Here is a 111,741-nt window from a genome sequence, read left to right on the forward strand (position 1 = left end):
AGGACGGACCGGCTCTCATCATGGGCTCGCATATCGACACGGTCGGCACCGGCGGGCGCTTCGACGGCGCGCTCGGCGTCGTCGCCGGCGTCGAGGTCCTGGCGGCGCTGCGCGATGCCGGGCTCACGCCGAAGCGCGACATGGCCGTCATCGCCTTCACCAACGAGGAAGGCGCCCGCTTCCATCCCGACATGCTCGGCTCCTATGTCTGGGCCGGCGGCATGAGCGTCGATGCGGCCCACAAAGAAGTCGATTCCGAAGGCGTCGGCCTCGGCGCCGAGCTGAAGCGCATCGGCTACGAGGGTGCCGAGCAGCCGGGCTTCCTGCCCGCGCATGCCTATCTCGAGATGCATATCGAGCAGGGGCCGATCCTGGAGAGCGAAGGCGGCGGCCTCGGCGCCGTCACCGGCATCCAGGCGATCTGCTGGCTGGAGCTCACCCTGAAGGGGCGCCCGAGCCACGCCGGCACGACGCCGATGGCCTATCGCAAGGATCCCGGCCTCGCTGCCGCGCGCATCAACATCTTCGCCAACGAGCTGACCAAGACGATCCCACACCAGCTCGCCAATTGCGGCGTCATCCGCACGCAGCCCGGCAACGTCAATGTCGTGCCCGAGACGGTGGTGATGACGCTCGATCTGCGCAATCCGCTCGATGCGCCGCTCGCCCAGGCCGAGGAGGCGGTGCGCCGCTTCTGCGCCGAGCTGGCCGAGCGCGACGACATCCAGATCTCGTTCCGCGACCTCGCGCGTTTCCCCGCGACGCCCTTCGCCGAGGAGTTGATCGCCGAGATCGAGCGCAGCGCCGGCGAATTCGGGCTGCCGATCCGGCGCATGATCTCTGGCGCCGGCCATGACGCGCAGATGATGGCGCGGCTCTGCCCGACCGCGATGGTCTTCATCCCCTCGATCGGTGGGCTCTCGCACAATCCGGCCGAGTTCAGTACCGACGACGACATGGTCGCCGGCGCCAACATCCTGCTCAGCACGGCCTGGCGCGTCGCCAACGCCTGAAAGCGCTTGAACAGATCAGCCCTCATCCTGAGAAGCGCCACTGGTGCGACTCAGGATGAGGGCTCTGTTTCCCGATAAGGTCATAAAAGGAGCTTCGATGACGACGATCGCCTCGCTTTCCGCCGCCGAGCTCGGCCCGCTCTACGCCAGCAAGGAACTCTCTCCCGTCGAGGTCGCGAAGGATGCGCTCGCCCGCATCGAGCGCTTCGAGCCCGACATCAACGCCTTCACCGTGCGCGGCGACGCCGTGGCGCTGGCGATGGCGGAAGCGTCGCAGGCACGCTGGCTGAAAGGCGAGGCGGTCGGCCCGCTCGACGGCGTGCCCGTCACCATCAAGGACAATATCGGGGTCGCCGGCTGGTCGATGCAGCGCGGCTCCGCAATCGCCTCCGACGCGCCCTTCGCCGAGGATTCGCCGGCCACGGCGCGGCTGCGCGAGGCCGGCACGGTCTTCCTCGGCAAGACCACCATGCCTGAATATGGCTGGAAGGGCGTCGGCGATTCCCCGGCCTCGGGCATCACGCGCAATCCCTGGAATACCGGGACCGGGCCCGGCGGTTCCTCCTCCGGTGCCGCTTCCTGCGCCGCGCTCAATCTCGGCTGTATCCATATCGGTACGGATGGCGCCGGCTCCGTGCGCATTCCGGCTGCCTTCACCGGTGTCGTCGGCCTGAAGCCGAGCTATGGCCGCGTCCCGGCCTGGCCTGTCTCGACCATGGGTTTCCTCGCCCATATCGGACCGTTGACCCGCACCGTCACCGATACCGCGCTGGCGATGCAGGTGATCGGCCAGCCCGATACCCGCGACATGACCGCGATGACGAGCCGCCCGCCGGATTATGTCGACGGGTTGAAGGGCGGCGTCAGGGGTCTGCGCGTCGCCTGGTCGCCGCGCCTCGGTCAGGATGTGATCGTCGATCCCGAGATCGCGGCGCTGACGGCAGCCGCTGCCCAGGTCTTCGCCGAACTCGGCGCGACGGTCGAGGAAGTCGATCCCGGCTTCGCCGACCCCGTCGAGACACTGATGACGATCTGGGCGTCCGGGGCGGCCCTGGCGCTGCGCGGCGTCGACGCGGCGACGCGGGCACGGATGGATCCCGGCCTCGTCGCGGTGGCCGAGCGGGGCGAACGCATTCCGGCATCGACCTATGCCGACGCGCTGCTCAACCAGCGCAATGCTCTGGCCTCGCGCATGGCGCAGTTCCATGCCCGCTACGACCTGCTGCTGACCCCGACGCTGCCGCTGCCGGCCTTCGCCGTCGGTCGCAACACGCCGGAGCATGGCGCCTATGGCGAGGACTGGACGCGCTGGACGCCCTTCACCTACCCCTTCAACATCACCGAGCAGCCGGCGGTCTCGGTGCCTTGTGGGCTGACACGAGCGGGGCTGCCGGCGGGGCTTCAAATCGTAGGCGCCTTTGGCAAAGATGCACTGGTGCTCAGAGCGGCTGCGGCCTTCGAACAGGCCCAGCCTTTTGCGCGCATCGATCTGCCGGTCAAACCGCTTTAATCGCGAATTTTTTCGCTATTGTCGGAATTTCCGCATAATATTGCAATGGGAGCGACAAGCCAAGGATTCCAGCTCCTGAGGCTCCGTGTGGCACGAACCGTGCAGGCGGCCGAAAGGTCTCGATCAGGTGCCATTGCTTGTTGTCAGGCAGGATTTTTCTGCCCAGACTTGCAGCAAGGCAGCCCGATCAGAGGCGCCGCTTCAGGGGAGAACATAATGGATCGCAGGACATTTCTGAAATCCGCGACGGGCGTCGGCGTAGCCGCAGCCACGGGCGGGCTGGCGATGCCGGCGCTGGCGCAAGGGGCAAGCAAGACCCTCCGCTTCGTGCCGCAGGCCAACCTCGCGAATTTCGACCCCATCTGGGGAACGCAATACGTCGTCCGCAACGCCGCCGCGCTGGTCTGGGACACGCTCTACGGCATCGATTCCAAGTTCCAGCCGCAGCGCCAGATGGTCGAGGCCGAGGAGGTCTCCTCCGATGGCCTCACCTGGACCTTCAAGCTGCGCTCCGGCCTGAAATTCCATGACGGCACGCCGGTCACGTCGAAGGACGTGGTCGCGAGCCTGGTGCGCTGGTCGGCGCGCGACCCGATGGGCCTGATGATCCGCGGCCTGCAGGTCGAGCTCGCCCCGGTCGACGAACTGACCTGGAAATGGACGCTGAAGCAGCCCTTCCCGAAGATGCTGCTGGCGCTCGCCAAGAACAACGCCCCGTGCTCCTTCATAATGCCGGAGCGCATCGCCAAGACCGACCCCTTCACGCAGATCACCGAATATGTCGGCTCGGGCCCGATGAAGTTCCTGCGCAGCGACTGGGTGCCCGGCGCCAAGGCGGTGTTCGAGAAGTTCGCGGACTACAAGCCACGCTCCGAGAAGGCGGACTGGCTCGCCGGCGGCAAGAACATCCTCGTCAACCGTATCGAATGGGTGATCATGCCCGATGCGGCGACGGCGGCCGCAGCGCTCCAGAACGGCGAGGTCGACTGGTGGGAGACGCCGCTCGCCGATCTCGTGCCCGTGCTCAAGGCGCATAAGGACATCAACGTCGATATCGGCGATCCCCTGGGCAATGTCGGCGCCTTCCGCATGAATCACCTCTTCCCGCCCTTCAACAATCTGAAGGTGCGTCAGGCCGTGCTGACGGCGCTGAACCAGGAAGACTACATGCGCGCCGTCGTCGGCGACGACGACAAGCTCTGGAAGTCGCTGCCGGGCTTCTTCACGCCGGGCACGCCGCTCTACACCGAAGAGGGCGGCGACATCCTGAAGAAGCGCAACGTCGCCGAGGCGAAGAAGCTGCTGGCCGAGTCCGGCTACAAGGGCGAGCCCGTCGTCTGCGTCGTCGCGCAGGACATGGCAGCCACCAAGTCGATGGGCGACGTCACGGCCGAGTTGCTCAAGAGCATCGGCATGAACGTCGATTTCGTCGCCACCGACTGGGGCACGGTCGGCTCTCGCCGCGCCCAGAAGACCCCGCCGGGGCAGGGCGGCTGGAGCATGTTCCACACCTGGCACGCCGGCGCCGACTGCATCAATCCGGCCGCCTATACCGCGATCCGGGCCAATGGCGAAAAGGCCTGGTTCGGCTGGCCTGACGTGCCGACCGTCGAGGCAGAGGTCACCAACTGGTTCAATGCCAAGGACCTGGCCGGCGAAAAGGCGGCGATGGCCAAGCTCAACAAGGCGGCGGTCGAAAACGTCGTCTATGCGCCGACCGGCTTCTATCTGAGCTACCAGGCCTGGCGGAAGAACGTCTCGGGCGTCGTCAGCGGCCCGCTGCCCTTCTTCTGGGACGTCACCAAGGCCTGATGCCTGTCGCGGAGCGGCGGGGCCGCTCTGCCTCTTCGGAGCCGGCCCGGCCGCTCCGACACCTCGCCTCGTCGCGACCCGGACGAAAACCGGGCCGCGGCTCCTGGATTCGATGTGAACGAGGCTCGTCGGCCTTATGCTCGCTTTTGTTGTCAGGCGCATTTTCACGACCATCCCTGTGATGGCCTTCGTGGCGCTGTTCGTCTTTTCGCTGCTCTATATCGCGCCGGGCGACCCGGCGGCCATCATCGCCGGTGACCAGGCCTCGCCCGCCGATGTCGAGCGCATCCGCGCCAGCCTCGGGCTCGACCGGCCCTATCTCGTGCGCTTCGCCGAATGGTCCTTCCGCGTGCTGCAGGGCGATCTCGGCACCTCGATCTTCACCTCGCTGCCGGTGACGCAGCTCATCTCCCAGCGCATCGAGCCGACCGTCTCGCTGATGGTGCTGACCCTGATCTTCGCCGTCGTCATCGCCGTGCCGATGGGCGTGCTCGCGGCCTGGAAGGCCGGGAGCTGGATCGACAAGGCCGCGATGGCCTTCGCCGTCCTCGGCTTTTCCGTGCCGGTCTTCGTCGTCGGCTACCTGCTCGCCTATTTCTTCGCGCTGAAGCTCGATTGGCTGCCGGTGCAGGGCTACACCCCGATCTCGCAGGGCCTGTGGCCCTGGCTGCGGAACCTGATCCTGCCCTCGGTGACGCTGGGCCTCGTCTATATCGCGCTGATCGCCCGCATCACCCGCGCCACGATGCTCGAGGTGCTCCAGCAGGACTACGTCCGCACCGCCCAGGCCAAGGGCGTGGCGCAGAAGGACGTGCTCTTCCTGCACTCGCTCAAGAACGCGGCGGTGCCGATCGTCACCATCATCGGCATCGGCATCGCGCTTTTGATCGGCGGCGCGGTCGTCACCGAGAGCGTCTTCGCCATTCCCGGCCTCGGCCGGCTCACCGTCGATGCCATCCTGCGGCGCGACTATCCCGTGATCCAGGGCGTCGTGCTGATGTTCAGCCTGGTCTACGTGCTGGTGAACCTGCTGATCGACCTGACCTACACCCTCGTCGACCCGAGGATCCGCTATTGACCGCGCAATCGTCCATTCCGGCCCCCGTCGGCGTCGTGGCTGCCGAGCCGATCAAGGCTCCCGGCCTCAGCCGCTCCGTGCGCTTCCGCCGCTATCTGCGGCGCCACCCCTCCGTCGCGATCGGCGGCGGCCTGCTCGTGCTGATGGCGCTCATCGGCATCTTCGCCCCGCTGCTCGGCACGGTCGACCCGACCGCGATCTCGCCGTCCAGGCGCACCCGCGTGCCCTCCGAGCTCTACTGGTTCGGCACCGACATGCTCGGCCGCGACATCTACTCGCGCGTGATCTACGGGGCGCGGGTCTCGCTCCTCGTCGGCTTCAGCGTCGCCGTGCTGTCCTCGGTCGTCGGGCTGACCATCGGCCTCTTCGCCGGCTTCGTGCGCTGGGCCGACGGCATCATCATGCGCGTCATCGACGGCATGATGTCGATCCCGCCGATCCTGCTCGCCATCGCCCTGATGGCGCTGACGCGCGGCTCGGTCGGCAACGTCATCCTCGCCATCACCATCGCCGAGATCCCGCGCGTGGCGCGCCTGGTGCGTGGCGTCGTGCTGTCGCTGCGCGAGCAGCCCTATGTCGAGGCTGCCGTGGCCAATGGCGCGCGCGTGCCGCGCATCATCATCAGACATATCCTGCCCAACACCTTCGCGCCGATGAGCGTGCAGGCGACCTATATCTGCGCCAGCGCCATGATCGTCGAGGCGATCCTGTCCTTCATCGGCGCGGGCGTGCCGCCGGCGACGCCGTCCTGGGGCAACATCATGGCCGAGGGCAGGGCGCTCTGGCAGGTTAGGCCGCACATCATCCTGTTCCCGGCCGTGTTCCTCTCCATCACCGTCCTCGCCGTCAACCTCCTCGGCGACGGCCTGCGAGACTCCCTCGATCCGCGTCTCGCCAAGTCCCTCTGAAAGCCAGCCCTGCCGCTGGAACAACCCTCGCCCTGCATTGCCGGCGCTTGACGCGCCGGCTCAGTGCTTGAAAGCCTTCGCTGTAGGGTGATCTTCATCCGGAGCCTATGACGTGACCCGCATCCTCACCGTCGCCGCCGCCCAGCTCGGCCCGATCCAGCGCGCTGAAAGCCGGGCCTCGGCCGTCGCCCGCCTGATCGAGCTGATGCGGCAGGCCAAGGGGCACGGCGCCGATCTCGTCGTCTATCCGGAAGCGGCGCTCACCGCCTTCTTCCCGCATTGGTGGATCGACGACGAGGACGAGATCGACAGCTGGTTCGAGACGGCGATGCCCTCGAACGAGACCGCGCCGCTCTTCGCCGAAGCGGCGCGCCTCGGCATCGGCTTTCATCTCGGCTATTGCGAGCTCGCCTTCGAGGAGGGCCGCAAGCGCCGCTTCAACACCGCGATCCTGGTCGACAAGACCGGCTCGATCGTCGGCAAGTACCGCAAGATCCATCTGCCGGGGCATCCCGAGCATCGCCCAGCCGCACCGTTCCAGAATCTCGAGAAGCGCTATTTCGAGACCGGCAATCTCGGCTGGCCGGTCTGGCGGACGATGGATGCCAATATCGGCATGATGATCTGCAACGATCGCCGCTGGCCGGAGAGCTACCGCTCCATGGGCCTGCAGGATGTCGAGCTGGTCGTGCTCGGCTACAACACGCCCAAGCACAACCCGCCGGCGCCGGACCATGACCGGCTCGGCAATTTCCACAACCAGCTCGTGATGCAGGCCGGGGCCTATCAGAACGCCACCTGGGTGGTCGGCGTCGCCAAGGCAGGGCCCGAGGCCGGCGTCGACCAGATCGGCGGCTCCTGCATCATCGCGCCGACCGGAGAGGTCGTCGCGCAGGCCGTGACCGAGGGCGACGAACTCGTCGTCGCCCGTTGCGACATGGACCTCGGAAAGAGCTATAAGGCCTCGACCTTCAATTTCGCCAGGCATCGCGAGCCGCAGGCCTATGGCCTCATCGTCGAGCGCAAGGGCGCCGTCTCCCCGGTTTGATCATCCTAGAGGACTAAAATGACCCACGATCTCATCCTGAAGGGCGGCCGCGTCATCGACCCGTCGCAGAAGCATGACGGCATTCTCGACGTCGCCTTCACGGACGGAAAGGTGTCCGGCTTCGGCAAGGACCTGAAAGGCGCCAAGGAGATCCGCGACGTCTCCGGCTACATCGTCTCGCCGGGCCTGATCGACCTTCACACCCATGTCTACTGGGGCGGCACCTCGCTCGGCATCGACGCCGACGAGTTCTGCCGCCTTTCTGGCGTCACCACCTCGGTCGACACCGGCTCGGCCGGCCCCGGCAACTGGCCCGGCTTCCGCAAGCATGTGATCGAGCAGAGCCAGGCGCGCATCCTCGCCTATCTCCACGTCTCGCATGCCGGCATCTACGGCTTCGACCACCGGGTCATGGTCGGAGAGAGCGGCGATCTGCGCCTGATGAACCCGATCGACTGCGTCGAGGTCGCCGACAAGAACCGCGACTACATCGTCGGCATCAAGGTCCGCGTCGGCCTCCATGCCTCGGGCAACTCCGGCATTGTGCCGCTCAACATCGCGCTGCAGGTCGCCAACGAGGTCGGCATGCCGCTGATGTGCCATATCGACCATCCGCCGCCGTCCTATGAGGAGGTCATCGGCATGCTCCGGCCGGGCGACGTGCTGACCCACGCCTTCCGCCCCTTCCCGAATGCGCCCGCGACGGCGCAGGGCACGGTGAAGCCGGAGGTGTTGGCCGCCCGCAAGCGCGGCGTCATCTTCGACATCGGCCACGGCAAGGGCTCGTTCTCCTTCAAGACGACGCGCGCCATGCTCGCCAACGGCTTCGAGCCGGACGTGATCTCGTCTGACGTGCACAAGCTCTGCATCGACGGCCCGGCCTTCGACCAGGTCACCACCATGTCGAAGTTCCTCTGCATGGGCATGAGCCTGAACAACGTCATCGCCGCCTCGACCGTGAACGCCGCCATGGCGCTGAAGCGGACCGAGTACGGTTCGCTCAAGGTCGGCTCGCTCGGCGATGCGACAATCCTGACCGTCAGGGAAGGCAAGTTCGACTATGTCGACGTCGTTGGCGAGCACCTGATCGGCGACAAGAAGATCGCATCCGAAGGTGTCGTGCTCAAGGGCAAGTGGTGGCACCCGAAGCGGACGAGCAAGTTCCCGAAGGTCGCGGCTTAATTGCCGCGCACGACACGCGGCGTCATTCTCGGGCGAAGCGAAGCGCAGACCCGGGAAACTCGGGGCGTTGGCGCGCAGGAGACTCCTTCGGCGGAAGATGCTCGGGTCAAGCCCGAGCATGACGGGCGAGGAGGGGGCTGGCGCCCGATGGCGCCCTCCGATCTGCCGGCCGTGATGGCGATCGCGGCCGTCGTGCATCCGGATTATCCCGAGGATGAGGCGGTCTTCGCCGAGCGGTTGCGGCTGGCGCCTGTGGGCTGCCATGTTCTGGCCAGCGAAGGCGGTGGCCTGCTGGGTTATCTCGTCAGCCACCCCTGGCCCGACGGCATGGTGCCGGCGCTGAACTCGCTGCTCGGCGAGATCCCGCAAGGCACGCGGAACTGGTATATCCACGATCTCGCGCTTCTGCCCGAAGGCAGGGGCGGCGGCGCTGCCGGCGGGATCGTCGCGCAAATTGCGGATCATGCCGCGCTGGCCGGCTGTTCGAGCCTCGCGCTGGTCGCGGTCAACGATTCGACCGGCTTCTGGTGGCGCCATGGCTTTCGCGAGGTGCATGACCCCGTGCTTGATCGCAAGCTCGCGAGTTATGACGATGCGGCCCGCTACATGCGCCGCGAATTACAGGTTTGAGCCCAAGGGCCGGCGCGACAGATGCCGGCGAAGGATTGAGGAGAGAAACGCCATGAGCGCCGAAGACAAGCTGAAGGAACTGGGTTTGACCCTGCCGGAGGTGCCGACGCCGATCGCCACCTATGTCAGCTTCAAGCAGGTCTGCGACATCGTCTATCTTTCGGGCCAGGGCCCGAAGCGGGCGGACGGCACCTATCCGACCGGCAAGGTCGGCAAGGACGTCACGATCGAGGAAGCCTATGAGCACGCCAAGCAGACCGGCCTCGGCCTGCTCGCTGCGATGAAGAAGGCGGTCGGCTCGCTCGACAAGGTCGAGGTGGTCAAGCTGCTGGGCATGGTCAACGGCGCCCCCGATTTCGCCGACCAGCCCAAGGTCATCAACGGCTGCTCGGACCTGTTCGTCGCCGTCCTCGGTGATCGCGGCCGTCATGCCCGCTCGGCGGTCGGCATGGGTTCGCTGCCGAACAACATGACGGTCGAAATCGAAGTCATCATCCGGGTGCTGCCATGAGCGTCACCGCGACCACATCGCAGGCTGTCGACCAGCCGGCCTCGACGCCGCTGGCCGCCGAGATCGCGCGCGTCTACGGCACGCCGGCCGTGGTGATCGATCTCGACAAGGTCGATGCCAACATCGCGCGGCTCCAGGCCGCCTGCGACGCAGCCGGAGTCGCCAACCGCCCGCATATCAAGACGCACAAATCGCCGGAGCTGGCGCGGCTGCAGGTCGAGGCCGGCGCGCGCGGCATCACCTGCCAGAAGCTCGGCGAGGCCGAGGTCATGGCCGATGGCGGGCTCGACGACATCATGATCAGCTACAACATCCTCGGCGAGGAGAAGCTGGGCCGCCTCGGCGCGCTCCAGCGCCGCGTGCGGATGATCGTCGCCGCCGACAACCCCGTCACCATCTCCGGCCTGCCGCACGCCGGCGAGATCGCAGGCCGTGATCTGGAGGTGGTCATCGAATGCGATACCGGCCGCAAGCGCGCCGGCGTCGAGACGCCGAACGAGGCGGTGGAACTTGCGAAGATGGTCGCGGCCTCGCCGGGCCTGCGCTTCGCCGGCTTCCTGATGTACCCGCCCGAGGATGGCTGGGAACGCACGCAGATCTTCCTCGACACCGCCAATGCCGGCCTGCGCGATGCCGGCCTCAAGGCCGATATCATCTCGACCGGGGGCTCGCCCAACATCCCCAACATGGGCAAGCTGAAGGGCGCGACCGAGCATCGCTCGGGCACCTCGATCTTCAACGACCGCATGCAGATCGCGGCCGGCGTCGCGACGCTGGAGGATTGCGCGCTCACGGTCTATGCGACGGTGGTGAGCCGGGCCGGGGCGGAGCGGGGCATCCTCGATTCAGGCTCCAAGACGCTGACCAGCGACAAGGGCAATCTCGAGGGCCACGGCTACATCCTCGAATATCCCGCGGCGAAGATCGCGCAATTCGCCGAGGAGCACGGCTTCCTCGACCTGTCGGCCTCGAACAAGCGGCCGGTCGTCGGCGAGGTCGTCCGGGTCGTCCCGAACCATGTCTGCGTCGTCGTCAACATGGTCGACCGGCTGGTCACCGTGCGCGGCGACAAGCTGATCGGCGAGTTGCCGGTCGCCGCGCGTGGGCGGTTGACCTGACTGAAGCGCATCCGCATTTCTGCGAAACGCGGATGCGCTTCATTTCCTGGCTTGGTCGCATTTTCTTCACGCGAACCGGCTGCCACTTCGCTTGAAAATGCTCGGCCTCAGTTCTGGAGGATCTTGGATCCTTTGATCGTGACAGTGCCGGACGCCTTGGCATCGAGGCGTCCGGATGCCCTGAACGTGATGTCGCGCCCCTGAAGCTCGACGCTGCCGTCCTTCCGCATATTCAGCTTGGCGTCGCCGCTCTTCAGCGTCGTGGCATCCGCACTCTCGATCGAGAGCGCCTTGCCGACGCGGACCGCCATATCCTTTCCGACGCTCACCGCCATGTCCTTGCCGGAGGTGACGTTGAAGTTCTGCCCGCTGTCGATCTCGCAGCCGATCGCCGCGGCGACGCTGAAACTGCGCGTTTCAAGGGCGATCTCCTGGCTGCTGCTGACGCGCAGGCGGTTGCCGACGGCGAGGCTTGCATGGCCGCCGGCGGTCATGGCCAAGCCGCCTCCGGACGTCAGCGTCATGGAACTGCCGGCGCTGAGCGCGATGCCGAGGCCGCAATTCACGGTCAGCGATCCCGGTGCATTGATGACGACATTGCCACCTCGGTCGGCGGAGATCGCTTGCGTGAGAAGCGCGATCTGGGCTTCGAGCGCGGCGATCCGGCGCTGAAGGGCTTCGGTGTCCGGATCGGCCATCAGCGCCTCCCGCAGGCTCGGTTGGTAAGGTGACGAAGCGTCAGCTTACCACGGCCTGCAGGCTCCGAGAACGCGGCTCGCCGGATCAGGCTGCCGGGTGCCGGGCGTTCCAATGGGCGGCGTAGTCCTCGCAGAGCCTGTCCAGTTCGGCCCTGTCGGTGACGCCGGCCGGGCGCCCACGCGATGGCGAAGCCTGCTGGAACGGCACATAGCGCTGATGCGCGATGCGCCAGAGCCGGCGCAGCTCCGCCAGCGGATCGGCATGATCGTCGACGCGGATGTCGAAGCTCGGCACCGGCTCGCCGTTCCAGATGCGGATCGCGGCTGATTGCCGGCCGCGCTTGTCGCCGCCGGCCTTCTCGCCCGCTTCCAGAGCCACCAGCAGCCGCTCATCGAAGTCCAGTGCCGAGGAGGCGATGTAGGCCTTGAGAGTGTCCTGCACGACTTCAGGGCCCGCGAGCATGTTGCCGGCGACCGAGACCTGCGGCCCGTCCACCGCCCCGCACCAGTCGATGCAGGCCGCGCCGGTATGGGCGGCAATCCGGCCGTCACGGTCGATGACGTGAAGCTGGCGATGGGCGCGGCCTTCGTCGGCCGCCGTCAATGTCGCGACGATCTCGACGGCCGAGCGCGCCTCCTGCAGCAGCCGCAGGCCATCGAGGCCGTAGAGCGGATTGACGAAAGCCTGCGTCGCGATGGCGCCGATCCGCCCGCCGCCAAAGGGCACGCGCGAGCCGACGGCGAAGGCGCAGGTCGAGACGGCGACGCCATAGGCGCCGGTCGCGGCGTCGCGGGCGACGATGGACCAGGTCATGCAGGCTATTCCTCAGCGGCCGGCGGCATAGGCCTGCATCAGACGCGGCGTCGCGGCGGCGCGCAAGAGGCCGTCACTGCCGCGTTCCGCCGCAGTCAGCCGCCCGACCGTCCAGGCCGGCGCCTTCTCCAGCGCATGGCCGCGGCGTTCCAGCTCTGCCAGCGCCGCGCTGCCGATGCTCTCCTCGATCATCATATGGCCCGGTCGCGAAGACCGCGGATAGAAGGAGGAAGGGAAGTGCTGGGTGTGGAACAGCGGCAGGTCGATCGCTTCCTGCAGGTTGAGCCCGTGATGGACCCGGCGCAGGAACAGGCCGAGCTGCCATTGCTCCTGCTGGTCGCCGCCCGGCGTGCCGAAGGCGAGCCGGGGCTCGCCCTTCTCGAAGGCGATCGTGGGCGTCAGCGTCGTGCGGGGGCGCTTGCCCGGCGCGAGCGAGGAGGGCAGGCCCTCCTCCAGCCAGAACATCTGCGCGCGCGAGTTGAGCGGGAAGCCGAGCTCCGGGATCACCGGCGAGGACTGCAGCCAGCCGCCCGAGGGCGTCGCCGCGATCATGTTGCCCCATTTGTCGATGACGTCGATATGGACGGTATCGCCCTTCCGCCCGGCCGCGACCATCGACGCCATGGTCGGCTCGCCGACGCTGGCGCCGCCCTGTGCGGGCTGGGCGATGGCGCCGAGCGCCCTCAGCGCATGCGCCACCTGGTCTTCGTAGCCGGACACGATGCCGGGCCTGAGTTCCAGGGAGGCCCGCTCGCCGATCAGGCCGCGCCGGCCGGCCGCGTAATCCTCGGAGAGCAGGGTCGCGAGCGGCACCTTCACGAAATCCGGGTCGCCGTAATAGGCCTCGCGATCGGCAAAGGCGAGCTTCATCGCCTCGACGACATGATGGACGAATTCCGGGCTCGCCGGCCCCATCCCGGCAAGGTCGATGCCTTCCAGGATCTTCAGCGTTTGCAGGAAGGCCGGGCCCTGGCCCCAGGGGCCGATCTTGAAGACCTCCCAGTCGTGATAGCTGACCGAGGTCGGCGTCTCGTAGGTCGGCCGGTAACTCGCCATGTCCTGCGCGGTGAGCAGGCCCTTGTTGCGGCGGCCGGAGGAATCCATCACCTCCTGCGTGCGGCAGAAGCGGTCCATGGCCTCGGCGACGAAGCCCTTGTACCAGGCGTCATAGGCGGCCTGGATCTGCTCCTGACGGTCGCTGCCCTTCGCTTCCGCCTCGGAGAGGATGCGCTTGTAGGTCGCGGCTGCCGCCTTGTTGGCGAAGAGCTTGCGCGCTTCCGGCACATTGCCACCCGGCAAGTAGACCGCGCCCGAACTCGCCCACTCATTGGTGAAGAGGTCGGTGAGTTCGCGGATCGAGTCCGAGACGCGCGGCAGCATCGGGTGGCCGTTCTCGAAATAGCCGATCGCGGGCTCCAGCACCTCGCGCAGCTTCAGCCGGCCATGGTCGCGCAGCAGCGTCATCCAGCCCCCGAAGGCGCCGGGGATCACGGTGGCAAGCAGCCCGGAGCCGGGAATCAAATCGAGGCCGAGCGCCTTGTAGGCAGCGATGGTCGCAGCCTGCGGCGCCGGCCCCTGCGCGCAGAGCGTCTCAACCTTCTTCGTGTCGGCCGAATAGAAGATGGCGGGCATGTCGCCGGCCGGGCCGACGAGATGCGGCTCGACCACCTGCAGCACGAAAGCGGCGGCGGCGCAGGCGTCGAAGGCGTTACCGCCCTTCTCCAGCATCGCCATGCCCGACGCGGTGGCGAGCCAATGCGTCGAGGTGACGACGCCGAAGGTGCCGAGGATTTCGGGGCGGGTCGTAAACATGGGCGTGTCCAGTTTGTCAGAAAAAGGAATGGTCAGGCACGGAGCGGCTAGGTCTCTGCTTTCCGCTCAGCCCTCATCCTGAGGAGCCGCGAAGCGGCGTCTCGAAGGATGTTCCAGAAGGCTCGTAGACGCATCGCAAAGCGATATTGAAACCGCGGATCATGTTCGGCGCCTTGCGAACTCGGGGAGTTGCTCCCAGCGACCATCGATCATGGCTTGCTTCTTACGTCGCGACCAACCCTTGACGCGCCGTTCCATGGCAATCGCATCGAGAATATTGGGGAAATGCTCCGCGAAGGCCAAGGTGACGGGTCGCCGAGTGAAGGTGTAGCTACCGGGGTGCAGCCCCGCATTGTGCTGACTGATCCGGGCTTCGATCTCTCCGCGCGAAGTTCCGGTGTAGAAGCTGCCATCGCTGCATTCTACGATGTAGAGCCAGCATCCATCCTGTTTCCGCATGACAGCCGGAGCTCCAAAGAATCCCAACCTCGTTCGGTCGAGGCTTGCTGGCAACCTCGGCGGAGCGTTCTGGAGCATCCTTCGAGACGCCGCTTCGCGGCTCCTCAGGATGAGGGCTGAGTAGGTGGAGATCATCTAGCCCTCCTTTGGATCGAGCGCGTCGCGCAGGCCGTCGCCGAGCAGGTTGAAGCCGAGCACGGCGAGGAAGATACAGACGCCCGGCGCCACCGACATCCACGGCGCCTGCTCCATGAAGTTCTTGGCGACGTTGAGCATCTGACCCCAGGACGGCGACGGCGGCTGCTGGCCGAGGCCGAGGAAGGAGAGGGCGGCTTCCAGGATGATTGCCTGTGCCATGAACAATGTCGACTGCACCACGATGGGGGACAGGGTGTTGGGCAGCACATGGCGGAACATCAGCCGCAGGTCCCGCGCGCCGACCGAGCGCGCGCCTTCGACGAAATCCTCCGCCTTCACGCTCATCACCTGGCCGCGCACCAGCCGGATGAAGATCGGCACGGCCGACAGCCCGATTGCGATCATCGCATTGGTCAGCGAGGGGCCGAGCACCGCCGCGAAGGCGATGGCGAGGATCAGGAAAGGGCAGGCGAGCAGCGCTTCCGTGATGCGCGAGATCACGATGTCGGTCCAGCCGCCATACCAGCCGGCCAATAGCCCGAAGGGCAGGCCGATCGCCACCGCGATCAGCACCGAGACGATGCCGGCGAGCAGCGAGGCCTGCGCGCCGTAGAACAGCCGCGAGACCTGATCGCGCCCGAGCTCGTCCGTCCCGAACCAGTAGAGTTCCGAGGGCGGCTTGCGGATGGCGAGGAAGTTGGACTTGAACGGGTCTGCCAGCGGCAGGATCGGTGCGAGTACCGCCATCAGCACGAAGATCAGCACGATCCCGCCGCCGATCAGCGCGGACTTGTTGCGGATCAGCCGGGCGAGCACGCCGGGGCGCGCCTTCATCCCGCTCGCCGCGCCCGATGAGGGGAGGGAATCCAGCGATGCCATCAGCCGGTCCTGAGGCGCGGATTGACGAGGACGTAGAGGATGTCGGCCAGCAGGTTCATCAGGATGAAGCCGATTGCGGTGCACAGCACCACGCCCTGCACCACCCCGTAATCGCGATTGAACACGGCATCGACGATCAGCTTGCCGAAGCCGGGGATGGTGAAGACCTGCTCGGTCAGCACCGCGCCCGCCAGCAACTCGCCGAAGAGCAGGGTGGTCAGCGTGATGATCGGCACCAGCGCGTTGCGCAGCGCATGGCGGTGGATGACCGTGTCCTCGTCGAGCCCCTTGGCCCGGGCGGTGCGGACATAATCCGAGCGCAGCACCTCCAGCATCGCCGAGCGGGTATGGCGCATCAGGAAGGCCGCGAGCCCGTTGCCGAGCACGAAAGCCGGCATGATCAATCGCTGGATCGCCTCCCAGGGGTGAACGAAGATCGATTCGTAGCCCGAGGCCGGCAGCCATTTCAGGTGCACGGAAACCAGCAGGATCAGCATGATCCCGAACCAGAAATTCGGGATCGAGAGGCCGGACAGCGCGGCTGCGCTCGCCGAATAGTCGATGATCGTGCCCTTGTGCCGCGCGGCGAGGATGCCGATCGGAATGCCGATGCAGATCGCGACGAGGATCGAGGCGGTCGCGAGTTGCAGCGTCACCGGCAGCTTCTGCAGGATCAGGTTCAGCACCGGCTCGCCGGTGCGCAGCGAGCGGCCGAAATCGCCCTGGACCACCTGTCCCAGCCAGGCGAAGAACTGGACGACGACCGGGTCGTCCATCCGGTAGATCTCGCGCAGCCGCGCGATCACCTCCGGGTCGCGCTCCTCGCCGGCGATGACGAGGAAGGGGTCGCCCGGCAGCGCGCGCTGCAGGGCGAAGACGAAGAGCGAGACCAGGAATAGCGTCGGTATCGCGATGAGGATGCGGCGGATGATCAGGGTGAACATGGCGCGCTCGGAACCGCTCCGTCATCCCGGATGCAGCGAAGCGGAACTCCGGGATCCATCGTAGAGAACCGCGCTCTGCGATGGGTCCCGGGACGACCTTCGGCCGCCCGGGATGACGGCGCAGTCGCCGACCCGTGGGAAACCCTCACGAGCGCTTCAACCCCGCCAGCCGGATCATCCCGTCCGGGTTGATCACGAAGCCCTGCATGGTCGAGCGCATCGCGAAGAACACCGTCTGGTTGTAGAGATAGATGATCGGCAGCTCGTCCTGCAGGATCTTCTGCGCGGCGTCGTAGAGCTTCTTGCGCTCGGCCGGCTCGTAGACGGTGCGGGCCTGGTTCAGCAGGCGGTCGACCTCGGGGTTGGAGTATTTGCCGTCGTTCTGGCCGCCGCCGGTGGTGACGAAGGGGTGGATGTTGCCGTCCGGGTCGATGCGGCCGGACCAGCCGATCCGGCTCATCTGGAACTTGCCCTGCTGCTGGTCGCGCAGCTGGCTGGCGAACTCGGTCGAGCGGATCTGGATGTCGATGCCGGCTTCCTGGGCCATCGCCTGGATGACCTGCCCGAGCTGGGCATCGACCGGGTTGTTGGTGACGAAGAGCTCGGCCGTGACCTTGGGCTGACCGGCCTCCTTGAGCAGCGCCTTGGCCTTGGCGACGTCACGGGCGGGAACGGGCAGCTCGGCGCTGAGATAGAAATTGCCGGGGTTGAAGGGCTGGTTCATCGGCTCGTAGAGCCCCTCGAACACCACCTGGCTCAGCACCTTGCGGTCGATCGACAGCGAGAGCGCCTGGCGCACGCGCTTGTCCTGGCCCACCGGCTGTTTCGCGGCGTCGCCATTGTTGGTGTTGATGGTGATGCCCTGGTAGCCGAGATTGGCCATGCTCGCGACCTTGAGCGACTTGTCGCCTTCCGCCGATTTCACGTCGGTCGGCGCCAGCCGCTCCAGCATGTCGAGCTCGCCCGAGCGCAGATTGGCGAGGCGTACCGTCGTGTCGGGGATCGAGCGGTAGACGATCCGGTCGAAGCCGTATTTGTCCGCCTCCCAATGCTCCTTGAACTTCTCCAGCACGATGCGGTCGTTCTGGACGCGTTCGACGAATTTGTAGGGGCCGGAGCAGACCGGCTTGGCGGCGACGTCGCCCGACAGGCTCTTGGGGGCGAGCATCATGCCGGCGCGGTCTGTCAGCTGCGAGAGCAGCGTGGCGTCCGGGCGCTTCAACTTCAGCACCAGCGTCGTCGCATCCGGGGCCTCGACCTTCTCGACCGAGGCCAGCTCCGATTTGCGCAGCGAGTCCGGCAGGGTCATCGCGCGCTCGATATTGGCCTTCGCGGCTTCCGCATTGAAGGGTTCGCCGTCATGGAATTTTGCGTCGCTGCGCAGCTTCATCGTCAGGGTGAGCCCGTCTGCGGAGAAGTTCCACTCCGTCGCCAGTCTCGGCACCAGCTTCAGTTCCGGCGTGATGTCGAGCAGCCGGTCGCACAGGCCCATGAACACGATGCGCCCGACGAAGGTGCGGGCCTTGTGCGGATCGAGCATGTCGGGGTCTTCTTGCAGCCCGATGCGTAGTGTGGAGGGTGCCTGGGCAAGGGCCGGAAGCGCGGCGAGCGCGAGCGCGGCGGCCGAGACTGCAACCTTCAACAGCTTCATGCTTTCCCCCATTGTGCGGATGATTTTCCGGGGAGCGTTTTCGATGATCTGGCGGACATGCCACTCGCCGAATTCGTTCCTCATGGCACTAAGCTGACTCAGAATCTCGCCGTCGTCGATGATGCGCCGCACCAATTCGCAGGCACCGCTGCCTCATCGAAAGGCAGCCTCGAATGTCCCTGATGCGGCGCGGCGACGCATGCCTTCAGGGAGACCGTTGGATGCGGCGATGGCTGTCGCTTCATCGGTGATCGGCGGCTAGAACAGCGATAGCAACCGGCCGGATGGCCGAGGGAGACGACGTGATGCTGCTGGGCGTGATTGCCGACGACATGACCGGCGCGACCGATGTCGCGCTGATGCTGAACCGTGCCGGCATGCGGACCGTCCAGGTCATCGGCGTGCCGCCTGCCGGCAGCACCTTGCCGGAGGCCGACGCGGTCGTCGTCGCGCTGAAGTCGCGCACCAACCCGGTGGCCGAGGCCGTCGCGGATTCGCTCGCCGCCTGTGAGGCGCTGCTTGAAGGCGGGGCGCGGCAGATCCTGTTCAAATATTGCTCGACCTTCGATTCGACGGCTGAGGGCAATATCGGCCCGGTCGCGAATGCGCTGGCGGAGCGCCTTGGCGCGAAGCTCGCCATCGTCTGCCCGGCCTTTCCGGCGAATGGCCGCTCGATCTATCAGGGCTATCTCTTCGTCGGCGCCGTGCCGCTGCACGAGAGCTCGATGAAGGACCACCCGCTGACGCCGATGCGGGATTCGAACCTGATGCGACTGATGTCCGTACAGGCGAAGACCGAGGTTGGCCTCGTCGATTACGCTACGGTCCTGGCCGGCTCTGCCGCAGTGAAGGCGCGCCTCGCCAAGCTTCAGGCCGATGGCCTCCGCTATGCCGTGACCGACGCCCTGACCAACGAGGATTTGATGACGCTTGGACACGCTGTGTCCGAGCATGTGCTGCTGACCGGCGGCTCGGGCATTGCCATGGGCCTGCCGCAGAATTTCCGCCGCGCCGGTCTCCTGCCGGAGCGGCCCGGCCCGCAGGAGCTGAAGGCTCCCGCCGGCCGCGCCGGCATCATCTCCGGCAGCTGTTCGACCGCGACGCGCGGCCAGATCAAGGCGGCGCTGGAAGCGGGCTATCCCGCGCTCAAGGTCGATCCCTTCGCGCTGGCCGATGGAAGCCAGGACGCCGCCGGACTTGCCGCCTGGGCGCTGTCGCAGCCGCAGGACAAGCCATTCCTGCTCTATTCCAGCGACGATCCGGCGGAAGTCGCGGCCGTGCAGGACAAGCTCGGCCGCGAAAAGGCCGGCAGCATCGTCGAGCACGCCTTCGCGGAGGTCGCGCGGCGTCTTTCCGAGGGCGGCGTGACGCGGCTTCTCGTCGCGGGCGGAGAAACCTCGGGCGCGACGGTGCTCGGCCTTTGCATCCGCACGCTGGAGATCGGGCCCGAGATCGACCCCGGCGTGCCCTGGACGCGCGTCGTCGATGGGCCGGACATGGTCGTGGCGCTGAAGTCGGGCAACTTCGGCACCCCCGATTTCTTCCTGAAGGCCTGGAGCCTGCTGCGCTGAGGGAAACCGGGCGTCATTCTCGGGCGCAGCGAAGCGTAGACCCGGGAATCTCGGGACCAGAGAAAACTGGTTTCCGAGATGCTCGGGTCAAGCCCGAGCATGACGCTCGCTCACGCCACTCCGGCGCTTCCGTCAGGATGCAGTGCACTCTAGGATCGTAAGGCAACCAAGAGGCCAGCATCGATATGGCATTTCTCGGCGAACTTCTGACCAGCGTGGCCGATCGCGGCCGTGCTTTGATCGGCTTCGAACGCTTCCTCGGCAATCGCGCTCGTCCGATCGACCGGCTCTGCGAGGATTTGCTCTCCGGCCGGGGCGAGGCGTCCGGCATGGCACTGGCGCAGGCGGTGCTGGAAGCCTGGCAGCGGCTCGACAAGCCCGGCCGGCTCGCCTTCTTCAATCTGCTGCGGGAGCGCTTCGGGCCGGATCATGACCGGCTCGAAAAGGCGATCGAGGCCTATCGGGAGAAACCCGACGCGGCGACGATCTCGGCGCTGCACCTCGCTGCCGAGCCGCGCCGTCAGGAGCTGCTGCGCCGCCTCAACCTCGCGCCGGACGGCACGCCCGTTCTCGTTAGGATGCGCGAGGCCCTGTTCGAAGCGATGGAGGCCGAGCCTGAGCTCAAGGCCATCGACGACGACTTCCGCCATCTCTTCGGCTCCTGGTTCAATCGCGGCTTCCTCGTGCTGCGTCGCATCGACTGGCGCACCCCGGCGAATGTGCTGGAGAAGATCATCCGCTACGAGGCGGTCCACGAGATCCAGGGCTGGGACGAACTGCGGCGCCGGCTCGAGCCGGCGGACCGGCGCTGCTTCGCCTTCTTCCACCCGCAGCTCATCGACGAGCCGCTGATCTTCGTCGAGGTCGCACTCACCACGGAGATTCCGCGCAGCATCGGCGAGGTGCTTCAGCCCGAGCGCGAGGTGCTGCCGGCGCAGGCGGCGACGACGGCGGTGTTCTATTCGATCTCGAACTGCCAGGAAGGCCTGCGCGGCATCTCCTTCGGCAATTTCCTGATCAAGCAGGTGGCGGAAGACCTGAAGCGCGAACTGCCGGGCCTCGACACCTTCGTCACGCTGTCGCCGGTGCCTGGGTTCGCGCGCTGGCTTGCCGGCGTCGCCGGGGAAAACGGCGAGCTGGCCCTCACCAATGAGGAACGTTCCGAGCTTGCCCGCCGGCCCGGCGAAACCATCTCGCTCGACGACGTGACGAAGGCGCGCCGCGACAAGCTGCTCGGCCAGATGACCGCCGAATACCTGCTGCGGGCGCGCACCGCGTCCGGCCGCGTCATCGACCCCGTCGCGCGCTTCCATCTCGGCAATGGCGCGCGGCTGGAGCGCATCAATGTCGGCGGCAATCTCTCGGCGCGCGGCCATCGCGAGTCGCATGGCGTGATGGTGAACTACCGCTACGATCTCGACGACATCGAGACCAACCACGAAGCCTTCGCGACCCGCAATACGGTCGTGGCCTCTTCCGGCGTGCGCAAGCTCCTGCGCCCGGCGGCGAGTTAAGACGGAAACGCCTGAAAGGACCCGAAATCATGGGCAATCACCTGTTCGACCTCATCCGCTCGCGCATGCCGGCGCCGGAGGCGCCTTTCGCGCTGCTCGATGACGGCCGGCGCCTGTCCTATGCCGACATGCTCGACGTTTCCGCCCGCTTCGCCAACGCTCTTGTCGGCCTCGGCGTGAAGCCGGGCAACCGTGTCGCGGTGCAGGTCGAGAAGAGCTTCGAGGCGCTGATGCTCTATCTAGGCACGGTCCGCGCCGGCGCGATCTTCCTGCCGCTCAACACCGCCTACACCCCGGCCGAGATCGAGTATTTCCTTGGGGATGCCGCGCCCGCCGTTTTCGTCTGCGACCCTGCCAAGGCCGAGGCGCTGCGTCCCTATGCCGAGAAGGCCGGCGCGAAGCTGGAGACGCTCGGCGTCGGCACCGGCAGCCTGCTCGACAAGGCGAGCGCTGCCTCGACGGGCTTCACCGATGTCGAGCGCGGCCCGGATGATCTCGCCGCGATCCTCTACACTTCCGGCACGACCGGCCGCTCCAAGGGGGCGATGCTCAGCCACGACAACCTGTCGTCCAACGCGCTGGCGCTGGTCGACTACTGGCGCTTCACGAAGGGCGACGTGCTGCTGCACGCCCTGCCGATCTTCCACACCCACGGCCTCTTCGTCGCGACCAACGTGATCCTGCTTTCGGGCGCCTCGATGATCCTGCTGCCCAAATTCGATCCCGAGCAGGTCTTCAGATACCTGCCCCAAGTGACGAGCATGATGGGTGTGCCGACTTTCTATGTCCGGCTGCTTCAGGATAACAGACTGACCAAGGAGGCGACGAAGCATATGCGCCTCTTCGTCTCCGGCTCGGCGCCGCTGCTGGCCGAGACGCATCGGGAGTGGAGTGCCCGCACCGGTCACGCCATCCTCGAGCGCTACGGCATGACCGAGACCAACATGAACACCTCGAACCCCTATGACGGGGATCGGGTGGCGGGCACGGTTGGCTTCCCGCTGCCCGGCGTCTCGGCACGCGTCACCGATCCCGAGACGGGCAAGGAGCTTGCCCGCGACGAGATCGGCATGATCGAGGTCAAGGGCCCGAACGTCTTCAAGGGCTACTGGCGCAATCCCGAGAAGACCAACGCCGAGTTCCGGCCCGATGGCTTCTTCATCACCGGCGACCTCGGCAAGATCGACCCCGCCGGCTACGTCCACATCGTCGGGCGCGGCAAGGATCTGATCATCACCGGCGGCTACAACGTCTATCCCAAGGAAGTCGAGACCGAGATCGACGAGATGCCCGGCGTGATCGAGAGCGCCGTGATCGGCGTGCCGCATCCCGATTTCGGCGAGGGCGTGACGGCGGTCGTTGTCGCCAAGCCGGGAGCGGAGATCACCGCCCAGGGCATCGCCCGGGCGCTGGAGCAGCGCCTCGCCAAGTTCAAGCAGCCCAAGCAGGTCTTCGTCGTCACCGAGCTGCCGCGCAACACCATGGGCAAGGTCCAGAAGAACCTTCTGCGCGAGCAGTACAAGGACATCTACGCCAGGCAGATGAAGGCCGGCGAGTAGGACAGTTTCTCAGGCGCTGGTCATCCCGGGCGACCGAAGGGAGACCCGGGATCCATGCCTGAGCATTTCTGTTAGACGTTCAGGCATGGATCCCGGCTCTTCGCTTCGCTGCGGCCGGGATGACGGCTCGGGTTGAAACAGCTCACACCAGCGCGGGTACGCCGAGTTCGATCGTCTCGCCATCGGCGGGGATGCGCAGCCGCCGCGAGTCGACGCCGCGCTCCTTCGCCGCCTTCCGCAGGCGGGTGCGGCTGACGGTGGCGTGGTCGAGGGCTTCCATATGCGTCGCGATCACGGTCGCGCGCGGGAAGGCCTCGGCAAGATCGAGCGTCTGCTCGTCGTCCATGACGATCAGCGTGTTGTCCCACATCGCGCCGCAGGAATGGGTGACGATGATATCGGGGCCGGTCGCGGCCACCGCGTCGCGCAGCGGCTGGTAGAAGACGCTGTCGCCGCACCAGTAGAGCGTCGGCTCGCCCGGCGCCTCGAAGCTCAAGCCCATCACCTGACCCATCTTCTCGACGACGGCGCCGGTGCCGTGCTGCGCGGGATGCCGCTTCAGCACGATCGGCCCCAGCCGGATGAAGCAGTCGATCGCGGTGATCGAGGAGAAGCCAGCCTGCGCGATCGCCGCCTCGTCGCCGGGCTGGCAGATGATCGGCAGCCCCTTTGGAACCCGCTCCTTGGCGACCTCGTCGAAGTGATCGGCGTGGAGATGGGAGACGATCACCGTGTCGACGCCGGCAAGGATGTCCTCGATCGGCTCGGGCAGATCGACCATCGGGTTCTCCGAGCGCCCGGTGAAGGAGCGGCGGCTGTGGCGCGGGCCGAAATCGGGGTCGATCAGGAAGGTCCTGCCGCCGTAATCGAGTTTCAGCGTCGCGTTGCGGAGAAGTTTGAGCTTCATATCCGTCTGCTCCTCGTCTCGGGGCGGGCATTGTTCCGCATCCCGACACGGTGAGACCAGTTCGGATTTGTGAAGCTGTCTCCACGTTCGCGTGACGTATCAGGCTAGATCACGCGCCGATCCGACTGCCACGCAGTCAGATCGGAGAACGCGTTCTCTCACTCAAAGTTTGGAGACGGATTCCGGCTCCAAGGCGAACTGGCCGTAGGGCACGTTCTGGCGCGCGGTGCGCAGCGCGCTCGCCCACCAGTGAAGCTGTGCCAGCATGGTCGCCATCGCCTGCTCGGCGCGGTCGGCATTGACCAGACAGCCCTCCGCATCGAAGCGGCTCCAGACATCGGCGAAGGCGACGCCGTCGCGGATCGGCGCGGCATGAAGCTCGCCGAAGACGAGGCGCAGCTGCTCGACGGCACGCAGGCCGCCTGAAATCCCGCCATAGGAGACGAAGCTGACCGGCTTGCCGCGCCATTCCGGCCCGACCGCATCGATCAGGAACTTCAGGATCGCTGGATAGCCGCGATTGTACTCGGGCGTCACCACGACGAAGCCGTCGGCCCAGCCGATGATCTGGCGGAGTTCCTCGAGGGCAGGGTGCTTGCCGCTGACATGGCGCGGCGGCAGGTCGATCTCGCCGGGATCGACGATAGCGAGATCGAAGGGCCCGTCGCCCTGGATCTGCGAGATCGCCCAGCCGGCGACCTTGTCGCAGAAGCGGCCTTCGCGGCTGCTGCCGTAGATCAGGGCGAGCCTGATCCGGGTGTCGACCTTCTGGTGCATGGAAACGCTCCGGTTTGCATCACGGGAGCAGGGCTTATAGAACCTCAACTAAGGTTAAGGTCAAGGGGCGTTTCGGAATGGCCGGGAAGATGCGCTTGCCGGGCGAGCTCAGCGTCGGCGACGTCGCCCACCGCAGCGGCCTTGCCGTTTCGGCGCTGCATTTCTACGAGGCGGAAGGGCTGATCCGCAGCCATCGCACGCCGGGCAACCAGCGCCGCTATCCGCGCGAGGTGCTGCGCCGGGTCGCGATCATCAAGGTGGCGCAGCGGGCCGGCATGCCGTTGAAGACGATCCGCGAGGTCTTCAAGGCCCTGCCGCAGGAGCGCACGCCGACCGTCGCCGATTGGACGCGATTGTCATCCGCCTGGAAGGCAGAGCTGGAACACCGCATCGACCGGCTGACGCGGCTGCGCGACCATCTCAACGGCTGCATCGGCTGCGGCTGTCTCTCGGTGCGCGACTGCCCGCTGCACAATCCGTTCGATCGGCTGGCGGAGGAGGGGCCGGGCCCGCGCCTCCTCGATCCCGATTGAGCCACCCGCAGGGAACGGTGCACTTTCGTAAAACCGCGTGGTCATCCCGGACAAGCCGCGAAGCGGCGCCGATCCGGGATCCATCATGGAACTCCGGCGCCCTTCGACGGATCCCGGGGCAAGCCCGGGATGACGTGGTGGGACGGTCGAGCCCTGGCGGTCAGCCCGCCTCGTAGAGCGTATCGAGCGGGAAGCGCGCGACATCGGCCATCAGTTCGGCGAAGCCCTTCGCCTGCAGCGCCGCGGTCGCCTTGCCCTTCTCGGCCGTGGCAAGGCTGGCGTCGCCAACGGCGCCCGAGCGGTTCACGTCCTGGGCCATCCAGGCGAAGGCATGGGGACCGGTTGGCCTGAGATGGCGGTATCCTTCCTCGGCCATCGTCACCGTATGCGGCTTGAAGAGCCCGGCCTTGCTCATATCGACGAGGTCCGGCCGGAAATGCAGCATCAGCGAGGTCTCGACATCGCCGCCATGGATGCCGTGGCGGATGTCGAGTTCGGCATAAATACCCTCCGGCAGGCCGAAGGACATCCAGGCGGTGCAGACCGCGAGCATACCGTGGTTCACGCGCAGCTCCCGCGCGACGATTTTCATCGGGTCGACATTGCCGCCATGGGAGGTGAGCAGCACGAGCTTGCTGAAGCCCGCGCGCTTCACGCTCTCGCCGATCTCGATCCAGGCGCGGATCGCGCTCTCCCAGCCGATCGTCAGCGTGCCCGGCGAATGCAGGTGTTCGTTCGACTTGCAGATCGCCTGCGTCGGCAGGACGAGGACGTCGAGATCGGCCGGCACCAACGGCATCGCCTCGGCCAGCATGGCGTTCATCACGGTGGTGTCGACCGAGACCGGTAGATGCGGGCCGTGCTGCTCGATCGCCGCCAACGGCAGCACAGCGACGGTGCGCTCGGGCGTGAGCGCGGTGAAGTCGGAACTCTTGAGGTCGCCCCAGAAACGCGCGGTCATGTGCTGGCTCCGAGCCGGTTGATCGCGGCGGAATCGAGGATGCGCTCCGGCGCGCCGTCCCGTGCGATCCGGATCATCGCCCGGCCGATTTGCTCGGTCGAAGTCACGTAGCGCGGAAAGATCGGGTGAAGCACCGCCCAGAGCGGAGCCGTCAGGGTGTAGAGCATGCGATACCAGGCTGTACGGGAGGTAATGCCGTGCATAGGCCGGATACCGCCCGGCCGGAAGACGTAAGCCCCCCGTAACGGCAGCTTCAGCACCGCATTCTCGGCGCGGCCCTTGACGCGCGCCCACATGACCTTGCCGTGCTCGCTGCTGTCGGCGCCGGCGCCGGAGACCAGGATGAAGACCGCCTGCGGGCTCGCCTTCACCAGCGCCTGCGCCGCCGCGACCGGCATGTCATAGGTGATGCGGCTGTAGTCGGCCTCCGGCATGCCAACCGAGCTGATGCCGAGGCAGAAGAAGCAGGCGTCGAAGCCGGTAAGCTCGGGCTGCAGGGCGGCGAAATCAGTCATATCGGCATGTACGAGCTCCCGCAGTTTCGGATCGACCTGCCCGATGGGCCGCCGGCTGATCGAGACGACGCCTTTCACTTGCGGATCGAGCAGGCACTCGCGCAGGACGCCCTGGCCGACCATGCCGGTCGCGCCGAAGATCAGGACTTTCATGAACGCGATCTCTGCCTTGCACGGAGAACAGGTTTGGTGGGGCTGAAGCTAGTCACGGATGCGATGCATGCAAGTTCATCACTTTGCGGAGCCCTTCGCCGATGAATGCTGCCTTGTTTCTGTGCAGAAACCCGGTAGCCCGGCGTTGCATTGTCCCGCGGTGCTATCGCATGGGATAAGGAGACGGGCCAGTGGCGGGACCGCCCGCAGATGCAGGGGAGATAGCGAGATGACGACGATGAAGTATCGCGTGAACCGGCGCGCCGCGCTCGGGCTGATCGGCGGCTCGACGGCTTCCCTGCTGATCCCCGTACCGGGCGCCCGCGTGAATGCGCAAGCGCTCGACAAGCTGAGTTTCCAGACCAATTGGCGCGCCCAGGCCGAGCATGGCGGCTACTATCTTGCCGCCGCCAACGGCATCTACAAGAAATACGGCATCGAGACCGAGATCCGCCCCGGCGGGCCGCAGCAGAACCCGTCACAGCTTCTGCTCGGCGGGCGCGTCGACATGAGCATGTCGACGAGCTTCGAGGCGATCCGCTTCGCACAGGAGAACATCCCCTTCCTCTGCATCGCGTCGATCTTCCAGAAGGATCCGCAGGTCATCATCTCGCACCCCAATCAGGGCAATGACACGCTGGCCGCCCTGAAGGGCAAGCCGATCCTGATCGGCGCCGAGGGGCGCACCGCCTTCTGGCCCTTCCTGCGCGCCAAGTTCGGCTTCACCGATGAACAGATCAGGCCCTACACCTTCAACATGGCGCCGTTCCTGGCCGACAAAAACCTCTCCCAGCAGGGTTTCCTCTCCTCCGAGCCTTTCGCGATCCAGAAAGCCGGCGTGAACCCGGTCGTCCACCTCCTCGCCGATAGCGGCTTCGAGGCTTACAACACGACGATCAACGTCTCGCGCAAGCTCGTCACCGAGAAGAAGGACTTGATCCAGCGCTTCGTCACCGCCTCGCTCGAAGGCTGGGCGCAGTACATGAAGGGCGGCGCGGAAGCTGCAGCGGCGAACGCGCGCATCCTCAAGGACAACCCCGACCTGGACCAGGAGAAGCTCGACTACGCCGTCAAGGTCATGAACGAGCGCGGCATCGTGCAGTCCGGCGACGCGCTGACCTTGGGCATCGGCGCCATGACCGATGCGCGCTGGGAGCGCTTCTACGGCTCGATGCGCGATGTCGGCGTCTTCCCGGCCGGGGTCGATTTCAAGAAGGCCTACAGCCTCGACTTCGTCAACAAGGGCATCGGCAAGGCCTGAGGGAAACGTCATGCTCTGGCTTGACCCGAGCATCTCGGAAACCAGCGGCTTCTCGTCATGAGATTCTCGGGTCGCCGCTATGCGGCGCCCGAGAATGACGGCATTTCGTAGATCGGATCATCAGGCTTTGGACACGGCCTATCTAAGCACAGCTCCGGACAAGGAGAGCGCCGGCACGCCGCTGGTGGCTGTCAGGCATGTCTCGAAACAGTTCGCCAATGGCACGCTGGCCGTTCGCGATGTCGATCTCGAACTGGCGGCAGGGCAGTTCATCAGCCTGCTCGGACCTTCCGGCTGCGGGAAGTCGACGCTGCTGCGCATGATCGCGGGCCTGGGCGCGCCGACATCCGGCATGATCTCGTGGCCGGGCGAGGAGGGCGCCAGCCAGGGCAGTGCCGGCCATGGCGGTCGCGATCTCGGCTTCGTCTTCCAGGACCCGACCCTGATGCCCTGGGCCAACGCCCTCGCCAACGTCATGTTGCCGTTGAAGCTGAAGGGCGTACCGCGGGCGGAGGCCGAGGCGCGGGCGGCCGAGATGCTGGCGCTGGTCGGCCTCAAGGGGTTCGAGACATCTTATCCGCGCGAGCTCTCGGGCGGCATGAAGATGCGAGTCTCGATCGCCCGCGCGCTGGTCATGCGGCCGAAGATCCTGCTGATGGACGAACCCTTTGCGGCGCTCGATGAGATCACCCGCCACCGCCTCAACGACGACCTGCTGGAGCTCTGGGCGCGCGAGCGCTTCACCGCCGTCTTCGTCACCCACTCCGTCTTCGAGTCGGTCTATCTCTCGCAGCGCATCGTCGTGATGGCGGCGCGCCCCGGTCGGGTCATGGCCGATCTCGCGGTCGATGCCGCCTATCCGCGCGACGACCTGTTCCGAACCTCCGGCGAATACGCCCATCTCTGCCGCGTCGCCTCCACCAAGCTCAAGGAGGCGATCGGCCAATGAGCGCTCCCGTCGAAACGCTGGCGGCCGATGGCACCGACGCGCAGGCGTTGCCTCTCGCCACGGCGGAACCCCGGCTTCTCGGCCTGCCGGTCAGCGTCTGGCCGCGCATCGTCGCGCCGCTCGCGATCGGGGTGATCGTCCTGGCGCTCTGGGAGTTCGCTGTCCGCTGGAACGAGATTCCCTCCTATGTGCTGCCAGGTCCGATCTTGGTCGGGCAGACGCTGGTCGCCGATTGGAGCACGCTTTCGGGTTCGCTCTGGATCACGCTGAAGATCACCTTCATGGCGCTCGCCGCTGCGATCATCGTCGGCGTCACGCTCGCCGTGCTGTTCAGCCAGTCGAAATGGCTGGAGATGGCGCTGCTGCCCTATGCGGTGATCCTGCAGGTGACGCCGATCGTCGCCATCGCGCCGCTGATCATCATCTGGGCTGATGATATCGACCTCTCGCTGCTGATCTGCGCCTGGATCGTCGCCTTCTTCCCGATCCTCTCCAACACGATCCTCGGGCTGAACTCGGCCGACCACAACCTCGTCAACCTGTTCGAGCTTTACGGCGCCTCGCGCTGGCAGACCATGCGCTATCTCAAGCTGCCGGCGGCGCTGCCCTATTTCCTGGCGGGGCTGAAGATTTCCGGCGGTCTCGCCTTGATCGGGGCGGTCGTGGCCGAGTTCGTCGCGGGCACCGGCGGCAACGCCTCGGGCCTCGCCTATCGCATCCTCGAGGCAGGCTACCAGCTCAAGATCCCGCGCGTCTTCGCCGCGCTGGTCATGATCTCGCTGTCGGGAATCGCGATCTTCCTGACGACGAGCTTGATCTCGTACCTGCTGCTGCATCGCTGGCACGAAAGCGCGATTCGGCGCGAGAACTGACGCTCCCTACCGGGGAGATGGAGAGCGCCGCGTGGCGTCAGACGAAATAGGCGAGCTTGCGATCGGCCTGCAGGGCGTCGATCTCGCGCAGCCCTGCTTCCGAATAGCCCGCCGCGACGCGTTTCGGCTCGGGCGGTGCTGCGGCCGGCTCATCGAAGACGATGTCATCGTCGAGAAGATGGACCGTTCCCATGCGCGTTTCCGGAGCGATCCGGTCATTGAGCTCAACCGGGGCCTCGACTTCGTCCGATCCCACGACGTCGAGATTGTCATAGCTGTGCCGCATCGTCACCGTCGGAACATAGCCCGACGCCGATGCGCCTCTCTCGGCGGCCGCCGCCATGGCCTCGAAGCTCGCGCCGGGCTCGCGGGAGATTTCGCCGAAGGCGCGCAGGCTCGAATCCAGCATCGCGATGGTGTCGGCGATCTTGTCGATGCGCTGGACCAGCCCGTCGACGACGCCGATCGCGGTCGATATCTCCGTGGATTGCCGGTCGAGCCTGTCGCACAGCCCTTCCTCGGCGCCGGCCTCGCGCAGCTCCCAGGCAGCTTCCTGAATGGCCTCGGTCGCACTGAGAACGGTGCCCGCCGCCTTCTCGATCTGGACGGCGAGGCCCGACGAGCGGATATCGGCCTTGCCGCTCACGCGCTCCAGATCGGCCCGGAGATCGCTGATCAACGCGGCGGCCTCGATCAGGTTGGTTTCGCGGCTGGTCTCCTGCACGCCGAGCCCGACGACGCGCTCGATCCGCTGGATCGCGCCGAGCAACTGCATCGTGTCGGACTGGCGGTTGCGCTTGGCGTATTCTGCCATGAACCAGCGGCCACGCGCCGTCTCCAGCACGGCGGCCTCAATCGCCTCGAAATCGGCCTGGCTCAGCGGTGTCAGCGAGCGCGCATCGCCCATGACCATTCTGCCTTCGATAGACCAGCCGAATCAGCGGTGGTCGGGAGGTTCTGCGCCCGAAGCTGCTCCACGATTCCTTAAGGAATTGCTGCCGGGGGCCCTGAGGCCGGCCAATCCGCCCCGAGCGGGCCATTCTATGGCCGTTCGGCAACGCTTTGCCGCCGAAACGTCCGGCCCGGCGCCATGCGCTTGCCAAGCACCGCCATGGCGGCAATAAAGGATGCACGGGGGTGGATTTCGGCGCGATGAACCGGTGCTGCGCAGCCGCAAGGCTGCCCCGGCCGGGGCGAGGGACGTCACAGCGACATGGCGAGCGTTGATACCGCCGAACCGCAGGCGATCATCCGCGACGATGCGGGCACGCTCGCGGTGGCGCTCGCCGGCTCCTGGAGCGCCGACCGTGCTCCGCGCATCGAGGAACTGGTCGAGGAGATCGTCGAGCGTTTGCCGCAGGCGGCGTCGGCCCGCCTCGATCTTTCGGACGTCACCCGCCTCGACACGCTCGGCGCCTATGTCCTCAACCGTTTCAAGGCGCGTCAGATGCGCCACGGCGGGTCGATCGACATCGTCAGCGACAAGCCCGAGCACGAGATCCTGCTGGCCGAGGTCCATGTCCACGACGAGGACAAGCCGGCGCCCCACCATCAATTCCGCGTGGTCGACATCCTCGTCAATATCGGCGAAGGCATCGTCCGCTTCGGCCGCGACATGGTTGGCGGCGCCATGTTCCTCGGCGAGGTCGTGGTCGGCTCGGCCAGCGTCGTGCTCGGGCCGCGCAAGTTCCGCGGACCGTCCCTGGTCAACCAGATCGAGCTGATCGCCTTCAATGGCGCGCCGATCATCATGCTGATCTCGTTCCTGGTCGGTTGCATCGTCGCGCAGCAGGGCATCTTCCAGCTGCAGCAGTTCGGCGCCTCGGCCTTCGTCGTGAACCTCACCGGCATCCTGATCCTGCGGGAACTCGCGGTGCTGCTGACCTCGATCATGATCGCCGGTCGCTCCGGCTCGGCCTTCACCGCCGAGATCGGCTCGATGAAGATGCGCGAGGAGATCGATGCGCTGCGCGTGATGGGCCTCGATCCGATCGAGGTGCTGGTCGTGCCGCGCATCCTCGCCTTGATCATCTCGCTGCCGATCCTGACCTTCATCTCGGCGATGGCGGGCCTCGTCGGCGCCGGCCTCGTGGCATGGCTCTATGGCGGCATCGGCGTCGACACCTTCCTCGCCCGGCTGCAATCGGTCATCACCTGGAAGCATTTCGCGGTCGGGCTGATCAAGGCGCCCTTCATGGCCTTCGTCATCGGGCTCATCGCATCGATCGAAGGGCTGGCGGTGAAGGGCTCGGCTGAATCGCTCGGCCGTCAGGTCACGGCGTCGGTGGTGAAGGCGATCTTCATGGTGATCGTCGTCGACGGCCTCTTCGCCATGTTCTTCGCTTCGATCGAGTTCTGACGATGGCAGCCCACGACAGATCTCTTGCTCACGAGGCCGATGCCGCTCCGCCGCCTGCCGATCGGCCGGCCGACGAGCCCGAGGCCGTGATCCGGGTCCGCAATCTCAAGGTCGCCTTCGCCGAGAAGGTCATCATGGACGGGCTCGATCTCGACGTGATGCGCGGCGAGATCCTCGGCTTCGTCGGGGGGTCGGGGCAGGGCAAGTCCGTGCTGACCCGCACCATCCTCGGGCTGGTGCGCAAGGCGAGAGGCACGATCGAAGTCTTCGGCGAGAATGTCGACACGCTCAACGGCCAGCAGCGCCGCGTTCTCGAGCGCCGCTTCGGGGTGATGTTCCAGCAGGGGGCGCTGTTTTCGGCGCTGACGGTCAAGCAGAACATTCAGGTGCCGATGCGGGAATACCTGAAGCTCTCGCCCGATCTGCTCGATGAGCTGGCGATGGTGAAGCTCGATCTGGTGGGCCTGCCGCTCGACGCCGCCGACAAGGTGCCTTCCGAGCTATCCGGCGGCATGATCAAGCGGGCTGCGCTCGCGCGCGCGCTGGCGCTCGACCCCGAGATCGTCTTCCTCGACGAGCCGACCTCGGGCCTGGACCCGATCGGCGCGGCCGAGTTCGACGACCTCATCATGACGCTGAAACAGACCTTGGGGCTGACCGTCTTCATGGTGACCCACGATCTCGACAGCCTGTATCATGCATGCGATCGAATCGCCGCTCTGGCGGATAAGAAGGTGATCGCGGTCGGTCCGCTTGCGACGATGCTCGCCTCGGAGCATCCGTGGCTGAAGGCCTATTTTGGTGGCGAGCGTGCCATGGCCCGGATGTCGTCCGGGGAGCGGGAACGAAGCAGCTAGGGCATGGAATCGCGCGCCAACTACGCACTTGTCGGCCTCTTCACGCTCGCAGTCCTCGCGGCGGCTTTCGGCTTCGTCTACTGGTTCAACAGCGGCGGAGCCGGACGCAGGGAGAGCGTCCGCGTCATCTTCACCGGCACGGTGACCGGTCTCGGCCGCGGATCGAGCGTGCTGTTCAACGGCCTGCGCGTCGGCGAGGTCACCAGTATCGAATTGCAGCCTGACGATCCCCGCCGCATCTACGCCGTCATCCAGGTCGCCAGCACGACACCGCTGCGCGAGGACACACGCGCCCGCATCGAGGCTCAGGGTCTGGCCGGCGTGGTCGCGCTGCAGCTCATCGGCGGTGCGCCCGACGCGCCGGTGCTGACCGCCAAGCCCGGCGAGCCGATGCCGACGATCATCGCCGAGCGTTCGGAGCTGCAGGACATCATCGAGACCGTGCGCAACGTGGCGCAGAAGGCCGACACGATGCTGACCTCGCTCGATGGGCTGATCAAGCAGAACACCGGGCCGATCAACAACACGGTGCGCAATGTCGAGAAATTCTCGCAGGCGCTCGGCAACAATGCTGACGGCATCGACAAGCTGATGGCCGGCTTCGGCAATCTCGCCGAGACCATTCAGCCGCTGTCGCAGAAGCTGCAGTCGCTCAGCGAGGAACTGACGGCGGTGGTGCGCTCGGTCGACCGGCAGAAGGTCGCCAGCATCATCGAGAACGTCGACAAGTTCACCGGCGCGCTCGGCGGCTCCAGCGCCGATGTCGCCAAGGTGGTCAAGGACGCCGCCTCGATCTCGGCCAAGCTCGACCGCGCGGCCGATCAGGTCGAGGGCGTGCTCAAGGCGGCGAAGGGCTTTCTCGACTCCGGATCGGGTCCCGATGGCCGCAGCGCCTTCCAGGAGGTCGCCGACGCCGCCAAGTCGATCCGCGTTCTCGCCGACAATCTCGACAAGCGCACGGCGGAGATCACATCCGGGATCAACCGCTTCACCGGGCCGGGGCTGCGCGACGTCGAATCGCTCGCCGCCGACGGCAAGCGCACGCTGACGGAACTCAATCGCACGTTGCGGAATTTCGAACGTAACCCGCAGCAGTTCATCTTCGGCGGCAAGCCGCCGCTCCCGCAATACAACGGATCGCGCTAGCTCATGACGACCGAGGCACCGTTCTACCCGGCGACCAAGGCCCGTTGCCTCACGGCTTTCGTGCTGGTCGCCAGCGCATTGCTGGCCGGTTGCGGCGGCTCGACGCCGACGACCTTCGACCTTTCGGCACCCAGCGGCTTCGGTCGCGTCGGCGGCTCGCGCGCCGTGATGATCGTCGCCGAGCCGACGGCAGTGCAGGCGCTCGATTCCGACCGGGTCATCGTCAAGGATTCGAGCGGCGCGCTGTCCTTCGTCGGCGGGGCTCAATGGGCGGACCGCATCCCGGCGCTGGTGCAGGCGCGCCTGATCCAGACTTTCGAGAACGCCAGCCGCGTCGGCTCCGTCTCGGCGCCGGGCCAGCGTATCCAGCCCGATGTGCAGCTCAACACCGACATCCGCAGCTTCAACATCGACGCCGCCAGCGGAACGGCGGTGGTCGCGATCACCGCAAAGATCGTCGGCGACCGGACCGGGCAGATCCAGCGCGCGCGCCTGTTCTCCGCGCGCGTGCCGGCGGGCGCCGTCGATGGGGCGGGCGCGACGCAGGCGCTAGACCGGGCGCTGTCGCAGGTCCTCGTCGAGATCGTGCGCTGGGCGCGCTGAGATCGTCTATCTGACGGGTACGCCGGTACGGCTGTTTTCCTGCGCTCCGGCTTGAGCTAGAATCCGATTCTGGCTCGGCCCGAGCCTCCCCCCTCCAGCCGGGGAAGTATCTTTCATACGGGGCATTTTCCGACAATCCGACCGACTGTCCGGGCATCACGCATGAGGAGGGATTGCGCCACCTGCTCGCGATAGGAGGTTCTCGTCATGACGTTGTCGGCCCCAATCCATCAATTGAAACGCAAGGCCAGGCTGCTGAGCCGCAGGGAGCAGATCCCGCTCCATACCGCGCTCGACCGCATCGCCACCGAAGAAGGTTATCGCAGCTGGAGCCTGCTTGTCGCGAAGCAGCCCCGAACGACGTCCGCTCGCAGGCTGCTGCCTTGCCTCCAGCCGGGCGATCTCGTGCTGATGGCGGGGCGACCCGGGCAAGGCAAGACCCTGGCGAGCCTGGCGCTGCTGGCGGAAGCCATGAAGGCAGGACATCGCGGCGTGTTCCTCACGCTCGAATACACACCGGCAGACGTGGCGGGCCGCCTGCGTGCGATCGGCATCGAGCCTGACGAGTTCGCCGGCCTTTTCGAGTGCGATTGCTCCGATGCCATCAGTGCCGACTACATCACTGCAACGTTGGCCGCTGCGCCGCCCGGAACGGTGGCGGTCATCGACTATCTCCAACTGCTGGACCAGCGACGCGACACGCCGGAACTGGCCATTCAGGTCACGACGCTTAAGGCCTTCGCGCGCGAGCGCGGGCTGATCCTCGTTTTCATCTCGCAAGTCGACCGCGCCTATGAAGCGTCGGGCAAGCCGTTTCCCGATATCGCGGATGTGCGTTTGCCCAACCCGCTAGACCTCGCGCTCTTCGACAAGACCTGCTTCCTGAACAAGGGCGAAGCCAGGATTCAGGTGGCCGCGTAGAGCGTGCATTTTCGTGGAAAGGCTGTTCATCCCGGACGGAGCGAAGCGCAGATCCGGGATCCATGCCTGGCGATCCGCCGGGCAGGCTCCGGCATGGATTCCGGGTCAAGCCCGGGGTGACGCGTGGTTTCGTGCAAAATCAGCACGCTCCAAGGGCGGGGGCCGCAGCATCCTGCCCGCCCGAGCGAGCCCGGAAATGAGAAAGGCCGCCGGTGACGGCGGCCTTTCTGGTTCGGTCGGACCGGGCAGGGCGCTTATTCGAAGCGCCCGCTGGCATGGGCCAGCATGGTGTAGACCTTGCCGGTTTCCGAGGTCAGGTAGGTCTTGGCCACCATCGAGTCGCGGTCGTCCTTGGCGGCTTCGCCGAGAAGGCGCTCGAACTCGTCGATATAGCGGTCGACCGTATCCTTGAACTCGGTGTCGCGCCGGTATTTGCGGCGGATGTCGTCGAAGGTCTGCTGGCCCTGCAGCGTGTAGAGCCGGCGGGTGAAGACGTTGCGCTCGCCGCGCTTGTAGCGGTCCCACAGCTCGACGGCGGCGTCATGGTCGATCATCCGCGCAATATCGACGGAGAGCGAGTCGAGCTTCTCGATCGAATGCGTCGTCGGCTTGCTCGGCTCCGGCAGCTTGTCCTCGCGCGAGGCGCGGGTCAGCAGGTCCGAGAGCCAGCCGGCCTTGGCGGGCTGCTGCTGCGGGGTGGCCTCGGGCTGGCGGCGAGCGGCTTCCTGCGCCGGAGCCGGACGGCTCGGGGTGGGGGCCGGCTCATTGCGCGGCTCGGCGCGCGGCGTGGCGGCGCGTGCGGGCTCGGCTGCCGCGTCGAGCGACGGCCGCAGCAGGGGCTCTTCCGCTGCAGGCTTCGGCTGCGGCGCCGGGGCGAGGGCCGGGGCCGGCTGCGCCGGGGCAGGGGGCACGGCGACGGCAGTGGTGGTCCGCCGGCTCGCCATATGGTCGATCGGCAGCGAGACGTCGCCGCGCCGGCCGGCACGCGTCACGATCTCGGTGAGGTCGTTCAGCGCCTTGATCTGCTCGGCGACGACCCTGCGCATGGCCGAGGTCGATTCCTGCGCCTCCTGCGGCAGCTCCAGCACACCGCGCTTCAGCTCGGCGCGCGTCGCCTCCAGCTCGCGCTGGATGTCGCCGGTGATGCCGCGCATGTCCTGCGCCGCCTTCTGGAAGCGGTCGGTCACCTTGGCGAGCTCGCCGCTGATCTCGGTCGAGACCTGGGCGTAGGCCGCGCGCAGGGCTTCCGCCGTCAGCTCGCGCTCCTTGCCGGTCGCGGCGCGGATCGTCTCGAACTGATGGGCGATCGCGCTTGTCGTCGACTCGGCCGAGTCGGACAGGACGGCGCCGATCTGGCGTGCCCGTGCCTCGGCGGTGCCGAGCGACTCGTCGATCAGCGAGGCGAAGGAGCGGGTGATCGCCTCGACATCCTCGGTGCGGTTCGCGATGAGCCCGTGCAGCTGCTCGAGCGACTCGCGCCGCTCGGACAGCGCCTTGCCGACGCGTCCCTCGATCTGCTCCAGCCGGCCGGCGACGGCGTTGAGCGCCGCGCTGCTGGCCTGCGTCGCTTCGTTGAGCGAGGTGCCGCGGTCGTCGAGCTGGCCGATCAGGGCCGTCGTCTCGCGCAGCGTGCCTTCCGAGAAGCTCTTCAGCTCCGCGATCTGGGCCGTGACCTGCTGCGAGGCGTTGCCCGCCTCCGTCATCACGGTGCCGATCACGTTCTGCAGCTCGCCGACGCGGGTCGACAGGCTGTTCTCGACGGCGGCGAGGTTCTTGTTCGCGCCGTTGACGATCTGCTGCATCAGCTTGTTGGCTTCGCCGAGGCGGCCGAGCATGCCGCCCAGCTCCTCGCGCAACTGCTCGTTCGTGCCGACCAGGGCCTCGACAGACTGCTTCGAGCCGGCTTCGAGCGTCTCGCGCAACGCGTTCGACGAGGCGTCGACCGCATTGGTGATGGCGGCGCCGCGGTCGCGCAGGCCGGCGACGATGGCGTTGCCCCGGCTCTCGAGCGCGCGCACCACCGTCTCGCCGACCGAGGCGAATTCGGCGGCCAGCGCCTCGCCACGCTGGTTCAGCGCCTCGACGGCGCCGCTGCCCTTGGCATCGAAGACCGCGCGCAGCGTTTCGACCCGCTCGTCGAGCGAGTGCGTGATAGCCTCGCCCTGGCGGCCGATGATCTCGACGAGGCCGTGGCCCTTGGCGTCGAAGGCGGCGCGCATGGCGTCCGTCCGCTCTTCCAGCGAGGTTGCGATTGCCGCGCCCTGGCGTTCGAGCGCGGTGACGATGCCGGCGCCCTGGCCTTCGAAGATCGCGCGCAGCTGCTCGGTGCGCTGGTCGAGCGCGCCGGAGATGGCGTCGCCCCGACGGCCGAGCGCAGCGACGATGCCGAGCCCGCGATCGTCGAACAGCGTGCGAAGCTGCTCGGCGCGTTCGGTGAGCGCGGTTGCGAGCGCTTCGCTCTGCCCGGCCAGCGCCGAGACCATGCCGTTGCCTTCATTGCTGAAGAGGGAACGCAGTTCCTGCGCCCGCTCGCTGAGCACGGAGGCGATGGCCTCGGAACGGCCCTGCAGCGTGGCGGCGATTTCGTCGCCGCGGCTGTCGAGCGTGTGCGAGACGGTGTCGAGCCGGTTGACCACGCGCTCCTCGAAGCGCGCGACGCTCTGGTCGAGCGTATCGGCGATCTGGAGGGCGCGGCCGCCGAGCGTCGCGTTGATCGTGTCGGCCTTGTCGCTGAGCGTGCGGGTGAGCGACTCGCTCTTCGAGGTGACGACCTCGCCGATCTCGTCCGCCTTTGCGGCAAGAGCGCGGGTGACCTCGCGGCCGCCCTCGGCCAGGACGCGGGCGATATCGACCGTGCGCTCGACCAGCGCCTCGTTGAGGGCGGTGGCGCGGGAGCCGAGGCTGCCGTCGATGCGCGCGATCAGGCTGTCGAGCGTCCCGGCGATCTCGGCGCTCTTGGCGCCGGAGCGATCCTCGAACAGCTTGATCTGGCCTTCCATCGCATCGGCCGCCTCGCGGGTGCGGTGCGCGAGGAGCTCGGCCGCTTCCAGCGCCCGCGTGCCGACCTTGTCGGCCAGCGAAACGCCATCCTCGGAGATCAGCTTCTCGACCTGGGCGATGCCGCTATGCAGGGCTTCGGTGAGGTCGCGGGCATCGCCCGAGATCTTGGCGGTCAGTGCGCCGCCCTGATGGACGATCAAGTCCTCGAAGGCGCTGAGGCGCGCGCCGAGCGCGGTTTCGACGTCGCGGCCCTGCGTGTCGAACAGCGCGGAGAATGCCGACAGTCGCCCGCCGAGAGCCGTCTCGATCTCGCGGCCACGCTCGTCGAAGAGCCTGGTCAGCGCGTCGTGGCGGGTGGCGAGCGCTTCGGTCAGGGCCTGGGCGCGGCCCTCGACCGAGCGCAGCATCGATTCGGCATTGGCCGACAGCGCCTCGTTGACGCGGCCGCCCTGCTGGGTCAGCGCCAGCACGATCTCGCGGCCGGTGCCGGCGAGCAGGGTGCGGGCCTCTTCCGCATGGACGGTGAAGGTGTCGCGCAGGCCCTGCGTCGCCTCGACGACGCGGTCGGCGACATGGCGGCCGTCGACATTGATCGTCTCGGTGAGGGTGCGGGTCGCATCGGTCATGCGGCGCGCCAGATCCTCGCTCTGCTCGCCGAGCAGGGTGTGGACTTCGCGGCCGGTGTTGACGAGGTCGCGGACCATCGTCTCGCGCTGCTCGCCGAGCAGAGCGCCGACCTTGTCGCCGGTCTCGCCGATGCTGACGAGGAAGCCGGTCTGCTGCTGCTCCAGTGCGTTCTGGGCGGCCTCGACGCTGGCGTTCACGCGGGCGGCCAGGGCCGCGCCACGCTCGTCCAGCCTCTGGTCGATGCTCTCGCCGGTATCGGCGAGGCGGGAAATCAGCGCGTTGCTGCGCTCGGACAGGATGCCGTGCACAGAGCGGCCGACATCGGCGACGCGGCTGGCCAGGGCCTGGCCCTCGCTGCCGAGCAGATCCTTGATCTCGAGCCCGGCCTGCGAAACCTTCACGGTCATGGCGCCGGCCTGCTCGTCCAGTAGTGCGCTGACGCGCATGCCGGTCTCGGAAAGCCCGGAGATCAGGCGCTCGCTCTCGCTGCCGACGACGCTGCTGACGTCCTGGCCGGCCTGGGTCAGGCGGCTGACGAGCAGCTCGCTCTCATCGCGCAGGCGGGTCTCGACGGTGTTGACGGCGCCCGACACGCTGGCGACCAGCGCCTCGCTGCGTTCGGACAGGAGCTTGGCGACATCGGCACCGGCGTTCGAGACGCGGGCGACCGTGGCATCGCCCTGTTCGCCCATGAGGGCTGCGAGGCTGCGGCCGGCATCCGAGACATTGGCGACGGCGATCTCGCTGCGCTCCACAAGTAGGCGCGACAGATCGCTGCCGGCTTCGGAGACACGCGCGACGGCGGTGTCGCTCTGCTCGCCGACGAGGCTGGCGAGCTCGCGGCCTGCGCCGGAGACGCGGTCGACGAGCTTTTCGGCCTGCTGATCGAGCAGCGCATGCACGGTCTCGCCGGTCTCGCCGAGGCGGTCGACCAGCTTGCCGCCCTGTTCGGTGAACAGGCCGTGGACCTGGCCGGCGACATCCGTGATGCGGCCGGTCAGCGTGTCGCCATGCTTCTCGACGGCTGCGCCGAGGCTCTGGCCGGCATCGCCGACGCGCAGGATGATGGCTTCGCTGCGCTCACGCAGCACGTCGTCGACGGTGCGGGCGGTGTCGTTGAGGCGGCCGACCAGCGTGTCGCCATGCGTGCCGATGAGGCTGTGGACGCTTTCGCCGACCTGCGTGAGGCGAGCGGCAATGGCTTCGTTCTGGCGGGTGAGCAGGCTGTTGACCCCGCGCCCGACCTCGGCGAGGCGGGTGGTGACGCTCTCGCCCTCGTCGGAAAGGGCGCTGCGCAGCGCTTCGCCGGATTCGGACAGGCGCTGCTGCAGGGCTTCGCTCTGGCTCTCGATCAGCGCGACCATGCTGCGGCTGCTGGTCTCGAAGCGCTCCGCCGCCTCGGTTCCGCGCGCGGAAATGTCCTTCGCCAGGGTTTCGCCGGTGGTCTTCAGCGTCTCGTTGACCGCATCGACGCGGGTCGTCAGCGTCTCGGCGACCTGCATGCCGGTGTCGCTGATGGCGCGAGTGACGCCCTGGGCGCTGGTGGTCAGGCCCTCGGTCAGCACCACGCCGGTGCGCTCCAGCGAGCCGGCGATTTCCTTGGCGCGGCCGTCGAGCATCGTCGAAAGATTGTCGCTGGCTCCGGCCAGCCGCTCGGACACTTCGCCCGAGGTGATCTGAAGCCGCTCGACGAGATCATGCCCGCGGCCGCTGATCTCCTCGACCATGCGTTCGCCGGCCCGGCCGAGCGCCTGGGTGATCTGGTCGCCCTTGGCGCCGAGCGAGCCGGTGACGCGGTCGCCGGCCTGCGCGACGGCCTCGGCGATGGTGCGGCTGGCGCTGTCGAGGTCCTTGGCGAGGCCGTCATGGGCGCCACTGATGGCGAGCTTGACGCGTTCGGCATTGCCGACCACGGCCTCGCGCTGGGTGACGAGCTCGTCGATCAGCGAGCGCAGCCGGATTTCGTTGTCGGCATAGGCGCGCTCGAGCGTTGAGATCTCGCCGCGCACGATTGTCTCCAGCTCGCCCGCACGCGCCACGGCGCGCTCGATGCCGTCGCCCATGGCGGCGACCTCGCGGCGGATGGTCTGGCTGAGCGACAGGACGGAATCGGCGCCGGCGATCTCGGGCTCGGCAAGCCGCAGAGCGACTTCCGTCATGGCGCGCGAGATCAGGCGCATTTCCTGGGTGCGGCGATAGAGCGCCGCCAGCACGAAGAAGAACACGACCGGGGCACCGATCGACAACGCGAGCAGCGTCCATTCGCCGATGCCGAAATTGGCGACGGGCTCGGGCAGGCCATTGCTGAAGGAGCCGTAGCGGCCGAACAGCACGAAGGCGGCGCCGCTTAGCCAGGCGAACGAGGCGAGGGCCGCGAACCAATAAGGCTTGCGGGACGGGCGCACGGAGAAGGCTTGCACCAGCGAGCTGGAATCGCGGCGGTCGTCATTGGCGACGCGGCTGGTGTCGGGCGCGATCGCAGCACGCGGTTGCGCGGGCTGCTGCGGGGGAGGGGTTACCGGCGCAGGCGGCGCGGCAGCCGGAGCAGGCTCGACGCGCGGCAGCTCGAGCTTGAGATCGTCCTCGCTGGTGGCGGGCAGCCGGGGCTCGGTGCTGACCGCCGTTTCCGACTCGCCGCTGGCGGTGTCGGAGTGCGGCTGGTCAAGGCGGAGCGCCTCCTCGATCGCCGACATCGCAGCTTCAGTGGGATCCTGGAGCTTCTTGGGTCGATTCATCGTTGCCGCCTCGCCACTCTACTGACGATGGACGCGAAAGCCCGTCCCCGCCGTCCCTCGCCGCCTCTGGCTGGGATGATCGGTGACACTGCGCCCATCATTTACCAATTGGAAGGGTAGTGGAGCCCCGGACCCTTGGAAACCCATTTGAGTGCTCGATTCACAAACGTCGTTAACGCCTCGTTCACCATCATGGCGCTTCTTGGAGGGGGTAAGACCGCTCGTGCGGCCGTCAGATGTTCATGCGTTCACGAGTTCCCTCATGTCCCAGAATGCCATCGATACCGAGCACCTCTCCCGCCAGAGCGGCGGCGATCACGAGCTCGAGCGCGAGCTGCTGACGCTGTTCGCCCAGCAATGCGTCGCGCATCTGCGCACCATCCACGGGAGCGCCGACAGGAAGGCCAGGATGGACGCGGCCCATACGCTGAAGGGTGCGGCGCTCGCGATCGGCGCCTGGCAGGTCGCGGAAGCAGCCGACAGGATCGAGCACGGCCTCGGCGAGCCGGAGCCGCGCCTGACCGAAAGCGCCCTGGACGCGCTGGCGCTGGCCGCGGCCGAGGCGCGGGCCGTGATCTCGCGCTTCGATTGCGCGGCCTGATAGGGTCGCTGCCGCGCGAAACCCCGTTCCGCGCCGCTTTGAAATGCTCTAAGCGGAGCCCGTCATCGCGCCGCCGGAGTGCCTCATGCCGAATATCACCTTCATCGACGCTCATGGAGAGAGCCGCACCGTCGAGGGCGAGACCGGCTCCACCGTGATGGAGACGGCGATCCGCAACGCGATCCCCGGCATCGAGGCGGAATGCGGCGGCGCCTGCGCCTGCGCCACCTGCCACGTCTACGTCGACGATGCCTGGATGGCATCCGTCGGCCCTGCCGAGCCGATGGAGGAGGACATGCTGGACTTCGCCTTCGACGTCCGTCCGAACTCGCGCCTCTCCTGCCAGATCCGGATCCGCGACAACCTCGACGGCCTCATCGTCCGCACGCCAGCGCGCCAGGGCTAGAGCGAGGTGACTTCTCTGAACCGCAGCGCGTCCCGGCCTTGAGCCGGATCCGTCGGAGGGTTCCGGAGCTCGGCGATGGATCCCGGATCGGCGCTGCGGAGTTTATCCTTGGGCCGACCAAAAGTCGAACCCGAGGGCAGCTTGTCCGGGATGACGCCCTTTCTACGTTGGAAATCAGCAGGTGCTGGCCTGACGCGCGACGCCGCGCCGCATCGTGCATTTTGCGCTGGATCATGGCGCCCGCGCTGTCAAACTCCAGAATGGTTCTGCAACCAGCCTTGGAGGATACGATGTACAAGTCGATCATGGTCCCCGTCGATCTCGCGGAGGCCGAGCTCGCCGGGCCGGCGCTCGCGGCTGCCGTATCCTTCGCCAAGATTTCGGGCGGGACGGTGCGGCTCGTCTATGTCCGCTCGCTGATCCCTATCACCTACATGGAGTTCGTGCCGGCGGACTTCGATTCCGAGCAGCAGGAGGATGCCGAGGCGAAGCTCGCCGAGATCGCCGCCAAAGTCGACCTGCCCTCCGAGCAGGTCTCGGCCAAGGTGCTGATCGGCTCGGTCCATGGCGAGGTGCTGGCCGAAGCGGACGCCAGCGGCGCCGACCTCATCGTCATCGGTTCGCATGAGCCCGGCATGCTGGCTTATGTCATCGGCTCGAACGCGTCAGCGATCGTGCGCCGGGCCAAATGCTCGGTGCTGGTGGTTCGTTGAACTTCAGCCCGGCCGGCCGGGGACGAGGCTGTCCGGCACTTCGCCGGTCGCAAGCTCGCGCGGCCGGTTGAGGCTGACGAGCGGCCAGACCTGCCAGAACGAGGCGGCCACCAGGAGGATGCCGAGCAGCGCGGCATTGGTCGCGCCCTGCTGGAACGCCCGCAGCGAGAAGACGGTCAGCATCAGCAGCGACAGCGCCCCGACGATGGCGACGCCGAGCCAGATCGGTTTCGGCCGGCCCGCGACGAAGCGGGCGCGCGGATTGGCCCGCGCGATCGCGGCGCACAGGGCCGCGACGAAGTGGTGGTAGCGCGCATCGTCGCGGTCGAGATCGGTCAGGGAACGCCAGGACAGATTGCCGAAGGTCACGGTCCGGCCGTCGCTGAGCCGAAGCTGCGTCTTGTAGCCCTTCGAGGAGATGTTGCCCGGCGCGTAGACGAAGCGGACCTGCTCGACGGCGCTGAGCCGGATGCTGTCGACCCGGCGCGTCCGGTCGATCTCGAGCGTATCGCCGTCCAGCTTGTAGGCGATCTCGAAGCCGACCGGCTTCGGGCGCTGGCGCCAGCTCGGCGGAGGGGCGTCGTCTTGATCGTTCGTCATGGCCGGTAGTTAAAGCATCGGCCCGAAAAGTGGAATGCGGTTTTCGGGAAAGCCGATGCAAGATCAAAGCCCTACGGCATCGGGCCGAATACGGATGCTGTCGGGCATTCCGGCCGCTCAGGGGAAGCGCACCGATCGTCGGGGGTCAGCGCGCGAGAACCTTCATGGCGCCGTCGAGCCCGTCGAGCGTCAGCGGGAACATGCGCCCGCCCATCAGCCCCCCGATCTGGCGGATCGACTGGGTGTAGTTCCACAGGTGCTGCTGGACCGGGTTGAGCCACACCGATTTCGGGAATTTCGCGGTCAGCCTGTTCACCCAGACCTCGCCGGTCTCCTCGTTCCAGTGCTCGACCGAGCCGCCGGGCATCGCGATCTCGTAGGGGCTCATCGAGGCATCGCCGACGAAGACCAGCCGGTAATCGCCCGGATAGGTCCGCAGCACGTCCCAGGTCGCGATCTGCTGGTCGTGGCGCCGCCGGTTCTCCTTCCACACCCGCTCATAGGGGCAGTTGTGGAAATAAAAATGCTCGAAATGCTTGAACTCCGCCCGCGCGGCCGAGAACAGCTCCTCGGCCAGCTCGATATGCCAGTCCATCGAGCCGCCGACATCGAGGAAGAGCAGCACCTTGACGGCGTTGCGGCGCTCGGGCCGGAGCTGGACGTCGAGATAGCCGTGCTTGGCGGTCTCGCTGATCGTGGTGTCGAGATCGAGTTCCTCGGCCGCGCCCGTGCGGGCGAAGCGGCGCAGGCGCCTCAGCGCGATGCGCAGGTTGCGCACGCCGAGTTCGCGCGTGTCGTCGAAATCCTTGAACTCGCGCTTGTCCCAGACCTTCACCGCCCGGAAGTTGCGGTTCTTGTCCTGGCCGATGCGGATGCCTTCGGGATTGTAGCCATAGGCGCCGAAAGGTGAGGTGCCTCCGGTGCCGATCCATTTGTTGCCGCCCTGGTGACGGCCCTTCTGCTCGTCGAGCCGCGCTTTAAGCGTCTCCCAGAGCTTCTCCCAGCCCAGCGCTTCGAGCTGTGCCTTCTCTTCGTCGGTCAGGAATTTTTCAGCGAGCTTGCGCAGCCATTCCTCGGGAATGCCGGCCTGCTCGATGGCCTGGCCAAGCGTCTCCATGCCCTTGAACACCTGGGCGAAGACCTGGTCGAACTTGTCGAGATGGCGCTCGTCCTTCACCAGCGTGACGCGGGCGAGATAATAGAACTCGTCGACCCTGTGTTCGGCGAGATCGGCCTCGACGCCTTCGAGCAGCGTCAGATACTCGCGCAGGGTCACGGGGACCTTGGCGGCGCGCAGATCGGTGAAGAGGCGAAGGAACATGCCGCTAATGTGAGGGCATGGTGCGCAGGGTCAAGCAGCGTCCACGTCTGATGCGCGAACGCTGCCTGATCCCGATGCTGGCTTTACGCCACCGCGTCGGCAAGGTCCTTGGTGACCTTGAACTTCACGACGGTCTTGGCGGGAACCTTGATGGTCGCGCCGGTCGAGGGGTTGCGGGCCTCGCGGGCTTCGCGCTTGGCGGCGGAGAGCTTGCCGATGCCGCCGAGCGTGACGTCGTCGCCGCTCTTCAGCGTCTTGGCGACGGTCGTGCCGAGAGACGCCAGGATGGCGGAAACGTCCGCCTTGGTCTTGCCGGTCTCGTCGGCGATGGCGGCAATCAGTTCATTCTTGGTCATGAAAATCCTCCTTGAGAAGGTGCTTCAGGCGTCGCGTGCTGGACTACGGCCGTTCATGCTGGTTTCCGACACGAGCGACCGCGACACATTGCTGCTATTCGCGGCGCGCAACTCACGCAGTTGCCACGGTTATCGCGGAAAGACGATGCCCGTGGCGGTAGATACGCACAGAAAACGGCTTCGTTCCGCCGATCGAGGGTTTGACGACGCGGTCTGGGCGGGGCTGAGGGGTTGCGGGACCGCCCGCTGACGCAGGCAGAGGCGGGCACGGCGCGAATCGCAGCGCCGGCGGAGGGAAGCCCGCCAGCGCTGGTGGACAGTAGGCTCAAGCCTGGATGCCGTCGACGTACCAGTCCATCTTGGAGAGCATCTCGTCGCTGGCCTTCTCGCCGGCCTTGAGGCGCACGACGCCCTTCTGGTCCTTCAATTCGCCGGTGAAGGGGTGGAGCGTGCCGGCCGAAATGCCCTTGATCACCTCGTCGGCGGCGGCGCGGGCCGCAGGTGTGACCGCATCGTTATAAGGCGCGATCCGAACCATGCCGGCCTTGAGACCGTCCCAGACGTCGCCGGTCTTCCAGGTGCCGTCCATCACGTCCTTGACGCGCTTGATGTAGTAGCCCGACCAGTCGTCGACGATGGCGGTGAGATGCGCCTTGGGCGCGAAGGCCTTCATGTCGGAGGCCTGGCCGAAGGCGAAGACGCCGCGCTGCTCGGCCGCCTGCAACGGCGCCGCCGAATCGGTGTGCTGGGTGATCATGTCCGCGCCCTGGTCGATCAGCGCCTTGGCGGCGTCGGCTTCCTTGGCCGGGTCGTACCAGGTCGAGGCCCAGACGACCTTGGTCTTGAAGTTCGGGTTCACCTTGCGCGCGGCGAGATGGAAGGCGTTGATGCCCATCACCACCTCGGGGATCGGGAAGGAGGCGACATAGCCGGCCTGGCCGGTCTTCGACATGTGGCCGGCGATGGTGCCGATCACGGCGCGGCCTTCGTAGAAGCGGGCGTTGTAGGTCGCGACGTTGTCGGCACGGATATAGCCGGTGGCGTGCTCGAAATGGATCTTCGGGAACTGCTTGGCGACCTGGATGGTCGGGTTCATGAAGCCGAACGAGGTCGCGAAGATCAGCTGGTTTCCGGCCTGGGCGAGCTGGCGGATGGCGCGGGCCGCGTCCGGCCCTTCGGCGACGTTCTCGAGGAAGCTCGTCTTGATCTTGGAGCCGTATTCCTTCTCGAGGGCGAGGCGCCCCTGGTCATGGGTCCAGGTGTAGCCATGGTCGCCGATCGGGCCGACATAGACGAAGCCGATGCCGAGCGGGGCCTGTGCCGAGGCGCCGCGGCCGAGAATGGGCAGGGTCGAGGCGGCGGCCGCCCCGAAGGTCAGCCTGCGGCGGGTGATGATGCTGGTCATGAGGTGAACTCCCCGTTGTCGGTTGCGGCGTCAGGACGCCGAGAAGGGTTTGCCGAGGCAGGCCGGTGCGTCGAGTCGGCCGGTCTTTCGTCCTAGCGACATCATGGTCAGAACCGCAATCGTCGCAAGGTAGGGGGCCATCGCCAGCACCTCGGGCGCGAGCCAGCTGATGCCGGCGGCCTTGGCCTGCAGCTCCAGCGTCATCACCGCGCCGAAGAGATAGGCGCCGAGCAGGAGGCGGCCCGGCTTCCAGGCCGAGAAGACGACGAGCGCCAGCGCGATCCAGCCGCGCCCGGCGGTCAGACGTTCGGCCCACATCGGCGTCAGCGCCAGCGAGAAATAAGCGCCGCCCAGCCCCGCCAGCGCGCCGCCGAAGGCGACGGCGGCATAGCGGATGGCGATCACCGGATAGCCGATCGCATGAGCGGAGCCGTCATTCTCCCCGACGGCGCGCAGGATCAGCCCCGGGCGCGTGCGCCGCAGGAAGAAGCCGACGCCCGCGACCAGGATCAGCGAGAGATAGACGAGGAGATCGTGCCCGAAGATCACCCGCAGCACCGGGTGTTCCGACAGCGCCGCGGGAAACACCGGCTGCAGCCGCGTCACAGTCCGCCCGACGAAGCCGGCCCCGACCAGCGAGGAGGCGCCGATGCCGAAGATCGTCAGCGCAAGCCCGGTCGCCACCTGATTGGCCATCAGCGAGAGCGAAAGCACCGCGAAGACCATGGAGGCCGCGACGCCGGCGAAGGCCGCCGCAACGAGGCCGAAGCCGGTGCTGCCGGTCGAGAAGGCGACGGCGAAGCCGGCGACCGCGCCGCACAGCATCATCCCCTCGACGCCGAGATTGAGCACGCCGGCCTTCTCGGCGACGAGCTCGCCCAAGGCCGCGAGCAGCAACGGCGTCGAGGCCGCGATCAGCGTCATCAGGATGGAGACGAGCATGGTGGTGGTCATGGAAACGCACCGTCATTCCGGGGCTTCGCGCAGCGAAGAGCCCGGAACCCAGAAGCGCGGGTCGATCCTGAAAAGGCGCCGCAAGCTCCCCTGCTGATGAAAAGAGGGCATCGATTCTGGGTTCCGGGCTGAAGCCTTCGGTTTGCCCCGGAATGACGTCGGAGATTGGTGGGAATTGCCGTCACGCCACCCTCCGCCTCCAGACGATCCGCCACCGCACCAGCACGTCGGTCGCGAGCAGCATGAACAGCAGCATCGCCTGGAACATGCCGGTTGCCGCCTGCGGCAGGCGCACGGTCGACTGCGCGATCTCGCCGCCGACATAGGTCGCGGCCAGAACGATGCCGCCGAAGACGATGCCGAGCGGGTGCAGCCGCCCAAGAAACGCGACGATGATCGCCGTAAAGCCGTATCCGACCGGGAATTGCGGCGTGAGCTGCCCGAACGGGCCGGCAGCCTCGAACAGCCCGGCGAGGCCTGCCAGCGCGCCGCCGATCAGCAGCGTCGCCCATGTCGTGCGCGCGGCACTGAAGCCGCCATGGCGGGCCGCCGCAGGCGCCAGCCCCACCACCTTCACGGCATAGCCGGCCGTCGTCTTCTCCATGAGCAGCCAGGCGACGACCGCAAGCAGCAGCGCGACGGGGATGCCGAGATGGGCGAGAGAGCCCTCCCACATCGTCGGCAGCGTCTGGTCGGCTGTGAACATCCGCGTCTGCGGGAAGTTGAAGCCCTCCGGATCCTTCCACGGCCCGCGCACGAGGAAATACAGGAACTGGACCGCGACATAGGTCAGCATCAGGCTGGTCAGGATCTCGCTGACCTGCAGTTTCACCCGCAGGAATGCCGGGATCGCGGCCCAGGCCATGCCGCCAAGGATACCCGCAAGCACCATGGCGGGCAGGATCCACCACCCCGTCATGCCGTAAGTCAGCAGTGCGACGCCCGTGCCGGCGATGGCGCCCATGATGTATTGCCCCTCGGCGCCGATGTTCCAGACATTGGCCCGGAAGCCGATCGCGAGCCCGAGTGCGATCATGATGAGCGGCGCGCCCTTCACGCCGATATCGGCCCAGCGCTGCGGTTCCAGGAACGGCGTCAGGAAGATGCTACCGACGGCATGGAAACCGTCATAGCCCATGGCGGTGAAGACGATCATGCCGAGCAGCATGGTCAGCACGATCGCGATCAGCGGGCTCAAGGCCAGCATCGGCATGCTCGGCTCGCGGCGGCGGCGCCACTCAAGCATGCGCCGTCTCCGCGCCATGGACGCCGCCCATCATCAGGCCGATCTCATCGATGCCGAGGCTGGCGACGGGGCGCGGCACCGACAGCCGGCCTTCGTTGATGACGCAGAGCCGGTCGGCGAGTTCGAGCAGCTCGTCGAGATCCTGCGAGATCACCACCACGGCCGAGCCCTTGGCGGCGAGGTCGACAAGCTCCTGCCGGATCGCGGCGGCCGCGCCAGCATCGACGCCCCAGGTCGGCTGCGAGACGACGAGAACGGCGGGCTGCTGGCCGATCTCGCGGCCCATGATGAACTTCTGCAGATTGCCGCCCGAGAGTGAGCGGGCGAGGGCACCATTGCCGGTGGTTCTGACGTCGAAGAGCTTGATGACGCTGTCTGCGAAGCGCCGGACACTGCCGCGGCTGATGAAGCCGTGCGGCGCCAGCGGCAGGCGGTGGCGTGCGGTCAGGACGCCGTTGTCGGCGAGCGAGAAATCCGGCACGGCGGCATGGCCGTTGCGCTCCTCGGGCACGCAGGCGAGGCCGAGAGCCCGACGCGGGCCGGCGCCTTCGAAGCCGATCGCCTTGCCGTCGAGCCTGATCGCCTCGGCATTGGCGGCCAGCTGTTCGCCCGAGAGTGCGGTCAGCAGTTCTGCCTGCCCGTTGCCGGCCACACCGGCGATGCCGAGGATCTCGCCGGCCCGCGCCTCGAACGAGACGTTCTCCAGATCGGTACCGAAAGGCGGCTCGCCGGGGAGGGACAGTCCGTTGGCCTCCAGTCGGACCGCTCCGGCCACGGCCGCCTTGCCGTGTTCGATCTTGCGCAGCTCCGCGCCGATCATCAGCTCGGCCATGCGCTTGGTCGTCTCGACCTTGGGGTCGCAGGTCGCGACCACGCGCCCGCCGCGCAGGATGGTGGCGCTGTCGCAGAGCGCCTTGATCTCATGCAGCTTGTGCGAAATGTAGAGGATCGAGCAGCCGCCCAGTGCGATCTGGCGCAGCGTCGCGAACAGGCGCTCGACCTCCTGCGGCGTCAGCACCGAGGTCGGCTCGTCCATGATCAGCAGCTTCGGCTTCTGCAGCAAGCAGCGCACGATCTCGATGCGCTGGCGCTCGCCGACCGAGAGCGTATGCACCTCCCGGTCAGGATCGAGCGGCAACGAATAGGATTGCAGGATCGCGGCGACACGGAGCTTCAGCTCCTCGCGGTCCACCGCCTCGTCGAGCCCGAGCGCGATGTTCTCGATCACCGTCATCGCGTCGAACAGCGAGAAATGCTGGAAGACCATGCCGATGCCGAGCCTGCGCGCGGCCTTGGGCGAGGGGATCGCGACGGGCGAGCCGTTCCAGTGGATCGTGCCTTCGTCGGCCTGCTGCACGCCGTAGATGATCTTGACCAGCGTCGACTTGCCGGCCCCGTTCTCGCCGAGCAAGGCGTGGATTTCGCCGGGTTTGACGCTCAGGCTGATGTCTTCGTTGGCTTTGACGCCTGGGAAGCTCTTGGAGATATGGGCGAGCGCCAGCCGCGGCGGCACATCCTGCTCACGCGGCGGATTCATGTCTGGCCCGTCTCCCTTTCGCCGGCTGCCGGCGGCCAAGCAAGCAACGCACCAGCTCGGCTGCCGTCAAGGCCGCGATCACCTCCGGGCGCTTGTCGTCCACATCCGAACCACCGATAGGGCATGTCAATCGCGCCAGCGCCTCGCGCCGGCCACCGCTGCGCAGGAAGCTCGCCGCGAAGCGCGCGCGCTTGGTGGCGGAGCCGATCATGCCGACATAGGCGGCATCGCCCCGCGCCAGCGCCGCTTCCGCCAGCCGGTAATCCAGCGCGTGGCTATGCGAGAGCACGACGACAGCGGCACCTTGCGGCGCTCCCGCCATCGCATCCACGGGGTCGGCCATGCGGATGCAGGTCACGGCAGGGGGCAGCCCGGTCATGACGTCGTCGCGGTCGTCGATGAGGGAGACCGAAAAGGGCAGCGCCGCCAGCGCTTTCGCCAACGCACGCCCGGTATGGCCGGCGCCGAAGATCAGGACCGGCGGCCGCGCCGCCGCTTCCGCCTTCTCGCGCGCGGCGATCATGGCGCGCTCGGCCGAACCGCAATGGCGCAGCGAAACGCGCACCCGGCCGCCGCAGCACTGCCCCATCTGCGGGCCGAGCGGGATGTCGAGCAACTGGCCCTCGGCGCCTTCGCTCAGCATGTGCCGGGCGAGGTCGATGCAGTGAAACTCGAGCTGACCGCCGCCGATGGTCCCGGCGACGGCACTCGCGCTGACGGCCATGCAGGCGCCGGCCTCGCGCGGTGTCGAGCCTTCGGCGGCCTCGATCCGGACGAGGACGATGCCTTCGTGGCCATGTGCGGCGAGGAAGGCGGAGAGGGTCATGTCTCACCTCCGCCGTCATTCCGGGGCGGGTCGCAGGCCCGAGCCCGGAACCCATAACCGCAGCTATGGCAGGAAAGAGCGGGTACCGTGACGCTCTTGCGAGCACCATCGGCGGTTATGGGTTCCGGGCTCTTCGCTGCGCGAAGCCCCGGAATGACGTGGGAGGTTGTTCCGAACCTCAACGTCCCGCCTCCACCCTGACCCGCTCCACCGCATCCAGCACCCGCTCGGGCGTCGCCGGCGCATCGAGGCGGGGGCAGACCCGGTAATCCGCCACGCTCGCCACCGCATCCGACAGCGCATGGAGCACGCAGATCGCCAGCATCAGCGGCGGCTCGCCGACGGCCTTCGAGCGATGGATCGTCGGCTCACGGTTCGGCGCGTTCTCCAAGAGATGCACGTTGAAAATGCGTGGCCGGTCGGAGGCGACGGGGATCTTGTAGGTCGAGGGCGCATGGGTCCAGAGCCGGCCCTTCTTGTCCCAGACCAGCTCCTCGGTCGTCAGCCAGCCCATGCCTTGCACGAAGCCGCCCTCGATCTGGCCCTTGTCGATCGACGGGTTCAGCGGCTGCCCGCAATCATGCAGGATATCGACCCGCTCGACCTTGTATTCGCCGGTCAGCGTATCGATGGCGACCTCTGCCGCCGCCGCGCCATAGGCGAAATAATAGAAGGGATGGCCGCGCCCGGCCTTGCGGTCCCAATGGATCTTCGGCGTGGCGTAGAAGCCGGTGGCGGAGAGCTGGATGCGCGCCATGTAAGCGGCCTGGATCAGCTCCCCGAAAGCGATGTCGCGGGGGCCGATCTTCACCCGCCCCGGCAGGAAGGCGATGTCTTCCGGCCGCTCCTGCCAGTGCTTCGCCGCGAATTCGGTCAGCCGCTTCTTTATCGTCTCGCAGGCATCGAGCGCGGCCATGCCGTTGAGGTCGGAACCCGAAGAGGCTGCGGTGGCCGAGGTGTTCGGTACCTTGCCGGTAGTGGTCGCGGTGATCTTGATCTGGTCGAGCGCGATGCCGAAGGCCTGCGCCACGACTTGCGCAACCTTGATGTAGAGCCCTTGCCCCATCTCGGTGCCGCCATGGTTCAGCGCGACCGTGCCGTCGGTATAGACATGCACTAGCGCGCCGGCCTGGTTGAACCAGGTCGCGGTGAAGGAGATGCCGAATTTCACCGGCGTCAGCGCAATGCCGCGCTTGACGATGAGGCTTTTCGCGTTGGCCTCCCGGATCGCCGCCTTGCGCTCCTGATAGTCTGAGCGCCGCTCCAGCTCGGCGATGACCTCGGCGGCGATATTATCCTCGACCGTCTGGTGATAGGGCGTAACGTCCCGGCCAAGTCCTTCACTGGAAGAATTGCCGCCATAGAGGTTACGCCGCCGCACCTCCAGCGGGTCGAGCCCTGTCGCGAAGGCGACCTCTTCGATGAAGCGCTCGGCCCCGACCATGCCCTGCGGTCCGCCGAAGCCGCGGAAGGCGGTGTTCGAGCAGGTATGCGTCCGCAGCGGTTCCGAGCGGGCGCGCACGGCCGGGTAGAAATAGCAATTGTCCATGTGGAACAGGGCGCGGTCCGTCACCGGGCCTGAGAGATCGGCGTTCCAGCCGCAGCGCGCGGCATAGACCGCGTCGACGGCGTGGATGCGGCCCTCGTCGTCGAAGCCGATCTCGTAGTCGCAGACGAAATCATGGCGCTTGCCGGTGATCGCCATATCGTCGTCGCGGTCCGGCCGGAGCTTCACCGGGCGCCTGAGCCTGCGCGCGCAGATCGCCGCGACGCAGGCGAAGAGATTGGCTTGCGTCTCCTTGCCGCCGAAACCGCCGCCCATGCGCCGGACCTCGACGGTCACCGCATGCGAGCCGACACCGAGCACGGCGGCGACCATGTGCTGGACCTCGCTCGGATGCTGGGTCGAGACCAGCACGAGCATGTCCTCGTCCTCGCCGGGGACGGCGAGCGCGATCTGGCTTTCGAGGTAGAAATGCTCCTGACCGCCGATCGCCATCGAGCCGGTCAGCCGACGCGGGCTCGCGGCCAGCGCCGCGGCGAGGTCTCCGCGTTCGAGCTTCAACGGATCCGTGACGAGCGTCCCGCCGGCGGCTCTTGCGGCGGCGATGTCGATGAGCGGCGCTTCCTCCGCATAGTCGGCCTTGGCTAGGGCCGCCGCATGGCGCGCTTGCTCGCGTGTTTCGGCGACGACCGCGAAAAGCGGCTGGCCGTGAAACAGGACCGCATCCGTCGCGAAGAGCGGCTCGTCATGGCGGTGCGTCGAGGAGATGTCGTTGGCGCCGGGCACATCCGCGGCCGTCAGCACCGCGACGACGCCGGGCGCCTGCCTCACCGGATCGAGATCGAGCGAGATCAGCCGGCCGTGGGCGATGCCGCTCGTGCCGAGATAGGCGTGGAGCAGGCCTTCCGGCGCGGCGATGTCGTCGATGTAGAACGCTTCGCCCGCGACATGCTTGATCGCCGAGTCGTGGATGCGGGCGCTGCCCACCGGCCCGGCCTCGATGGCGATATCCAGCTTGCGGCGCGCGTCAGCCATGGGCGACCTCCGCCAGCAGGCCGGCAACGCGGGTTTGCCCCGTGGGCGCCGTCGTCTCGATCAGGAAGCGCCGCAGCAGATTGCCGGCGACCTTCAGGCGATAGGTGGCCGAAGCGCGCATGTCGCTGAGCGGCGTGAAATCCTGTGGCAGGGCGGCGATGGCAGCGGCGACGGCTGTCTCATCCCATGGCTGGCCGAGCAGTGCCTCTTCCGCCGCCTTGGCCCGCTTGGGAATGCCGGCCATGCCGCCATAGGCGAGCCGCGCCTCGCTGACTCGGCCATCCGGCCCCAGTCGCAGGTGGAAGGCGCAGCAAATGGCGGAGATATCCTCGTCGAAGCGCTTCGACACCTTGGAGACGTGGAACTGCGCGTCCGTCCCCAGTTTCGGCACCAGCACCGCCTCGACGAATTCGTCCGGGTGGCGGTCCTGCTTGCGGTAGTCTAGGAAGAAGCTTTCGAGAGGGATCGTGCGGCGTTCGATGCCGTTTGCGCCTTGGCGCGCCAGCACCAGCGTCGCGTCGAGCGCGATCAGGGCCGGCGGCAGGTCTCCGATCGGCGAGCCGTTGGCGATGTTGCCGCCGATCGTGCCGGCATTGCGCACCTGCTCGCCGCCGAACCGCCGCATCAGCTCGTCGAGCTGCGGCGAGAGTCGGGCGAGGGCGGTCCTGACGTCGATATGGCTCGCCATCGCGCCGAAGCGCAGGTGATCGCCCTTGTCCTCGATTTCGCGCAACGCCTCGATCCGCCCGAGATAGATCACCGGATCGAGCCGCTTCATGCCCTTGGTGACCCAGAGCCCGACATCGGTGGCGCCCGCGACCAGCGTCGCCTGCGGGTGAGCGGCGACGAGCTCGGCCAGGCCCTCGGTCGTCGCGGGCGCATGGAAGCTCCGGCCGGAGCCATCGAGCTTCAGCGTCTCCTCGTCCCGCAACGCCATGAGCCGTTCGGCGACGGCCGCGCGGTCGCGCAGGAAATGGTCCTGCTCGCGCGGCGCGATTTCGTCCATGCGCCGTCCGGCGGCGATGATCGGCTCGTAGCCGGTGCAGCGGCAGAGATTGCCGGCCAGCGCATCCTCGATCCGCCCGATGCCGGGCTCGGCTTCGTTCAGGCGTAGCGCCAGCAGCGACATCACGAAGCCCGGCGTGCAGAAGCCGCATTGCGAGCCATGGCATTCCACCATCGCTTGCTGCACCGGGTGCAGGCTGCCATCCGATCCCTTGAGATGCTCCACCGTGAGAAGCTGGCAGCCGTCCAGCGTCGGCAGGAAGCGGATGCAGGCGTTGATCGCCTCATAGCGCAGCCGGCTGCCATCGAGCCGGCCGACGACGACGGTGCAGGCGCCGCAATCGCCCTCGGCACAGCCTTCCTTCGTGCCGGTCATGCGCCTGTCGAGGCGCAGCCAGTCGAGCACCGTCAGCGTCGGGTCGCAGCGATCGATCTCGATCAGCGCGTCGCCGAGCAGGAAGCGCAGGGTGTCACGCATGGTGCGGACCTCCGTCCGGCTTCCATTGTAACGAGGTCATTCCGGGCTTGGCCCGGGATCCATGCCGGAGCGCGTCCGGCGAAGGTTCAGGCATGGATCCCGGATCTCCGCTTCGCTGCGTCCGGGATGACCACCGCCGGGTAATGCACGACTTCATGCCCTCAGATTAGGCACGATCCGCGCTTGGCCGGAAGCTTTGATTTGGTGCAGATGTGACGTGGATTTGTGCTGGAGCCCGCCGAACGTGACTGCCCCCACCGCCATCCGCGCCCTGCGCGGCCGCCTGCTCTGGTTCGTCGATGATCCCTGGACCGCGGGAGAGGCCGCGCATCGGTTCATTGCGGATGGGCTGCTCGTCATCGAGGGCGGGCTCGTCAAGGCGGCAGGCGAGGCGAAGGCGCTGCTGCCGACGCTGCCGGCCGATGTCGAGATCTTGGACCACCGGCCGCATCTGATCATGCCCGGCTTCATCGACGCGCACATCCACATGCCGCAGACGCAGGTTGTCGCCTCCTATGGCGCGCAGCTGATGGAGTGGCTGAACAAATACACCTTCGTCGAGGAGCAGAAGCTCGGCCAGCAGGGCCATGCCGAGAAGCTCTCGCGGTTCTTCCTCGACGAATTGCTTGCGAGCGGCACCACCACGGCGGCGGTCTACTGCTCGGTGCATTCGCAGTCGGCGGACGCTTTCTTTGCCGAATCCGAGCGACGCAACACCCGCATGATCGCCGGCAAGGTGATGATGGATCGCAACGCGCCGGAAGCGCTGAGCGATACGGCCGAAAGCGGCTATCGCGAATCGAAGGCGCTGATCGCGCGCTGGCACGGCAAGGGCCGGCAGCTCTATGGGATCACGCCACGCTTCGCCGTGACCTCGACGCCGGAGCAGCTGGCCGCGGCCGGGCAACTCGCGGCCGAGCATCCGGGCTGCCACGTCCAGACCCATATCAACGAGAACCGGGCCGAGATCGCCTTCGCCCGCAAGCTCTATCCCCAGGCCGCGGATTATGCCGACATCTACAGGGGCTATGGCCTGCTCGGGCCCAGGAGCCTGATGGGCCATTGTATCCACATGACCCACAATGAGTGGCAGGCTTTTGCGGAGACCGGCGCAGTCGCCGTGTTCTGCCCGACCTCGAACCTGTTTCTCGGCTCAGGCCTGTTCGACTGGGCCCATGCCCGCCAACGCGGCGTCAAGGTGGCGGTCGCGACCGATATCGGCGGCGGCACCTCCTATTCGATGCTGCGGACCATGGCCGAGGCCTACAAGGTGCTGCAGTTGCAGGGGCAGTCGCTGTCCGCCTTCGCGGCGCTGCACGCGATCACGCTGGGCAATGCCGCCGCGCTCGGCCTCGATCATCTGGTCGGATCGTTCGAGCCCGGCCGCGAGGCCGATGCCGTGGTGCTCGATACCGGTGCGACGCGGGCGATGGCGCACCGGCTGGAGACGGCGCGCGATCTGGCAGAGGAGCTTTTCGTGCTCGTCACGCTCGGCGACGAACGCAACGTCGCCGCGACCTATGTGATGGGGGAACGCACCGCTGGAGCGTCATTCTCGGGCGGCGCCTAGCGCCGACCCGAGAATCTCATGCCGAGATAGCTGGTTTCCGAGATGGCCGGGTCAAGCCCGACCATGACGGCTGTTCAGGCAATTCAGCCCAGCGCGCCGCCCTTGCGGGCATGGTCGATATAAATCTCGCGCAGGCGCAGCGTCGCCGGGCCGGGCGCGCCGTTATGGATCGTGTGGCTGTCAATCGTGGTCACCGGCATGACGAGGCTGGTCGCGGAGGTGATGAAGGCCTCCTCGGCGTCGATCGCCTCTTCCAGCGTGAATTCGCGCTCCTCGAAGGAGAAGCCCGACTCCGCCAGGAAGGCGAGCACGGCCTTGCGGGTGATGCCCGGCAGCACCTTGTTCGAGAGCGGGCGCGAGATCAGCGTCTTGCCCTTGACGATCCAGGCGGTGGAGGAGGCGCCCTCAGTCACGACGCCGTCCTCGACGAGCCAGGCTTCCTGCGCGCCGCTCTCCAGCGCGAACTGCTTGGCAAGGACCGGCGCCAGCAGGTTGACGCTCTTGATGTCGCGCCGCGCCCAGCGCAAATCCGGCGTCGAGACGACCTTGATGCCGGTCTTGGCGCCCGGCGCATTCACGAAGTTCCGCGCCTGGGTGAACATCACCAGCGTCGGCTGGACATCCTTCGGGAAGGGGAAGTCGCGATCGGCCGCGCCGCGCGAGACCTGCAGGTAGATGCCGCCCTCGTCGAGGCCGTTGCGCTTGATCAGCTCCTCGTGGATCGCGACGAGCTCGGCCTTCGCCCAGGGCAGCGCCAGCCGGATCTCGCCGCAGGAGCGTTCGAGGCGGGCCAGATGCGCCTCGCAATCGACGAGCTTGCCGCCGATCACCGCCGAGACCTCGTAGATGCCGTCGCCGAAGATGAAGCCGCGGTCGAACACGGAAATCTTCGCCTCTTCCTCGGGAAGATAGGCGCCATTGACATAGACGATACGGCTCATCGCTGCGGACTCGCTGGATGGAAAAGGACGCGCCCTTCCTAGCGAAGCTTCGCAGCGGTTGCGAGCACCAAGGCAGGGAAACCGCCCGGCGTCTGGCGCAGGGCCGGCTTGCCTATGGTTTAAGGCTCAGGAAGCGGGTTGGGATCGCGCCGCGCAGGTTCTGCTCGAAGCCGGCGAGCTTCGGCGAAACCAGGTTCTTCGTCGAATAGTGAAGCACCGGAATCCAGGGTTCCTCGGTGATGACGATGCTGTCGGCCTCGCGCAGGATCGCGGCGCGTCGGGCGATATCGAGTTCGTCGGCGGCGAGCTTCATCAGCGCGTCGAATTGCGGATTACTGTATTTGCCGATGTTGAAGCCGGCATTGTCGCTCTGGAACAGGAACAGGAAGTTCTGCGGGTCGGAATAGTCGCCGATCCAGCCATAGCGGGCGACATCGAAATCGCCGCCTTCCCGCAGATAGGCGAAATGCGTGCGGTAATCGGTCTCGACGAAGCGGGTTTCGACCCCGATGGCGCGCCACTGCTCGGCGATCGCTTCAGCCGTGTGGCGGTTGTTGTCGGTGGTGTTGAAGCGGAACTCGATATCGAGCGGCACGCCGCTGCCGAAGCCGGCCGAGGCCAGCAGGCGCTTGGCCTCGTCCTCGCGCTCCAGCACCGAGCTGTAGCGGAAATCGAGTTCGGCGCGCTCGCCGTAATTGCCGATATGCGGCGGCACCACGCCATAGGCCGGCAGCATCGTGCCGCCCCAGATCCGGTCTGCGATGAATTCGCGGTCGAGTTGCAGCGACAGCGCCCGGCGAACGCGAGCGTCGTCGAAGGGCGGCTTGGCGCTGTTGATGATCAGGAAATAGGTCGCGAGATAGGGGCCGATGCGGACCTGCTCGCCGAGCTTTTGCTTCAGCTGCTTGAATTGGTCGGCCGGAATGTCCGTGGTCAGGTGCAGTTCGCCGGCCTGGAAGCGCCGCGCCGCCGCCACGAGGTCGGAGGCCGGATAGAAGATCACCGTATCGATCTTCACATTCGCCGCGTCGTGGAAATGCGGATTGCGGTCGAGCCGGATATGCGAATTCGGGGCGAACTCCTTGATGCTGTAGGCGCCGTTGGTGATCAGGTTCTCTGCCCGTCCCGGCTCCGGCGTCGCGGTGGCGGCGCTCGCCGGGTGGACGGGCAGGGCGCTCTGATGGGTCAGCAGTTCGACGAGATAGGGCGTCGGCCGTTCGAGCGCGATTTCCAGCGTCCGCTCGTCGACAGCCGAAACGCCGAGACTGTCGAGCGACGAGCCGGCCGCCGCCTTGTGGATCGCCTCGGCATTGCGGAGCGGGTAGAGCAGGTTGGCGTATCTGGCGCCGATTTCGGGGTTCAGGATGCGGCGGAAGGAATAGACGAAGTCTGCGGCCCTGACCGGATCGCCATTGGACCATTTCGCATTGGCGCGCAGTGAAAAGCGCCAGAGCTTGCCGTCCGGGCTCATCGTCCAGCTCTCGGCGACGCCGGGGACGACTTCCCCCCTCATGTTGTGGATGACGAGGCCTTCGCGCAGATCGCGCAGCAGGTGGGCTTCGGCGACTGTCGAGGTCTTGTGCGGATCGAGCGTTTCCGGATCGCCATCATTGCCGCGATGGAAGACGATCCGGCCCTGTGCCGTCGCGGCACGGGTCGCGGCCAGGATGGCGGCGAGCGCCAAAGGTGCGTTGCGGCGCGTGACATCGAGCATGGCAACCTCCCTTCAAGCGGGCGTCGTTGCGAGCGATGCCCGACTTGAAGGGAAGTAGAACCTGACTGAGTGAGTCTGCCAAGCCGGAAAACGACGCCCATGTCGTCGTTTTCACGCCTGGACTGTCAGGAGCTGGCTACAGGCCTAGCGGCCCGCCGCCTTCGCCGCGCTCTCCTGCGCCTCGACGACGGCGACGGCGGTCATGTTGACCACGCCGCGGGCCGTCACCGAGCTGGTGAGGATATGGGCCGGCTTCGCCGTGCCGATCAGGATCGGCCCGACCGGCAGCGCATCGGCCAGCACCTTGGCGAACTGATAGGCGATGTTGGCGGCGTCGAGATTGGGGAAGATCAGGACGTTGGCCATGTCCTTCAGCGTCGAGGAGGGCAGGACGCGCTCGCGGATCAGCGGCACCAGCGCCGTGTCGGCCTCCATCTCGCCGTCGCATTCGAGCTGCGGCGCGCGCTCCCGGATCAGCTTCAGCGCCTTGCGCATCTTGAGCGAGGTCGGGGTGTCCGCCGCGCCGAAATCCGAATGCGAGAGCAGCGCGATCTTGGGCTCCAGGCCGAAGCGCTGGACATGATTGGCCGCCAGCACGGTCATGTCCGCGATCTCCTCGGCGGTCGGATCGTGCTTCACATGCGTGTCGGAGAGGAAGAAGGCGCCCTTGTTGGTGATGATCAGCGTCATCGCCGCGATGTCGCAGACATTGGGCGCCAGGCCGATGATGTCCTTGATGTGCCGCAGCCGCGACATGAACCGGCCTTCGAGACCGGAGATCATCGCATCGGCCTCACCACGCGCCACGGCCAGCGCCGCGATCACCGTGTTGTTGGTGCGCACCAGCGCGCGCGCCGCTTCCGGCGTGATGCCGCGCCGGCCGGCGATGTCGAGATAGGTCTGGACGTAGTCGCGATAGCGCGGATCGTCTTCCGGGTTGATCACTTCGAAGTCGACGCCGGGCTTCAGCGACAGGCCGAAGCGCTGGATGCGGGTCTCGATCACGCTCGGGCGGCCGATCAGGATCGGGATGGCGAGCCCTTCCTCCAGCGCGACCTGGGCGGCGCGCAGCACGCGCTCGTCCTCGCCCTCGGCATAGATCACGCGCTTGGGGTCGGCCTTGGCCTGCTGGAATAGCGGCTTCATCAGGAAGCCGGAGCGGAAGACGAAGCGCGAAAGCTGGTCGCGATAGGCCTCGACATCGACCAACGGCTTGCGCGCCACGCCAGTCGCCATCGCGGCCTCGGCCACGGCGGGGGCGATCCGCATGATCAGGCGCGGATCGAACGGGTTCGGGATCAGCGAGTTCGCGCCGAAGGTCGAGGCCTCGCCACCATAGGCGCGGGCCGCGATGTCGGAGGTCGCCTCGCGGGCGAGCGCCGCGATGGCGCGCACCGCGGCGAGCTTCATCGCCTCGTTGATCGTCGTCGCCTGCACGTCGAGCGCGCCGCGGAAGATATAGGGGAAGCACAGGACGTTGTTGACCTGGTTCGGGTAGTCCGAGCGGCCGGTGCAGATCATCGCGTCGGGGCGCACCGCGAGCGCATCCTCCGGCGTGATCTCGGGATTCGGGTTGGCGAGCGCCAGGATCAGAGGCTTCGCCGCCATGCTCTTGGCCATTTCGGGCTTGAGCACGCCGGCAGCCGAGAGGCCGAGGAAGACATCCGCGCCGCCGATGACGTCGGCGAGCGTGCGGGCGTCGGTCTCCTGCGCATAGATCTCCTTCCAGCGATCCATCAGCGTGTTGCGGCCCTTGTAGACCACGCCGTCGAGATCGGTGACCCAGATGTTCTTGCGCTGCGCGCCGAGCTCGACCAGCAGGTTCAGGCAGGCGAGCGCGGCGGCGCCCGCTCCGGAAACCACGATCTTGACGTCGGCGATCTTCTTGGCGGCGAGGTCGAGCCCGTTCAGCACAGCGGCCGAGACGATGATCGCCGTGCCGTGCTGGTCGTCATGGAAAACCGGAATCTTCATCCGGGCCTTGAGCTGCTCCTCGATCTCGAAGCATTCCGGGCCCTTGATGTCCTCGAGGTTGATGCCGCCGAAGGTCGGCTCCAGCGCCGCGACCACCTCGACGAACTTCTCGATGTTCTTCTGTTCGACCTCGATGTCGAAGCAGTCGATCCCCGCGAATTTCTTGAACAGGACCGCCTTGCCCTCCATCACCGGCTTGGAGGCGAGGGGGCCGATATCGCCGAGGCCCAGCACGGCAGTGCCGTTGGTGATGACGGCGACGAGGTTCTGGCGCGAGGTGAGTTCGGCGGCTTCCGACGGATCGTCGACGATCGCCTCGCAGGCGGCGGCGACGCCGGGCGAATAGGCGAGCGCCAGGTCGCGCTGATTGCCGAGCGGCTTGGTCGCCTGGATCTCGAGCTTACCGGGCCGGGGCTGGCGATGATAGACGAGCGCGCCCGAGCGCAGATCGTTAGAGAGAGTGCTTTTCATAGCGCGCGTTCATCCCCGCAATCCGAATGTTGCTGGTCGCGCGAAAGCCCCTACGGCGTCAAGCGGTCAGGATGCCTCAACTGGCAGCGCGTTGCCGGGGAGGGAGCCACGCCCGGTTGAATCAATCTATGAAGGACGTGAATCACGCACTGAGCCAACCGTCGCAACCTGCTGGCCTGATTCAGGAAATGGCATCCTGAAACGACGCTGGACCGGTCAGGCCCGGATATCGATGGCCGATGCGGGCTCAGAACGCCTTGAAGGTGATGATCGTGTGGGTGTCGGCGATCTCGGGTATCGACTGCACCTTCTGCGCGACGAAATGGCCGATATCGACATCGGCCGCGACATGGAATTTGGCGAGGATGTCGTAGTTGCCGGCGGTCGAGTAGATCTCGGAGGCGATCTCGCGATCGGCCAGCTCGCTGGCGACCTCGTAGGTCTTGCCGAGCTTGCATTTGATCTCGACGAAGAAGGTCTGCATCGCGCGCTCCGAAACTCTGATGCGGTCTGGATAGGGCATCGGCCCGAAAAGTGGAATGCGGTTTTCGGACAAGGCCGATGCGGAAACAAGGGCGATCCTCCGCGCCGGAAGATCAGGCTCCGGCGAGGGCGGCGATGCGCCGGGTCATTGGATTGTCCGGCTCCGCCAGCCCGGCGATGACGGTGAAGTGATTGGCGCCGGGGATCTCCTCATAGCGTGTCGTCACGCCTTCCAGCCCCCAGACATCGACGAGCCGGCGGCTCTGCTTGTGGTACTCGTCGCTCTCTGCGCCGCCGACCACGGCATCCATCGTCAGCCGCGACGGCGCCGACCAGAATAGCGGGCTTTCGAGCTCGGCCGCCTCCATGCTGAGGCCGAGCGCCTTGTTGATGCTCGTCTCGGTCAGGGGCTTGAGGTTGTAGAGGCCGGAGATGCCATAGGCGGCCGGCACCAGATGCTCGGGCAGATCGGCGTCGACATTCTTCCAGTCGGTGGCCAGCGTGCAGGCGCTGAGATGCCCGCCGGCGGAATGCCCGGTCGCGACGACGGGCAGGCCGAAGCGCCGCCATAAGGCAGCAGCTGCCTGCTGCAGCTCCCAGACGATATGGCCGAGATCGACCTGCGGGCAGAGGTCGTAGCCGACAACCGCGACGGGCAGGCCGAGCCCGTTCAACCCCCGTGCCATATGCGAGAAATGGCTGCGATCCAGTCTCTGCCAGTAGCCGCCATGGATGAACATGACGAGCGCGTTGCCTTGGATCGTTTCGGGTTTGAACAGATCGTAGAACTGCCGCTCGCCCTCGCCATAGGAGACGCCGAGTTCGCACAGCGCCGTGGCGCGGTAGGCCGCGGCATCGGCCTGCCAGCCGGCGACGATGCCGGGATGCTCCGGCACGCGGGCGCGGTTGTCGTATTCGGTCTCGTAATCCGGCGACATCGGTATCCTGCTCGGGAGAAGGCTCGGCTGACTTCGGAACTACGGTGGCAGCCGCGCGCGGTTTCCGCCAGCGCTTTTGACAGGTCGTACTGTCGGCGCCAAAACCGGCTATCCGCAGCAAGCGGAATCTGGAGGCCGCCATGGAAAACCCCGTCCTCGCCGAAGTCACGCGCGGCAATGTCGTCGAATCGCGACACCGCGGCTCCGCGATCGTGGTCGATGCCGATGGGGCGGTGGTCTTCGCCGCCGGCGATCTCGATCGGCCGGTGTTTCCGCGTTCGGCCGTCAAGGCGATCCAGGGGCTGCCGCTCCTGGAGAGTGGCGCTGCCGATCGTTACGGGCTGACGGAGGCCGAGATCGCGCTCGCGGTGTCCTCGCATTCCGGCGAGCCGCTTCACGCCCAGACCTCGCTCGCCATGCTGAAGAAGGCCGGCCGTGATGCCGGCTGTCTCGAATGCGGCGCGCACTGGCCGATGAACGAGGCCGTGGCGCGCGAGCTGGCTAAATCGGGCGCCGAACCCAGCGCGCTGAACAACAACTGCTCCGGCAAGCATGCCGGCTTCGTCTGCCTCGCCTGCGGTCTGGATGAGGACCCGGCCGGCTATGTGAAGGCGAGCCACCCTGTGCAGCAGGCGGTGCGCGACGCGCTGGAGACGGTGACCGGCGCCCCCCATACCTCCGAGCGCATGGGCATCGACGGCTGCTCGATTCCCTCCTACGCCGTGCCGCTCAAGGCGCTGGCGCTCGGCTTCGCGCGGCTGGGCACCGGCCATGGCTTTGGCCCCGAGCGTGCGAAGGCGGCCGCGCGCATCCGCGCCGCCGCGGCGGCCCATCCCTTCATGGTGGCCGGCACGGGCCGCTACGACACGCGGCTGATGGAGCTGCTGGGCGCGCGCGCCTTCACCAAGACCGGGGCCGAGGGTGTCTATTGCGCCGCCCTCCCGGAGCTGGGCTACGGCATCGCGCTGAAATGCGATGACGGCGCCGGTCGTGCCGCGGAGGTTGCGCTCGGCGCGCTGATCGCCCGCTTCCTGCCAATGGACGAGCCGACGCAGGCGGCTTTTGCGCCGCTGCGCGAGACCGTGCTGAAGAACTGGAACGGCATCGAGGTCGGTCGCATCCGCGCGCCGGCCGCCTGAGGCCGTCTCAGCGCACCGCGTTGTTGGCGATCGTGATCCCCGCGGCCTTCGGGTCGGGGGCCTTGGCGAGGTCGCCAGTGACGGGCTTCCCGTATTCGGTGCCGACGATGGCGCCGTCCCGGGCTTCGTCGATGACGTTGTTGGCGATCAGCGCGCTGCGTTCCTTCGGCACCAGCGAGACGGAGATGCCGATCCCGGCTTTGCGGACCACGTTGCCGGTGGCGGATAGATTGCGCATGCCCCAGGACCAGCCGAGCGAGATGCCGATCTCGCTGGCGTTCTCGATGACGTTGCCGGTCACGGCTGCTTCCGCCTCGACATGGACGCCGATGCCGCCGACCGGCGCCTTGCCGTTAGGGGCGATCGCCCGCCTGGCGTTGCGGATGATGTTGTTGGCGAAGACGGCGAGCCGCCCGCCATGGTCAAGATTGGTGATGTTGGCGCCCTGGGCGCAATCCTCGACCAGGTTGTTGGCCATGATCGTGCCCTCGAAGGCGAATTCGGCATAGAGCCCGACCTCGCCGCAGCGCCGCCCCTGATTGCCGAGGATCTGCACGCCGGAGCCCGAATTGTTGCGGATGAAGGTCATGGCGCAGTCACGCAGCTGGTTGCCTTCGATGATGACGCCGCCGGCGCGATAGAGACTGATGCCGTTGCCGTTCTGGCCGTCACCGCCGGCATCGGCGCGGATGCGGCTCACCATGTTGCCACGGACGATCGAACGATCGTCGCCGGGCTGGCTGCGCCAGATCTGGATACCGTTATTGCCGCAATCCTCGACCTCGTTCTGCTCGATCGCCAGACCGGCCGAGTCGAGCGAGAACAGGGCGGAATCGCGCATGCCGCGGAATTTGCTGGTCGCGACGCGCCCGCCGCAGCGATTGAGCACAAGGCCGACCGAGCCGGCCTTGGCGAATTCGCAATCCGAGATCGCGATCTCGCCGACGGTGTCGCAGGCCACGAGCCCTGCCTTCTGGGGCGAGGGGATATCGAGGCCGTCGAAGGTCAGTCCGGAAAGGCTCGCGCGGCCGATATTGGAAGCGACGAGCAGCGGGCCGCCGCTCGCGGTGACGAGGCGCGTCTTGCCGGAAACCCCGATGAGCTGCGCGCCATCCGGCAACTGGACAGCACCGAGGCGGTAACGGCCGGGCGGCAGGACAAGAGGCGCGCCGCGCTTCGATGCCTCGTTAAGGGCAGCCTGCAGTCGTTGCGCCTGATCCTCGGACGCGCCGGGCCGCAGCCCGAACTGGCTCGCGTCCAGGCCGAGATGGCCGAGCGGGCCTCTGTTCGCCGGGGTGGGCTGTGCCCAAGCCGGCAAGGTGGGCCAGGCCGCGCCGACGAGGCCGGCCGCCAGCAATCCGCGCCGTGAGAGGGCCATGAAACCTCCTGTTCGGTCGAGCCACGATCAAGCGCCGTGCCAGCGCTGACGTGCCGATTTGGAACGGGCTTGTGAAGAGAGGCGGCCGATTTAGGCTAGAGCCCAAGCGCCTGCGCGATCTCCTCGGCGGCGAGCGTCGGCGCGAGTTCGCCGGACGAGACGGCGGCCTCCAGCTCCGGGGTGCGCGCCTTCAATGCGGGATCGTGCCGGAGCCTGGCCTGCAAGCGGTCCTGCACCATCGCCCACATCCATTTGACGTCCTGGCGCCGGCGCTTCTCGGCGATCAGGCCTTTCGCCTCGAAGCGGGCATGGTGCTCCTCGACCTTGGCCCAGAGCGCTTCGAGCCCGTCGCCGGCCAGCCCCGAGATGGTCACGACCGGCGTGCTCCAGAGCGGCGACGCGGGCGCGAGAATGTGCAGTGCCGCCTTGTATTGCGCGGCCGCTGCGCGGGCGGCGGTCGCGCCGGTGCCATCGGCCTTGTTGACCGCGATCATGTCGGCAAGCTCGATGATGCCCTTCTTGATGCCCTGCAGCTCGTCGCCGGCATTGGGCAGCATCAGGACGAGGAAGAAATCGGTGAGATCGGCGACCGCCGTTTCCGACTGGCCGACGCCGACCGTCTCGACCAGGATGATGTCGAAACCAGCCGCCTCGCAGAGCAGCATCGTCTCACGCGTCTTGGCGGCGACGCCGCCCAGCGTGCCGGAGGAGGGCGAGGGGCGGATATAGGCGTTGGGGTCGACGGCGAGCTGCGCCATCCGCGTCTTGTCGCCGAGGATCGAGCCGCCCGTGCGCGTGGAAGAGGGATCGACCGCGAGCACCGCGACCTTGTGGCCCTTGCTGGTGAGATAGCCGCCGAGAGCATCGATCGTCGTCGATTTGCCGACGCCGGGCACGCCGGTGATGCCGACGCGGATCGCGCGCCCCGTATGCGGCAGCAGCCGCTGGATCAGCGCCTGCGCCTTCTCACGATGATCGGCGCGACGCGACTCGACCAGCGTGATCGCACGGGCCAGCGCGGCGCGCTCGCCGGCGAGGATCGCATCGCCGAGCGATTCGGCTGGGGAAGTGCGGTCGGCCATGGCGCCAGTTAGCAAGCAGGCGCCGCGGGCGACAAGGCATCCCGCGCATCACTTGCATCATCACTGTGTCATGCAGGCATCTTGAAGATTTGGGCCTGTGATGAGACGACTTGGCGAATGAAGGGCGTGGTGATGCGGCTTCGTGGTGTTCTGTTGGCGTTGGTGCTGCCGCTGCTCGTGGCCGCCTGTGCAACGCCGCGCGTGCTGGAACTGACCCAGGCGCCGGCCGCCGATATCGCCGGAAAGGTCGAAATCTACGTTGCGACGACGCGTGAGCCTTCGGCGCAGCCCGTCTACTTCAGCGGCGAGCGCGGCCCCAAGCTGTCCTTCGCCCGGCTCGACATCAACGTTCCGCGCGACCACAAGGCCGGCAATCTCGAGCTGCCGAGCTCGGGACCGGGCGATCCGGCCAAGCACTTCACTGCCACCCATGTCCAGCGGCTCGATCTCGCGCCCATCGTCTCCGATGTGCGCAGGGAGCTGCAGCGGCGTCCGGCCTCGCAGCGCGACGTGCTGGTCTTTGTACACGGCTACAATACGAATTTCGCCGATGCCGCCTATCGCTTCGCCCAGATCGTCTATGATTCCGGCTTCAAGGGCGTGCCGGTGCTGTTCTCATGGCCGTCGCGCGGCGAACTCCTCGCCTATCCCTACGATCGCGAGAGCGCCTTTTACTCGCGCGATTTCCTCGAAGGGAATTTGCGGGCGATCGCGCGCGATCTCGGCACCTCGCGCATGGATATCCTCGCCCATTCGATGGGGACGCTGCTGACGCTGGAAACGTTGCGCCAGGCCGCGATCCGTGGCGACGGCGCTTTCGGCGGCAAACTGCGCGACGTGATGCTCGCGGCGCCCGACGTCGATCTCGACGTCTTCAAGACGCAGATGAATCAGATCAGGCGACCAGTTACCGTCTTCGTTTCGGCCGACGACAGGGCGCTCGACTTCTCCCGTCGCTTCGCCGGTGACAAGAGGCGCCTCGGCGCCGTTTCGGCGAAGGATGCGGAGATCGTGGCCGAGCTGGAGAAGCTCGGCGTGCGTATTGTCGATATCTCCGAGGTGACGTCGGCCGACAGCCTGAACCACGCCAAGTTCGCCTCCTCGCCCAAGGTCGTGCAGCTCATCGGTGAGCGGTTGCGGCAGGACAAGGGGATCGGCTTCGCCGGGCCGCAATTCGGCGATCGGATCGGCGATGTTGCAGGCGGCGTCGTCGGCACGGTGGGCTCGACGGTCGGGTTGGTCGTGACCGCGCCGTTGACGATCCTGTCCGGCGGACGCTGATGTCACATCGCTGCAACGACCGCGAACCTCCGCGCGCTGAGCGCGGGCTCGCCGCATTCTGGCCGCGTTAGCCTGCCCTTAAGGGCGCGGCCGGCCAGTTCGGCCCTCACGTTTGATCGGATGCCTGTCACCATGCCTGTCACGAGGCGCGCCTTTTCATGCCGTTCGCTGGCGCTCGCCACATTGCTGCCGCTCGGGCTCGCCGCCTGCGCGCAGAGCGAGGCGAGCGTTTCGCCCTTCAGCGAGCCCGAGAGGGCCGACACCTCGTCGCTCGGCAAGGATCCGCGGCTACTGGTGATGACGACGCGCAGATCGACAGGCAATGCCCCACCGTATTTCGGCACCGATCGCGGAGCACTGACCTTTGCCGAGGTGCGCCTGTCCCCGCCCGGGCGCGGCATCACGGGGCGGGTCTCGTCCGCCGTGAGCGGCGATTGGGCTGTGCTCGGTGTCGGCCGCGAGGTGACCAACGAGGCGGCCCGTGCGCTCTCCGAAGCCGTCAACGGCCGCGACGTGCTGCTCTTTGTCCACGGCTTCAACGAGACGTTCGAATCGGCGGCGCGCAGCGCCGGCCAGCTTTCGCATTCGCTCGAATTTCAGGGCCGTACGGTGCTCTTCACCTGGCCGTCGGGCGGCAAGCTCTTCGACTATGCCTATGATCGGGAGAGCGCGCTCTGGTCGCGCGATGGCTTCGCCCAGACCCTGCAGGCGCTCGTCGCCAACCCCACGGTCGGGCGCATCCACATCGTCGCCCACTCGATGGGAACCTTCCTGACGCTGGAAGGGCTGCGCGAGTTGCGCGATTCCCAGGATGTCTATGCGCGGATCGGCTCCGTGGTGCTGGCCTCGCCCGATGTCGACATCGACGCCTTCGAGCAGACGGTGAAGCGGCTCGGCCCGCTGGCGCAGCGCATGACCGTGATCATCGATCCGGGTGACCGTGCGCTGGCGGTCTCCGCGCGCATCGCCGGCGGCGTCGCTCGCGCCGGTGCTGCCGATCGCTCGCGGCTCGATGCATTGGGCGTGCGCGTCGCCGACACCTCCGGCCGGGGCTGGAGCATGCTGCGCCATGACCTGTTCCTGTCGAACAGCGAGGTCACGCAGGTCGTGCGCCGGGCGATGGAACGCGGCGTCTGATCAGATCGGCGGCAGGCCGGAGCGCTTCTTGATCGTCGCCAGAGCGAAGTTGGATTCGACCGACTGGATGCATTTCAGCCGCGTCGCCTTCTGCTTCAGGAAGCGCTCATAGCCTTCGATGCCGTCGGTGACGACGCGCAGCAGGTAGTCCTGCGAGCCGGTCATGAGGTAGCATTCGGCAACTTCGCTCCAGCCTTCGACCGCCTTCTCGAATTCGGCGATCTGCTCCTGGTTCTGCTGCGTCAGCCGCACCGAGACGAAGACGCTGAACGGCAGCCCGTAGGCCTTGGGGTCGACGATCGCGGCATAGCCCTGGATGACGCCGGTCTCTTCGAGTCGTTTGAGGCGGCGCAGGCAGGGTGTCGGCGAGAGCCCGACCCGCTGCGAGAGGTCCTGGTTGGTGATCCGGCCATCCTCGCGCAGCACGGCGAGGATTCGGCGATCGATCGTGTCGAGCATGATATGCTCCATATGAAGACAAGATGAGCAGGAAGATGCGCATCAGGGTGTAGGACGAGCTTCATCGACCAAGCAATGGCGCTGCGAGAAGAATATTCTGGGTTCTGGAAAACGACCGCCGCAGGCACATAGGGAGAAGGCCATGAGCGACGACAGCTATCACAAGGACCGGATCGCCAACCGCAAGCTTCATCCGGAGACGCTGATGATGGGGTTCGGCTATTCGCCGGCCATGTCGGAAGGCTCGCTCAAGCCGCCGGTCTTCCTGACCTCGACCTTCGTCTTCGAGAATGCACAGCAGGGCAAGGATTTCTTCGACTTCACCTCGGGCCGGCGCCGGCCGAAGCCCGGCGAGAAGCCAGGGCTGGTCTATTCGCGCTTCAACCATCCCAACATGGAGATCCTCGAGGATCGCCTGGCGATCTGGGACGAGGCCGAGAAATGCGCCGTCTTCGCCTCGGGCATGGCGGCGATCGCTACGACCTGCTTCGCCTTCCTGAGGCCGGGCGACACGATCCTGCATTCCCGCCCGCTCTATGGCGGCACCGAGACACTCCTCAAGAACCAGATGGGTGCCTTCGGCGTCACGCCCTTCGGCTTCACGGACGGGCTCGACATCGAGCAGATGCGGGACGTCGCCCGGGCTGCCGCCGCCAAGGGACGTGTCGCGATGATCCTGGTCGAGACGCCGGCCAACCCGACCAACGGCCTCGTCGATCTCGCCGCCTGCAAGATGATCGCGGACGAGCTCGAGAAGTCGCAGGGCCACCGCCCGCCCGTCGTCGTCGACAACACCATGCTCGGCCCGAAATACCAGAAGCCGCTGAAGGAGGGCGCCGATCTCTCGCTGCTCTCGCTGACCAAATATGTCGGCGGCCACAGCGATCTCGTGGGCGGCTCGATCAGTGGCTCGGATGCGCTGGTGCGGCAGGTCAAGAGCTGGCGCGGGTCGCTCGGCACGCAGGCCGATCCGAACTCCTGCTGGATGCTGATGCGTTCGCTGGAGACGCTCGACATCCGCATGAGCCGCGCCAATGAGAACGCCAAGCTGGTGGCCGACTATCTGGAGAGCCATCCCAAGGTGGCCAAGGTCCACTATCTCGGCAATCTCAAAGATGGCGACCCGCGCAAGGCTGTCTTCGACCGGCAATGCACGGCAGCGGGCTCGACCTTCGCCTTCGACGTCAAGGGCGGCGAGAAGGAAGCCTTCGCCCTGCTCGACAACCTGCAGATCATGAAACTCGCGGTCAGCCTCGGTGGCACCGAGACGTTGGTCTCGCACCCGGCCGCGATGACCCATTCCGGCGTCGCCAAGGAATTGCGCGAGGAGATCGGCCTGACCGACGCCCTGATCCGCATTTCGGTCGGCATCGAGAACATCGAGGACCTGATCTCGGATCTGGCGCAGGCCTTCGAAGCCGTGTGATCTCGCCGATCGCCCGAGCTCGCTTCAGCCGAGGCCGAGGAACAGCGCGAGCGAACGGTTGACCGCGATCATCATGTCCGGATCGACGCGGCCGAAAATCTGGCCGATCCGGTCCCGGCGAACGGTCATCGCCTTGTCGACCATGATCTGGGAGGCGAGGCGCAGCCCGTTCGCGGCATTGGGTTGAATGGTCAGCCTGATCAGCGGCGCATCGACGAGGTCGCTGGAGAGCAGCAGAACCGTGACCGTCGCCGTCAGATCGAACGGGTCTGCCTGGACGATCAGGGCAGGGCGGGGTTTGCCGAAATCGCCGGCGAGCGCGACGGTGACGAGATCGCCTCGCTTCATTCAGGAGCGCGGTCCAGGTCTTCCAGAGCCGCGTCGATAAAACCGTCCAGATCATGGTCGGCACCGTCGGCTGCTGCTGCCATTCGCGCTTGCCGTCGGCATTCCTCGTTGAAGCCGGGCTGTCTCGTATCGGGGATCCAGATCTGGATAGGTCGCAAGCCGGCTGCCCGCAGTGCTTCACGGCGCTTCTGGACGCGTCTGGCTGTCGAAGCTGCCATGTCGATCCCTCGCTTCGATCGTTACATGTAACGCTTTCGGCGTTGCTGTTCAAGGCGTCAGGCGGAGGCCGCTCACACCCCGATCCGCCCCCAGCCCGGCAGCTTCAGCGCGGGGCTGCGCAGATCGAAGCCGGCGACGAGGCCCAGGAGATTGATCTCGACCCCCTCGACCCAGCCGACGGTCACGCCGGCCAGCCCGTAAAGCGAGGCCTGGACGCCGGTCCGGCTGGGGGTGAGACCGGCGAACAGGCCATCGGCGCGCCAGTCCTTGCCGATCGCCGTCGGCGGCAGGGCCTCTCTCAGCTCCGGAACCTCCGACAGGACGTGCTGGACGAAGCTGTTCGAGTTCGGCCCGGGCCAGGCGAGATAGCTGCCGGGGCTGGAATAGCTGTAGCTTGCCACGGCCGAACGGATGCGCGGGATCAGGCGCTCGGCCGCCTCGCCGCGGATCTCGGCCACCGGTTCCGGCACATTGCCGAACCAGCGCCCGTCCGCGTCGCGATGATTGACCCGCACAGGGGCGCCCCAGCCGACCACGTCGAAGCGCGTATAGGTGCTGGCGCCGCGTTCCTTCACCACGACCCAGGAATGATGCGCGAAGATGCCGCGCCAGCGGCCGACCCGGGCTGCGAAGACGTGGATCGTCGCCTCGGGCTCCGTCGCGGCGGCAGGCAGAAGCTTCGCACTCGTCCAGTCGGCGCGGCGCCAGTCGGGGGCGTGCGTCTGCCAGACCCACCAGCCGGCATGGGATGCCAGCGGCAACAGGAAGGCGAGAGTGAAGAACAGCAGGAAACGGCGGAAAAGATGCATATGGCACGATATGTGGCGCTCGCACGCGCCGGCAAGGAGCGAGCCGATCACGCTCCTGTCAGCCCGGCCGATCGACAAGCTTCCGGGCAGGGCGCCTGGCCGAGCCCGCGCCATGCAGCATGGGCCGATTATTTCGGCAGGTCTTGCCTGTGTGCGGGCGTTCCGTCGCGCCCGATGTCGGTTGATGCCGGGGGGAAAGCTGGTAGCGTGCGCGGCGCCAAACGATGGAGGGGCGGATTGGGTAGGACGACGAAGCGACTGACCGCGGCACTGGCGGCCTTTGCGATGGGACTGGGATTTCTGGCCGCGCCGGCGGCCGCGCAGGACAAACAGCTGCGCATCTTCAACTGGTCGGACTATGTCGATCCGGAGGTGCTGGACGCCTTCAAGAAGGAAACCGGCATCACGGTCGTCTACGACACCTTCGACCAGATGGAGACGGTCGAGACCAAGCTTCTCGCCGGCAAGACCGGCTATGACCTGATCGTCGTCACGGCCTCCTTCCTGCCGCGCCACATCCCGCTCGGCCTCTACCAGCCGGTCGACAAGGACAAGGCGCCGAACCTGAGGAATCTCTGGCCGGAAATCCAGACGCGCCTCTCCAAATACGATCCCGGCAACAAATACGCCGTGAACTACATGTGGGGCACGACCGGGGTCGGCTACAACACCGCCAAGATCAAGGAACGCCTCGGTCCGGACGCCGTGATCGACAGCTGGAAGATCGTCTTCGAGCCGGAGCAGCTCAAGAAGCTCTCCAACTGCGGCGTTCATGTGCTCGATGCGGTCGAGGAGATGTTCCCGGCGGCGCTGCGCTATCTCGGGCTCGATCCCGACTCCAAGAACGAGGCCGATCTCAACAAGGCCGGGGAACTCCTGCGCAAGATTCGCCCTCACATCCAGAAATTCCACTCCTCGGAATACATCAACGCCCTGGCGAACGGCGATATCTGCCTGGCCGTCGGCTATTCCGGCGACATCCTCCAGGCGAAGAAGCGCGCCGAGGAGGCCAAGAATGGCGTCCAGATCGCCTATTCCATCCCGAAGGAAGGCGCGCTGATGTGGTTCGACTCCTTCGTGATCCCGAAGGACGCCGGCAATGTCGACGCTGCCATGAAGTTCATCGACTTCGTCAACCGGCCCGCGATGGCGGCGAAGAACTCGGACTTCATCCAATATGCCAACGGCAACATCGCCTCGAAGCCGCTGCTCTCGGCGGCGGTGCGCGACAACCCCGGTATCTACCCGTCCGACGCGGTGATGGCGCGGCTCTATACGATCACGCCCTATGACCAGAAGGCCCAGCGGCTGGTGAACCGGCTCTGGATCCGCGTCAAGACCGGCAAGTGACCGGCTCTCGGCAGGGGCGGCGGGCATGAAGAAGACCTCGCCCGGCAGCGTGCGCCGGGCTTTCCAACCCTGGAACGACCCGGCGGCGAAACCGTTGGTCACGTTCCGGGGCGTGACCAAGCGTTTCGGCGACGTGACTGCCGTGGGCGATCTTTCGCTCGCGCTCTATCCCCGCGAGTTCTTCGCGCTGCTCGGGCCTTCCGGCTGCGGCAAGACCACGCTGATGCGCATGCTCGCCGGCTTCGAGAGGCCGGACGAAGGCACGATCCTGCTCGACGGGCAGGACATCACCGGCATTCCGCCGCATCTGCGGCCAATCAACATGATGTTCCAGTCCTACGCGCTGTTCCCGCATCTGACTGTGGCCGGCAACATCGCCTATGGGCTGAAGCGCGAAGGGCTGGCGCGTGCCGAGATCGACCGGCGTGTCGACGAGATGCTGGCGCTGGTCAAGCTCTCCGGGCTCGGCGGGCGCAAGCCGCATCAGCTCTCCGGCGGCCAGCGCCAGCGCGTCGCGCTCGCCCGCTCGCTGGCCAAGCGGCCGAAGCTGCTGCTGCTCGACGAGCCGATGGCGGCGCTCGACAAGAAGCTGCGCGAGCAGACCCAGTTCGAGCTGATGGACCTGCAGAGCGAGCTCGGCCTCACCTTCATGGTCGTCACCCATGATCAGGACGAGGCGATGACCATGGCCGACCGCATGGCGGTGATGGATCACGGCAAGCTCGTCCAAATCGGCCCGCCGGACGTGATCTACGAGGCGCCCGCCAATCGCCACGTTGCCGAGTTCGTCGGTGACATCAATATCTTCGAGGGCCAGGTCGAAGTGGTCGATGGCGAACTGGTCCGGGCGCAGGTGCCGCTCGTCGGCGCCGTCGAGCTCGACGAGGAGGCGCCGGCGCTGAAGCCGGGCGAGGCCTTACTGGTCGGTATCCGGCCCGAAAAGATAGAGATCGGCCATGACGAGCCGGGCCAAGTGGTCAACAAGGTCGCCGGCGAGATCTGGGATATCGGCTATCTCGGCGACTTCACCATGATCCAGGTGATGATCGGGGGAGAGGGCGGCCAACTGGTCAAGGTCGCGCTTGCCAACCGCACGCGCCGGATGGCGCGGCCCTTCGCCTGGGACGACAAGGTCTGGCTCTCCTGGGATGTCGAGGCCGGCGTAGTGCTGCCGCCATGAGGCGTGTTGGGAACCTGACCGTCATTCCGGGGCTTCGCGAAGCGAAGAGCCCGGAACCCAGAACCGATGCCGGTCTGACAGTGTGCTCGGCGGCGCGGGCGCCTTCTCATCGAAAGGGCATCGGTTCTGGGTTCCGGGCTCAGGTCTGCGACCTGCCCCGGAATGACGGCGGAGCGTGGACATGAGTGCTGGGGCCAGTCTTCGCCGCCTCGTCGTGGCCGTGCCCTATCTCTGGCTGGCGCTGTTCTTCCTCGCGCCCTTCGCCATCGTCCTGCGCATGGCGTTCTCGCAGGCGGCGACCGCCCTGCCGCCCTACGCACCGCATTGGGAGGGCTTGGCCCAGCTCGGCGAATTCCTCTCCCAACTCGACCTGGCGAACTTCAGCCTACTCGGCGACGATGCGCTCTACTGGCAGAGCTATCTCTATTCGCTGCGCATCGCGGGCTTGACGACGCTGTTCGCGCTCGCGATCGGCTATCCGCTCGCCTATGCCATGGCCTCGGCACCGCCGCGCTGGCGCGGCATGCTGCTCGTCTTCGTCATCCTGCCGTTCTGGACCTCCTTCCTGATCCGCGTCTACGCCTGGATCGGCATCCTCAGGCCCGACGGGCTGCTCGATGCGTCTTTGGCCTTCCTCGGCTTCGAGGCCGAGCCGCTGCGCCTACTAAACACCGAGACGGCGGTGCTGCTCGGCATGGTCTATTCCTACTTGCCCTTCATGGTGCTGCCGCTCTTCGCGACACTGGAGAAGCTCGACCGCGGCCTGCTCGAAGCGGCCGCCGATCTCGGCGCGAGGCCGTTGACGGCATTCCTCACCGTAACCCTGCCGCTTTCCCTGCCGGGTATCCTCGCCGGCTCGGCGCTGGTCTTCATCCCGGCGGTCGGCGAATTCGTCATTCCCGACCTGCTGGGCGGACCGGATACCGTGATGATCGGCAAGGTGCTGTGGAACGAGTTCTTCTCCAACCGGGACTGGCCTCTGGCCTCGGCCGTAGCGGTGGTGCTGCTCGTCGTGCTGGTCTTGCCCCTCGTCCTGCTCCAGCGCGCGCGGCTGCGGCGGGAGATGGCGGCATGAAGCGGCTCGGCCCCGGACTCATTCTCGCGCTGATCGTCGGCTTCGCTTTCCTCTATCTGCCGATCCTGACGCTGATCGCGTACTCGTTCAACGCCTCGCGGCTGGTGACGGTCTGGGGCGGCTTCTCGACGCATTGGTACGGCGCGCTGATGCAGAACCAGCCGCTGCTCGACGCCGCCTGGCTTTCGATCCGCCTCGGCTTCGTCTCGGCGACGCTCGCAACGATCCTCGGCACGCTTGCAGCCCTCGCTCTCGCGCGCCATGGGCGCTTCACGGGGCGCACGCTGTTCTCCGGCATGGTGCTGGCGCCGCTCGTCATGCCCGAGGTGGTGACGGGCCTGTCGCTGCTGCTGCTCTTCGTGGCTGTCGATGTCGAGCGCGGCTTCTGGACCGTGACCGTCGCCCACGCGACCTTCAGCCTCGGCTTCGCCTGCATCGTCGTCCAGTCGCGGCTCGCCGGCTTCGACCGTTCGCTGGAGGAGGCGGCGCAGGACCTTGGCGCCACGCCCGTCGTCACCTTCTGGACCGTGACTTTGCCCCTGATCTGGCCGGCGGTGGCGGCGGCCTGGATGCTCGCCTTCACGCTTTCGCTCGACGATCTCGTCATCGCCAGCTTCACGACCGGCCCGGGCGCGACCACGCTGCCGATGCGGCTCTATTCCGCGGTCAAGCTCGGCGTCTCGCCCGAGATCAACGCCGCCTGCACGATCATGATCGGGGCCGTGGCTGTCGTCGTGATCGCGGCTTCACTGCTGCTGAAGCGCGAACAGCTGTCCGACAGTTAAAGCAAGCTTGGTGTGCGAGGCACCACGACGTCCGGGCTCAGGCCTGCAGCCTGCCCCGTAATGAGGGTGGTTCCGTCGAAAGTCAGCACTCCCTAAACGGCGGCTGAACGGCGCCCTCAAATCCCGTTCAGCCGCAATCTGCGAATGTCCGTTTCAAGGCAGGGATCTTCCGGCCTCCAGACAGGACAGGGACAATGTTCCGCAATCGCGCCCGCATCGGTTTTGCCGCATTCGCCCTCGGCGGCGTCGCGCTCGCAGCCTCGACATTCGCCGGGACCGGCAATGCCCAGGCCTTCGGCGATCGCTACGAGCGTGGCTACGAGCGCCCGGCATATGGCGCCGGCTGGCGCCCGGCACCGCCGGCCATGCACGGCTTCTGGGGCCAGCGCCGCTGGCACCGCTATTCCGACGGATATGGCATGCGGCCGCCTCCGCCGCGCTACGGCTATGGTTACGGCTGGCGGTAAGTGTCGCCACGTCGGCCGTAATCATGGGGCGGGCGCGGCCTAGGGGCAGCGCCCGCCTTCTTGTCTTACTCCGCCGCTGTCCGCTGCACGTAGCCGAGGCGCTGGTTCAATTCTTCGAGCAGCTTCTCTGCGGCATCGGCGATGACCGTGCCGGGCGGGAAGATCGCCGAGGCGCCGGCCTCGATCAGCGCCTCGAAATCCTGCGGCGGGATGACGCCGCCGACGACGATCATGATGTCGGGGCGACCGGCCTGGGCGAGCGCGGCCTTCAGTTCCGGCACGAGCGTCAGGTGGCCGGCCGCGAGCGACGAGACGCCGACGATATGGACGTCGTTCTCGACCGCCTGCCGCGCCGCCTCGTCCGGCGTCGCGAAGAGCGGGCCGATATCGACGTCGAAGCCGAGGTCGGCGAAGGCCGAGGCGATCACCTTCTGGCCGCGATCATGCCCGTCCTGCCCCATCTTGGCGACGAGGATGCGCGGGCGGCGCCCATCGGCCTCCTCGAACGCCTGGCACATCATCTGGACGCGCGTGACGGCTGGGTTCATCTCGCCGACCTCCCGCTTGTAGACACCCGAGATCGCCTTGATCTCGGCCCGATGGCGCCCGAAGACCTTTTCCATCGCCATCGAGATTTCGCCGACAGTCGCCTTGGCGCGAGCCGCCTTGACGGCGAGGTCGAGCAGGTTGGCATCACCCGCCGCGCCGTTTGTCAGCGCGGTCAGCGCCGCCTCGACGTCGCCCTCGTTTCGCTCGGCCTTGAGGCGCCTGAGCTTGTCGAGCTGCTGGGCGCGGACCGAGGCGTTGTCGACCTTCAGCACCTCGATCGCGGCCTCGTTGTCCGGCTTGAAGCAGTTGACGCCGATGATCGCCTGCTGGCGGCCATCGATGCGCGCCTGCGTCTTGGCCGCGGCCTCCTCGATCCGAAGCTTCGGGATGCCGGCCTCGATCGCCTTGGCCATGCCGCCGAGCGCCTCGACTTCCCTGATATGCTCCCAGGCCTTCTTCGCCAATTCGGCGGTCAGCCGCTCGACATAATAGGAGCCGCCCCAGGGGTCGATGATGCGAGTGGTGCCGCTTTCCTGCTGCAGCACGATCTGCGTATTGCGGGCGATGCGGGCGGAGAAATCGGTCGGCAGCGCCAGCGCCTCGTCGAGCGCATTGGTGTGCAGCGACTGGGTGTGGCCCTGCGTCGCCGCCATCGCCTCGATCATCGTGCGCGGCACGTTGTTGAACACGTCCTGCGCCGTCAGCGACCAGCCGCTCGTCTGGCAATGCGTGCGCAGCGGCAGGGATTTCTCGTTCTGCGCGCCGAAATCCTTGACGAGCTTGGGCCAGATCAGCCGTGCCGCGCGCATCTTGGCGACTTCCATGAAGAAGTTCATGCCGATTGCCCAGAAGAACGACAGGCGCGGCGCGAAGATATCGACGCCCAGGCCCGCCCGCTGGCCGGCGCGGATATATTCGACGCCATCGGCCAGCGTGTAGCCGAGCTCGAGGTCCTGCGTCGCTCCGGCCTCCTGCATGTGATAGCCGGAGATCGAGATCGAGTTGAATTTCGGCATGTTGGCCGAGGTGAAGGCGAAGATGTCGCCGATCGCCCGCATCGAGGGGCCGGGCGGATAGATATAGGTGTTGCGGACCATGAACTCCTTGAGGATATCGTTCTGGATGGTCCCGGAGAGCTTGGCCTGCGATACGCCCTGTTCTTCCGCCGCGACGATGTAGAGCGCCAGCACCGGCAGGACCGCGCCGTTCATCGTCATCGACACGCTCATCTGGTCGAGCGGGATGCCGGAGAACAGCGTGCGCATGTCGTAGATCGAATCGATCGCGACGCCGGCCATGCCGACATCGCCGCCGACGCGCGGATGGTCGCTGTCGTAACCGCGGTGGGTTGCGAGGTCGAAGGCGACGGAGAGGCCCTTCTGCCCGGCGGCGAGGTTGCGCCGGTAGAAGGCGTTCGAATCCTCAGCCGTCGAGAAGCCGGCATATTGCCGGATCGTCCAGGGCTGGTTGACGTACATGGTCGGGTAGGGGCCGCGCAGATAGGGCGCGATGCCCGGCAGCGTATCGACGAAAGGCAGCCCGTCGCGGTCATCGGCCGTAAAGACAGGCTTCACCGGGATGCCTTCCGGCGTCAGCCAGGCTTCGCCTGTCGGTAGCACCGGGGATGCCGGCGCCACATCGGCGAAGGCGAGCTTCGTGAAGTCCGGGATCGCGGTCATGGCTGACTCCCGTCGGTCTTGTCCCACCAATGGTGGAAATGATGCACCGGCCCGTGGCCATGGCCAACCGGAACCTGATCGGCGGCGGCGATCGCGGCGGAGATATAGGTCTTGGCGTGGCCGACGGCCTCCGGCAGGGGCAGTCCCTTGGCGAGGTTGGAAGCGATCGCCGAGGAGAGGGTGCAGCCCGTGCCATGGGTGTTGCGGGTTTCGAGGCGCGGGGCGTTGAAGCGCTGGCGCGCACCGCCAGCGAGCCGAAGCAGGTCGCTGCTGACATCGCCGCTGCCATGGCCGCCCTTGATCAGCACGTTCGCGGCGCCGAGCGCAGCGAGCTTCTCGGCCTGGTCATCGACGGCCTGGTCGGTCTCGGCGATGCTGGAGCCGAGCAAAGCCGCCGCCTCGGGCAAGTTCGGGGTGATCAGCGTCGCCAGCGGAAAGAGATGCTTGCGGATGGCCGCCACGGCCTCTTCCTCCAGCAGTCGCGCGCCGGAGGCGGCGATCATCACCGGATCGAGCACGATGTTCTTCGCGCCGTACCGCTTCAGCCCGGCCGCGACCGTCTCGATCAGCTCGGCCGTCGCGAGCATGCCGATCTTGACCGCGCCGACATCGAGATCCTCGAAGACGGCATCCATCTGCTTCGTGACGAAATCGCGCGGCACGGCATGAATCGCGCTGACGCCCCTAGTGTTCTGCGCCGTCAGCGCGACGATGACGCTGGCGCCATAGACCTGATGCGCCGCGAAGGTCTTGAGATCGGCCTGGATGCCGGCGCCGCCGCTCGAATCCGAGCCGGCGATGGTGAGGGCGATGGCGGTCAAGGCATGTCTCCGGTCAGGCGGTCGCGATGGCTTGCGCGCGTTCGAGCGTCTCGACCACATCGCAACCCATGAAGACGAATGAGGACACGCCGGCCTTGTTCAACGCGGCTTCGCTCTCGATAGGGCGTCCGGCGAGCCAGACCGTCGCGCCGGCCTTGGCGAGCGCCTCGGCGGCTGCGGCGCCTTCATTGGCATAGGCGGCATCGCTGCCGCACAGGCAGGCGAGCTTCGCGCTCGAGCCCTTGAAGCCGCCGACCAGCGCGTCGAGATCGGTGGCGCCGTCGCTGGCAAAACCGTCCCCGCTCGGTGCGGCAAGCCCACCGGCTTCGAACAGGTTGCGGGCGAAGCCGGCGCGAGCGGTGAAATCGGCGATCGGGCCGAGCGTGGCGAGGAAGACGGCGGGGCGCTGCGGCAAGGCATCGGCCTTGTCGCGCAGCACCTCGAACGGCTCCGACAGTCTCAGCGAGGGCAGGGGCTCTGCGCGCAGGCTTTCGCCGGCGGCGATCAGGGCCTCGGCCCTGCCGGCGCCATCGACGAAGGAGCGGATGAGCTCACCCTGGTTCTGCTCGGCGGCATGGCCTTTGGGCGCAAGCTTGGACGATTCCACCGGCGCGACCGCGAGCACTGCGACGGCGTTTTCGCGGATATTGGGGAACTCGCTGGTGCCTGTGATCGGCTCTCGGCGCGTGGCGATGGCCTTTGCCCGACTTGCCCGCTGATCCGCGAGGGCCTTCTGCATCTGGCCGCTGGCGAGCCCGGCGACGATGCCGCGCAAGCCCTCGCCGCGCTGTTGCTCGATCTCCTGGAATGCCTGCCACGCCTTGTCGCAGATCGCCTGCGTCAGCGCCTCGAAACCGCCGGCACCTGCCGCAGGATCGGCGACGCGCCAGAGATTGGCCTCTTCGAGCAGGATGAGCTGCGTATTGCGGGCGACGCGGCGAGCAAAGACATCGGGCAGGCCGAGCGCGGCGGTGAAGGGCTGGACGGACAGGGAGTCGGCGCCTCCGACTCCGGCGGAGAAGGCGGCGATGGTCCCACGCAGCAGGTTGACCCAAGGATCGCGCTTGGTCAGCGAGCGCCAGGCCGTCTCCGCATGGATCGTGACGGGCTTTGGCGCCAGCCCACAGGCCTGCTGGACGCGGTTCCAGAGCAGCCGGGCAGCGCGAAACTTCGCGACCGCCAGAAACTCGTCGGTGTCCGCGACGAGGGTGAAGGCAATCGCATCGCGGGCCTCGGAGAGTGTCAGCCCCTGCGTTTCGAGCGCGCGCAGATAGGCGACGGCGGTGGCCAGCATCGCGCCGAGTTCGTGCGCCTCGCTAGCACCGGCCTCATGATAGGGGCGGCTGTCGACGGCGATGAACGGCCCCGTGAAACCGCGTTCCTGCAGGGCGCGGATCGTACCGGCGAGCCGGCAGCCGATCTCGGGCCAGGGTGCGCCGAGGGAGCCGTGGCTGGCGAGAACGCCGATCGGATCGAGGCCGAATTCGATGGAAAGATCGGCTGGCGCATGCCCGCGCTTCTCGATCAGAGCGGCGAGCAGAAGGGCGTTGATGCGCCCCTGCGGCGCGGGATCGAGCCGCAGGCGGATGAGATCGAGCATGACATCGTCGAGCGCGGTATCGAGCGCGGCGACATCGTCGGCGACGAGACCGTAGCCGCGCGCCGCCCGCGCGCCTGCAAAACTGATGGTCAGCGTATCGGCGCCGCCTTCGAGGTCTGCCAGTGCGATCGCCTTGGCCTGGCCCGGCTCCGGATGGTCGATCCGCGCCGCGACCCGCCAGCGCCCGGCCTCGCCGCGCAAGGCGCGGCCGGCGGGAGTGGCAGCAGAGTAGAGCGGCTCGATCCGGATGCCGTCGGCAGTGCGGCCGACCAGCTTCTTCTCGAAATCGGCGCCCTTCAGAACCTTGTCGACCGCCGCGCGCCAGGCGTCGCCGGACGGCGCCGGAAAGGCGTCGAGATAAGGCAGGTCGGATGGGGCAACCGAATTCATGCGCGCCGATGCTCCTCTCCGCACAATGTGCAGCCGTGGAGCGCTGATTGCCATGGGCGCGCACGCACCGCCATCCCTACTTCGTCGCAAGGCAGGTGCAGGAATACAAAAATGCCGTCGCAGCACCATCCGAAGACGGTGCTGCGACGGCCGAATCCGTCAGACGAACTGGCCGAGGCCGGGAATCGCGCCGACGATGGCGCCCATCGCGTCTTCGCCCGCCTTTTCACGGCCAACGGCGAACATTTCCTTCGAGACGCTCTGGATCTGGCCCATCGACAGGCCGGCGCCCATCAGCTGGCCGCCGAGCGCCATGACGCCGCCGCCGCCGCCCATCAGGCCGCCAACGGCACCTAGCAGGCCGCCCTTGGCGCCGCCCTCGGCGTTGGCGAGGTCCTGCGCGCCCGGCAGCGCGGCCATCAACTGGCCGATCTCGGCCGGCGGACCCTCCTTCTGCAGGAAGGCGAGGATGATGCCGATCGCCTTGCGGGCGAGGTCCTCGTTCAGCCCGGACGCCGCAGCGACCCGCGTAATCAGTTCTTCCATCTCGCAAAACCCCTCGCCAACGGCTTCGCCGCGAAGCCTTCGAAAAATAGTTTACATATTTACGATCTGATTCCAACGGCCACGGGCTTCCGCCTTCTGCGGCGTTTGGTTACATCCTTTCTGAGACAGTTCGGAACTCGATAGGCGGATGCGATGGCGGATGACGGCGCGATTCTGATCGGCAAGAGCGGCAAGCCAGAGAACCTGCTGCTCAAGCTCGCCAACCGCCACGGCCTCGTGACGGGGGCGACCGGCACCGGCAAGACGGTGACGCTCCAGGTCATGGCCGAGGGCTTTGCCCGCAACGGCGTCCCGGTTTTTGCCGCCGATATCAAGGGCGATCTTTCCGGCATCGTCGCGCCGGGCGATTCCAAACCCGCCTTCGTCAACCGGGCCAAGGAACTCGGCCTCAAATACGAGCCGGATCAGTTCACCACGGTGTTCTGGGACGTCTTCGGCGAGCAGGGCCACCCGGTCCGCGCGACGATCTCTGAGATGGGACCGCTGCTGCTGGCGCGCCTGCTCGATCTCAACGACACACAGGAGGGCGTGCTCAACATCGCCTTCCGCATCGCCGACGAGCAGAAGCTCCTGCTGCTCGATCTCAAGGATCTGCGCGCGATTCTGGCCTTCATCGCCGAGAACGCGCAGGAGCTGACCACGAAATACGGCAACGTCACCTCGGCGACGGTCGGCACCATCCAGCGCGCGCTGCTGGTGCTTGAGAACCAGAAGGGCGACCTGTTCTTCGGCGAGCCGGCGCTCGACATCAACGACCTGATGAAGACGGATCGCGACGGCCGCGGCATCGTCAACATCCTCGCCGCCGACAAGCTGATGAACAATCCGCGGCTTTACGCGACCTTCCTGCTCTGGCTGCTGTCGGAGCTGTTCGAGCAGCTGCCGGAAGTCGGCGACCTCGACAAGCCGAAGCTCGTCTTCTTCTTCGACGAGGCGCATCTGCTGTTCAACGGCGCCCCCAAGGCGCTGCTCACGGCGGTCGAACAGGTCGTCCGGCTGATCCGCTCCAAGGGCGTCGGCGTCTATTTCGTCACGCAAAACCCGCTCGACATCCCCGATACGGTGCTGGCCCAGCTCGGCAACCGCGTCCAGCACGCGCTGCGTGCCTTCACCCCGCGCGACCAGAAGGCAGTGCGTGCCGCTGCCGAGACCTTCCGCCAGAACCCCAAGATCAAGACGGAAGAGGCGATCAGCCAGCTCGCCGTCGGCGAGGCGCTGATCTCGATGCTGGAGGGCAAGGGCTCGCCGGAAATGGTCGAGCGCGCGCTGATCGCGCCGCCGATGGCCCAGGTCGGCCCCTGCACGCCGCAGCAGCGCCAGCAGGCGATCAACGGTTCGCCCGAGAAGGGCAAGTACGACACCATGGTCGACCGGGAGTCGGCCTATGAAGAGCTGATGAAGCGCAAGAACCTCAACCCGGACGGCTCGGCCATCGAGGCGTCGACGACCGGGGGAGGCGGCATTCTCGACACGATCGGCGGCTGGCTTGGCGGAGGGACGCCACAGCAGCGCCCGAAGTCGGGGCCCGGCAGCCGCGGCGGCCCGCTGCCGCAGAGCATGGCCGAGAAGGTCATCACCTCGGCCGCCCGTTCGGCCGCGACCTCGATTGGCCGGCAGGTCGGCAATGCCATCCTGCGCGGCATTCTCGGCTCGATGTCCGGCGGCAAGCGCTGAGGGCCTTCGATCACGCGCCGGTCGCGAGGTCGAACAGCAGCTTGAGGTTCAGCACGATGATGACCGCGGCGACGAAGCCCGCGGTCAGGCTGAGCCAGCGCGGTGCGACGAGCGCGCCCATCTTGGTCTTCGAGGCGGTGAACATCACCAGCGGCACCACCGCGAACGGCAATTGCAGGCTGAGCACGACCTGGCTGAGGATAAGCAGCTTCCCGGTCTGCCCCTCGCCATAGATCAGCGTGACCGCGATCGCCGGCACGATGGCGACGAGGCGCGTCACCAGCCGCCGCATCCAGGCCGGCAGGCGGATGCGCAGGAAACCCTCCATCACGATCTGCCCCGCCATGGTCGCGGTCACGGTCGAGTTGAGGCCGCAGCAGAGCAGGGCGATGGCGAAGAGCGAGGGCGCGATCGAGGCACCGAGCAGCGGCTGCAGCAGTTCCTGCGCCTTGCCGAGCTCGGCGACATCGGTGTGTCCCGCCTTGTGGAAGGTCGCGGCTGCCAGGATCAGGATCGAGGCATTGATCAGCAGCGCGAAGCACAGCGCGACGGTCGAATCGATCGTCGCGAACTTCAGGGCCTCGCGCTTCTCCGGCAGCGTCTCGCCATAGGCGCGGGTCTGCACGATGCCGGAATGCAGGTAGAGGTTGTGCGGCATCACGGTCGCGCCGATGATTCCGAGCGCGATGTAGAGCATGTTGGGGTTGGTCACGATCTCCGTGGTCGGAGCGAAGCCCCGGATCACCTCGCCCCAGTTCGGGTCGGCAAGCGCGATCTGGATGCCGAAGCAGACGGCGATGACGCCGAGCAGCGTGATGATGAAGGCCTCGATCCAGCGGAATCCACGCGTCTGCAGCCATAGGATGATGAACACGTCGAAGGCGGTGATCAGCACGCCGATCTCGAGCGGGATGCCGAAAAGCAGGTTGAGGCCGATCGCCGTGCCGATCACCTCGGCAAGGTCGGTCGCGCATATCGCGAGCTCGGCGAGCAGCCAGAGCGGCCAGGACATATAGGGCGGATAGGCGTCGCGGCAGGCCTGTGCGAGGTCGCGGCCGGTGGCGATGGCGAGACGCGCGCAAAGCGACTGCAGGATGATCGCCATCATGTTCGAGACGAGCGCGACGACGAGCAGGGTGTAGCCGAACTGAGCGCCGCCGGCGAGCGAGGTCGCCCAGTTGCCGGGGTCCATATAGCCGACGGCGACGAGATAGCCCGGTCCGAAGAAGGCCAGGAACTTGCGCCAGGACGACGAGTTCGGCGTCACCGCGACGGTTCGGAAGACGTCTGTCAGCGAGGGCTCACCGCGGGATCGAAGCCAGATCGAGGTGGATTCCGGGGCGCCTTGCGACATGATGGGACCTTGCTGCAACTTGTTCGCAATAAGGAGTATCTGCCGCCTGGGGCCCTGTCAATGCAGTTGCGAAGCGTTGTCAATTAGAGCTTGCGGAAGGGCCGGGCGGCAATGCACGATTGTGGGCTGACGCCCGCACGGGGGCTTGCCATGATGCCGTCACCTGAATCGCATCCGATGGTTGTCATGACGAAGCTTCCCGCCATTCTCGCCCGTCTCGACGATGGGCTCGACGCCTCGCTCGCGCGCCTGTCTTCTTGGCTGGAAATTCCCTCGATCGGCACGGACCCAGCCTACAACGCGCAGACGCGCGCCGCCGCCGAATGGCTGAGGGCCGATCTGGAAGCGCTCGGCTTCAAGGCGGAGCTGCGCGAAACCGGCGGCCATCCCGTCGTTCTGGCTCATCGGCCCAAGCCCGGTGCCCCGCATGCGCTGTTCTACGGTCACTACGACGTGCAGCCGGTCGATCCGTTGAATCTTTGGGACACCGATCCGTTCAAGCCCGTGGTCCGCGAGCCTGAACCGGGCCGCAAGGTCATCTCGGCGCGCGGCGCCTGCGACGACAAGGGCCAGGTCATGACCTTCATCGAGGCCATCCGCGCGACGCTCGCGGAAACCGGCGACCTGCCGATCGGCCTGACGATCCTGGTCGAGGGCGAGGAGGAATCAGGCTCGGTCAACCTGCCGGGCTATATCAAGGCCAATGCCGCCGAGCTGAAGGCGGACTACGCCCTGGTCTGCGACACCGGCATGTGGGACCGCGAGACGCCGCTGATCACCTCCACCCTGCGCGGCATGGTCTATCAGGAGGTGACGCTGACCGCGGCCGATCGCGATCTGCATTCCGGCCTGTTCGGCGGCGCGGCAGCCAACCCGATCCATATGCTGGCGAAGATTCTCGCCGAAATCCACGATGAAGCCGGCCGCATCATCATTCCCGGCTTCTATGACGGCGTCCATGAGCCGACCAACGCCCAGAAGGCGGAATGGGCCGATCTTGGCCTTACCGAGAAGGAATTCCTCGGGCAGGTCGGTCTGAAGCACTCCATCGGCGAGCGCGGGCGCATGCTGATCGAGCAGATCCAGTCGCGCCCGACCTGCGATGTCAACGGCATCTGGGGCGGCTATACCGGGGAGGGCAGCAAGACCGTCATCCCCGGCAAGGCCTCGGCCAAGGTGTCCTTCCGCCTCGTCGGCGATCAGGACCCGGTCAGGATCGCGGCTGCGTTCCATCAGTTCGTCCGCGACCGCCTGCCGGACGATGTCACGGCCGAGTTCATCGGCCATTCCGGCTCGCCAGCCCTGGCCGTCCCCGTAGATTCGCCGGTGCTGCAGAAGGCGCGCGTCGCGCTCGCCGAGGAGTGGGGCGGGCGTGTCGTCTCGATCGGCAGTGGCGGTTCGATACCGGTCGGCGGCGACTTCAAGCGTACGCTCGGTATCGACACGCTCTTCGTCGGCTTCGGCCTCGACGACGACCGGGTTCATTCGCCCAACGAAAAATATGATCTCTCTTCCTTCCACAAGGGCCAGCGTTCCTGGGCCCGCATCTTGCAGGCTCTCGGTTCATGAGATCGGTTTGCGTCTTCTGCGGTTCCAATCCGGGCAATGATCCGGTCTTTGCGGCCGGCGCCCGCGCCATGGGGGCGGAGATCGCCAGGCGCGGCCTGACGCTGGTCTATGGTGGCGGTGCGGTCGGGCTGATGGGCGTCGTCGCCAACGCGGCGATGGAGGCGGGCGGCGAAGTCCATGGCGTCATTCCCAAGGCGCTGAAGGACAAGGAGGTCGGCCATGTCGGGCTGACCCGGCTCGAAATCGTCGACACCATGCACACTCGCAAGGCGCGGATGGCGGCCCTGTCGGAAGGCTTCATCGCCATGCCCGGCGGCATCGGCACCTTCGAGGAGCTGTTCGAGATCTGGACCTGGGGCCAGCTCGGTATCCACGCCAAGCCGCTGGGCCTGCTCAACATCGCCGGCTTCTACGATCCGCTCGCGACCTTCCTCGACCAGACCGTCGAAGCGGGATTTCTGAAGCAGAGCCATCGCGCGATGGCGATGACCGATACCGAACCGGCGACGCTGCTCGATCGCATGGAGAATTACGTCCCGGCCGCGACCTATAAATGGATCGAGAAGGAGCAGGCCTGATCTCGCCTCGCGAATGCGCCCTCAGGTTGTAGGAATATTGTCTTGACATCGTGACGCTGATCGGGTACAGATCAGGAACGCTCACGAAATGTGCCCGAACGAAGCCGCCGCGCTCCCCAGCCGGCGGCTTTTTCGTGCCCGCCATTCGGGAAGGGACACATGGCCGAAGACGATAGCGATAGCCTGCCGGCTGTGCCGGCGCAGAAGCCGAAGAAGCCCTCGATCTCCCGCAAGGCGGTGGTGGGCCAGCTCTGGCGGGCCGCCAAGCGCCAGCTCGACACGCATGAGGAGCATCTTGCCGATCTGCCGAAAGGGGCAACCGCAAGCGAGGCCGACGCCAAGGCGCTGGCGACGCTCGCCCGCACGGTCCGCGAGCTGGTCGCGATCGAGGAGCCGCAGGCCGTGAAGAGGGACAAGCAGACGGATGAACTCTCTGCCGCTGACGGCCTGCGACATGTCGCACAGCTCCGTCAGGAGCTTGCTCGACGTCTTGAAGCTCTTGCCCGCCGCGAGCTGGGCGAGGCTGATCAAGGGTAATCTCCACACGTTCGAACCGGAGCTCCTGCCCGTCCTGGAGGAATTCTGGCGGATATGGTCGCGTATCGATCAACGGCCTACCGAGCCGCCCAAGCCGATCTGGCTCGTCCTCGGCGGCCGGGGCGCCGGCAAGACGCGCACCGGTGCCGAATGGGTGAAGGGCATGGCGCTGGGCCATCCCCCCTTCGCGGACAAGCCCACCGGGCGGATCGCCCTCGTCGGGGAGACGCAAGGGCAAGTCCGCGACGTCATGATCGAGGGCGTCTCCGGGCTGCTGTCGATCCACACGCGTTGGGAGCGGCCGACCTGGCAGCCCTCGCTGCGCCGCCTGCAATGGCCGAACGGCGCGATCGCGCAGGTGTTTTCGGCCGAGGATCCCGAGGGGCTGCGCGGGCCGCAGTTCGGCGCCGCCTGGTCCGACGAACTGGCGAAATGGCCGAACCTTCAGGAGAGTTGGGACATGCTGCAGCTCGGCCTTCGCCTCGGCGATCATCCCCGTCAGATCGTCACGACGACACCGCGGCCGGTGCCGCTGATAAAGCGCCTCCTGACCGACCTGCACGTCGCCGTGAGCCGCTCGAGGACGCAGGACAACCGTTTTAATCTCGCCGCCGAGTTCGTCCGCACCGTCACGGAAACCTATGGCGGCACGCGACTTGGCCGGCAGGAGCTCGACGGCGAGATCGTCGAGGAGAGCCCCGACGCACTCTGGACGCGGGCGATGATCGAGGCGTCCCGCGAAGCACAGCCTGCTTCGCTGGCCCGGATCGCCGTCGCGGTCGATCCACCGGCTTCCTCCTCGCAGCGGGCCGACCGGTGCGGGCTGGTGGTGGCGGGCATCGATGGCAACGGCATCGGCCATGTGCTGGAAGATGCGACGCTCGCAGGCGCCAGACCGCATGAATGGGCCGAAAAGGCCGTCGCGCTCTATCGCCGGCACGAGGCGGATGCGCTGGTGGTCGAGGTCAACCAGGGTGGCGAAATGGTCGGGAGCATCATCCGTGAGGTCGATGCCGGCGTTCCCGTCGTCTCCGTCAGGGCGACGCGGGGCAAATATCTGAGGGCCGAGCCGGTGGCGGCGCTCTATGCGCAGGGCCGGGTCCGGCATGCCGGCGCCTTTCCCGAGCTGGAGGACGAGATGTGCGCCTTCGGCCCGGGCGGCCTCGAAAGCGGCCGCTCGCCCGACCGGCTCGACGCACTCGTCTGGGCGCTGACCCATCTGATGCTCGCGCCGAAGGGAAGGCCACGGGTGAGGGGGATGTAGCCCCAGTCGTCATTCTGGGGCGCCGGAAGGCGCTGACCCGAGAATCTCATGCAGGAAAGGGCGCGTTCTCGTCCTGAGATGCTCGGGTCAAGCCCGAGCATTGTCTGTTTGTGATGGGGTATTGAGGTTTTGTTCCGCGTGAGCGGGATGTCTGGTCCGGCTGGCCGGCCGGACCAGACGCGACTCGTCGACCGTCCCGAGCCAGGGCTTTCGCCCGTCGTCATCGAGGTTGCGGGTCGCTTCCTTGTCACGCTTGGTGAGTTGCCAGGGCCTCTTCGCATGAGCCGAACGCCCGCAGACAATCACAAGCCCTTCGAGGATAGCTCCCGATGCCGGTTTGCACCACGGTCCCTGAACCCTCCCGTTTCCTCGGCTGTGATGTCGGCAAGGCCGGGATCGTCGTCTTCGACAGCCGCGGCGACACCCTCGGCAGTCTCCCTAACGAGGCTTCGGCCCTGGCAGCCTTCGCAGCCGGGCTCGGCCCGGACTGCCTCGTCGTCTGCGAGGCGACGGGCGGCTATGAGGACGCCCTGCTGGCGGCGCTCGTCTCAGCCGGCTGCCCGGCCCATCGCGCCGATGCCCGCAAGGTCAAGGCCTTCATCCGCTCCTATGGGACGCTCGGGAAGAGCGATGCGCTCGATGCCAGGGCGCTTGCCCGCTACGGCGCCGAGCGCCACGCTCGGCTGATCCGCTGGCAGGCGCCCGCCCCGGCACGCGAGCGCCTCCAGGTCCTGGTGCGGACCAGAGCCGATCTCGTCGCCCAGAGAACGGCCTGCACCAACCGGCTCAACGCTCCCGGCATCGAACCGGTCAAAGCCCCGCTCCAGGCCCTGCACGACTGCCTCAAAGCCCAGATCGCCGCCCTGGCGCAAACCATCGCCGAGACCCTGCGCACCATCGCCCGCACCGACAGAAGCGAGCAGGCCTTGCGCTCCATCCGCGGCATCGGAACGACCACCGCCGCCACCCTCATCGCACTCATGCCCGAGCTCGGACGCATCAGCCGGCGCCAGGCCGCCGCACTCGCAGGCCTGGCTCCTCATCCAAACCAGAGCGGCAGTCGAGACGCCTACCGCCCAACCAGAGGCGGCAGGGCCGAAATCAAGGCCGCCCTGTTCATGCCCGCAATGGCCGCCGCAAGGCACGACCCCGCCATGCGCGACGCCTACACACGCCTCATCGCAAACGGAAAAAAGCCAATCGTCGCTCTCACCGCAATCATGCGACGCATCATCGTCATCGCAAATGCCCGCGTCAGAGACCAAAACAAACTGAGTTGATGACGGCTGGTTACGCCGCCAATTCATTTCACGCTCCAAAAGCGAGATCTCCATGTTCGATTTTCTTCGCAGCCTGCGCGGCTTTGCCGCGCCGGATCAGAAGCGTTCGCGCGTCGGGCCGCTGATCGCCCTCCATGAAGCCGGGCGCGCGGTCTGGACGCCGCGCGACTACGTCGCGCTGTCGCGCGAAGGCTATGAGCGCAACCCGGTGGTGCATCGCTGCGTCCGGCTGATCGCCGAGGCGGCGGCCCAGACCCCGCTCATCGCCAAGGTCGGATCCCGCGAGATGCCGGACCATCCGGCGCTCGCACTGATCGAGCGGCCCAATCCGCGCCAGGGCGGCATCGCCTTCCGCGACATGCTGTTCGGCCACCTGCTCGTCGCCGGCAACGCCTATGTCGAGGCAGTCAGCACCGGGCGGGAACCCCGCGAGCTCTATGCGCTCCGGCCGGACCGGATGCGGGTCGTGCCCGGCCGCGACGGCTGGCCGGAAGCTTACGACTATACGGTCGGCGGCGACACCGTGCGGTTCCGGCAGGACGAGGCCGGATTGCCGCCCATCCTCCATCTGACGCAGTTCCACCCGGTCGACGACCACTATGGCCTCTCGCCCATCGAGGCCGCGGCCATCTCGCTCGATATCCACAACGCCGCCAGCAACTGGCACAAGGCTCTGCTCGACAACGCCGCAAGGCCCTCCGGCGCACTGGTCTATGACGGGCCGGAAGGCGCGACGCTGACCGAGGCGCAGTTCGAGCGGCTGAAGCAGGAGCTGGAAGAGTCCTTCCAGGGCGCGCGAAATGCCGGCCGGCCGCTGCTTCTCGAGGGCGGTCTCGACTGGAAGCCGCTGTCGCTGACACCGGCGGAGCTGGATTTCGTCGCGGCCAAGGGTGTCGCGGCCCGCGAGATCGCGCTCGCTTTCGGCGTGCCACCGCTGCTGCTCGGCCTGCCCGGCGACAACACGCGCGCCAATTTCGCCGAGGCGAACCGCGCGCTCTGGCGGCAAACGGTGATCCCGCTGGTGAAGCGCACCGCGCAGTCCCTGGCGCAATGGCTTGGGCCCGCCTTCGGGGACGACCTCATGCTGGAGCCCGACCTCGATGCCGTGGAAGCGCTGGCAGACGAGCGGGAGTCGCTCTGGCGGCGCCTGGGCGCCGCAAGCTTCCTCGACGATGACGAGAAACGCGAGGCCGTCGGCTACGGCCGGCGTGCCTCGGGGAAGGAGCAATCATGAACATGCTCGACCAGATCGTCACGGCCTTCGTCGGCCGGGCCGATGTCGGCCATCTCGGCCTGCTGCTCTGGGCCGCCAGCGCCTCAGGCCTCGCCTGGATCGTCCTGCGCGAGCTGACGGCAGCCAATCGCCGCTTCGACGATTTCGTCCGCGAGCTCAACCGTTTCAACGCACGCCATGAGGGGGATCAGTCTTGAGGGGCACCAATGATGCGAGACCGCCGTCGAAACGGCCGCCCGCTGGCCGGGCACAACCCGCCAAGGCGCGCCCCGGCGGCGTGACAGCGGACACCTTCAGCAGCTTCGTGCGAAATCTGTCGAAGCTCGAAGGCGGGCGCCCGCAGGCCGGCAAGGGCGGCGAGGGCGGTCGATGAACACGCCGTTCCGCCTGCCGCTCGAATCCAAGCTCCTGCCTCTGCAACCTTCGCGTATCGCGCCCGACGGCAGCTTCGAGGGCTATGCCAGCCTCTTTCGCATCCCCGATCTCGGCAAGGACGTGGTCGAACCCGGCGCCTTCCGCGACAGCCTGTTCCGTCGCGGACCATCCGGCATCAAGCTGCTCTGGCAGCATGATCCGGCGGAGCCGATCGGACGCTGGCTCAGCCTGATCGAGGACAGCCGGGGCTTGTTCGTACGCGGCAGGATTTCGCTCGCCGTCGCCCGCGCCCGCGAGATCCACGCGCTGATGCGGGAAGGCGCCATCGACGGGCTGTCGATCGGTTTCCGCCCCGAGAAGGCGCGCAACGAGCCCCGGACGGGGCTGCGCCGGCTGGAACGCGTCGATCTCTGGGAAGTCTCGATCGTCACCTTCCCGATGCTTCCTCAGGCCCGCATCAGCGCCGTCAAGACGGCCTTCCGCGCGCCGGCTTTCGCCTGACCTTTCACCCCCGAGGAAAATCCATGACCCATCTCGACCACGCCCCCGAGACCAAGGCGTCCGGCGCCGACCTGACGCTTGCCTTCGAAGACCTGCGCTACACGCTCGAAAGCTACCGCGCCGCCAATGACGAGCGCCTTGCGGGAATCGAAGCCCGCCACAGTGCCGATCCGCTGACCGAGGAGAAGCTCACCCGGTTGGATTCCGCGCTCGACGACACGATGCGCCGCATCGACCGCCTGACGCTCGACCGCGCCCGTCCGGCTCTCGGCCATGAAAGCGGCCATCAGGGCGGCCATCGCGATCCGCTCGTCGCCGAGCATAAGGCGGCGTTCGCGGCCTATGTCCGCAGCGGCGAGGCGGGTGGCCTGAAGCGGCTCGAGTCCAAGGCGCTGTCGGCCGGCTCCGGCCCGGATGGCGGCTATCTCGCGCCGTCCACGGTGGAAGGCGAAATCCTGCGTCGCCTGGCGAATGTCTCGCCGATCCGCACCCTGGCGACGGTACGGACCATCTCTTCCGGCACCTACAAGAAGGCATTCTCGACCACCGGCCCGGCCTCCGGCTGGGTGGCGGAGACGGCGGCGCGGCCGCAGGCCGGCTCGCCGACGCTCGCGGAACTCTCCTTCCCGGCCATGGAACTCTATGCCATGCCGGCTGCGACGCAGACGCTGCTCGACGATGCGATCGTCAATATCGACCAGTGGATCGCGGAAGAGGTCGAACACGCCTTCGCAGAGCAGGAGGGCGCCGCCTTCGTCAACGGCGACGGCATCGACAAGCCCAAGGGCTTCCTCGCCTATCCGACGATTGCCGACGCCAGCTGGAGCTGGGGCAATATCGGCGTGCTCAACTCCGGCGTTGCCGGCGCCTTCCCGGCCTCCAACCCCTCGGATGTGCTGGTCGATCTGGTCTATGCGCTGAAGGCCGGCTACCGCCAGAACGCCTCCTTCGTCATGAACCGCAAGACGCAAGCGGCGATCCGCAAGTTCAAGGACACCAGCGGGCAGTATCTCTGGCAGCCGCCGGCATCGGCCGGCGCGCCGGCGACGCTGCTCGGCTTCCCGGTGGCTGAGGCGGAGGACATGCCCAATATCGCCAACAACGCGGTTTCCATCGCCTTCGGCGACTTCCGGCGCGGCTATCTCGTCGTCGACCGGGCCGGGGTCCGCATCCTGCGCGATCCGTACTCCGCCAAGCCCTATGTGCTGTTCTACACCACCAAGCGGGTCGGTGGCGGCGTCCAGGATTTCGCCGCGATCAAGGGGCTGAAGTTCGCGGTCTGACGCCGGTCAGCGCGAAAACCACCAGCTGAAGGCGGCACGCGGCTGCGACGCTTCGTCCGGCCGCGTCTCGCTTCCGAAGGAGAGCAGCCGGGCGCTGCCTTCCGAAATCCAGCTGCTGTGCTCGCTGACGGGGGTGATCGCGGTGAAGCCGCCGCAGATGAGGCGGGCCCGCGTGTTGAGCGGCCCGCTCGACCAGCTGACGATCCCGACCAGATCGCGCGAGCGGGGCGGGCCGCGCAGCACCGGGCCGCCGGAATCGCCCCTGCAGGCGCCGGCACCGGGCGATTCACCGCGCGCTTCGACATCGACCGCGACCTTGACCGTGTTCTGGGTCGTGTAGTTGCCGGCGTTGAGCAGCTGGGTCTCGCGCAGGCGCCGAGCCGTGCGCTTGTTGTTCTCGGCCGAGAGGCCGTAGCCCGCCATGGTCAGGGTCTCGCCTTGCCAGAGGCCGCCGCCCAGGGTGAGCGGTTCGATATCCTGCGGCAGCGGCTGCGCCACACGCAGCAAGGCGAGGTCGGTACCGGGCTGCGTGCGCGGTGTCGTGCCGGGCACGAAACTCGGATGAGGCAGGACGGCGACAACGAGCTGCCGGCGTGCCCGGAAACGGGAATCGAGGCTGACGATGCTGATCGAGCCGCCACCCATCAGGCAATGGGCCGCGGTCAGCACGATTTCCGGGGCGATCACCGCGCCCGAGCAGAGCTCGCCGCGGCTGGTTTCCACTCGCACCGTCCAGGCGCGGGCGCCTTGGGCATCGCGCGAGTCGACGCCGCCCACCACAGCAAGGGCAGGCTGTGCCGTCAGGGCGGCGACCAGAGAAAACGCGAAAGCGGACAGCGAGCGCAGGGTCATGATGCGAACCAGTGAATGGCAGATCAATCTAGGAGGTGGTGCGGCGCAGTCCAGCGTTTTCACCGGCCCTTCGACCAGCGCGCCGTTTCTCCCCATTGCGACAGCGTCGCGTCGATCCAGTGCCGCTGCGGCGCCACCAGAACGCCCTGGCTGAGAAGGCCGCAACTGCGGCCCTTCGGACCGGTCGACCAGCTGGTGACGGCGCTGACTCCCCCATCGGCGAAGATGGGCCCGCCGGAATCGCCCTGACAGGCACTGGCGCCGGGCTGCTTGCCGGCACCGGCCGGATCCGCGGCCCAGAGCAGGATGCGGCCGGGGCCATAGGGTTCGACAGCAGTCAGCGCGGCGGATCGGTAGGTGCCCGTGCTGCGGGCTTCGCCCTCGCGCGCCACGCCATAGCCCGCGAGCGTCACCGAACTGCCTGCACGCGGCAGCGATCCATCGACGAGATCGGCAGGCGCGAAACGTGCCGGCAACGGCTCGGCCAGCCGGATCAGGGCGAGATCGATCGACCGCCGGCGGTTGCGGATCGCGCCGGCGTCGAATTCGGGGTGCAGGCCGACCGATGCGGGCGCGATCAGGACGGGCTCACCCGCCTCTCGCCAATGGATGCGCAACTCGGTTCCGCCAGCTGCGCAATGCGCCGCGGTCAGGATAGCGCGCGGCGACAGCACGATCCCGCTGCACACGCCGCCGCGTGCGTTGAGCACCATCAATGTCGAGCTGGCGGCCGGCCCGCCCTCGCGCCCGCCGACGACGGCTTCTGCCGACGGGGCTCCAAGCCCGCAGGCGATGGAGCTGAGTCCGGCGGCGACAATCCAATTCGCAATGCGCATCGGGCGCTCCTTTTCCAGGGGACGCTGATAGCGCGCCGCGCCCCGCAAATGAACCTCTCAGACACTTCGAAGGGGACGATCATGACGCCGCTTGCCCTGGCTCCACCAGCGACGGAACCGGTGACGCTCACCGAGGCCCGGCAATTCCTGCGCCTGGACCAGGGCGACGAGGACGAACTGCTCTCCACGCTGCTCACGGCTTCCAGGCTGATGATCGAGGCGGCGGCCGGCCGCTGCCTGATCGAGCAGCGCTGGCGCATCGTGCTGGATCGCTGGCCCGCCAAGGGCGAGATCCGGATGCCGCTATCCCCGATTGCGCGGATCGAAGCGGCCCGTGTCTACGACATGCTTGGCGCAGCGCAGACGGTGGCCGAAGCGGCATTGACGCTCGACCGGAGTGCCGATCCGCCTCTGATCCGCCTGACCGGCGAGGTGCCCGAGATCGGCCGCGATCACGGCGCCATCGAAATCGATGTCGTGGCCGGCTACGGAGCGACCGCCGCCGCCGTTCCCGCTCCGCTGCGCCAGGCGGTGCTGCGATTGGCCGCCCGCTGGTTCGAGGAGCGCGGCGATGTCGCCAGCCGCGATGCGCGGGCGCTGCCGGGCGCAATCGCCGCATTGGTCGCGCCATTCCGCCGCGGAAGGCTTTGAGCCATGGCGAACGCTGCATCTGCCGCGGTTGGTCGGTTGAAGCGCAGGCTCCTTCTGGAGGCGCCGGTCGCGACGCCGGACGGCATCGGCGGCGCGACGCAGGCCTTCGAGACGCTGGCGGCCTTCTGGGCGCAGCTCGAATGGGTCTCCGGCGCGGAGCAATGGCGCCAGGGGCGCCCGGAGCAGAGCGCAACCTATCGCGTGACCCTGCGCTGGCGCGGCGATGTCGATGCCGCAAAGCGGCTGCGCGACGGCGACCGCATCTTCGACATCCGCGCGGTCGCCGATCCGGACGGCTCGCGCCGGCGCCTCGTCTGCCTGGTCGAGGAGGTGAAGCCATGAGCGACGCGATCCTGGCTATGCGCGCGGCGATCCAGACCCGTCTGGCGGCCGATGCCGCGCTGACCGCGTTGATCGGCCCGGGGCGTGTCCATGACGAGGCGCCGCGCGCGGCGCGCGGGCTCTATGTCGTTCATGGCGAGGTCGAGGCGCGTGACTGGTCGACCGGCAGCGATCGCGGTTGCGAACAGGAACTCGCTCTCGTCGTCTGGGCCGCCCAGAGCGGTTCGTCGCGCCAGGCGCTGGAGGCGGCGGGCCTGATCGTCGGGGCGCTCGATGACGCCGAACTCGCCCCCGAGGGGCACGCCCTTGTCAATTTGCGCTGGCTTTCCAGCCGGCTCGCCCGCGAGCCCCGCAATGGGCTCAGCTTTGTGACGATCCGCTTCCGCGCCGTCACCGAAACACTCTGATCGTGAAGGAGAAGCTGCATGGCGGCACAGAAGGGCAAGGATTTGCTGCTCAAGGCAGCAGATGGCGCCGGCGCTTTCGTCACCGTGGCGGGCCTGAGGGCACGCCAGATCGCGTTCAACGCCGAGACCGTCGATGTCACCCATTCGGAATCGGCCGGGCGCTGGCGCGAATTGCTGGCCGGAGCCGGCGTGCGCCGCGCCAGCATCAGCGGTGCCGGCATCTTCAAGGATGAAGCGTCCGACGCTCTGGTGCGTCAGGTGTTCTTCGATGGCGCAATCCGGGACTGGCAGGTCATCGTGCCCGATTTCGGGGCGATCACAGGCCCGTTCCAGCTAACGAGCCTCGAATATCGCGGCGACCATGCCGGCGAGGTCACCTTCGACCTCTCGCTGGAATCGGCCGGGCTGCTGGCCTTCGCGGCACTTTAGGGAGGCGGCAATGGTCAATCGTCATCGCGGTGAGACCGCGCTCATGGTGGCCGGCGAGACGCTGCCGATGCGGCTGACGCTGGGCGCTCTCGCCGAGCTCGAGCAGGCCTTTGCCGTCGACAGCTTGCCGGCTCTCGGCGAGCGCTTCGTCGACGGACGCCTCTCGGCCCGCGACATCATCCGCATCATCGCTGCCGGCCTGCGGGGGGCTGGCAAGGCGATCCGCGACGAGGACGTTGCGGACCTCTCTTTCGACGGCGGGCTGAACGGCGCGATCAAGGCGGCGATCGCGCTGCTCGAAGCGACCTTCGGCGAAGGGCAGGGCGCCCACCCTCCGCAGCCGCCGGAGCTGTGACGGCGCCGGCGGCCTTTCCCTGGGAGGAGGTCATGGCCTTCGGACTCGGGCGACTGGCCTGGTCTCCGGAGCAGTTCTGGGCGGCAACACCGCGCGAGATCGCGGCAGCGCTGAAGGCGCAGCGTGGCGGCGCAGGCGGCACGACGGAGCGCGTCACCTTGGCGGCGCTGATGGCTGCCTATCCAGATGCCTGACGCAGAGTCTTCAAGCATTTTCTCAAGAGGATGACCATGGCCAGCGACGAAAGCGTCGATTCCACCCGTCTGTCCGATCTTCAGTCGATGGACAAGTTGACTCAATCTCTGAGTAAATCCTCGGAAAGCTTTGGTAAATCGATCATCAATGCGTTTTCGCGTGGTATCGTGGAGGGCAAGCGCTTCGAGGATGTGCTGCGCAGTGTCGGCCGTTCGATGACCGACAGCCTGCTGAAGACGGCGCTGAAACCACTGCAGACCGGCCTCTCCAGCCTGCTCGGAACGGGCATCAAAAGCCTCACCGGTCTCTTCAGCGGCCTCAGCTTCGGTTCCATGGGCGGAAGCGTTCCCGTCAAGGCCTTTGCCGAGGGCGGCGTTGTCGCCTCCCCCTCATATTTTCCGACGGGGCGCGGTCTCGGCCTGATGGGCGAGCGCGGTGCCGAGGCGATCATGCCGCTCTCGCGCGGCCCGGACGGGCGCCTTGGCGTGCGGGCCGGGAGTGGAGCATCGCGTCCACTCAGCGTCGTCGTGCAGGTCTCGACGCCCGATGCAGACAGCTTCCGCCGCTCGGAAGCGCAGGTCTCGGCCGCGATTGCCCGCGCCGTCGCACGCGGCAACCGGGCACTCTGAGGGAGCGATGGCATGGTAGATTTTCACGAGGTCCGCTTTCCGCTCGATGTGGCCCGCGGTGCGCGCGGGGGGCCGGAGCGCCAGACCCAGATCGTCACGCTCGCCTCCGGTCGCGAGGTCCGCAACAGCCGCTGGGCCCATTCGCGGCGTCGCTACGATGCCGGGCTCGGTATCCGCAGCTTCGACGCGCTGGCGGCGGTGGTGAGCTTCTTCGAGGAGCGCCGCGGCAGGCTCTACGGCTTCCGCTGGCGCGATCAGCTTGATTGGAAAAGCTGCCCGCCATCGCACGCCCCGGCAGCTATTGACCAGATGATCGGAACCGGCGACGGCGTTACCGCCGTGTTCCAGCTCTGTAAGGCCTATGGTTCGGGCGCATCGGCATACAGCCGCATGATCGCCAAGCCCTGCGGCGGCACCGTGCGGATCGCGCTTGATGGAGTCGAGCAGATGGCGGGGGCGTTCGCCTGCGACCTGGCGACCGGGCGCGTCACCTTCCCGCCCGGTGCGATCCCGCCGCCTGCCGCCGCGATCACGGCTGGCTTTGCTTTCGATGTGCCCGTCCGGTTCGACATCGACGCGATCGAGGTCGATCTCTCCGCCTTCGAGGCCGGCGAGATCCCACGCATTCCCGTCGTCGAGATCATCCCCTGAGGCCTGCATCATGCGCGACATCCCTGCCGCTCTCGCCACGCATCTCGAGGGCGGCGCGACCACATTGTGCCGTTGCTGGACCCTGACGCGCCGCGATGGGCTGGTGCTGGCTTTCACCGATCATGACCGCTCTCTGTCCTTCGACGGCGTGACCTTTGCGGCAGTGACCGGTCTGGAAGCGGCCGAAGCGACGTCGGAAATCGGCTTCGCCATCGGCGGTGGCGACGTCGCCGGCGCCTTTGCGGCGACCGGGCTGAACGAAGCCGATCTGGCACGCGGCCTCTATGACGACGCCCGCCTGCGCATCTGGCTGGTCAACTGGTCCGAGCCTGGGCAAAGGCTATTGCTGGAAGAGGGCTTCGTCGGCGAGATCAAGCGCGGCGAACTCGGCTTCACGGCCGAGATCCGCAGCTTCGCGAAGGCCTTCGACGAGGAGCGCGGGCGGCTTTATATGCGCTCCTGCTCGGCCGATCTGGGCGATGCGCGCTGCGGCGCGGCGCTGGTGTCTGCCGCGTCGCATGTCACCGCCAGCGATGGCCGTCTGGGACTGGCCGCCACGGGGATGTCCTCCTATCCGGACGGGCATTTCACTGGCGGGCGGCTCTTCTTCACCGGCGGCGCGAATGCCGGCTTCGCCACTGAGGTGAAGCGGCACGGCATCGAAGGCGACCGGGCGATCTTCCAGCTCTGGCAGTCTCCGGCCGCCACGATCCTGGCCGGCGACGGCTTCAGCGTGACGCCGGGCTGCGACAAGAGCTTCGCAACCTGCCGGGTGAAATTCGGAAACGGCGCCAATTTCCGCGGCTTCCCGCATATGCCGACCACGGATTTCATCATCGGTGGCGTTCGTCCCGGCGACGGCGCGCTCGACGGCGGGAGCCTGTTCCGGTGAGGCGCGGCGAGATCGTCGAAGCCGCGCGGCTCTGGCTCGGCACGCCCTATCACCATCAGGCCTCGTTGCAGGGCATCGGCTGCGATTGCCTCGGCCTCGTCCGGGGCATCTGGCGCGACCTCCTGGGGGAGGAACCGGAAGCGCCCCCGCCCTATTCGCCCTACTGGGCCGAGAGCTTGCGGCAGGAAACCCTCGCAACAGCGGCGATGCGGCATCTCCAGCCGGTCGCGGGAGGCGGGGAGCGGCCGGGCGATGTGCTGCTCTTTCGCTGGCGTGAGCACCTGCCGGCCAAGCATTGCGCCATCCTGAGCGAACCGGACCGCATCATTCACGCCCATGATGGCGCGGTGGTCGCGGAAGTCGCGTTCACGCCCTGGTGGCGGCGCCATCTCAGCGACGCCTTTTTACCACGCCAATCTCGCGATCGGCCTTTGCGAGGGCCCGATCGCCTTCATCAGGCGGATCTGGGTCGATGGCCGCGAACTCGACGTGAGCACCGTCACGATGCGCGTGCATCACGGCCATGAGACGCAGGAACCCGATCCGCTGATCGTCGCGAAGGAAGCGGGTGAGGCGCCGGCCTATCGCGGCCTTGCCTATGTCGTGTTCGAGCGCTTTCCGCTGGCTGGCTACGGCAATCGCGTGCCGCAGTTCGATTTCGAGGTCGTGCGGGCGGTTGAAGGTTTGGGCGGCATGATCCGCGCCATCTCGCTGATCCCGGGCGCCGGCGAGTTCGTCTACGACATCAGGCCGGTCAGCCACGAGCCCGAGCCGGGCGTCAGCGAGAGCCTGACGCGTCACCAGCTTTATGGCGGCGCGGATGTCGATACCGCTCTCGGCCATCTCATCGCGCTCTGTCCCAACCTGCGTTCGATTTCGTTGGTCGTGTCCTGGTTCGGCGACGATCTCCGGGCCGGATCCTGCAGCGTCGCGCCACGCGTCGAGATCCCGCACAAGCCGACGGTCGGCGCCGAGTGGTCGGTCGCGGGTCTTGCCCGAACGACCGCTCGCGCCGTGAGCCAGATCGACGGCCGGCCGGCCTTCGGCGGCACGCCGTCCGACGAGAGCGTCATCGCCCTGATCCGGCGCCTGCGCTCCGACTACGGGCTTGAAGTCGTTCTCTACCCCTTCCTGATGATGGATATCCCGGCCGACAATGCCCTGCCGGACCCATGGACCGGAGACGTGGCGCAGCCGCGCTATCCCTGGCGAGGGCGGATCAGCTGCGACCCGGCGCCCGATCGTCCGGGAAGCCCGGAGGGGACGGCTGCCGTCGCCGCCCAGATTTCCTCTTTTGTCGGCACCGTCGAGCCTGCCGACATGAACCTCTCCGGCGATGTGGTGGGCTGCGCCAAGCCCGACGAATGGTCCTATCGCCGCCTCGTCATGCATTGCGCGATGCTGGCGCAGGCTGCGGGCGGCGTGGAGGGGTTTCTGATCGGATCGGAGATGGTCGGGCTCACGCATCTGCGCGATGGCTCGGGCTATCCGATGGCCGACCACCTCGCCGCGATCGCGCAGGACGTCAAAACCATCCTGCCCTCGGCGACCTTGACGTATGGCGCCGACTGGACGGAATACGGTGCCGATGTTCGCTCTGACGGCCAGGACATCGATTTTCCACTCGATTCGCTCTGGGCATCGCCCGCGATCGGCGCGATCGGCATCGACTACTATCCGCCGCTCTCGGATTGGCGCGACTCCGGCGACCATGCTGATGCGGCGGTGGCGCGCAGTCCCGCTGATCTGACCTATCTGCGAAATCGCCTGACATCCGGCGAAGCCTATGACTGGTATTACGCCGATGACGCGGCCCGCGCCGCGCAGGCCCGCCTGCCGATCACCGATGGCACCTACGCGAAGCCGTGGTTGTTCCGGCCGAAAGATCTCCACGGCTGGTGGAGCCACCCTCATATCCGGCGTTCTGGCGGGGTGGAGACGACCGCCACACCCTTCGTGCCGGGTGCGAAGCCGATCTGGCTGACGGAGATCGGCATTCCGGCGGTGGACAAGGGTGCGAACGCGCCCAATGTCTTTCCCGATACCCGTTCCGCCGAGGGCGGCTTTCCGCCGTTCTCCAGCGGCGCGCGCGACGATCTTGTGCAGGCGCGCGGGCTGGAGGCGATCATCTCCGGCTTCGATCCGGCCCGGGTCGGATTCGATGCCTCGCGCAACCCGGTTCATCCGACCAGCGGCATCAGGATGATCGACCCGGCGCATATCGTCGTCTGGAACTGGGATGCGCGGCCGTTCCCGGCCTTCCCCGATCTCGGTGGCATCTGGGCCGATGGCGCCAATTTCGAGACCGGGCATTGGCTGAATGGCCGGCTCGAAGGCACGCCGATCGATCGGCTCGTTTCGAAGCTGCTCGCCGATTTCGGCCTGCCGCCGGCCACGGACATAGCCGTCGACGGGTTCGTGGACGGTTATGTGCTCGATCGCCCGCTATCGGCGCGTCAGGCGCTCGAGCCGTTGGCCCAAACCTTCGGCTTCGATGCCGTGATGGGTTCCGGGCGACTTCGCTTCGAAGGACGCGGCGGCCAGGTATCCCGGCTCCTCGTCTCCGACGATTTCGTCCCGAACCGCGACGGCGAACCTTTCACATTGCGCCGCAGCCAGGAAACCGAGCTGCCGCTGGAACTGCGCCTCGGCTTCAGCGACAGCGAAAGCGATTATCGCAGCGCCGCCGCGCGTTCGCGCCGCCTCGCCGGCGCCGCCCGGCGCGAGGTCGCCGTCGAGATGGCCATCGTGACGCGATCCGCCGAGGGGCAGCGCCTGGCCGATCAGCGCCTGCAGGAGGCCTGGGCGGCGCGCGAGACGCTGGAATGCGAGCTTTCCCCCCGCTGTGTCGATCTGGAGCCGGGTGATGTCGTCTCCCTGCCCGTCGATGGCGACAGGAGGCTGTTCCGTGTCGTGCGCATCGCCGACGGAGCGACTCGCCAGATCAATGCGCGCGCTGTCGAGCCGGCGATCTACTCGATCGCTGGTGCAAAGGGCGGGGCCCGCCCGCCGCGGACGCCGCCGGCCTTGCCCGGACGGCCGCTCGTCGTCCCGCTCGCCCTCCCGCTCGTTGCCGCGCAGCCTCCTGCGTTGCTGTCGCTCGCGGCCTTCGCCGCGCCCTGGCCCGGTGCCGTGGCGATCTGGGCAGCAAACGAGGCCGGGATGTTCGATGTCGCCGGATTCGTCGAGGCTCCCTCGATCGTCGGCGAAACGCTGACCGAGCTGCCGCCGGGACCAACCTGGCGGACGGACCGGCGCGCTGTGCTCGAAGTCAGGCTGCGCGGCGGCATCCTTTCATCGGTATCGCCGGAGGCGGCACTGGCCGGCGCGAACGCCCTGGCCTTGATCGGCGAGGACGGCGCGATCGAGATCGTCACCGCGGCGCAGGTCGATCTCGTCGGCCCGCAACGCTTCCGCCTTTCTGGCTTCGTTCGCGGGATCGGGGGATCAGAGGCGGCGGCATCGCGCCATCTGCCGCCCGGCGCCCGCGTCGTCGCGCTCGATGGATCGGCGGCGACGCTGACGACCGATCTCTCCGACATCGGCAGGGAGCTGCGCTATCGGGTCGGCCCTGCACGTCATGACGTCGGTGATTCGACGATGGCGGAGTTCACGACGACGGTTGCGGGGGATGCGTTGCTCCCGATGTCTCCTGTCCGACCGAAAGCGCGGCGATCCGGGGCGGGCATCCAGCTGAGCTGGATCCGGCGCACACGTCTCGACGGCGACTCATGGGAGCTGGTGGAGGTGCCGCTCGGGGAGGACAACGAACGCTATGAGATTCGCGTTCTCGATGGCGACACACTCGTCCATGCCGAAATCGTGAATACGCCGGGGTGGCTCTATTCCACTGCGCAGGAACTCGCCGATTTCGGCTCCAGCCAGGCCGAACTCGCCTTGTCGGTAGCGCAACTCAGCACAACCATGGGGCGAGGGCGCGAATGGCGTGGACGGATCGCCGTGGCATGATCTAGTCTAGGTTGTGGACGGGGTGGTGCATTCATGGCGCATTCACGCGGATGGGATTAGCCCATGTCGATGATGCCGGTCGAACCGATCCTCGCTTTCGCGCTCATGATGTCTCCGCCGATGCCGATCATCCGCGTCGACGACGCGACGCCTATGTCCTGCCTGTCTTCCGACGAAACGCGCGATGCCGTTGCCGAGGGGCGAGTCATGCAGCCGGCCGAAGCCTCGCGCCATGCCCGCCACGCAGCGCCGGGCGAGGTCGTCCGCATCAGGCTCTGCCGCCAGGGCGACGAGTTCGTCTATGTCGTCACCACGTTGAAACGCGACGGACGCGTTGCCCGGGTGACGCTGGAAGGACAATCCGGCAAGATCGCCACCATCCGCTGACCACCTTGCGGACATCTGCACAAACTGGAGCGTACCGACCGTGAGACTGCTCGTCGTCGAGGACGACAAGGACCTCAACCGCCAGATCGTGACCGCGCTGGAGAACGCCGGCTACGCCGTCGACAAGGCTTTCGACGGCGAGGAGGGGCTCTATCTCGGCGAGACCGAGCCCTATGACGCCGTCATCCTCGACCTCGGCCTGCCCAAGGTCGATGGCGTCGCGGTGCTGCAAGGCTGGCGCCGGGCCGGCAAGACCATGCCCGTCCTGATTCTCACGGCGCGCGATCGCTGGAGCGACAAGGTCGGCGGTTTCGATGCCGGCGCCGACGACTATGTCGTCAAGCCCTTCCATGTCGAGGAACTGCTGGCGCGGGTGCGCGCGCTGCTGCGCCGCGCCGCGGGGCACGCGACCTCCGAGCTCGTCTGCGGCCCCGTCCGCCTCGATACGCGCGCGAGCCGCGTCGTCGTCGACGGCAATCCGGTGAAGCTGACCTCGCACGAGTATCGGCTGCTGTCCTATCTGATGCATCACCAGGGACGCGTCGTCTCGCGAACCGAGCTGGTCGAGCATCTCTACGACCAGGATTTCGACCGCGATTCCAATACGATCGAGGTCTTCGTCGGCCGCCTGCGCAAGAAGCTGGGCGTGGATATCATCGAGACCGTCCGGGGCCTGGGCTATATCGCCGCCGCTCCGGAAAAGGTCTGATCGCGGGAGATGGTCCTCAAATCCCATCGCTATTCGCTGGGAGCGCGACTGTTTCTCTCGGCAGCTTTCTGCTGCGTCCTGATCCTGGTCCTTGCGGGCGTTGGCCTCACGACCTTCTATCGCCGCTCGGCCGAGCGCGGCTTCGACGAGCGTCTATCGGTCTACATCAAGCAACTGGTCGCCGACCTCGCGGCGCCGCCGGAAACCGAACGCCAGACGATCGGCGACCTCGGGGAGCCGCGCTTCGATCTGCCGCTCACCGGCTGGTACTGGCAGATCACCCGCCTCGATGGCGAGCGTCCGAACGTCCGCGCCTCGCGCTCGCTGGTCGGCGGCCAGCTCCCGAAGCTGCTCGACCAGTCGATCGCGCCGAACAGCCGCGGGCTGCGCGAAAGCTATGTCTCCGGCCCGGATGACCGCCTGCTGCGAATTCTGGAGCGCGAGATCGATGTCGGCGAGGATGGGCGCTTCACCGTTGCCGTCGCCGCGCCGGCCGACGAGATCGAAGGCGATATCCAGGACTTCCGCTTCGCGCTGGCGATGACCTTCCTGCTGCTCGGCATAGCGCTGGTCGCCTCGACGCTCGTGCAGGTGCGCTTTGGCCTGCGGCCGCTGGTGCGGCTGCGCGCGGCCGTCGGTTTGGTGCGGACGGGCGAGAGCCCACGCATCGCCGGTCAGTATCCGCCCGACCTTGCGCCGCTCGCGAGCGAGCTCAACGAGTTGATCGATGCCAATCACGAGATCCTCGACCGCGCCCGCACCCAGGTCGGCAACCTCGCCCACGCCCTGAAGACGCCGCTCAGCGTGATGATGAACGAGGCTGGGACGGATGACGGCCAGCTTCCGCAGACCGTGAGAACCCAGACCGCGATCATGCGCGATCAGGTGCAGTACTACCTCGATCGCGCTCGCGCGGCGGCCTTGTCCGGGGCGCTGGGCGGTGTGACGGAGGTCGTTCCGTCGCTCGACGCGCTGCTGCGAACCTTCATGAAGATCTCCCAGGACAGGGACATCACGGGTTCGCACATGGTCCCGCCGTCGCTGCGTTTCCGCGGCGAGAAGCAGGATTTCGAGGAAATGCTCGGAAACCTGCTCGACAACGCGTTCAAATGGGCGAATTCCACGGTCCAGGTTTCGATCGCGGAAGGCAAGATCGGCGAGGGCGAGAAGATGGCGCTGCTGATCGATGACGACGGCCCGGGGCTGCCGGACGATGCGATGGCGGAGGTGCTCAAGCGCGGCCGCCGCCTCGACGAGGCGATGCCCGGTTCCGGCCTCGGCCTTTCGATCGTCGTCGACCTCGCCAAGCTCTATGGCGGCGAGCTGACGCTGCAGCGCTCGCCCCTCGGCGGCTTGCGGGTGCGTCTCGTCCTGCCTTCGATCTAGATCAAATCCAACCCGCGTGACCCTTTGTCGCCATGAACATGGCCCGCCGATTGGCTAAGAACGCCGCATGATGATCTGGACGATCTTTGCGGCCATGACCGGAGCGGCGATCTTCGCCCTGCTCTGGCCGCTGAGTCATGGCCGGGTGCAGGGCTTCGCCGATGTCGCGGACGCCAAGAGCCTCTATCGGGCACAGCTCAAGGAGATCGAGCGCGATCTCGGGCGCAAGCTGATCGCGGAGCCGGAAGCGGAGGCTGCGCGCGCCGAAGCGGCACGACGGCTGCTGCGCGCGGCGAATGACGAGACGGGGCCATCGGGTGAGACCGAGCCGTCGCTGCGTCGCCGCCGCGCGAGCTCTGCGTTGATGCTGTCGGTCGTGCCACTGCTGGCCGTGCTGGTCTATGGGCTCTACGGCTCGCCCGGCTTTCCCGACCAGCCCTTGGCGGCGCGGCTGGAGAACGCCGGGCCGCAGCAGGATTTCGCCGTCGTCCTGGCGCGCATGGAGGCACATCTTGCCGCCAACCCGACGGATGCGAAGGGCTGGTCGCTGATCGCGCCGATCTATCTGAGGCAGGGGCGATATGACGACGCCGCCAAGGCTTTCGCCGCGACCGTCCGCTATGGAAACCCAGATACGAATCTGCTCGCCGGCCTCGGCGAAGCCCGCATCCTCGAAGCAGGCGGCGTCGTGACCTCCGCTGCGCGCGAAGCGCTGGTGGAAGCGGTCCGCCTCGATCCGCAGAATGCACGGGCGCGCTTCTACCTGGCCGTCGCCAAGGAGCAGGACGGGGACGGCGAGGGCGCGCTTTCGGCTTTGCAGCAACTCCTGGCCGATGCGCCGCCCGAGGCGGAATGGAGCGCTGCCGTTCGCGCCCGTATCGAGCAGATGCAGGCGGATGCCGGCCGCAAGGCGATCGCCGCCTTGCCGGAAGGCGAGCGCCAGCAGGCCATCAGGAGCATGGTCGATGGACTCGCGGAGCGTCTGGCCGCGGGCGGCGGGACGTTGCCGGAATGGAGCCGCCTGATCCGGGCCCGCGTCGTCCTCGGGGATCGACCGGCAGCGCTGCAGGCGGTGAAGACCGCGCGCGAGAGGTTGTCTCAGGATGCTGCTTCGCTTGCCGCCATCGATGCCTTGGCCGATGAATTGGCCTTGAAGGAGGCCACACCATGAGTGTCGCCCAACCAGCTCGCGCGCTTCCCGCCAAGCGCCGCCTGACCCGCAAGCAGCGTCGGCTCGCGCTGATCGCGGCGGCGGGCGCCGTGCTGTTCTTCGCGGCCGGCCTCGTGCTCTTCGCGATTCGCGACACGATCGTCTTCTTTTACGGCCCGACCGAGATCGCCGAGAAGGGCGTTGCTCCCGGTACGCGCATGCGGCTGGGTGGGCTGGTCGAGGCCGGTTCGGTGCAGCGTGGGCCGGGCCAGCGCGTTACTTTCGCTGTCACCGACAGCAAGACTGCGATCAAGGTCGCCTATGACGGGCTGCTGCCCGATCTGTTCCGCGAGGGGCAGGGCGTCGTCACCGAAGGCGTCTTCGAAGGGGCAGGGCGTTTCAAGGCGGATTCGGTGCTGGCGAAGCACGACGAGACCTACATGCCGCGCGAGGTCGCCGACACGCTGAAGAAGCAGGGCCATTGGCAGCCCGGCGGCGCCGGCGCTCCTGCATCTGCTCCGGCCAAGCCATGAGCGGCATGATCGTCGAGATCGGTCATTACGCGCTGGCTCTCGCGCTCGGCGTCTCCGTCATCCAGGCGCTGGTGCCGTTCTGGGGCGTCGTGCGCCAGGACAGGGCGCTGGCGTCGGTCGGAACCAGCGCGGCCCTGATCAGCTTCGCGCTGGTTGCGCTCTCCTTCGCGGCGCTGGTCGCGTCCTATGTCCGCTCGGATTTCTCGGTTGGCAATGTCGTCGCCAACTCCCATTCGGCGCAGCCGCTGATCTACAAGCTCACCTCGGTATGGGGAAACCACGAAGGCTCGATGCTGCTGTGGGTGCTGATCCTGACCCTGTTCGGCGCGCTGGTGGCGCTGTCGCGCAACTCCCTGCCGCCGCGACTGCGGGCCGGGACTCTCGCCGCGCAGGGGCTGGTGGCCGTGGCGTTCCTGGCCTTCACGCTCTTCACCTCGAACCCGTTCCAGCGGCTGGCCCCGGCGCCGGCCGAAGGGCAGGACCTCAACCCGATCCTGCAGGATCTCGGCCTCGCGATCCACCCGCCGCTGCTTTATGTCGGCTATGTCGGTTTCTCGATCACTTATGCCTTCGCCGTCGCAGCCCTGATCGACGGGCGCATCGACGCGATGTGGGCCCGTGCGGTTCGGCCCTGGACGCTGCTGGCCTGGACCTTCCTGACGCTCGGCATCGCGATGGGCTCCTACTGGGCCTATTACGAGCTCGGCTGGGGCGGCTGGTGGTTCTGGGACCCGGTCGAGAACGCCTCCTTCATGCCCTGGCTGGCAGGCACGGCCCTGATCCACTCGACGGTGGTGATGGAGAAGCGCGACGCGCTCAAGGTCTGGACGATCCTGCTGGCGATCCTGACCTTCTCGCTCTCGCTGCTCGGCACCTTCATCGTTCGCTCCGGCGTGCTGACCTCGGTGCACTCCTTCGCCAGCGATCCGGCGCGCGGCCTGTTCATCCTCTTCATCCTGATCTTCTTCGTCGGCGGTTCCCTGGCCCTTTTCGCCTGGCGCGCACCACTGCTGCGGCAGGGCGGGCTGTTCGCGCCGATTTCCCGGGAGAGCGCGCTCGTCGTCAACAACGTCTTCCTGGCTACGGCCTGCGCCACCGTCTTCGTCGGCACGCTCTATCCGCTGGTCCTGGAGATGTTGACCGGCGACAAGATCTCGGTCGGGGCGCCCTTCTACAACGCCACCTTCATACCGGTGATGGTGCCGCTGCTGCTGATCCTGCCGATCGGCCAGTCGCTGGCCTGGAAGCGCGGCGATCTGCTCGGCGCCGCGCAGCGCAATGCCGCCGCCTTCGGATTGGCCGTGCTGACGGCGCTCGCTCTGATTGCCTTCACGCGGGGCGGGCCGGTCCTTGCCCCGCTTGGTATCGGCCTCGGCGTCTTCCTGGTCCTCGGCGCGGCGGTCGACCTCGGCGAGCGCATCGTCGCGCGGGCCAAGGGCTGGAAGGCGATGCTGTCGCGGGCCAAGGGCTTGCCACGCTCCGCCTGGGGCACCGCTCTGGCTCATGCCGGCGTCGGCGTCAGCATCATCGGCATTGCCGCCGCTGCCTGGAGCAGCGAGTCGATCGCGGTCCTCAAGCCGGGAGAACGCCTGACGAGCGGGCGCTACACCATCGTCCTGGAAGGTGTTTCTCCGCGGACGGGGCCGAATTTCCGTGCCGAGGTCGCGCGCTTCCAGCTCTTCTCCGGCAATCGCGAGCTGGCGCCGGTCGAGGCATCGAAGCGCATCTACACCGCCCGCAACATGCCGACGACCGAGGCTGGAATCCGAACCGACGGGCTGAGCCAGGCCTATATCAGCCTCGGCGAGGCGCAGGATGGCGGCGTCGCGGTGCGGCTTTACGACAAGCCGCTGATCCTGCTGATCTGGATCGGCG

At 67.1% G+C, this 111,741-nt stretch carries 103 protein-coding genes (2 of these 103 cut by a window edge); 62 read left to right on the forward strand and 41 right to left on the reverse strand.

Annotation, left to right across the window (positions count from 1 at the left end; all coding sequences use genetic code 11):
• The 10 genes from NWE53_RS00295 to NWE53_RS00340 form a co-directional block, all read left to right on the forward strand.
• Positions 1-1,013, forward strand: the 3' portion of a protein-coding gene (locus NWE53_RS00295) for a M20 family metallo-hydrolase (RefSeq protein ID WP_265052412.1). The gene continues 217 nt to the left of window position 1, outside the view; the window shows 1,013 of its 1,230 coding nt (coding positions 218-1,230); its start codon lies off the left edge, out of view; the stop codon is at positions 1,011-1,013.
• Positions 1,014-1,110: 97 nt separating this feature from the next.
• Positions 1,111-2,523 carry an amidase gene (locus NWE53_RS00300; protein WP_265052413.1) on the forward strand — a complete coding sequence of 471 codons (1,413 nt, stop codon included), beginning with the start codon at positions 1,111-1,113 and terminating at the stop codon, positions 2,521-2,523.
• Positions 2,524-2,739: 216 nt separating this feature from the next.
• Entirely contained in the window at positions 2,740-4,335 is a 1,596-nt protein-coding gene (locus NWE53_RS00305; RefSeq protein WP_265052414.1) for an ABC transporter substrate-binding protein, read from the forward strand.
• 136 nt (positions 4,336-4,471) lie between these two features.
• Positions 4,472-5,413, forward strand: a complete 942-nt coding sequence (locus NWE53_RS00310) for an ABC transporter permease (protein WP_265052415.1) — start codon at positions 4,472-4,474, stop codon at positions 5,411-5,413.
• Entirely contained in the window at positions 5,410-6,321 is a 912-nt protein-coding gene (locus NWE53_RS00315) for an ABC transporter permease (RefSeq protein ID WP_442864919.1), read from the forward strand. Before NWE53_RS00310 ends, NWE53_RS00315 begins: the two co-directional genes overlap by 4 nt.
• Before the next feature lie 112 nt (positions 6,322-6,433).
• A complete protein-coding gene (locus NWE53_RS00320) occupies positions 6,434-7,369 on the forward strand; it encodes an N-carbamoyl-D-amino-acid hydrolase (RefSeq protein WP_265052416.1) in 936 nt (311 codons plus the stop codon).
• 18 nt (positions 7,370-7,387) lie between these two features.
• Positions 7,388-8,551, forward strand: a complete 1,164-nt coding sequence (locus NWE53_RS00325) for an amidohydrolase/deacetylase family metallohydrolase (protein WP_265052417.1) — start codon at positions 7,388-7,390, stop codon at positions 8,549-8,551.
• A gap of 147 nt (positions 8,552-8,698) precedes the next feature.
• Positions 8,699-9,181, forward strand: a complete 483-nt coding sequence (locus tag NWE53_RS00330) for a GNAT family N-acetyltransferase (RefSeq protein WP_265052418.1) — start codon at positions 8,699-8,701, stop codon at positions 9,179-9,181.
• Between the two features lie 52 nt (positions 9,182-9,233).
• Positions 9,234-9,692 (forward strand): RidA family protein, encoded by a 459-nt coding sequence (locus NWE53_RS00335; RefSeq protein WP_265052419.1) that lies wholly within the window; start codon positions 9,234-9,236, stop codon positions 9,690-9,692.
• Positions 9,689-10,810: an alanine racemase gene (locus tag NWE53_RS00340; RefSeq protein WP_265052420.1), complete on the forward strand. Its 1,122-nt coding sequence runs from the start codon at positions 9,689-9,691 to the stop codon at positions 10,808-10,810. The genes NWE53_RS00335 and NWE53_RS00340 overlap by 4 nt, the downstream gene beginning before the upstream one ends.
• 107 nt (positions 10,811-10,917) lie before the next feature.
• On the opposite strand, the gene NWE53_RS00345 is transcribed toward NWE53_RS00340, so the two are convergent.
• The 7 genes from NWE53_RS00345 to NWE53_RS00375 all read right to left on the reverse strand — a co-directional run bounded on the left by NWE53_RS00345 (position 10,918) and on the right by NWE53_RS00375 (position 18,205).
• Complete coding sequence (locus NWE53_RS00345; RefSeq protein WP_265052421.1) at positions 10,918-11,508, reverse strand: DUF2345 domain-containing protein; 591 nt, start codon at positions 11,506-11,508, stop codon at positions 10,918-10,920.
• A gap of 85 nt (positions 11,509-11,593) precedes the next feature.
• Positions 11,594-12,322: a DUF1028 domain-containing protein gene (locus tag NWE53_RS00350; protein WP_265052422.1), complete on the reverse strand. Its 729-nt coding sequence runs from the start codon at positions 12,320-12,322 to the stop codon at positions 11,594-11,596.
• 12 nt (positions 12,323-12,334) lie between these two features.
• Positions 12,335-14,134 (reverse strand): gamma-glutamyltransferase family protein, encoded by a 1,800-nt coding sequence (locus tag NWE53_RS00355; RefSeq protein ID WP_265052423.1) that lies wholly within the window; start codon positions 14,132-14,134, stop codon positions 12,335-12,337.
• A 159-nt stretch (positions 14,135-14,293) separates the two neighbouring features.
• Positions 14,294-14,593, reverse strand: a complete 300-nt coding sequence (locus NWE53_RS00360) for a GIY-YIG nuclease family protein (RefSeq protein WP_265052424.1) — start codon at positions 14,591-14,593, stop codon at positions 14,294-14,296.
• A 135-nt stretch (positions 14,594-14,728) separates the two neighbouring features.
• Positions 14,729-15,565 (reverse strand): ABC transporter permease, encoded by an 837-nt coding sequence (locus tag NWE53_RS00365; RefSeq protein WP_265052425.1) that lies wholly within the window; start codon positions 15,563-15,565, stop codon positions 14,729-14,731.
• A 44-nt stretch (positions 15,566-15,609) separates the two neighbouring features.
• On the reverse strand, positions 15,610-16,554 hold the full coding sequence (locus tag NWE53_RS00370) for an ABC transporter permease (protein ID WP_265052426.1): 945 nt from the start codon (positions 16,552-16,554) through the stop codon (positions 15,610-15,612).
• 145 nt (positions 16,555-16,699) lie between these two features.
• A complete protein-coding gene (locus NWE53_RS00375; protein WP_265052427.1) occupies positions 16,700-18,205 on the reverse strand; it encodes an ABC transporter substrate-binding protein in 1,506 nt (501 codons plus the stop codon).
• A 284-nt stretch (positions 18,206-18,489) separates the two neighbouring features.
• Here NWE53_RS00375 and otnK point away from each other — a divergent pair, with 284 nt between their 5' ends.
• The 3 genes from otnK to NWE53_RS00390 all read left to right on the forward strand — a co-directional run bounded on the left by otnK (position 18,490) and on the right by NWE53_RS00390 (position 22,849).
• Positions 18,490-19,776, forward strand: coding sequence for a 3-oxo-tetronate kinase (gene otnK / locus NWE53_RS00380; RefSeq protein WP_265052428.1), 1,287 nt, complete (start codon positions 18,490-18,492; stop codon positions 19,774-19,776).
• 185 nt (positions 19,777-19,961) lie between these two features.
• The gene (locus NWE53_RS00385; RefSeq protein WP_265052429.1) at positions 19,962-21,290 is read left to right on the forward strand and encodes a malonyl-CoA decarboxylase; all 1,329 of its coding nucleotides are present in this window, start codon (positions 19,962-19,964) and stop codon (positions 21,288-21,290) included.
• Positions 21,291-21,319: 29 nt separating this feature from the next.
• Positions 21,320-22,849 carry a malonate--CoA ligase gene (locus NWE53_RS00390; RefSeq protein WP_265052430.1) on the forward strand — a complete coding sequence of 510 codons (1,530 nt, stop codon included), beginning with the start codon at positions 21,320-21,322 and terminating at the stop codon, positions 22,847-22,849.
• A 142-nt stretch (positions 22,850-22,991) separates the two neighbouring features.
• Here NWE53_RS00390 and NWE53_RS00395 read toward each other — a convergent pair whose 3' ends face one another.
• Positions 22,992-23,756, reverse strand: coding sequence for an MBL fold metallo-hydrolase (locus NWE53_RS00395; protein ID WP_265052431.1), 765 nt, complete (start codon positions 23,754-23,756; stop codon positions 22,992-22,994).
• A 162-nt stretch (positions 23,757-23,918) separates the two neighbouring features.
• Positions 23,919-24,533 carry an NADPH-dependent FMN reductase gene (locus NWE53_RS00400; protein WP_265052432.1) on the reverse strand — a complete coding sequence of 205 codons (615 nt, stop codon included), beginning with the start codon at positions 24,531-24,533 and terminating at the stop codon, positions 23,919-23,921.
• Positions 24,534-24,610: 77 nt separating this feature from the next.
• Here NWE53_RS00400 and soxR point away from each other — a divergent pair, with 77 nt between their 5' ends.
• On the forward strand, positions 24,611-25,066 hold the full coding sequence (soxR, locus tag NWE53_RS00405) for a redox-sensitive transcriptional activator SoxR (RefSeq protein WP_265052433.1): 456 nt from the start codon (positions 24,611-24,613) through the stop codon (positions 25,064-25,066).
• A gap of 160 nt (positions 25,067-25,226) precedes the next feature.
• Here the strand turns inward: soxR and NWE53_RS00410 are convergent, their stop codons facing one another.
• Complete coding sequence (locus tag NWE53_RS00410; protein ID WP_265052434.1) at positions 25,227-26,027, reverse strand: creatininase family protein; 801 nt, start codon at positions 26,025-26,027, stop codon at positions 25,227-25,229.
• Complete coding sequence (locus NWE53_RS00415) at positions 26,024-26,695, reverse strand: NAD(P)H-binding protein (protein WP_265052435.1); 672 nt, start codon at positions 26,693-26,695, stop codon at positions 26,024-26,026. The genes NWE53_RS00410 and NWE53_RS00415 overlap by 4 nt, the downstream gene beginning before the upstream one ends.
• 229 nt (positions 26,696-26,924) lie before the next feature.
• Here NWE53_RS00415 and NWE53_RS00420 point away from each other — a divergent pair, with 229 nt between their 5' ends.
• The 3 genes from NWE53_RS00420 to NWE53_RS00430 all read left to right on the forward strand — a co-directional run bounded on the left by NWE53_RS00420 (position 26,925) and on the right by NWE53_RS00430 (position 29,777).
• Entirely contained in the window at positions 26,925-27,956 is a 1,032-nt protein-coding gene (locus NWE53_RS00420) for an ABC transporter substrate-binding protein (RefSeq protein WP_265052436.1), read from the forward strand.
• Positions 27,957-28,083: 127 nt separating this feature from the next.
• Positions 28,084-28,905 carry an ABC transporter ATP-binding protein gene (locus NWE53_RS00425; protein WP_265052437.1) on the forward strand — a complete coding sequence of 274 codons (822 nt, stop codon included), beginning with the start codon at positions 28,084-28,086 and terminating at the stop codon, positions 28,903-28,905.
• Positions 28,902-29,777, forward strand: a complete 876-nt coding sequence (locus NWE53_RS00430; RefSeq protein ID WP_265052438.1) for an ABC transporter permease — start codon at positions 28,902-28,904, stop codon at positions 29,775-29,777. Before NWE53_RS00425 ends, NWE53_RS00430 begins: the two co-directional genes overlap by 4 nt.
• Before the next feature lie 37 nt (positions 29,778-29,814).
• Here the strand turns inward: NWE53_RS00430 and NWE53_RS00435 are convergent, their stop codons facing one another.
• Entirely contained in the window at positions 29,815-30,684 is an 870-nt protein-coding gene (locus NWE53_RS00435) for a hypothetical protein (protein ID WP_265052439.1), read from the reverse strand.
• A 306-nt stretch (positions 30,685-30,990) separates the two neighbouring features.
• Between NWE53_RS00435 and NWE53_RS00440 the strand changes: the two genes are divergently transcribed.
• From NWE53_RS00440 to NWE53_RS00460, 5 genes are all read left to right on the forward strand, one after another.
• Positions 30,991-32,136, forward strand: a complete 1,146-nt coding sequence (locus NWE53_RS00440; protein ID WP_265052440.1) for an ABC transporter permease — start codon at positions 30,991-30,993, stop codon at positions 32,134-32,136.
• Between the two features lie 2 nt (positions 32,137-32,138).
• Entirely contained in the window at positions 32,139-32,993 is an 855-nt protein-coding gene (locus NWE53_RS00445) for an ABC transporter ATP-binding protein (protein ID WP_265052441.1), read from the forward strand.
• A gap of 3 nt (positions 32,994-32,996) precedes the next feature.
• Positions 32,997-34,139 (forward strand): MlaD family protein, encoded by a 1,143-nt coding sequence (locus tag NWE53_RS00450; RefSeq protein WP_265052442.1) that lies wholly within the window; start codon positions 32,997-32,999, stop codon positions 34,137-34,139.
• Between the two features lie 3 nt (positions 34,140-34,142).
• Entirely contained in the window at positions 34,143-34,742 is a 600-nt protein-coding gene (locus NWE53_RS00455; RefSeq protein WP_265052443.1) for an ABC-type transport auxiliary lipoprotein family protein, read from the forward strand.
• 207 nt (positions 34,743-34,949) lie between these two features.
• On the forward strand, positions 34,950-35,663 hold the full coding sequence (locus NWE53_RS00460; RefSeq protein WP_265052444.1) for a DNA helicase: 714 nt from the start codon (positions 34,950-34,952) through the stop codon (positions 35,661-35,663).
• 254 nt (positions 35,664-35,917) lie between these two features.
• Here NWE53_RS00460 and NWE53_RS00465 read toward each other — a convergent pair whose 3' ends face one another.
• On the reverse strand, positions 35,918-42,025 hold the full coding sequence (locus NWE53_RS00465; protein ID WP_265052445.1) for an apolipoprotein A-IV repeat region-like domain-containing protein: 6,108 nt from the start codon (positions 42,023-42,025) through the stop codon (positions 35,918-35,920).
• Positions 42,026-42,287: 262 nt separating this feature from the next.
• Here NWE53_RS00465 and NWE53_RS00470 point away from each other — a divergent pair, with 262 nt between their 5' ends.
• The 3 genes from NWE53_RS00470 (at position 42,288) to NWE53_RS00480 (ending at position 43,745) form a co-directional block, all read left to right on the forward strand.
• Entirely contained in the window at positions 42,288-42,626 is a 339-nt protein-coding gene (locus NWE53_RS00470) for an Hpt domain-containing protein (protein WP_265052446.1), read from the forward strand.
• Positions 42,627-42,711: 85 nt separating this feature from the next.
• Positions 42,712-43,032 (forward strand): 2Fe-2S iron-sulfur cluster-binding protein, encoded by a 321-nt coding sequence (locus tag NWE53_RS00475; protein WP_265052447.1) that lies wholly within the window; start codon positions 42,712-42,714, stop codon positions 43,030-43,032.
• 290 nt (positions 43,033-43,322) lie between these two features.
• On the forward strand, positions 43,323-43,745 hold the full coding sequence (locus NWE53_RS00480; RefSeq protein WP_265052448.1) for a universal stress protein: 423 nt from the start codon (positions 43,323-43,325) through the stop codon (positions 43,743-43,745).
• Positions 43,746-43,748: 3 nt separating this feature from the next.
• On the opposite strand, the gene NWE53_RS00485 is transcribed toward NWE53_RS00480, so the two are convergent.
• From NWE53_RS00485 to xdhA, 10 genes are all read right to left on the reverse strand, one after another.
• A complete protein-coding gene (locus NWE53_RS00485; RefSeq protein ID WP_265052449.1) occupies positions 43,749-44,345 on the reverse strand; it encodes a hypothetical protein in 597 nt (198 codons plus the stop codon).
• Between the two features lie 145 nt (positions 44,346-44,490).
• Positions 44,491-45,666, reverse strand: coding sequence for a vWA domain-containing protein (locus tag NWE53_RS00490; RefSeq protein ID WP_265052450.1), 1,176 nt, complete (start codon positions 45,664-45,666; stop codon positions 44,491-44,493).
• An 83-nt stretch (positions 45,667-45,749) separates the two neighbouring features.
• Complete coding sequence (locus NWE53_RS00495; RefSeq protein WP_265052451.1) at positions 45,750-46,022, reverse strand: HU family DNA-binding protein; 273 nt, start codon at positions 46,020-46,022, stop codon at positions 45,750-45,752.
• Positions 46,023-46,347: 325 nt separating this feature from the next.
• The gene (locus NWE53_RS00500) at positions 46,348-47,427 is read right to left on the reverse strand and encodes a BMP family ABC transporter substrate-binding protein (protein WP_265052452.1); all 1,080 of its coding nucleotides are present in this window, start codon (positions 47,425-47,427) and stop codon (positions 46,348-46,350) included.
• A gap of 30 nt (positions 47,428-47,457) precedes the next feature.
• Positions 47,458-48,381, reverse strand: a complete 924-nt coding sequence (locus NWE53_RS00505) for an ABC transporter permease (protein WP_265052453.1) — start codon at positions 48,379-48,381, stop codon at positions 47,458-47,460.
• 181 nt (positions 48,382-48,562) lie between these two features.
• A complete protein-coding gene (locus tag NWE53_RS00510) occupies positions 48,563-49,627 on the reverse strand; it encodes an ABC transporter permease (protein ID WP_265052454.1) in 1,065 nt (354 codons plus the stop codon).
• A complete protein-coding gene (locus tag NWE53_RS00515) occupies positions 49,620-51,164 on the reverse strand; it encodes an ABC transporter ATP-binding protein (protein WP_265052455.1) in 1,545 nt (514 codons plus the stop codon). The genes NWE53_RS00510 and NWE53_RS00515 overlap by 8 nt, the downstream gene beginning before the upstream one ends.
• Positions 51,148-51,990, reverse strand: coding sequence for a xanthine dehydrogenase accessory protein XdhC (xdhC, locus tag NWE53_RS00520; protein ID WP_265052456.1), 843 nt, complete (start codon positions 51,988-51,990; stop codon positions 51,148-51,150). The genes NWE53_RS00515 and xdhC overlap by 17 nt, the downstream gene beginning before the upstream one ends.
• Before the next feature lie 178 nt (positions 51,991-52,168).
• The gene (xdhB, locus tag NWE53_RS00525) at positions 52,169-54,529 is read right to left on the reverse strand and encodes a xanthine dehydrogenase molybdopterin binding subunit (protein WP_265052457.1); all 2,361 of its coding nucleotides are present in this window, start codon (positions 54,527-54,529) and stop codon (positions 52,169-52,171) included.
• The gene (xdhA, locus tag NWE53_RS00530; protein WP_265052458.1) at positions 54,522-56,012 is read right to left on the reverse strand and encodes a xanthine dehydrogenase small subunit; all 1,491 of its coding nucleotides are present in this window, start codon (positions 56,010-56,012) and stop codon (positions 54,522-54,524) included. The genes xdhB and xdhA overlap by 8 nt, the downstream gene beginning before the upstream one ends.
• Positions 56,013-56,256: 244 nt before the next feature.
• Here xdhA and guaD point away from each other — a divergent pair, with 244 nt between their 5' ends.
• Positions 56,257-57,582 carry a guanine deaminase gene (gene guaD / locus NWE53_RS00535; protein ID WP_265052459.1) on the forward strand — a complete coding sequence of 442 codons (1,326 nt, stop codon included), beginning with the start codon at positions 56,257-56,259 and terminating at the stop codon, positions 57,580-57,582.
• An 83-nt stretch (positions 57,583-57,665) separates the two neighbouring features.
• Here guaD and NWE53_RS00540 read toward each other — a convergent pair whose 3' ends face one another.
• From NWE53_RS00540 to NWE53_RS00560, 5 genes are all read right to left on the reverse strand, one after another.
• On the reverse strand, positions 57,666-58,523 hold the full coding sequence (locus NWE53_RS00540; protein ID WP_265052460.1) for a D-amino-acid transaminase: 858 nt from the start codon (positions 58,521-58,523) through the stop codon (positions 57,666-57,668).
• A gap of 112 nt (positions 58,524-58,635) precedes the next feature.
• Positions 58,636-60,237 (reverse strand): peptide ABC transporter substrate-binding protein, encoded by a 1,602-nt coding sequence (locus NWE53_RS00545; protein WP_265052461.1) that lies wholly within the window; start codon positions 60,235-60,237, stop codon positions 58,636-58,638.
• Positions 60,238-60,381: 144 nt separating this feature from the next.
• The gene (locus NWE53_RS00550; protein WP_265052462.1) at positions 60,382-62,682 is read right to left on the reverse strand and encodes an NADP-dependent malic enzyme; all 2,301 of its coding nucleotides are present in this window, start codon (positions 62,680-62,682) and stop codon (positions 60,382-60,384) included.
• Positions 62,683-62,929: 247 nt separating this feature from the next.
• Positions 62,930-63,166 (reverse strand): Lrp/AsnC ligand binding domain-containing protein, encoded by a 237-nt coding sequence (locus tag NWE53_RS00555; protein WP_038361355.1) that lies wholly within the window; start codon positions 63,164-63,166, stop codon positions 62,930-62,932.
• A 112-nt stretch (positions 63,167-63,278) separates the two neighbouring features.
• Complete coding sequence (locus NWE53_RS00560) at positions 63,279-64,103, reverse strand: alpha/beta hydrolase (RefSeq protein WP_265052463.1); 825 nt, start codon at positions 64,101-64,103, stop codon at positions 63,279-63,281.
• Positions 64,104-64,243: 140 nt separating this feature from the next.
• Here NWE53_RS00560 and NWE53_RS00565 point away from each other — a divergent pair, with 140 nt between their 5' ends.
• The gene (locus tag NWE53_RS00565) at positions 64,244-65,242 is read left to right on the forward strand and encodes an asparaginase (RefSeq protein ID WP_265052464.1); all 999 of its coding nucleotides are present in this window, start codon (positions 64,244-64,246) and stop codon (positions 65,240-65,242) included.
• A 7-nt stretch (positions 65,243-65,249) separates the two neighbouring features.
• On the opposite strand, the gene NWE53_RS00570 is transcribed toward NWE53_RS00565, so the two are convergent.
• Together NWE53_RS00570 and meaB are read right to left on the reverse strand one after the other, a co-directional pair.
• Positions 65,250-66,620, reverse strand: coding sequence for a TIGR03808 family TAT-translocated repetitive protein (locus NWE53_RS00570; RefSeq protein ID WP_265052465.1), 1,371 nt, complete (start codon positions 66,618-66,620; stop codon positions 65,250-65,252).
• Between the two features lie 95 nt (positions 66,621-66,715).
• The gene (meaB, locus tag NWE53_RS00575) at positions 66,716-67,702 is read right to left on the reverse strand and encodes a methylmalonyl Co-A mutase-associated GTPase MeaB (protein ID WP_265052466.1); all 987 of its coding nucleotides are present in this window, start codon (positions 67,700-67,702) and stop codon (positions 66,716-66,718) included.
• Positions 67,703-67,834: 132 nt separating this feature from the next.
• On the opposite strand from meaB, the gene NWE53_RS00580 reads away from it, so the two are divergent.
• The gene (locus tag NWE53_RS00580) at positions 67,835-68,983 is read left to right on the forward strand and encodes an alpha/beta hydrolase (RefSeq protein WP_265052467.1); all 1,149 of its coding nucleotides are present in this window, start codon (positions 67,835-67,837) and stop codon (positions 68,981-68,983) included.
• A 132-nt stretch (positions 68,984-69,115) separates the two neighbouring features.
• Complete coding sequence (locus tag NWE53_RS00585; protein ID WP_265052468.1) at positions 69,116-70,120, forward strand: alpha/beta hydrolase; 1,005 nt, start codon at positions 69,116-69,118, stop codon at positions 70,118-70,120.
• Here NWE53_RS00585 and NWE53_RS00590 read toward each other — a convergent pair whose 3' ends face one another.
• Positions 70,121-70,591 (reverse strand): Lrp/AsnC family transcriptional regulator, encoded by a 471-nt coding sequence (locus tag NWE53_RS00590; RefSeq protein WP_442864920.1) that lies wholly within the window; start codon positions 70,589-70,591, stop codon positions 70,121-70,123.
• A 130-nt stretch (positions 70,592-70,721) separates the two neighbouring features.
• Here NWE53_RS00590 and NWE53_RS00595 point away from each other — a divergent pair, with 130 nt between their 5' ends.
• Positions 70,722-72,005 carry a cystathionine gamma-synthase family protein gene (locus tag NWE53_RS00595; protein ID WP_265052470.1) on the forward strand — a complete coding sequence of 428 codons (1,284 nt, stop codon included), beginning with the start codon at positions 70,722-70,724 and terminating at the stop codon, positions 72,003-72,005.
• A 24-nt stretch (positions 72,006-72,029) separates the two neighbouring features.
• Here the strand turns inward: NWE53_RS00595 and NWE53_RS00600 are convergent, their stop codons facing one another.
• From NWE53_RS00600 to NWE53_RS00610, 3 genes are all read right to left on the reverse strand, one after another.
• Entirely contained in the window at positions 72,030-72,353 is a 324-nt protein-coding gene (locus NWE53_RS00600; protein ID WP_265052471.1) for a type II toxin-antitoxin system PemK/MazF family toxin, read from the reverse strand.
• Positions 72,350-72,571 carry an antitoxin MazE family protein gene (locus NWE53_RS00605; RefSeq protein ID WP_265052472.1) on the reverse strand — a complete coding sequence of 74 codons (222 nt, stop codon included), beginning with the start codon at positions 72,569-72,571 and terminating at the stop codon, positions 72,350-72,352. Before NWE53_RS00605 ends, NWE53_RS00600 begins: the two co-directional genes overlap by 4 nt.
• 72 nt (positions 72,572-72,643) lie before the next feature.
• Entirely contained in the window at positions 72,644-73,381 is a 738-nt protein-coding gene (locus NWE53_RS00610) for a DUF3750 domain-containing protein (RefSeq protein ID WP_265055043.1), read from the reverse strand.
• 285 nt (positions 73,382-73,666) lie between these two features.
• On the opposite strand from NWE53_RS00610, the gene NWE53_RS00615 reads away from it, so the two are divergent.
• From NWE53_RS00615 to NWE53_RS00635, 5 genes are all read left to right on the forward strand, one after another.
• Entirely contained in the window at positions 73,667-74,731 is a 1,065-nt protein-coding gene (locus NWE53_RS00615) for a polyamine ABC transporter substrate-binding protein (RefSeq protein WP_265055044.1), read from the forward strand.
• Positions 74,732-74,756: 25 nt separating this feature from the next.
• Positions 74,757-75,911 (forward strand): ABC transporter ATP-binding protein, encoded by a 1,155-nt coding sequence (locus tag NWE53_RS00620; protein WP_265052473.1) that lies wholly within the window; start codon positions 74,757-74,759, stop codon positions 75,909-75,911.
• A 181-nt stretch (positions 75,912-76,092) separates the two neighbouring features.
• Positions 76,093-76,986, forward strand: coding sequence for an ABC transporter permease subunit (locus NWE53_RS00625; protein ID WP_265052474.1), 894 nt, complete (start codon positions 76,093-76,095; stop codon positions 76,984-76,986).
• Positions 76,983-77,771, forward strand: a complete 789-nt coding sequence (locus tag NWE53_RS00630) for an ABC transporter permease (protein WP_265052475.1) — start codon at positions 76,983-76,985, stop codon at positions 77,769-77,771. Before NWE53_RS00625 ends, NWE53_RS00630 begins: the two co-directional genes overlap by 4 nt.
• Positions 77,772-77,965: 194 nt before the next feature.
• Complete coding sequence (locus tag NWE53_RS00635) at positions 77,966-78,238, forward strand: hypothetical protein (protein ID WP_265052476.1); 273 nt, start codon at positions 77,966-77,968, stop codon at positions 78,236-78,238.
• A gap of 65 nt (positions 78,239-78,303) precedes the next feature.
• Here NWE53_RS00635 and scpA read toward each other — a convergent pair whose 3' ends face one another.
• From scpA to NWE53_RS00655, 4 genes are all read right to left on the reverse strand, one after another.
• Complete coding sequence (gene scpA, locus NWE53_RS00640; protein WP_265052477.1) at positions 78,304-80,466, reverse strand: methylmalonyl-CoA mutase; 2,163 nt, start codon at positions 80,464-80,466, stop codon at positions 78,304-78,306.
• Positions 80,463-81,287, reverse strand: coding sequence for a bifunctional hydroxymethylpyrimidine kinase/phosphomethylpyrimidine kinase (gene thiD, locus NWE53_RS00645; protein WP_265052478.1), 825 nt, complete (start codon positions 81,285-81,287; stop codon positions 80,463-80,465). The genes scpA and thiD overlap by 4 nt, the downstream gene beginning before the upstream one ends.
• Before the next feature lie 13 nt (positions 81,288-81,300).
• A complete protein-coding gene (locus NWE53_RS00650; protein ID WP_265052479.1) occupies positions 81,301-83,277 on the reverse strand; it encodes a methylmalonyl-CoA mutase subunit beta in 1,977 nt (658 codons plus the stop codon).
• 159 nt (positions 83,278-83,436) lie between these two features.
• A complete protein-coding gene (locus NWE53_RS00655; RefSeq protein ID WP_265052480.1) occupies positions 83,437-83,823 on the reverse strand; it encodes a DUF2267 domain-containing protein in 387 nt (128 codons plus the stop codon).
• Between the two features lie 153 nt (positions 83,824-83,976).
• Between NWE53_RS00655 and NWE53_RS00660 the strand changes: the two genes are divergently transcribed.
• Positions 83,977-85,518: a helicase HerA-like domain-containing protein gene (locus NWE53_RS00660; RefSeq protein WP_265052481.1), complete on the forward strand. Its 1,542-nt coding sequence runs from the start codon at positions 83,977-83,979 to the stop codon at positions 85,516-85,518.
• 10 nt (positions 85,519-85,528) lie between these two features.
• On the opposite strand, the gene NWE53_RS00665 is transcribed toward NWE53_RS00660, so the two are convergent.
• Positions 85,529-86,872 (reverse strand): Nramp family divalent metal transporter, encoded by a 1,344-nt coding sequence (locus NWE53_RS00665; RefSeq protein ID WP_265052482.1) that lies wholly within the window; start codon positions 86,870-86,872, stop codon positions 85,529-85,531.
• Between the two features lie 186 nt (positions 86,873-87,058).
• Between NWE53_RS00665 and NWE53_RS00670 the strand changes: the two genes are divergently transcribed.
• The 9 genes from NWE53_RS00670 to NWE53_RS00710 all read left to right on the forward strand — a co-directional run bounded on the left by NWE53_RS00670 (position 87,059) and on the right by NWE53_RS00710 (position 95,493).
• The gene (locus NWE53_RS00670; RefSeq protein ID WP_265052483.1) at positions 87,059-88,441 is read left to right on the forward strand and encodes a M20/M25/M40 family metallo-hydrolase; all 1,383 of its coding nucleotides are present in this window, start codon (positions 87,059-87,061) and stop codon (positions 88,439-88,441) included.
• Entirely contained in the window at positions 88,438-89,019 is a 582-nt protein-coding gene (locus NWE53_RS00675; RefSeq protein WP_265052484.1) for an LOG family protein, read from the forward strand. Before NWE53_RS00670 ends, NWE53_RS00675 begins: the two co-directional genes overlap by 4 nt.
• Before the next feature lie 159 nt (positions 89,020-89,178).
• Positions 89,179-89,556, forward strand: coding sequence for a hypothetical protein (locus tag NWE53_RS00680; protein WP_265052485.1), 378 nt, complete (start codon positions 89,179-89,181; stop codon positions 89,554-89,556).
• Positions 89,519-90,820, forward strand: a complete 1,302-nt coding sequence (locus NWE53_RS00685) for a DNA-packaging protein (protein ID WP_442865065.1) — start codon at positions 89,519-89,521, stop codon at positions 90,818-90,820. Before NWE53_RS00680 ends, NWE53_RS00685 begins: the two co-directional genes overlap by 38 nt.
• 329 nt (positions 90,821-91,149) lie before the next feature.
• Entirely contained in the window at positions 91,150-92,100 is a 951-nt protein-coding gene (locus tag NWE53_RS00690) for an IS110 family RNA-guided transposase (protein ID WP_265050007.1), read from the forward strand.
• A gap of 52 nt (positions 92,101-92,152) precedes the next feature.
• A complete protein-coding gene (locus tag NWE53_RS00695) occupies positions 92,153-93,334 on the forward strand; it encodes a phage portal protein (protein WP_265052486.1) in 1,182 nt (393 codons plus the stop codon).
• Positions 93,331-93,531, forward strand: coding sequence for a hypothetical protein (locus NWE53_RS00700; protein WP_265052487.1), 201 nt, complete (start codon positions 93,331-93,333; stop codon positions 93,529-93,531). The genes NWE53_RS00695 and NWE53_RS00700 overlap by 4 nt, the downstream gene beginning before the upstream one ends.
• A gap of 172 nt (positions 93,532-93,703) precedes the next feature.
• Positions 93,704-94,210 carry an HK97 family phage prohead protease gene (locus tag NWE53_RS00705; protein WP_265052488.1) on the forward strand — a complete coding sequence of 169 codons (507 nt, stop codon included), beginning with the start codon at positions 93,704-93,706 and terminating at the stop codon, positions 94,208-94,210.
• Positions 94,211-94,233: 23 nt separating this feature from the next.
• Positions 94,234-95,493, forward strand: a complete 1,260-nt coding sequence (locus NWE53_RS00710) for a phage major capsid protein (RefSeq protein WP_265052489.1) — start codon at positions 94,234-94,236, stop codon at positions 95,491-95,493.
• A gap of 6 nt (positions 95,494-95,499) precedes the next feature.
• On the opposite strand, the gene NWE53_RS00715 is transcribed toward NWE53_RS00710, so the two are convergent.
• Both NWE53_RS00715 and NWE53_RS00720 read right to left on the reverse strand, forming a co-directional pair.
• Positions 95,500-96,345: a S1 family peptidase gene (locus NWE53_RS00715; RefSeq protein WP_265052490.1), complete on the reverse strand. Its 846-nt coding sequence runs from the start codon at positions 96,343-96,345 to the stop codon at positions 95,500-95,502.
• 59 nt (positions 96,346-96,404) lie between these two features.
• A complete protein-coding gene (locus NWE53_RS00720; RefSeq protein WP_442865066.1) occupies positions 96,405-97,181 on the reverse strand; it encodes a S1 family peptidase in 777 nt (258 codons plus the stop codon).
• Between the two features lie 81 nt (positions 97,182-97,262).
• Between NWE53_RS00720 and NWE53_RS00725 the strand changes: the two genes are divergently transcribed.
• The 17 genes from NWE53_RS00725 to NWE53_RS00805 form a co-directional block, all read left to right on the forward strand.
• Positions 97,263-97,832, forward strand: a complete 570-nt coding sequence (locus tag NWE53_RS00725; protein WP_265052492.1) for a head-tail connector protein — start codon at positions 97,263-97,265, stop codon at positions 97,830-97,832.
• Between the two features lie 36 nt (positions 97,833-97,868).
• On the forward strand, positions 97,869-98,174 hold the full coding sequence (locus NWE53_RS00730; RefSeq protein ID WP_265052493.1) for a phage head closure protein: 306 nt from the start codon (positions 97,869-97,871) through the stop codon (positions 98,172-98,174).
• Positions 98,171-98,581, forward strand: a complete 411-nt coding sequence (locus tag NWE53_RS00735) for a DUF3168 domain-containing protein (RefSeq protein WP_265052494.1) — start codon at positions 98,171-98,173, stop codon at positions 98,579-98,581. Before NWE53_RS00730 ends, NWE53_RS00735 begins: the two co-directional genes overlap by 4 nt.
• Before the next feature lie 18 nt (positions 98,582-98,599).
• Positions 98,600-99,010, forward strand: a complete 411-nt coding sequence (locus NWE53_RS00740) for a phage major tail protein, TP901-1 family (protein ID WP_265052495.1) — start codon at positions 98,600-98,602, stop codon at positions 99,008-99,010.
• 10 nt (positions 99,011-99,020) lie between these two features.
• Entirely contained in the window at positions 99,021-99,365 is a 345-nt protein-coding gene (locus NWE53_RS00745) for a gene transfer agent family protein (RefSeq protein WP_265052496.1), read from the forward strand.
• Positions 99,362-99,559: a rcc01693 family protein gene (locus NWE53_RS00750; protein WP_265052497.1), complete on the forward strand. Its 198-nt coding sequence runs from the start codon at positions 99,362-99,364 to the stop codon at positions 99,557-99,559. Before NWE53_RS00745 ends, NWE53_RS00750 begins: the two co-directional genes overlap by 4 nt.
• 36 nt (positions 99,560-99,595) lie before the next feature.
• Positions 99,596-100,189 carry a phage tail tape measure protein gene (locus NWE53_RS00755; RefSeq protein WP_265052498.1) on the forward strand — a complete coding sequence of 198 codons (594 nt, stop codon included), beginning with the start codon at positions 99,596-99,598 and terminating at the stop codon, positions 100,187-100,189.
• Positions 100,190-100,201: 12 nt separating this feature from the next.
• Positions 100,202-100,840, forward strand: a complete 639-nt coding sequence (locus NWE53_RS00760; RefSeq protein ID WP_265052499.1) for a DUF2460 domain-containing protein — start codon at positions 100,202-100,204, stop codon at positions 100,838-100,840.
• 10 nt (positions 100,841-100,850) lie between these two features.
• Complete coding sequence (locus NWE53_RS00765; RefSeq protein ID WP_265052500.1) at positions 100,851-101,732, forward strand: DUF2163 domain-containing protein; 882 nt, start codon at positions 100,851-100,853, stop codon at positions 101,730-101,732.
• Positions 101,729-102,259, forward strand: coding sequence for an NlpC/P60 family protein (locus tag NWE53_RS00770; RefSeq protein ID WP_265052501.1), 531 nt, complete (start codon positions 101,729-101,731; stop codon positions 102,257-102,259). The genes NWE53_RS00765 and NWE53_RS00770 overlap by 4 nt, the downstream gene beginning before the upstream one ends.
• The gene (locus NWE53_RS00775) at positions 102,186-105,701 is read left to right on the forward strand and encodes a baseplate multidomain protein megatron (protein ID WP_442865067.1); all 3,516 of its coding nucleotides are present in this window, start codon (positions 102,186-102,188) and stop codon (positions 105,699-105,701) included. Before NWE53_RS00770 ends, NWE53_RS00775 begins: the two co-directional genes overlap by 74 nt.
• A 63-nt stretch (positions 105,702-105,764) precedes the next feature.
• Entirely contained in the window at positions 105,765-106,088 is a 324-nt protein-coding gene (locus tag NWE53_RS00780; RefSeq protein WP_265052503.1) for a PepSY domain-containing protein, read from the forward strand.
• Between the two features lie 40 nt (positions 106,089-106,128).
• A complete protein-coding gene (locus NWE53_RS00785; RefSeq protein WP_265052504.1) occupies positions 106,129-106,797 on the forward strand; it encodes a response regulator transcription factor in 669 nt (222 codons plus the stop codon).
• A gap of 9 nt (positions 106,798-106,806) precedes the next feature.
• On the forward strand, positions 106,807-108,183 hold the full coding sequence (locus tag NWE53_RS00790) for a sensor histidine kinase (protein ID WP_265052505.1): 1,377 nt from the start codon (positions 106,807-106,809) through the stop codon (positions 108,181-108,183).
• Positions 108,184-108,250: 67 nt separating this feature from the next.
• Positions 108,251-109,354, forward strand: a complete 1,104-nt coding sequence (gene ccmI / locus NWE53_RS00795) for a c-type cytochrome biogenesis protein CcmI (RefSeq protein ID WP_265052506.1) — start codon at positions 108,251-108,253, stop codon at positions 109,352-109,354.
• Positions 109,355-109,395: 41 nt separating this feature from the next.
• A complete protein-coding gene (gene ccmE, locus NWE53_RS00800) occupies positions 109,396-109,866 on the forward strand; it encodes a cytochrome c maturation protein CcmE (RefSeq protein ID WP_265055046.1) in 471 nt (156 codons plus the stop codon).
• Between the two features lie 5 nt (positions 109,867-109,871).
• Positions 109,872-111,741 carry the 5' portion of a heme lyase CcmF/NrfE family subunit gene (locus NWE53_RS00805; RefSeq protein ID WP_265055047.1) on the forward strand. It continues 107 nt past the right edge of the window, so only the first 1,870 of its 1,977 coding nucleotides appear in the window; it begins with the start codon at positions 109,872-109,874; its stop codon lies off the right edge, out of view.

The sequence above is a fragment of the Bosea sp. NBC_00550 genome (genome assembly GCF_026020075.1).
GTDB lineage: Bacteria > Pseudomonadota > Alphaproteobacteria > Rhizobiales > Beijerinckiaceae > Allobosea.

What these genes read in the sequence shown, in the direction of transcription:
- NWE53_RS00300 (WP_265052413.1), top strand. Translation starts at nt 1,111, where the DNA reads ATGACGACGATCGCCTCGCTTTCCGCCGCCGAGCTCGGCCCGCTCTAC.
- NWE53_RS00305 (WP_265052414.1), top strand. Translation starts at nt 2,740, where the DNA reads ATGGATCGCAGGACATTTCTGAAATCCGCGACGGGCGTCGGCGTAGCC.
- NWE53_RS00310 (WP_265052415.1), top strand. Translation starts at nt 4,472, where the DNA reads ATGCTCGCTTTTGTTGTCAGGCGCATTTTCACGACCATCCCTGTGATG.
- NWE53_RS00325 (WP_265052417.1), top strand. Translation starts at nt 7,388, where the DNA reads ATGACCCACGATCTCATCCTGAAGGGCGGCCGCGTCATCGACCCGTCG.
- NWE53_RS00330 (WP_265052418.1), top strand. Translation starts at nt 8,699, where the DNA reads ATGGCGCCCTCCGATCTGCCGGCCGTGATGGCGATCGCGGCCGTCGTG.
- NWE53_RS00335 (WP_265052419.1), top strand. Translation starts at nt 9,234, where the DNA reads ATGAGCGCCGAAGACAAGCTGAAGGAACTGGGTTTGACCCTGCCGGAG.
- NWE53_RS00340 (WP_265052420.1), top strand. Translation starts at nt 9,689, where the DNA reads ATGAGCGTCACCGCGACCACATCGCAGGCTGTCGACCAGCCGGCCTCG.
- NWE53_RS00345 (WP_265052421.1), bottom strand. Translation starts at nt 11,508, where the DNA reads ATGGCCGATCCGGACACCGAAGCCCTTCAGCGCCGGATCGCCGCGCTC.
- NWE53_RS00350 (WP_265052422.1), bottom strand. Translation starts at nt 12,322, where the DNA reads ATGACCTGGTCCATCGTCGCCCGCGACGCCGCGACCGGCGCCTATGGC.
- NWE53_RS00355 (WP_265052423.1), bottom strand. Translation starts at nt 14,134, where the DNA reads ATGTTTACGACCCGCCCCGAAATCCTCGGCACCTTCGGCGTCGTCACC.
- NWE53_RS00360 (WP_265052424.1), bottom strand. Translation starts at nt 14,593, where the DNA reads ATGCGGAAACAGGATGGATGCTGGCTCTACATCGTAGAATGCAGCGAT.
- NWE53_RS00365 (WP_265052425.1), bottom strand. Translation starts at nt 15,565, where the DNA reads ATGAAGGCGCGCCCCGGCGTGCTCGCCCGGCTGATCCGCAACAAGTCC.
- NWE53_RS00370 (WP_265052426.1), bottom strand. Translation starts at nt 16,554, where the DNA reads ATGTTCACCCTGATCATCCGCCGCATCCTCATCGCGATACCGACGCTA.
- NWE53_RS00375 (WP_265052427.1), bottom strand. Translation starts at nt 18,205, where the DNA reads ATGAAGCTGTTGAAGGTTGCAGTCTCGGCCGCCGCGCTCGCGCTCGCC.
- otnK (WP_265052428.1), top strand. Translation starts at nt 18,490, where the DNA reads ATGGCCGAGGGAGACGACGTGATGCTGCTGGGCGTGATTGCCGACGAC.
- NWE53_RS00385 (WP_265052429.1), top strand. Translation starts at nt 19,962, where the DNA reads ATGGCATTTCTCGGCGAACTTCTGACCAGCGTGGCCGATCGCGGCCGT.
- NWE53_RS00390 (WP_265052430.1), top strand. Translation starts at nt 21,320, where the DNA reads ATGGGCAATCACCTGTTCGACCTCATCCGCTCGCGCATGCCGGCGCCG.
- NWE53_RS00395 (WP_265052431.1), bottom strand. Translation starts at nt 23,756, where the DNA reads ATGAAGCTCAAACTTCTCCGCAACGCGACGCTGAAACTCGATTACGGC.
- NWE53_RS00400 (WP_265052432.1), bottom strand. Translation starts at nt 24,533, where the DNA reads ATGCACCAGAAGGTCGACACCCGGATCAGGCTCGCCCTGATCTACGGC.
- soxR (WP_265052433.1), top strand. Translation starts at nt 24,611, where the DNA reads ATGGCCGGGAAGATGCGCTTGCCGGGCGAGCTCAGCGTCGGCGACGTC.
- NWE53_RS00410 (WP_265052434.1), bottom strand. Translation starts at nt 26,027, where the DNA reads ATGACCGCGCGTTTCTGGGGCGACCTCAAGAGTTCCGACTTCACCGCG.
- NWE53_RS00415 (WP_265052435.1), bottom strand. Translation starts at nt 26,695, where the DNA reads ATGAAAGTCCTGATCTTCGGCGCGACCGGCATGGTCGGCCAGGGCGTC.
- NWE53_RS00420 (WP_265052436.1), top strand. Translation starts at nt 26,925, where the DNA reads ATGACGACGATGAAGTATCGCGTGAACCGGCGCGCCGCGCTCGGGCTG.
- NWE53_RS00430 (WP_265052438.1), top strand. Translation starts at nt 28,902, where the DNA reads ATGAGCGCTCCCGTCGAAACGCTGGCGGCCGATGGCACCGACGCGCAG.
- NWE53_RS00435 (WP_265052439.1), bottom strand. Translation starts at nt 30,684, where the DNA reads ATGGGCGATGCGCGCTCGCTGACACCGCTGAGCCAGGCCGATTTCGAG.
- NWE53_RS00440 (WP_265052440.1), top strand. Translation starts at nt 30,991, where the DNA reads ATGGCGAGCGTTGATACCGCCGAACCGCAGGCGATCATCCGCGACGAT.
- NWE53_RS00445 (WP_265052441.1), top strand. Translation starts at nt 32,139, where the DNA reads ATGGCAGCCCACGACAGATCTCTTGCTCACGAGGCCGATGCCGCTCCG.
- NWE53_RS00450 (WP_265052442.1), top strand. Translation starts at nt 32,997, where the DNA reads ATGGAATCGCGCGCCAACTACGCACTTGTCGGCCTCTTCACGCTCGCA.
- NWE53_RS00455 (WP_265052443.1), top strand. Translation starts at nt 34,143, where the DNA reads ATGACGACCGAGGCACCGTTCTACCCGGCGACCAAGGCCCGTTGCCTC.
- NWE53_RS00460 (WP_265052444.1), top strand. Translation starts at nt 34,950, where the DNA reads ATGACGTTGTCGGCCCCAATCCATCAATTGAAACGCAAGGCCAGGCTG.
- NWE53_RS00465 (WP_265052445.1), bottom strand. Translation starts at nt 42,025, where the DNA reads ATGAATCGACCCAAGAAGCTCCAGGATCCCACTGAAGCTGCGATGTCG.
- NWE53_RS00470 (WP_265052446.1), top strand. Translation starts at nt 42,288, where the DNA reads ATGTCCCAGAATGCCATCGATACCGAGCACCTCTCCCGCCAGAGCGGC.
- NWE53_RS00475 (WP_265052447.1), top strand. Translation starts at nt 42,712, where the DNA reads ATGCCGAATATCACCTTCATCGACGCTCATGGAGAGAGCCGCACCGTC.
- NWE53_RS00480 (WP_265052448.1), top strand. Translation starts at nt 43,323, where the DNA reads ATGTACAAGTCGATCATGGTCCCCGTCGATCTCGCGGAGGCCGAGCTC.
- NWE53_RS00485 (WP_265052449.1), bottom strand. Translation starts at nt 44,345, where the DNA reads ATGACGAACGATCAAGACGACGCCCCTCCGCCGAGCTGGCGCCAGCGC.
- NWE53_RS00490 (WP_265052450.1), bottom strand. Translation starts at nt 45,666, where the DNA reads ATGTTCCTTCGCCTCTTCACCGATCTGCGCGCCGCCAAGGTCCCCGTG.
- NWE53_RS00495 (WP_265052451.1), bottom strand. Translation starts at nt 46,022, where the DNA reads ATGACCAAGAATGAACTGATTGCCGCCATCGCCGACGAGACCGGCAAG.
- NWE53_RS00500 (WP_265052452.1), bottom strand. Translation starts at nt 47,427, where the DNA reads ATGACCAGCATCATCACCCGCCGCAGGCTGACCTTCGGGGCGGCCGCC.
- NWE53_RS00505 (WP_265052453.1), bottom strand. Translation starts at nt 48,381, where the DNA reads ATGACCACCACCATGCTCGTCTCCATCCTGATGACGCTGATCGCGGCC.
- NWE53_RS00510 (WP_265052454.1), bottom strand. Translation starts at nt 49,627, where the DNA reads ATGCTTGAGTGGCGCCGCCGCCGCGAGCCGAGCATGCCGATGCTGGCC.
- NWE53_RS00515 (WP_265052455.1), bottom strand. Translation starts at nt 51,164, where the DNA reads ATGAATCCGCCGCGTGAGCAGGATGTGCCGCCGCGGCTGGCGCTCGCC.
- xdhC (WP_265052456.1), bottom strand. Translation starts at nt 51,990, where the DNA reads ATGACCCTCTCCGCCTTCCTCGCCGCACATGGCCACGAAGGCATCGTC.
- xdhB (WP_265052457.1), bottom strand. Translation starts at nt 54,529, where the DNA reads ATGGCTGACGCGCGCCGCAAGCTGGATATCGCCATCGAGGCCGGGCCG.
- xdhA (WP_265052458.1), bottom strand. Translation starts at nt 56,012, where the DNA reads ATGCGTGACACCCTGCGCTTCCTGCTCGGCGACGCGCTGATCGAGATC.
- NWE53_RS00540 (WP_265052460.1), bottom strand. Translation starts at nt 58,523, where the DNA reads ATGAGCCGTATCGTCTATGTCAATGGCGCCTATCTTCCCGAGGAAGAG.
- NWE53_RS00545 (WP_265052461.1), bottom strand. Translation starts at nt 60,237, where the DNA reads ATGCTCGATGTCACGCGCCGCAACGCACCTTTGGCGCTCGCCGCCATC.
- NWE53_RS00550 (WP_265052462.1), bottom strand. Translation starts at nt 62,682, where the DNA reads ATGAAAAGCACTCTCTCTAACGATCTGCGCTCGGGCGCGCTCGTCTAT.
- NWE53_RS00555 (WP_038361355.1), bottom strand. Translation starts at nt 63,166, where the DNA reads ATGCAGACCTTCTTCGTCGAGATCAAATGCAAGCTCGGCAAGACCTAC.
- NWE53_RS00560 (WP_265052463.1), bottom strand. Translation starts at nt 64,103, where the DNA reads ATGTCGCCGGATTACGAGACCGAATACGACAACCGCGCCCGCGTGCCG.
- NWE53_RS00565 (WP_265052464.1), top strand. Translation starts at nt 64,244, where the DNA reads ATGGAAAACCCCGTCCTCGCCGAAGTCACGCGCGGCAATGTCGTCGAA.
- NWE53_RS00570 (WP_265052465.1), bottom strand. Translation starts at nt 66,620, where the DNA reads ATGGCCCTCTCACGGCGCGGATTGCTGGCGGCCGGCCTCGTCGGCGCG.
- meaB (WP_265052466.1), bottom strand. Translation starts at nt 67,702, where the DNA reads ATGGCCGACCGCACTTCCCCAGCCGAATCGCTCGGCGATGCGATCCTC.
- NWE53_RS00580 (WP_265052467.1), top strand. Translation starts at nt 67,835, where the DNA reads ATGCGGCTTCGTGGTGTTCTGTTGGCGTTGGTGCTGCCGCTGCTCGTG.
- NWE53_RS00585 (WP_265052468.1), top strand. Translation starts at nt 69,116, where the DNA reads ATGCCTGTCACGAGGCGCGCCTTTTCATGCCGTTCGCTGGCGCTCGCC.
- NWE53_RS00590 (WP_442864920.1), bottom strand. Translation starts at nt 70,591, where the DNA reads ATGGAGCATATCATGCTCGACACGATCGATCGCCGAATCCTCGCCGTG.
- NWE53_RS00595 (WP_265052470.1), top strand. Translation starts at nt 70,722, where the DNA reads ATGAGCGACGACAGCTATCACAAGGACCGGATCGCCAACCGCAAGCTT.
- NWE53_RS00600 (WP_265052471.1), bottom strand. Translation starts at nt 72,353, where the DNA reads ATGAAGCGAGGCGATCTCGTCACCGTCGCGCTCGCCGGCGATTTCGGC.
- NWE53_RS00605 (WP_265052472.1), bottom strand. Translation starts at nt 72,571, where the DNA reads ATGGCAGCTTCGACAGCCAGACGCGTCCAGAAGCGCCGTGAAGCACTG.
- NWE53_RS00610 (WP_265055043.1), bottom strand. Translation starts at nt 73,381, where the DNA reads ATGCATCTTTTCCGCCGTTTCCTGCTGTTCTTCACTCTCGCCTTCCTG.
- NWE53_RS00615 (WP_265055044.1), top strand. Translation starts at nt 73,667, where the DNA reads ATGGGACTGGGATTTCTGGCCGCGCCGGCGGCCGCGCAGGACAAACAG.
- NWE53_RS00620 (WP_265052473.1), top strand. Translation starts at nt 74,757, where the DNA reads ATGAAGAAGACCTCGCCCGGCAGCGTGCGCCGGGCTTTCCAACCCTGG.
- NWE53_RS00625 (WP_265052474.1), top strand. Translation starts at nt 76,093, where the DNA reads ATGAGTGCTGGGGCCAGTCTTCGCCGCCTCGTCGTGGCCGTGCCCTAT.
- NWE53_RS00630 (WP_265052475.1), top strand. Translation starts at nt 76,983, where the DNA reads ATGAAGCGGCTCGGCCCCGGACTCATTCTCGCGCTGATCGTCGGCTTC.
- NWE53_RS00635 (WP_265052476.1), top strand. Translation starts at nt 77,966, where the DNA reads ATGTTCCGCAATCGCGCCCGCATCGGTTTTGCCGCATTCGCCCTCGGC.
- scpA (WP_265052477.1), bottom strand. Translation starts at nt 80,466, where the DNA reads ATGACCGCGATCCCGGACTTCACGAAGCTCGCCTTCGCCGATGTGGCG.
- NWE53_RS00650 (WP_265052479.1), bottom strand. Translation starts at nt 83,277, where the DNA reads ATGAATTCGGTTGCCCCATCCGACCTGCCTTATCTCGACGCCTTTCCG.
- NWE53_RS00655 (WP_265052480.1), bottom strand. Translation starts at nt 83,823, where the DNA reads ATGGAAGAACTGATTACGCGGGTCGCTGCGGCGTCCGGGCTGAACGAG.
- NWE53_RS00660 (WP_265052481.1), top strand. Translation starts at nt 83,977, where the DNA reads ATGGCGGATGACGGCGCGATTCTGATCGGCAAGAGCGGCAAGCCAGAG.
- NWE53_RS00665 (WP_265052482.1), bottom strand. Translation starts at nt 86,872, where the DNA reads ATGTCGCAAGGCGCCCCGGAATCCACCTCGATCTGGCTTCGATCCCGC.
- NWE53_RS00670 (WP_265052483.1), top strand. Translation starts at nt 87,059, where the DNA reads ATGACGAAGCTTCCCGCCATTCTCGCCCGTCTCGACGATGGGCTCGAC.
- NWE53_RS00675 (WP_265052484.1), top strand. Translation starts at nt 88,438, where the DNA reads ATGAGATCGGTTTGCGTCTTCTGCGGTTCCAATCCGGGCAATGATCCG.
- NWE53_RS00680 (WP_265052485.1), top strand. Translation starts at nt 89,179, where the DNA reads ATGGCCGAAGACGATAGCGATAGCCTGCCGGCTGTGCCGGCGCAGAAG.
- NWE53_RS00690 (WP_265050007.1), top strand. Translation starts at nt 91,150, where the DNA reads ATGCCGGTTTGCACCACGGTCCCTGAACCCTCCCGTTTCCTCGGCTGT.
- NWE53_RS00695 (WP_265052486.1), top strand. Translation starts at nt 92,153, where the DNA reads ATGTTCGATTTTCTTCGCAGCCTGCGCGGCTTTGCCGCGCCGGATCAG.
- NWE53_RS00700 (WP_265052487.1), top strand. Translation starts at nt 93,331, where the DNA reads ATGAACATGCTCGACCAGATCGTCACGGCCTTCGTCGGCCGGGCCGAT.
- NWE53_RS00705 (WP_265052488.1), top strand. Translation starts at nt 93,704, where the DNA reads ATGAACACGCCGTTCCGCCTGCCGCTCGAATCCAAGCTCCTGCCTCTG.
- NWE53_RS00710 (WP_265052489.1), top strand. Translation starts at nt 94,234, where the DNA reads ATGACCCATCTCGACCACGCCCCCGAGACCAAGGCGTCCGGCGCCGAC.
- NWE53_RS00715 (WP_265052490.1), bottom strand. Translation starts at nt 96,345, where the DNA reads ATGACCCTGCGCTCGCTGTCCGCTTTCGCGTTTTCTCTGGTCGCCGCC.
- NWE53_RS00720 (WP_442865066.1), bottom strand. Translation starts at nt 97,181, where the DNA reads ATGCGCATTGCGAATTGGATTGTCGCCGCCGGACTCAGCTCCATCGCC.
- NWE53_RS00725 (WP_265052492.1), top strand. Translation starts at nt 97,263, where the DNA reads ATGACGCCGCTTGCCCTGGCTCCACCAGCGACGGAACCGGTGACGCTC.
- NWE53_RS00735 (WP_265052494.1), top strand. Translation starts at nt 98,171, where the DNA reads ATGAGCGACGCGATCCTGGCTATGCGCGCGGCGATCCAGACCCGTCTG.
- NWE53_RS00740 (WP_265052495.1), top strand. Translation starts at nt 98,600, where the DNA reads ATGGCGGCACAGAAGGGCAAGGATTTGCTGCTCAAGGCAGCAGATGGC.
- NWE53_RS00745 (WP_265052496.1), top strand. Translation starts at nt 99,021, where the DNA reads ATGGTCAATCGTCATCGCGGTGAGACCGCGCTCATGGTGGCCGGCGAG.
- NWE53_RS00755 (WP_265052498.1), top strand. Translation starts at nt 99,596, where the DNA reads ATGGCCAGCGACGAAAGCGTCGATTCCACCCGTCTGTCCGATCTTCAG.
- NWE53_RS00760 (WP_265052499.1), top strand. Translation starts at nt 100,202, where the DNA reads ATGGTAGATTTTCACGAGGTCCGCTTTCCGCTCGATGTGGCCCGCGGT.
- NWE53_RS00765 (WP_265052500.1), top strand. Translation starts at nt 100,851, where the DNA reads ATGCGCGACATCCCTGCCGCTCTCGCCACGCATCTCGAGGGCGGCGCG.
- NWE53_RS00780 (WP_265052503.1), top strand. Translation starts at nt 105,765, where the DNA reads ATGTCGATGATGCCGGTCGAACCGATCCTCGCTTTCGCGCTCATGATG.
- NWE53_RS00790 (WP_265052505.1), top strand. Translation starts at nt 106,807, where the DNA reads ATGGTCCTCAAATCCCATCGCTATTCGCTGGGAGCGCGACTGTTTCTC.
- ccmI (WP_265052506.1), top strand. Translation starts at nt 108,251, where the DNA reads ATGATGATCTGGACGATCTTTGCGGCCATGACCGGAGCGGCGATCTTC.